Here is a 115343-nt window from a genome sequence, read left to right on the forward strand (position 1 = left end):
TTGACGAAGGTCGTGCAGGTGAGAACGTTGGTGTTCTTCTGCGTGGTACTAAGCGTGACGAAGTTGAGCGTGGTCAAGTACTGGCGAAGCCTGGTTCAATCAACCCGCACACTAAATTTGAAGCGGAAGTATACGTACTGTCTAAAGATGAAGGCGGCCGTCACACTCCATTCTTCAAAGGTTACCGTCCACAGTTCTACTTCCGTACAACTGACGTAACAGGTGCTGTTCAACTGCCAGAAGGCGTTGAAATGGTAATGCCTGGCGACAACCTGAAGTTCGAAGTTGAACTGATTGCACCAATCGCGATGGACGAAGGTCTGCGCTTCGCAATCCGTGAAGGTGGTCGTACAGTAGGTGCTGGTGTTGTTGCTAAGATTATCGACTAATCTTAGGCTTCACTAAGTCATCTGAAAAAGGTCGCGCAAGCGGCCTTTTTTGTTTTATGTATTCAAATTCCGACACAATATATCTACAAAAGCCACCAATGCGCTTTATCCGTCAAAATAAACCACGCTATTTTGCCAACTAGGGGTAAACCCCTATACCGAAACCTCCCTTCATTGTCTAAATTTAAAGCAACCTTTCAACAGTATCCGAGGTGTGAGATGAAGTCTGTTGTTTTAATGTCGCTATTAATGATGTCTGCAAGCGCTACAGCTGGAGTGATTAGGTATGATTTTAATACTCAAACATTCAGCGATGCTCATAGGATTGGCGGCTACTTTGTTTACAACGATAGTAGCAATGCATTGCTTGATTTACTTGTTGCTATGGATGGGCCCACATATTCGTTCAATGCTGGGATAGCGGATTTGTCGAATACGGATAGTTTCTCGTTTACAACCGACAATTTGATATTTGGTGATAACCCAGATGAAGGTTTTCAGGTCACCGTCAGTGAAGTTAATATTCTTACAGGGCAGTTCGGTTATGGTTCAAACGATACCTGTTATTACGATAACGACAACCTGTTCTGTACAGGAGGGTTGTTTCAGTTAACTGCAACAGTACTTGAGGAAAGTACACCTGCGGTGTCAACGACTGGCTCTTTTGGTTTACTGTTAGCAGGGTTAGGCGCGATGGTTGGATTAAGACGTCGCCGTAAATAGCTCTCATGAAGGAGTTCTCGTGTTCCTCTTCTTCATTTTAGCCCTCAGTTTGAGGGCTTTTTTTTTGCCTGTTTTTTAACTCGTCATTTTTTCCTTTCCGAAATCCTGTTCATTGGGCCTGTTGAGTTTTACTGTTCACTGTTACAGAAGCCCCTATCAATATAATAGGTAACGCATCCCAGTAGCACGCATCTGTTCAGTCATTCCAGCAGCGATGAGATATGTTCATTAAAATTGGATGAAGCGTCATGATCGTATCGTCACCTCCAACCAACACTCAGCGTGTTAATTAAATGTAAAAAATAGGCGCGTTATAGGGGGAACTCCCCATAGAGGCAGTACAGGTTTTGCTCAATACTAAACCCGTAACCATGACAAGAGGTGAAGATCATGAAACTGTTAAATCGTAAAACTCTGTTAGCTTCTGCAGTAGCGCTTGCGCTTCCTGCTTCATTCGTAAACGCAAAGACTTTCGACGCTGACCTGGCTGCAAATCTTGCCGAGGCTCCAACCGAACTGCATCAGGTAATTGTTACATTTAACGGTAACGGCGCACCGACAGCAGAACAAATTAATGCACTGACTGAGCTGGGCATTGGTACCGGTATCAGCATGCAAAGTATGCCAATTGTAGGTGTAATGGCCACTAAAGCGCAGGTTGAAGCGCTGTATCAGCGAGACGACGTTGTTTCGGTATGGAACAACGACGAGCTGACATTTGAAAACTATGAATCAACGCAAATTACTGGCGTGAAAGCTATGCAGGCAGATCAAAGTCTGCGTAACAATGGCATCCCATACTCTGGCCGCGGCATTGGCGTTGTGGTTAACGACTCAGGTATCGATGGTACCCACGGCGACCTCTCTTTTCCTGACCATGTTGTGCAGAACGTACTTGCACAAACTAACCTTGCCAGCTTTAGTGGTATTCTGCCGGTCACTTATCAAGAAGACGTTATCAACACCGATATCCTGGGTGGGCACGGTACGCACGTAGCGGGCACAGTAGGCGGCAATGGCGCAATGAGCTCTGGCTTACATGCTGGCGTTGCACCGGGTGCCGACATTGTCGGTTATGGCTCTGGAGCAGGTCTGTTTATTCTGGACACAATTGGTGGCTTTGACTACGCGCTGACACACCAATTTACCTACAACATTCGCGTAATCTCCAACTCATTCGGTAGCACCGGTGATGTTGGTACAGAATTTAACCCTGACGATCCGACCAACATCGCAACCAAAATGTTGGCTGATCGCGGCGTAATTACCGTGTTCTCAGCGGGTAACTCGGGCTCTGGTGAGTCAACGATTACCGGGAACTTCAAAAAAGCGCCTTGGGTCATTACCGTTGCCGCTGGTGACAAAAACGGCGAGCTGGCTGATTTCAGTTCTCGTGGTGTTAGCGGCAAGGGTGGAGAAGTCGTTGTCGATGGTGAGGTCTACACTTGGGAAGACCGCCCAACTGTTACCGCTCCGGGTGTAGATGTCATCTCGGCACGCGATTCTCTATCCAGTTTAGGTGCGTTAAGTGCAACAGACGATGCAGAAATGATCGAACCGCAGCACTTGCCTTACTATACCGTTTCAAGTGGTACGTCTATGGCCGCACCGCATGTATCAGGTATTGTTGCGCTGATGCTTGAAGCTGACCCATCGCTGACATGGCGTGATGTGAAGCACATTGTCCAAGAGACTGCCACGCCTATGGCTGCCCGTGAAGCCTGGGAAGTCGGTGCAGGTTATATCAACGCGCATGCTGCTGTAAGAGCGGTAGTTGATGGTGTTGATGTGTTTGGCGACACCGTGAAGAAAGATCGTGAATTCAACGGCTTTGCGAACGTCACCGAAGGTGATGCCTTTACTCTTGAAGCCACCTATCTGCCAGTAGGTGAGTCACCAACAGAAACCTTTGAAGTAGGCGGCGACGTGTCGCTGGTAGTAGCCAGTGCATCAATCGAAACCGCAACAGCGTTTGTGCTTGAAGATCCAGCCGGTAATCGCTACGGCTCCGGTATCGGTTTACCTGTGCTTGGTTCGTCAGTAGGTACATCTGCGCCAGGCATGGCTGGAACCTGGAAATTGTATGCTCGCGGCATTGGCAGCATCAGTGGCGTATCGGTAGATCCGCTCGGTGTGACTAACGGTGTTGGTATTCCCGGCACGGTAGAAGTTAATATCCGTTTGCTTGAAACGTCTGGCTTCTCAGGTATCGATGACGCGGTAGGCCATCCGGCACAATCGTTCATTGAAAATGTAGTAAGCAAACAGCTGATGGATGCACGTAGCGATGGCTTTGCGCCGGATGCCCACCTGACTCGTGAAGAGCTGGCCGACACACTGACACTGTCTGCAAATCTTCGTCAGGCGCAAAACGGCAACGTATCTCAGTTCACTGATACTAGCAGCAGCCATTTCAATGCAGCGATTAACTCTGCGACAACGAAGGGCGGCGTATTGTCTGACCTTGAGATGACAGACGCTGCAGTTATGACTGACGCAGGTTCTGGTAGCTTCAACCCGCAGGGCACAGTTAGCAAAGAAGACCTGGCTTACTCTCTGGTTCAGGCCCTTGGCCTGGAAGCCGAAGCTGCAGCATTTGACCCGGCTGATACTGTAACAGCAATTGTGTTCGGTGAAGCGATTGAGCTGGAAGATTCACACTTGATTGCACCAGAACTACGCGGACATGTTCAGCAAGCACTGGCTGCAGGTCTGATGACAGTAGAAGTATATACCACGCAGGGGCCATTTGATTTTGAGCCTACACTCCATGCCCGCTTTAACCCAGCGAATGAAGTGACTCGTGGCGAAGCAGCGTTCTCAGTAACGAACTTCAATAACTTGTAATACCCGCTCCTCAACGATGACCCATTCTTGCAAAATAGTTCATCGTGTACCCCAAAGGCCAGCTTAGCTGGCCTTTTCCTTTTTAGGGGAAGGCTATTCCAGCAGGCCAGCTTTGCCTGCCAGTCGGATTAGCTCAGCTGAACTGCTTACATTCAGTTTCTTATAGATATTGCTTCGATGGTTTTCAGCCGTTTTCAAACTCATGGTGAGTAATTCGGCGATTTGTTTGCTGGTATTGCCTGCGGCGACCAGAAAGAAGACTTCACGCTCGCGCCGGGTCAAGGCGGTAATAGGGCTTGCCCGGGATGGTTTCTCCTGGTCGCTGCCAGGCTGAGCAGCTATGAAGGCGGTCCGGCCGTGATAAATACTGCGGATGGCGTCTATCAGAACATCGCTGGATGATTCTTTTAATACGTAGCCTTTGGCACCGGCATCCTGCATTGCCTCAATGTATTCGAGTTCGTTGTGCATCGACAGCACCAGAATCTTACAGTCAGGACGCTGGCTAAGTAGTTTATCGATAGCCACCAGACCGCTCATCTTTGGCATGGAGATATCCATAACAACAACGTCGGGTCGGAGTTTAATGACCTGCTCGATGAGTTCGACACCATCGCCGCATTCACCAATAACATCAATGCCAGGGTCGGCATTTAATACCTGGCTAAGACCTTGTCGCATGAGTACGTGATCGTCTGCCAGCACTATTTTTATTGTCATAACGCTACCGTTAATGTGATGTGTGTGCCTTGCTGGGGGCGAGCCTGTATCGTTAACTCGGCATCAAATGCACTGGCCCTGTCCAACATGCTGGACATGCCTATTCCCCGCTCTACGTTTTCGCTGTCGAAACCTACGCCATTATCGATAATATCTAACCGTATTACCTGATGATGCTGGCCAAGGTTGAGTGTAATTGTGTCGGCCTGGCTGTGCTTTAATGCATTCACCAATGCTTCCTGTGCAATACGGAACACCAAAATTGCCCGCTCTTTAGGAATATCACTTTTCAGGGTGATATCACAAGCGTAATTCATATCCTCGGCGGCAAACAGGTTTCGGCAAAGCCATTTAAGCGCGGGTTTCAGGCCTAGATCATCCAGAATGGTCGGACTCATCATACGCGACAACTGACGCACATCGGCCAATGCCATTTCGGCGATATCGTGTAATTCCTGAAATTGCGGATCGGTGTCAGCTATGCCTTGCAAACGCCGGGTGAGCCCTGTCAGTAACTGGCCAACTCCGTCGTGGAGTTCTCGCGACAAGCGGGCTTTTTCACTTTCTTGCTGGGCCCAGAGGCGACGCGCCAGTTCACGTAAATTGATTTGCTCTTCGTCAAGGCGGCGTTTGAGTTCGTCCTGCTGCTGCCGAATTCTTTCTATCAGTGCGGCCTGCTCGTCATCGCTGCGTTTCAAAAGTAGTGGGCCTCGTATTGTTTTGCCTGAGTTTCACTGAGTTGGCTGAGCCAGTTCTGCAGTGCTAATCGCTGTTGTTGCTGAGAATATTCGTCGGTAAAGCGCGTCAAATACAGATGATTACGCCAATGCTCAGGGTGACCCTGAAGCTGCGCTTTTAACTTTCTGAGTGCCTCGATATCCAGCTCACTGTTTAAGTATAGCCACTGCATGTAAGACTGGTAGTAAATTGGCTTAGCCAATTCGTTCGCCCTTGTCATTAGCTTGCTCGTTGGTGAGAGTCGAAGTCTCTCCTGCAAATCTAAGAGTACTTTTAGCTCTACCGTAAGCGGGATCTGACCCAGAGGCAGGTTGTCGATAAAGGGCTGTAATTCACTTCTGTCTACTTGCCCCACTTCAAGTGCTAAGGCATTAGACAGCCAGCCAAACACCGTGGCGTACTCGAGCATATCATCGGAAACCAGAGGCTCCACAACGCTGAGTTGATTAGCCAGGCATTGCCAGTCTGCAATGCGCAGACACATCTCGCCGTGCCACAAATACACTTCTATCAGTGCGCGGCTGTCGTTAGAGGTTTCGGCGAGCTTATGCGCTTCGTTCACATTTCGGGTCGCTTCAGTGAGCTTGCCCTGTGCGAAATTCAGATAAGAGTAAAACAGCTGGTTTATCATCTGCTCCTGGGTTTGGCTCGGCGATATGTTTGTATCCACCTTAATGAGGTGTTTCGCTGCCGCGCGCCGGTCGCCTTTCACCATACTCATCAGCGCCAGGTTTTGGTGAGTGCGCATTAGGTGCACCTGATCGTTAATCCGTTCGAATTGGTTGAGTGCCTGATTCCAGTAAATATCAGCCAGTGAATAATCACCTAACAGAAAATGCATGTAAGCGACGTTCGACATACTCTCGGCCTGTTTGGCGGTATCGTCCAGTTGCGTGCGCAAATCCAGCCCCTGTTTGTAGTATTTCAGAGCTTGTTGATATCGCCCTTTCTCTTCGTACAAAAAGCCAAGGGTATCCAGAATATGTGCTTGTTTAGCAATGTCACCAAGCTGACTTAACAGCATCGACGCTTCTTGCAGCGCGGTCTCTGCTCTTTCAAAATGTCCGTTAATCGCGGCCACATTGGCCAGATTGGCCAGTGTTGTCGCCCTGTCTTCCGGCACACTGTCGGCGTCACGCAGTGCCAGCGCATCACTGAAATAACGCTCGGCTTGCGGGTAATCAGCCAGGCGCAGATGCGCTACACCGAAGGCATTTAAAATTAACCCCTCAGCCAGGGTATCGCCGAGCCGCCGGGCAGCAATCAAAGCCTGCGTCAGCTCTTCGGTGACTGCGTGGTTGATGTCGCCCTGAATAATTTTCAGTCGACCAAGCTCGAACCACAACTGCGGATTGTTCTGATTAATAGCCAGCGCTTGCTGATACAGCGACATGGCTTTGCGCGTGTCGTCTGCCCACTGCGCAATTTGTGCGCCCAAATAGAGGACTTCGGTATGCTCTGGATAGAGCGATAACAGACGATCACTGGCTTGCACCGCAAGATCAAGATCATCGGTGAGCTCGGCTTGCAGGACTTTGCCGCGCAGTTGCCAGTACTCGCTGCTGTTGTTAAGTGCAAATAACGCCGACAGCTGTTGTTGTGCAGCGCTGTAGTCTCCTTTTTGCAATGCCAGTTCGGCACCTTTCAACCAGCCACCAGGGTAGTCAGGGGATTGCTTTTGCAAGCGTGCGATGTGTGCTTCGGGGGAAATATCATTTGGGTCGTTAATGGCTGACGCAATGTTGTCGAGATAACTTAGATCAGGAGCGGCTCCGGGCTGATTAATTGCATTGAGTAATAGTTCAGTGATTTGCGTACCCATGGCGGCAACACCTTCGCCCAGTGCATCGTTTTTCACTGTCCGGCTCACTTCAAACAGGTACTGGTTGGCAGGCATCAACACACCCGCCACGGAGACCTGATATTCTGAGTCTGACAACGGCGCTGCATCTAACAGTAGCAAAATATCGAGACCCAGTGTCGTGCTCAATGTAGTGCGGTCATCGGCAGATTGGACCGGTGAAAGACCGAGATTGGCGACCAATTGTTCTATTGGCCTGCGCTCTGCAAGCGCAATGCTGTCTGACGCTTCTACCGGGTAAGAGAGTAAGTTGGCCAACAGGGTAGTTGGGGCATAGGTTTGTTGTGTAACCAGTCCTACGCGCAGGGTTTTATCAGGTATAGCAACCGACGAAGGCCAAAACAAGCTTGCGGCCAGGGCGACCAACACGACCAGTAATACACCACTTACCAAAGGCCATTTTACCTTTGAAGAGGAGGCTTCTTGAGTGTCTTTGGCATTGATCATATCGTGCCAGGCTGTCAGTGCATCATCTGTAGACGGACGCTGGCTGGCATGCTCATGGGTTAATGAAGCCAGAAAAGCATGTTGCTCGTCATACCAACGCTGGGGTGGCTCTGTGGCATCGTTCTGCGTTGGTTTGACACTGTCGATGATGTGTTTCAGCACAATACCGACACTGTAGAGATCGGCGGTCTGGCTGGTAATCCCGCTATGCAGTACTTCCGGGGCAGCATATTCACTGTGCCCACTGGTTTGAGGCTTGGGATGGCTATGTTGCTGACCAATACCGAAATCGATAAGCACTAAGTCATTGTTACTATTGATCAGCAGGTTATCGGGTTTAATGTCGCCATGAAAAATCCCCTTGTGCTGGCATACTGCAATAGCATCTAGCAACTGGCCTGCCCAACGCTGGTATTCCTCTACCGAAACAGGCCGTTGTATGCGAGCCAGTAACGGGTCGCCTTCGATCAAAGACATGGTGAAAAACAGCGAATGGTTGTCGCTGAATACATCGTGTACCCGAACAATATTGGGGTGTTGTAATTGGCGGGCCAGATTGACTTCGTGGCGGATTTGGTCGAGTTTTTGAGGGGCGCTTAATTGAGTGGGCAGCAGTTTTATGGCGACATCTATTTCCAGGAGCTCATCGAACACCTGATAAACATGACCCTGCGCCCCGCCACCCAGCTGTTTTTTGATGGTGAAGCGATTGACCAGCTGTAAGCCTTCGGGGAGCACCCGAACGTCGTGCAACTGCTGAGTTGCAAGATCCTGTTCGTTCGTAACATCCGAACCCGACACGTACCCACTCCTACTTTGCGCCTGTGGCGCATCGCTAAATTTCTGTCACTAAAGAAATATTATGTTCTATGGAGTGGAATAACAAACGTAATGACAACATATTTGCAAGTAACTGTGTCAACTTAACGTCCGTATGGGTGAAATATTGTCTGCCCTGGGTGTTATCGCCATAAAGTACGCCGATAACCCGGTCCTCTGCAATGACGGGTACACAGAGGGCTGCCTTCAGGCCGAATCGAATAACACTCTGCTGAGCACTGAAATGGTGATCTGCCTGTAAATCGCCTACCGCCACGGGCTGGCGGGTTTCTATTGCATGCTTTATGACGGTACGACTACCGCTGAACTGCTGGGTATCCATCCAATCTTCATGGCCAATAGCAGAGCCGATATCCTGTTGCTCGTCGAACAAGAGTAATGCTGCGCGCTCACAGCCCAGTGTCTGTGTCATCGAATGACGAGCAACGTCGAGCATCGATGAGGTATCGTGAGATTGGTAGATGGTCTTTTCAAACTGGCGCAGTTGTTGTTTACGCCAGAAGTAAACACTGTCCTGTTGAGCGAGGTCGCTCATACTGAGGCGCTTTAACTGGCAGGGCACCGGGCCGAGAAACATCAAGGTGTTGTCTGGTAAGGTTTCATGTTTCACTGCTCTACCACCCACAAAACAGCCCGTGCTGCTGGTGTCGTCGATGGTCCAGGTAGGCACGTCGTTATCTGCATCGGTTTTAATCGTGGCATGAATCCGCGAAATTTGAGGATGCCTGATGACAATATCAGCCTGACTGGAACGCCCTAACTTATAAGACGTCCCCTCAAACATCAGGTGTTCTGTAATAACACCCTGTTCATTGGCATAAGCAAGTTGCAACGGCATAACACGGTGTCCGGGGTTACAGCGTTCGCAAGCTAAACCGCAAGGTATGCAGCTTGGTGAGTAACTCGCCTTTCACATTAACCAGGTCGTCAGAAGAGCGCCATACATCGGCCATAAAGTCGCCGTTACAGCTCCCAACCAGGTCGATCAAAGTGTCAACCACACTCAATGCGGCAGTGTAGTCGGCATTGGTGATGTCGTCCTGTAAGAAATTAAGCTGGGCGTTCAGTGCCGACATGATCACCGGTGAAATTTGCGAAGAATTATCGGCAATAAACTGTTCAATGCGAGCGAATTTCGTGTCAATGACGTCCTCAGGAATACGCAGGTCCATCAGGATCATAAAATCAGAGAAGCTACCGGTGTTTCCGCGCGAACGGATGCTGCCTGCGGCGGTGAGCTGAGTAATATCTTCAAATTCGCCGTTTGCATGCGAGCGGAAAATACGCAGTGCCGGATTAAAATGTAACGCTTTGGTGTAAATCTCTACCATTGCCATACCTTCGAAGGCAAAACCGGCATCCGGCTTAGGCGAAATAGAAATGACCACCGGGAAACCACTTGTTGCTGTCACGAGTGACGACGGCAGGCGGTTAACAATGGATAAATCGGTAGGTAACAGAAGCTCTGCGCTAATGTCGATATTGCTGGCGTTTAGGCCTACGGCGTTATCAAACTCAACTTTAATATCGACTTCAATAGCGTTAGTAAGGGCAATGGTCGCTTCGATTTCGTTATCGTCAAACGACAACTGCTGCGGTAGCACAACCTGTGCAAAGCTAAGTGGTGTAAACAGCACAAACGCTGCAACAAAACCTTTTATTGCGCGGGGTAGGGTAGAGTACTTCATCATATTTACCTCTCTTGACTGTTCAAAAATACACCAATATTTCCACTCCTTCAAGAAAAGGAGTGGAAATACTTTACACTTTAGTTGTAATAGTAATCGAACATACGACCGGCTAACAGTGCGTAGTGTGCTCTGGTAATTTTCGTATCAGGCGCGAAGCTCGCGGTGATAGTCGGTTCCAGGGCAAACGGGCTTTGCGTTACGTCGAAGTGAACGTTAATCAATGACAGGTTAATTGCCAATTGAACGTAGCCTTTCAGTTCGTCAGGAATCATGTGCTGATCTTCCAGGACGATCGTCTGGCCTTTGTAGTCCACAACTATGTCGTCGGCAGGGTCGAACGCTTCTGCTGTTTCCTGTAATCCCAGCATTTGCACCATGGCGTAGCTCAGGTCTGTTTTGTCCATTGTCGCAAAGGCGTTAACGTGACCTTGTGCGGCGTCCAGCAATACAGGGTTCTGAGTACGAACGTCGTCTTTCAGAGCGCCACCGTTCACAGAGACTGATTCAACAAACGGCTTGTCTGCGCCTGGTGCTGATACACCTGGAGTAGGTTCGTTAAGCAGGTCACGATACTGACGAACTGCTCCGCCCATTACGGCATAGCGAGCAAAGTCTTTAACCCGCAGATTGGCGTTCGGCGCAAAGTTGTTACCCAGAGAGTCCATCAGACGGTTACTGACTGCAAATTCGATGGCACCTTGTTGAGGATGGCCGTCAATGTCGTCAAGGCCGTCATAACCACCGCTCACTTCAAAGCTAACGGTTACATCAAAGTTTTCTGGCAAGCCAGGTCCGTTAGTCAGCCCTAGTGGATCCGCTTCAACGCCTGAAAGCGAGGTTAAACCGTAAACATACACACCCCAGGTTCCCGCCATGCCCGGCGCTGAAACACGCATGTTTTCAGATAATACCGGCGTAGTCAGATTACCAAAGTACTCATTTCCGTCAGGGTCAACCAATACCAGTTTAGTCAGGTTCGCCAGCGTACTCGCCGCCGCTTTAACCACGGCTACATCACTGCCAACCTCAAAGGTTTGTACTTCAGGTGTACCCACTGGCGAGTAGAACAGTTCTACATTCACTTCTTCGTCAGACGTTGCAACCAACGCGTTAGCGTTGAAAGTTTTATCTTCCAGGTTGTTTACTGTCACTCTGTGGTTCATGTCATAGTTCAGTGCCGCAGCAACAGCAGAGCGTGCATTTACATAACCGCCACCCACTTCCCAGCGCTCGTAGCCAGGCATGTTAGTTGCCGTTTCCTGAAGTAACTTCTTGATGGTCAGGTTGTCCAGATCTGGGTTAGCTTCCAGCATCAGTGCAATAATGCCTGATACATGAGGCGTGGCCATACTGGTACCAGATATCATGGTGTAAAAAGGCACATACTCGGTTTCAATCGCGTCGATATCGGCGTCACCACCGTTTGCTGCCAGGTTGGTTACTGCACGGGTAGAGATAATGTCTACGCCTGGAGCAACAATGCTGACTTCGTTGTTGTAGGTCCACTCAGTGCCATCAGGCATGGTAAAGTCACCAGATTCGCTTTTCAGGCCGCGAGAAGAAAAACCGGCCAGTTTGCCGAATTTGTCACCGGCACCAACAGAGATTCCCCATGGAATCTGAGCATAAGGGTTGTGTGAATCTTCGCCCGGACCATCGTTACCGGCTGCAAACACACTCAAAATGCCTAACTTGTGTGCTTTATAAGTCGCCAGAGAAACCGGACCCAGTGGATCATACTTACCACTAGAACCCCACGAGTTACTGATGATACGGATAGGGTTGTCGTAGGAGTAGAGATTGTTGATAGCAAAATCAAAGCCACCAATCGTATCCAATAACAGGACTGCACCGCCTGAACCATAACCAATCAGGTCGGCATCTGGCGCAGCGCCAACATATTTACCACCAGACATTGCACCATTGCCCGCAATCGTGCCCGCAACGTGAGTACCGTGACCTGAGTTGGTATCGGTATTTACCTGACCAGTGAGTACAAAACCGTCGGTCATGCCGGTAATGCTGATTGCCGAAGCATGGGTCAGAGCCTGCACGTTTTCAATTACTGTATCGCCGAAAAAGTGATCCTGGTGCGACGCATCCACACCTGAATCGTTCACCATGATAGTCACGCCTTTACCGGTATACTGCAGGCCGTTCCGTTGTTCGAAGTCGGTAGTCTGTAAATCTGCAACGCCAGTAATCTGGCGTGCATCGGCGTTGTATAATTTCATTTCACGGTTTGCAAATACCGAACGAACGCCATCCAGCGCAGCGATCTGCTCGATTTGAGCTTTATTCGCTACCACACCGATAATAGGCAGTGATTTGAATTGCACACCTTCGGTGATGCCAAGGCCTAAAAGCTGTGTTAATTGCGCTTCAGACAGTGGTTCCATCTGATCGTAAGTTACTACGGCCATTACTGAACTCACCGCGTCAAGCGTGGAAAGCGTTGATTGCATTTGTTCGCCAATGTGGGCGTCAGCAATTGCTTGGCTGGTTGGGGCTGCCAGCATAGCAGCGGCCAGTGTAGTTAGAGCAAACTTCTTCATAACGTACTCCTGCTTGGGAATTTTTTTGATCACAACGATTTGTGATGACACAGGTTTAGTTTGACTGGCTGAGTTTTAATCGGATATAGGGGTTTCACCCTAGATAGTGGTGAGTGCAAAAATATTACCTAATTTATGTGAATCCTCGCTCTGCTTAGGGTTAGCAAGCCAGCTATCTCAAAAACTGATAGACTTTTAGCCTACGAACGATCCGGAACTATTGGGTGCTATTTTGCTAAATACGCTGGCAATCACTAATTACCGCTCATTGCAGGATATTGTTGTGCCATTAAGTAACCTGAATTTGGTTACCGGGCCAAATGGCAGCGGAAAGTCAAATATTTACAGAGCGCTAAGACTGTTGGCAGAAACCGCACGGGGCGGTGTTATCAGCTCTTTGGCTCGCGAGGGTGGACTGGATTCCACATTTTGGGCTGGCCCAAAAGTTATCTCTGCGGCCATGAAGCGGGGTAATGCAGCTATACAAGGCACACATGATAATAGTCGTAAGCGGCTAAAGCTTGGGTTCGCGGGCACAGAATTCAGCTATGCGGTAGCGCTTGGCATTACGCCACCGGTACCTTATCCAAGCGCTTTTAATTTGGATCCAGAAATTAAACGTGAAGCCATATGGCAAGGAGAACTTTATCGCCCTGCATCGTCATTGCTAGAACGTAAAGATAACCTGGTCAAAATTCGGCACGCCCGGAACTGGAATGTCATTTGTCAGCATCTGCCAATGTATGAAAGTATATTTACGCATCTGGCAGATCCTGGTCAGGCTCCTGAAGTAATGGCTCTGCGGGAATATATCAAGCAGTGGCGATTCTACGATCATTTCAGAACGGATCAGGAGGCGCCGTCTCGGTTGCCACAATTGGGTTCAAGAACCCTGGCCCTGAGTCACGACGGTGCCGATCTGGCCGCTGCGTTGCAAACCATTATTGAAATTGGTGACGGAGAGGGATTAGCAAAGGCTGTTGATGAGGCGTTTCCCGGCGCAACGTTGAATGTTCAGGTTACCGAGGACGGTCATTTTAGCGTGTTATTCCGACAACAAGGGCTCTTACGCCCTTTAACGGGCAAGGAACTGTCCGACGGGACACTGCGCTTCTTACTTTGGGTCGCAGCGTTGCTCACGCCCAGACCTCCAGCATTGATGGTAATTAATGAACCTGAAACTAGTTTGCACCCTGATTTACTGCCTGCGCTTGCGAACCTGATCGTCAAGGCTTCACAATCAACTCAGGTATGGGTGGTCTCTCATGCTCCTGTGCTTATCAATCTGCTACAGCGAGTCGAGGGGTGCAATGCCATTCGCCTGCAGAAGGAGATTGGCCAAACCCTTATTACAGGTCAGGACAGATTAACTGCACCGGCCTGGAACTGGCCAACTTAACAGGAGTGTAGGATTATGAAAATCGTTGTTTCAGATTTTGTTGAGGGTGCGCAAACCGCCGAAGGCGTTGTGGTCATCATTGATGTGTTTCGCGCTTTCTCGGTGGCCTGTTATTGCCTGGCACAAGCCCCGCAGCAGATTATTGCGGTGGGAGCCATAGAACAAGCTCTCGAACTTAAGTCTGCAAGACCTGAGACACTGCTGATTGGCGAACGCGAAGGGAAAAAGCTACCCGGGTTTGATTTCGGGAATTCGCCCACTGAACTGGCCTCTGAGGCGTTGCAGGGAAAGTACATTGCGCATACAACCCATGCCGGCACTCAGGGGTTAGTAAATGCAAAAAAAGCAAAAATGGTGCTAACGGGCGCTCTGGTAAATGCCAAAGCCACGGCTGAATATATCCGCAGTTTACGCCCCGAGGTAGTGACCTTAGTGAGAATGGGGTGGAAGGCAGAAGAAAACACCGAAGAAGATGATGTTTGCGCGCAATACCTGAAAAGCTTGTTACTAGGCGAGCCATGTGTGCCAGAAGACATCAAATCGCAATTGCTGGCATCGCCCTGTGCAGCGCGCTTCCTGGACCCCGAACAACCCTGGAACCCCGAGTCGGACTTACACCTTTGCCTGGATATCGATCGGTTTGATTTTCCTGTTGAGGCTATAACCAGACAAGACGGTACGGTTGAGCTTCGCCGGGTGACCTGAAGCGCCATATATCAATACGAGTACTGTTTAACGACTTGCCAGCACGACCAGTTATGCCTGGCTTGCTGTCATGGAAATGACATCTTTGTGAGATAGCGTCGGTCCACTGCGCAACACGTTAGGGCCTGCTATGAAATGGGATTCGATTAAATTTCGCTTATTGTTTATGACTGCGGTATGTGTGCTCGGCATGACCTTGCTGGTGGTGAGTCAGCATTACTTCAATCGAGCGTTACTGGCCCTCAGTGAGCAGCGCGAAGAACTGCAGGAATTAAAACAGGATTTGCTGCAACTGCGGCGTCATGAAAAAGACTTTTTGCTGCGGAAGAATCCCGACTATTTAACCCAGTTTCGCGTGCAGCATACGCAGTTTGTTAGTGCGTTAAACGGTTTGGATGACATAGTAAAATCCTATCAGCTACCTTCATCGCTGGTGGGCGAAATTGCAGAGAGCACTCAGGCTTACACCGAGCAGCTCTTTAAACTCGTTACCCTTATGAAGCAGGTGGGACTGACGCCCAACGAGGGCCTGAATAAAACGCTGTACCGCCATGCCGAGAATCTGTTTATTCAGGGCCAGCGATACGAGCCTCAGCTACAGGCCGAGTTGTCGAGATTGCAATTCCTTGTGGTTGATTATCAGCACACTCTGCGCGCTGAATCTTTAACGGAACTGACTCAGCTTTCTCAAGCTATTACGCGCTCGAATCAGCTGTTGCAGGAAGATCAGCAGTTAGTTAATGAGTACATTAATACGCTGGGGCAGTGGGTCGCTTTGCGGCAACAAATCGGTCTGCAGGCGTCGCAGGGGCTAAGAGGGCAGTTCCGTGAGCAGGCACATAATGTCGAAGCTGCACTACAGCGGTTGGATGACGCACTATTACCGGTTATTGAAGCGCAAAAACAACGCGCTACTTTATTCGGTTCGGGTATTGCCATTGTGACATCAGTCGCACTGATTTTACTGTTAGTCAAAAGTTTCGCGACCTTTCACCGGGCATTTGCTAACTTTATGTTGTTCTTTTATCGCTGTAAGCGACAATACCAACATATCGACTCCCGTAAACTGGGATTTTCAGAGTTTCGGTCGTTAGCCGAACTGGCAAATGAAATGGTTGAGTCCCGCCGTCAGATAGAGCGGCGTCTCGCCAAGGCGGAGCAACACGCATCGACTTCGCCTCCTGATTAAGCAGAGGTTAAACATGCAATACGAGTTATTGGGTAGCAGCGACTTACGCGTTTCCCGCGTATGTCTGGGCACCATGACATTCGGCATTCAAAATACACAACAAGACGCCAACGAACAGCTCGACTGGGCTCTCGACCAAGGGATCAACTTTATTGATACCGCCGAGATGTATCCGATTCCGCCAAACGAACAAACCTATGCGGATACTGAGCGTTTTATCGGAAACTGGCTGGCCGCCAATCCGCAGAAGCGTCAGGATATCGTGTTAATGACCAAAATCGCCGGTAGCGGTATTCGCTATATTCGCGAAGGGTCTGAGATTTCCGCTGCGACCATTGAGCAGGCCATCGATGCCTCGTTACAGCGTTTGCAGACTGACTATATTGATGTGTACCAGTTACACTGGCCTAACCGCACATCGCCACATTTTGCCAAGCACTGGCCGTGGCGAACTAATCCCCGAAATACCGATGTGGCAAAAGAGCGTGCTGGTATGCGCGACATCGTTCAGGGGATCGGTAAAGCCATCGACAGCGGCAAAATACGTCATTGGGGATTGTCTGATGATACGCCGTGGGGCATTCACACCTACCTGAACCTGTGTGAAGAGCTGGGTGTGCCCAAGCCGGTATCGATTCAAAATGAGTTCAGCCTGTTGCATGCCAAAGACTGGCCGTATCTTATTGAAACCTGCGCGTTTGAAGATGTCGCCTATTTGCCTTGGTCGCCACTGGCAACCGGGATGCTGTCGGGTAAATACCTAAACGATGAGCGTCCGAAAGGCAGCCGCTGGACCTTCGTTCAGCGTCAGGGATTATTCCGCAATACGGAAACTGCGCATGAGGCCACGGCGCGGTACGTAGAAGTCGCACAGCGTGCGCGTATTACCCCGTCTCAATTGGCATTAGCCTGGGTGAATCTGGTGCCGGGTGTAACCTCTACCATTATTGGCGGCACAACTCTTGAGCAGTTGAAAGAAAATGTGCAGGCCTTTGATATGACGTTGTCTGACGATACCCTGCGTCAGATTCAGCAGGTAATGAAGCGTTATCCTATGCCTTTTTAGCCCTGCTAGCGTACTTTTTCTGATGACTGAAAAAAGCGCGCTTGTAATTTGCCTTGTCCGGTGTCTCCTGACCGGACAGGTTCATGTAAATGTCATACTCTCTGCGTAGGCTGAATGCAAACTAGCCACACTCTTTGCTTATGAATTCGCCTACGCTTTCTCCCACCGTTGATATTACGGTTGCGCCTCAACCCCAACGCTCTCAATGGGCGGTATTGTGCGTATTGATTTACTTTATGCTGCTGGCCGTGTCTATTATTGGCAATGGCTTCAATACCATGACGTCAGGCCACGCCGAAGGGCTGTTTGAGTTTGCCAGCCATCCTGTGACTGGCTTGATCATCGGTATTTTAGCAACCGCCCTTATTCAGTCATCCAGCACGGTTACCTCGATTATTGTGGCAATGGTCGCGGGAGGACTGCCTATCACTTTGGCTGTGCCGATGATGATGGGGGCCAATGTGGGCACCAGCATTACCAATACGATTGTGAGTATGGGGCATATTCACGACAAACGGGAATACGAAAAGGCCTTTCAGGCAGCCACTATTCACGATGTATTTAATGTTATGGCGGTGATTATCTTTCTGCCGCTGGAAATCCTCTTTGGCATACTGGAGCACCTAAGTGGCTTGCTGGTGAGTTGGATGCACAGTGATACCGCAGTGGCTGTGGGGGGCTTTAATCCCATCAAGGCTGTTACAAAGCCGGTGAACGAGCAGTTGCAGTGGTTGCTGGGAGACTTATCCAACGGTTACGCGGGCGCTATCATGATTATTCTGGGTATCGGGTTAATTGTTGCGTCGATTACGTTTTTGGGACGTATTATGAAAGCACTGATGGTGGGGCGTGCGAAGTCATTGTTGTACAAGAGTATCGGCAGAGGGCCCGTTTCGGGTATTGCTTCAGGCACTGCGGTGACTGTACTTGTGCAGTCTTCGTCGACAACAACATCGCTAATGGTGCCTTTAGTCGGCAGTGGTGTACTGACAGCCCGTGATATCTACCCGTTTACCCTTGGCGCAAACATTGGCACCTGCATTACGGCGTTGATTGCGGCACTGGGTATTACCGGTGTGATGGCAGAGCCGGCGCTGCAAATAGCGCTGGTGCATTTGGTCTATAACGTATTGGCCGTTGCCACTATTTTTGGCTTACCCTGGTTACGCGAAATACCGCCGGTATTTTCTGCTGCGCTTGCAAGACAGGTTGCCAAACGAAAAATACTAGGGGTGATGTATATTCTCGGGGTGTTTTTTGCGTTGCCTTTTGGTTTGCTGCTGTTGTCTGGTTTTCGTTTATAGCACGTATAAAAAAGGCCACGTCTAGCGTGGCCAAATTGGGAACAACAGAACATAACCAGACAGTCAGAGTTGAAGAAAACTGACCGTCTGATTAAGCGTAGTACTAAAACGCGTATTTTGCAGAAAATTGTACGCGACTCATGTCACCTTCCAGTCCTGCGTCTGTTTCGCGTTTCGCATAAGCGTATTCAGCACCTACCGTCATCGTTTTAGACATCGAGTAAATGTAGTTTACGCGGGCGCTGTAGGTTTTGTCGGTGTAGTCACCCATTGTGACTTTGGTTACCTCATCAGCATCTGCATCAAAGGCAGAGAACATGATGCTGGAACGCGCTTTGTCGGTCCACATGTGGCGATACGCAACACCATAACCGGTCGATGCGATCGAGGATAATTCACCAGTTTGGTCGTTATACACTGCACCTTGTGCAGCATTCAGGGCTGCATAGCGACCAAGACCTGTACCGGTAAAGAAAGTAAAGCGAATGTCATCGGTATCACTCACCTTCACTTTACCTGTTACAGAAACGCCTGCACCGGTATCAGATGCGTCAATATCACCTACGTTGTAGGCTAACTGGCGGAAGATACCCGCTACTTTTACATGCCCCCAGTCCTGTTTCATTGTGTAGGCCGCAATGATATCCGGCACAGAGTTGTCGTCGGTTGCACCTACACCTACTACGGTGGTTTCAGGGTTTTCTAATGCCACTTCCAGACCGCCATGGGTATAGCGAACCATGACCTGACGGCCAAAGGTAATGCCATCAGTGGTACCAATAAAGTCCAGTGACTCTGGTAACGCACCCACGTCCATGAACGTAGTCCAGGTTTGACCCACCAGCCAGTTTTTATATTTCAAAAATGCGTGACGCATACGAGGTAAGTAAGAGTTACTAATACGCTCGTTGTCGTAGTCGCCTTTAGTCACCATGAAATCAAATTCTAAAACACCTGTGATGCTGTCATCGCCGTCTACCGGGGTATTCGTTGTCAGGCGGAAACGCGATTGTCTGGCGTGAGCGTCGAATCGACCGCTGATATCATCGTCTGCGCTGCCAACGGCAATGGTTGACGGAACGTAAAAATCACGATTAAGCGGATGACCTTCACCGTTCGAGTAGTCGCTGTAGATACCGTCTACTTTGATGTAGCCTGTGTATTTAACTTCAGTCGAGCCCAGTGAAGCGGCATTGGCTGATGCCATGGTTAAGCCGGTTAATGCCAGGGTAACGGCGCCGGTAACTTTTTTTAATGTGTGTTTCATGTTTTCTCGTCCCGTTTGTTTAGGAATTGGATGATTAGTAAAAAAAGTGTAAAAATGCAGTTAACGATTCTTAATTTGTATGAGTTTAGGACAATTGCAAATAAGCGGATGGTCTATAAGACGAAAGTCGTAACAAGGAAGGAGTAGTTCCTCCTAACTAAATAGAAATTTAGCGCTCGCTAAGACCAAAGTCTCATTTTGCTTTGGTCAGGAAAAGCTACATTGATCTACCAATACATATCACTGTAATTTATTTGAAAATTGGAGGCAATTCATATGACTGCCAGCAAGATTTATCCGGTTCCGGAAAGTATCAAAGCGTCGACTCATTTGACTCAGGAGCAATACGATCAAATGTACAAGCAGTCTGTCGACGACCCAGAGGGGTTCTGGGGTGAATATGCCAGTACGCTGGATTGGTACACAAAACCAACAAAAGTTAAAAACACCACCTTTGATCCCAGTACAGTATCAATTAAATGGTTCGAAGATGGCGAGATTAATGCCAGCTATAACTGTATCGACAGACATTTGGCAGAGCATGCCAAGAAAACCGCGTTGTTCTGGGAAGGTGATTCGCCGGAAGACAGTGAAGAAATCAGTTACCAGCAACTGCACTATGAAGTATGTAAGTTAGCGAATGGCCTGAAAAAGCTAGGCGTAGGTAAAGGCGACCGTGTTGCGATTTACATGCCAATGGTACCTCAGGCTGCTTACGCCATGTTGGCATGTGCGCGCATTGGTGCGGTTCACTCAGTTATCTTTGGTGGCTTTTCTCCCAACGCCATCGCCGACCGCATCAACGATAGCTCTGCGAAAGTCGTGATTACGTGCGACGAAGGCCGTCGCGCAGGACGCAGTGTTCCGCTGAAAGCCAACGTAGACCGTGCATTGGCGAATGGTGCGTGTCCATCTATCACAAACGTTATCGTGCACAAGTTAACCGGCGGCGACGTAGCATTCAATGACGATGTGGATGTGTGGTGGGATGCTCTGGTAGAAGACTGTTCTGCCCAGTGCGAACCAGAGGTGATGAACGCCGAAGACCCATTGTTTATTCTTTACACATCAGGCTCTACCGGCACACCAAAAGGCGTGGTACACACCACAGGCGGTTATTTGTTATACACCGCAATGACCTTCAAGTATGCGTTTGATTACCGCGAAGATGACATTTATTGGTGTACTGCGGATGTGGGCTGGATCACAGGCCACAGTTACATGGTGTATGGCCCGTTAATTAACGGTGCAACGCAGGTATTCTTTGAAGGTGTACCAACTTACCCTGACGTACGTCGTATTGCTCAGGTTGTTGAAAAATACAAAGTTAATTCATTGTACACAGCGCCTACTGCAATTCGTGCCCTGATGGCACACGGTGATGCGCCGGTTGAAGGCTGTGATTTATCATCACTGCGCCTGTTGGGCTCAGTAGGGGAACCAATTAACCCTGAAGCGTGGGAATGGTATTACCGCGTTATCGGTGAAAGCCGTTGTCCGATTATGGACACCTGGTGGCAAACCGAAACTGGCGGCATGATGATTACTCCGCTACCGGGTGCAACACCGTTGAAGCCAGGCTCTGCGTCACGCCCTATGTTTGGTATTCAGCCTGCACTGTTTGACGCCGAAGGCAATGAGCTTGAAGGTGCAAACGAAGGAAACCTGGTAATTAAAGATAGCTGGCCAAGCCAGGCCCGCACGGTTTACGGCGACCACGAGCGCTTTATCAACACGTATTTCAGTGCTTACAAGGGCGTTTACTTCACCGGTGACGGTGCGCGTCGCGACGAAGACGGTTACTACTGGATCACAGGGCGTGTTGATGACGTACTGAACGTGTCTGGTCACCGTTTGGGGACTGCTGAAATTGAAAGTGCGCTGGTGGCACACCCTAAAGTGGCTGAAGCCGCTGTGGTTGGCTACCCGCATGACATTAAAGGTCAGGGCATTTATGTGTATATCACACCAAACGAAGGTGTTGACCCAGACGAAGCGCTAACCAAGGAAATTCGCGCCTGGGTGCGTACTGAGCTTAGCCCAATCGCCACGCCAGACATGATTCAATGGTCTCGCGGTCTGCCTAAGACACGTTCAGGTAAGATCATGCGTCGTATTCTGCGTAAGATTGCCGCGAACGAGCACGAGCAACTGGGTGATACCTCAACGTTGGCGGATCCGTCGGTTGTTGATACACTCATCGAGGAGCGTCTTAACAAGTAATACGGAGAGATAATGATAACGCTGCTAATTGCCGATGATCACCCTTTATACCGCGATGCGTTAAAGGGCGCGTTATCGTTATCATTACCCGACCTCACCTTGTTGGAGGCCGGGGACCTCACTGCAACAGTCGACATTCTGCAAAAGCAGGATGTCGATTTATTATTGCTGGACCTGCACATGCCCGGCAGCAACGACCTGTTTGGTTTATTGCATATTCGCAAGCTTTATCCCGACTTACCGGTTGCCGTAGTATCAGGTACTGAGGACGCCACCATCATTTCTAAAATCGTGGGTGTGGGTGCGTTGGGTTTTATACCCAAAACCACCAGTGCTGACGATATTGCCAAAGCCGTTCAGTCAATTTTGGATGGCGATATTTGGTTACCCGAGTCGATCAGTGAAAAAATTCAGGATGTTGACGAAGAGTTCTCTGAATTGGCCGACAAGGTATCCAGCCTGACTCCTTCCCAGTACAAAGTGCTGTGTTACATGCGCGACGGACTGTTGAATAAACAAATTGGTTATAACCTGGACATTGCCGAGGCCACTGTGAAAGCGCATGTTACTGCCATTTTCAAAAAACTCGGTATTAACAACCGCACTCAGGCAGTGTTGATTGCCTCACAGCTGGAACTGGAGCCACCAGTCCAGTAATCTGGGGATCCCTTAACGCTGGCAGGTAGAAGGAAGCCCTGTGATAAGAGATGCTCGCTCGGAAGATGCAGAAGCCATTGCATCGATATACAATTATTATGTTGTCCAAACCCCGGTAACTTTCGAAGAAGAACCCGTCACAGCATCGCAAATGGCAGTCAGAATAGATGATGTTATAGCTACGTCATTACCCTGGATTGTACTAGAGCGGGATTCGATAATTGTTGGCTATGCTTACGCTACAAAATGGAAAGCGCGCAGTGCGTATCGCTTCTCGGTCGAGTCGACGGTGTATCTGGCGCGGCATGCTGTTGGGCAAGGACTCGGAACATATCTCTATCAAGCACTTATAGACAGACTCCGAGCAATATACCAATCCGCACAGAATATTACCCTAGCAGAGTGAGTCAAATCGACTTAGATCACGACGCGGTTACTGAGGCATAGTCACTCTACGTCCAGTAACCGCAACACAGAGCTAAGTCGATTTGGCCACTCCCTTCGGGCGAGGCTGACAGGCTTTCTGTCTTCGTTACATTTGCTTGATTTAGCACCACTAGACCTGCGCAAATAAGCCTCGCCATAAAACCTGTCAGTCTCGCTGATAGGGTAATATTCTGTGCGGACTGGTATTAGACATTAATACTGTGGTGGGGGGAATTACACTGCCAAATCCCGCCAGTGTCGCATTACATGAAAAAGTAGGTATGCGAAAAGTCGCTCAATTTGAACGTATCGGTTATAAGTTCTCGGTATGGCGAGATGTTGGCTACTGGCAAATGTGCTTAAAGTGAGTTTGAAAGCGGGGAGGGGTAGTGGGACAAAGCCTCACGAGTTTCTTCAGTTAACAGCGGGTTAGACAGCGGGTACACCGTTCTGTCCTTTAACAGATTTCTGGCCCGAATATAAAAGTGCTGAGAAGTAAGCAGACGCTGTAAATCACCATTTTCATAGAGTCGTTGCAGACCTACTTCGAGCCGTTCAGCAAGTTCCGGCCGGTGCTCACTGACAAAAAAGAACATAGGATTGTGATATTGCAGCGCTATGTGGCTTTCCACTTCAATTGCTAAATCGCGATGCGTACTGAGCTCCTCAAATACCTCATGCACCGCTCTGGGAAAGTAATCTACCATGCCTTTGTCCAGCAACTTGAAAGCACTGCTGTAAACACTGGTCGACACATTAAAACCGTGATACTTGAGGATATCAGTATCTGGCCAGTCACTGCCCTGAACTGCGCTCAGTTGCTTTAGCTGGTCTAACGCAATTTCGGTAATAAACAGGGGATTGTCCTGACTGACCAGCAGAACACGGTAACCAAACATTCCTCCGGTAAGTGGGATTCGGATTACATGATGGTGTTGCTCGCGTTCGAAGGTGGTAACTGACCACATTATGTCTGTTCGCCCGTTCCGCAAATTCAAAAATTGACGTTGTTGCGGCGTAGCTGCCGGATTTGCGATGATTTGAACCGGACCGTACTCTGATTCTGTTTGAGCCATCGCGAGATTAAGCAGTGTAACCACATAGTGATAGATATCGGTAGTGCCGGGTTCATAATTGGGAATGTAGACGCGGGTGTTACGCGCAGGCTCACTAGCCGATAGGCGTATCGGCAGTAATAAAAAAGAAAACAATGTTAATAAAAACAATCGCCTGAACATGAAAAAACTGACCCTTTAGAGCAGCTGTCTAATCTGAGTATAGTGAAGGATCGTCATTATTCTATGCCGATAGTCGACAAAAAATGCGTAACTTAACGAAACTGCGCGAGGGCCGCTTTAGTCTCATCGGTGAGTAGCGGGTTTTGCAATACGTAAATTTCCCGTCCAAACAGCATTTCTTCAGCGTCTGCGTAAAAAGGCTGCTGAGTCAGCAGATTCAACATCTCGCCATTGTTATAAAGGGTCGTTAACCCTTTAGTCAGGCGTTCCGCCAGACGTGGATGCTTTTTGCTCACGAAAAAGAACATCGGATTGTCGTATTTCAGCGCAAGTTGTGGGGCGACGTTAAGGGTAAATTGCGGGTATTCCAATAATTCCTGAGAAACCTCATGAATAGCTCGCGGGAAATAATCGAACATTTTGCGATGCAATAGCATATGACCGCTCCCGTAGGTTCCAAGCACACTAAACTCGTTGAATTGCAGGATGTGAGTGTCGGGCCAGTTTGCGCCCTGAATAGCCGTCATGGCCTTCAAGTCTGGTAATGAAGGAGCGTAATTAAAGCGATTATCATCTGCTCGAACTAAAAACACACGGTAGCCAAACAGACCGCCAATCAGAGGCACTCGCACTGGCGTGTAGCGCGACTCACGCTCTGCGCTGGTAATTGACCACGCAATATCGGTATTGCCATTTGACAGGTTCATCAATTGGCGTTGCTGGGGCGTAGTTTCCGGGTTGGCGACTACCTTAAGTGAACCATATTCCCGTTCTGTAACGGCTAATGCACGAGTCAGTAATTCGACAATATAGTTGTAAATATCTGTTGTGCCAGGCGCCGGGCGAGGGATTCGAACGTTATCCTGATGCACCACTGACGTGTCCTTTGCATGTGCAAAAGACACGAATAGCGAGACGGTTAGGGTAATAACCCAGATCCTGACGTACTTCACGGCTATTTCTCAGCAATACTTCTTCAGACCAGTATAGCGGATATAACGGCGAGCGCCTGCATTTTAAATATGGCAGGCTTTTGTGCGGTCAGGACGCAGTAGACACGCAAAATTCCAGCCCGGGATCAACAATACACTTGCCCGTCATAGCCTGGCGACCTAATAGCATCAAATAGGTCATTTCTGAACGGTCTGTTAGCGTCAGCTTTATTTTCCAGGCTCGTTTGCCCAGTTCTAACCGGGTTTTTATCACATAACGTTTTTCCCGGGTGGCAGTGGAACTTTTAATTTTCTTCTGACTTAGTACTTTATATTCACAACGCACTGTCTTAGCGACGTCGTGGATGTCGGGATGAATATCAAATCGAATCCAACGCTCGTCATCGCGCTTAAACTCTTCAATGTTGTCGACGTGCAGTGACGAGGTCGCCGCACCTGTGTCGACACGCATTGTCAGGTTATAAATGCCTAATTCCGGCAAATTTGCACATTCCAGCGCACCAATTAACTGCTTCGGTTTTTTTGTACCAGCCATGATCAGAGTACCAGTGTTGATTCAGTTGAAACCAGATTGTCTTGTAACAGCTCCACTTGTTCAGCCACTGTATCCGGGGCCTTAAAGTAAGCAATGTGATATATCGCCTCGCCTTCCTGCGTAAGCGGGATATTTTGTTTGCCGATCACCACACCCTCCGCCGGGCTGATGATATTTGCCTGAAAGGTGCCGAATGAGTCGGCAATCACAGCCAGTACGTCACCTTTTTCGACATGATCACCAAGTTGTGCAGAGTGCGTAATAAAGCCGCTCTCTGGTGCGCGCACCCAACCGCTTGCACGGGCAATAAACGGTGTAATTGCAACGGCCTTTTTGCTACGGCTTTTGTTCAGCATGCCCATGTGGCGCATGGTATTTATAATGCCTTTTACGCCAGCCCGAATTGAAAACTCGTCATAACGCAGGGCTTGACCCGCTTCATAAAGCAAGATCTTTATACCGTCTTCACTGGCTGTTTGGCGTAATGAACCGTCTCGAATATCAGCATTCAACAATACAGGTACACCAAAGGCTTTGGCCATTTCCAGTACTTCCGGATCATCCAGGTTTGCGCGGATCTGTGGCAAATTACTGCGATGAATAGCGCCTGTGTGTAAATCGATACCGAAGTCACATTTGCTCACCACTTCCTTGTAGAACAAGTAAGCCAGACGACCAGCAAGGCTGCCTTTTCGGCTGCCCGGAAAGCTCCGGTTCAGGTCACGTCGGTCCGGTAAGTAACGGGACTGATTCAGTACGCCGTACACATTTACCATTGGAACAGCAATCAAGGTGCCTTTTAAATTCGCAATGCTTTTGGAGCGAATGAGGCGCGAGACGATTTCAATCCCATTCAGTTCGTCGCCGTGAATAGCGGCACTGACAAACATAGTGGGTCCGGCGCGCTTACCGCGCTTTACAAATACCGGTATGTTCATGCTGGTGGCGGTATACAACGGAGGCATGTCCAAGGCTATTTTCTTGGTTTCTCCCGGTGCAATGATTTCACCGCCAATTTCCAATGGTGCAATGGCCATTAGCCTTTCCCTTTCGTTCTGGTGTTGTTCGGCTTAGCCGAACCTTCAATAAATTCAATGATCATACCGGCAACATCTTTGTTGGTTGCCGCTTCGATACCTTCCAGTCCTGGTGACGAGTTGACTTCCATTACAACCGGGCCGTTATTCGAGCGTAAAATGTCAACTCCACAGCAGTTCAGGCCCAGAGTGCGCGCTGCATCAACGGCAGTTTTACGTTCTGCAGGAGACAGGCGAACCAGGCTCGCTGACCCACCACGATGCAGATTTGAACGGAATTCCCCCGGTGCCGCCTGACGCTTCATAGCGGCAATTACTTTGCCACCGACGACGAAACAGCGGATGTCTGAACCGCCGGCTTCCTTGATGTATTCCTGCACCAAAATACTGGCATTCAGACCCATGAAAGCTTCAATAATTGCTTCTGCGGTTTTTTGTGTTTCGGCCAGTACAACGCCGATACCCTGAGTACCTTCGAGTAACTTAATCACAACCGGCGCACCGCCAACGTTCTTAATCACGTCGTCAACTTTGTCAGGGTGATGAGCAAAGCCAGTGCGTGGCAAACCAATGCCCTTGCGTGACAGCAACTGCAATGAACGCAATTTGTCGCGTGAGCGGCTGATAGCAACGGATTCATTGATACTGTATGTCCCCATCATTTCGAACTGGCGAACAACGGAAGTGCCATAAAAGCTCACTGAAGCGCCAATACGCGGAATAACGGCGTCATATTTAGGTAGTTTCTTACCGTTGTAGCGAACAGACGGATTGCTGCTGGTAATGTCCATGTAGCAATGCATGGTGTCAATAATGTCAACGGTGTGACCGCGTTGTTCGCCAGCTTCTTTAAGACGGCGGGTAGAATACAATTTGGGGTTACGGGATAAGATAGCAATACGCATAATCTGGCCTGTTCGCAGGGGGTTAAAAACCGGTGTACTTTGCCTGCATACTCAGGAATGTAAACCGAATAATATTTGTCGTGACGGTGAGGGATTTCGATAGTGTTGCTAATCGGCCAGTCACATCACTTGTTGTTTAAACCTAATCGAATAACCAGATAAATCAACCGCATTCAGAGTTTGGACAGCAGTTTATTTGCCTGCAGATTAAGCCGGCGCGCGTTCAATGACGCGCCGGTTTAACATGTCGGGTCATACTTTTAAGCAGAGCACGCAGTTTGGCTGGCTTCAGAGGTTTGCTCAGGTAGTTAACGCCTTGTTCTTTACAGCGTGTCACCAGGTCCTCGTCGTGGGTAGCGGTAACCAAAGACGCGGGAAGTACCACATCCAGGTGCTGCCTGATAGCTTCTATCAGGTCAAGACCATTCACACCGTTACCCAATTGATAATCCATCAACAGGATTTGCGGCGAGAAAATATCCGCTTGTTTTATGGCATCATCCCAGTTGTCAGCCAATACTACGCTGATCCCCCAACGTTCCAGCAGGGTTTGCATGGCATCCAGGTTTTCCTGTTGGTCGTCTACGCACAGTACGCGCAAGCTGCCAAATGAAGCCGTCGGATTACCCTGCATCTGCTGTTGAGCGATTTGGGGTGTTGAGACTGGGAAATTCAGCGAGAAGCAACTGCCTCGACCGACTTCTGAGTCCACGTGGATCTTACATTGCATTTGGTGGCTCAAGCGCCGGACAACACCCAAGCCAAGCCCAATACCATGCTCAGCGCTTTCATTTGTGCGATAGAAATCGCTGAAGATCAGCGCTTGTTGTTCTTGCGAAATCCCTATACCAGTATCGCGCACTTCGAGGAGAATTTTACCGTCTCGTTTTCTGGCAGACAGCAACACTTTGCCGTGTTCAGTGTATTTAACCGCATTTGAAAGCAAGTTTTGTAATATTCGATACAAAAAGGTTTTGTCGGCATAGACCCAGTAATCGGGCAGCCGGGTTTTCAAGAAAATCCCTTTCTCTTTTGCCCGCATGGTCATTTCGTCAACGATCGGCCCGCATAACTCGCGGATATTAATAGGTTCAGGATTCGGCTTCAGCTCACCCTGATCAAGCCGGGCAATATCCAGTAGGGTGGCAATCAGCGCTTCACTCGACATCACAGAGTGGCTCAGTTTATTGACAATCTTGACCACAGAGTCGGGTAAATAAGCTTCTTGTAAGGCTGATACATACAGCTTGGCCGCATTGAGTGGTTGCAACACATCGTGGCTCGCCAGTGCCAGAAAACGGGTTTTACTGGCATTGGCGTCTTCTGCCGCTTTGCGCGCGCGGATCAGTTCTTTCTCAATGTCGCGCCTGCGCTCGATTTCCAGACGGAGTTCAGCGTTTATGGAGTGAACTTCTTCCGTACGCTTTTTAATGCGGTGCTCCAGGTCGATATTGGATTCTTCCAGAGCCTGCTGGATCTCAACGTGACCAGTGATGTCGTTAAAACTGGTTACAAAGCCGCCGCCGGGAAGCGGGTTGCCGACCATTTCGATGACGCGGCCATCGCTGCGTTGACGGGTATAACGGTGGGGAGTACCTGATTTCAAATGTTCCAGGCGCTTCTCGACTTCGGCTTCAATGTCTTCGCGACCAAACTCACCGCGCTCTCCGTTATACCGCATGAGTTTTTCTATCGGCGTACCTACAACCAGTAATTCTTCGGGATAATTGTATAAAGCGGCATATTGCTTGTTCCAGGCCACCAGGTTCAGGTGCATGTCGATGACACTGATCCCCTGGTCCATGTTCTCCAGCGAGGTTAACAGGGCCGTCATATTGAATTGCATGGCCTGGGTGGTGTCATCAAAGAAGTTAATGACCTCGGTGAAGTCGAGTTTCTTACCGCGCAACACCGAATCGATTAACGCCTTGGCGCTGGATGCCCCAATTACCCCGCCCAGCGCGCGTTCGCAAAAGGCCATAAAGGCTTCGTCAGGTGGCTCAGTTCGTTCAACGGTACAATGGTGTAACTGCTGGTATTCATTGACTAACTGTTGGCAGCGCCCCGACCCCATAAAGGTAGATAGCAGGGTAATGAGATCAGCAATAGTGACGTTAATACTTTGGTTTTTCGCCGGGGTATTACGCGCATCTGCCGGAGACACAAAGGCTTCAGCCTGAATCCGGTCGATGAGTCGGGCAGGGGCAAACCAGGAGAACAGCACATAAGCGAGCAAATTCGCAATCAGGCTGATAATGGCCCCCTGACTGAGTAACTCACTTTGCTCGTATTCCGACATAGTGCTGTTTACGATGGGCAGCACCAGCCACAGAACCCAGGTGATCAAGCCGACCATGAGTCCGGCGTAGACACCATGGGCATGGCCTCGCTTCCAGTACAGTCCGCCAATAACGGCGGGTAGCAGCTGAATTACCAGTGAAAAAGCGATCAAACCAATGGAGTGCAGCGACCGACTGCCCGTCATTTGTTGGTGATACAAGAAAGCCAGCAACAATATAATGCCAATGATAATTCGGCGGATCAGCCGGATGCGTTTACCGTAATCACCATAGGTCGCGGAATGCTGTTTTACCGCAAGTAGACGGGGTAGTACCACGTCGTTTGTAAGCATGGTACTTAGCGTCAGCGTAGCCACAATGATCATGGCGGTGGCTGCAGAAAGCCCACCCACAAACACAATAATTTGCAGCAACAGGGATTCTGAATAAATGGCCAAAGACAACACATAGGTATCTGGTTCGACATTCTGACCGCTAAACACTGCTTGCCCGGCCATGGCTATAACAGGAATAACAGCGGCGGTGACCAATAGGTACAACGGGAACAGCCAGCGAGCCGTTTTCAGGTGGTTCAGACTCAGGTTGTCTACAATTGCAACGTGAAACTGACGGGGTAAGCAAATAACCGCCGCGGCGGCCATAATGGTTTGCGCAAAGAACGTGAACGAGGAGAACTGCGACAGGGCTTCGTCGCTGACAAAGCGCTCCAGAATCGGTGCGCTTTCCAGATTGTACCACGCCTGATAGCCCACAAAGGCAACCAGCACCAGTGCCAGTAATTTAATCGTCGATTCAAATGAAATAGCCAGAATAAGGCCGCGACGATATTCAGTAACGTCGGTTTGTTTGGTACCAAAATAAATTGCGAACAACGCAATAAACGCCGTTGAAATGACAATAATAAACTGGCTGTTAGGTTGATTGGTAAGCAGTTTAAACGTAGCGCCAATGGCTTTTAGTTGTAGTGCGATGTAAGGAATGGTGGCGAGTAGCGCGATGATAGTAACCAGCAGTGCGACGGCCTGTCGTTTGCCGTATCGCGAAGCAATAAAGTCGGCAATGGTGTTGATGTGCTGCTTCTTACTCACCAAAGTAAGTTTATATATGAAACGATATCCCAAAATATAGACCAGCACTGGGCCTAATAATATGGGTAGGTAAATCCAGGTGTCACGGGATGCCTGACCAACCGCACCAAAGAACGTCCAGGCGGTACAGTAAATTGCCAGCGCCAGTGAGTAGATCACCGGGTGAGAGGTTATCCATCTGGCGGTAGGGGAGTTTTTGTCACCCCAACTGGCAATGTTAAACAACAAAAATAAATACAGCAGTGCCAGTGTAACCCAACCGAACGTCATGCCTTGTCCTAACAGGTTTTTAACAATATTGGTGACATTATACGCAACCCTCTAATACCTGACCTACGACCATGGTCTCATTCCTAGATTGATTTTGCGCGACTAGAGTATATCCGAAGCTCCTAATTATGCGGTTTTTAGGCGATTTTTGCGATGTAGAACAAAAGTCAAAAACGCTAAAGTCGCCTGAGAAGCTTGTCGTTAGGAAAATGTAAAAATAATACATCGAGTTAACCTATTTACGAGGACGGAAAGATGGCATTTAAAAGTGATGACGACAAAACGGCGTACTGGAAGGAGAATCTCTCCCTCCTCGCCAAATTGTTAGTAATCTGGTTTGTCGTGTCTTTTGGCTGCGGCATCCTTTTTGTTGATGTGCTGAATAACATCCAATTCTTTGGCTTCAAGCTGGGATTCTGGTTCGCACAGCAAGGTGCAATATACGTATTTGTTGCGCTCATTTTTGTCTACATGGCCAAAATGAACGCACTGGACAAAAAATACGGCGTAGACGAGGAGTAGTCCAATGGATGTTCAATTATTAACCTTTATCATCGTTGGCGCTTCATTCGCTCTGTATATCGCAATCGCGATTTGGGCTCGCGCTGGTTCAACTACCGACTTTTATGTAGCCGGTGGTGGTGTTCCTCCTGTCGTTAACGGCATGGCAACCGCTGCGGACTGGATGTCAGCCGCATCCTTTATTTCCATGGCCGGTCTGATTTCCTTTATGGGATATGACGGCGCGGTTTATCTGATGGGCTGGACCGGTGGTTACGTGCTACTGGCGCTGTGTCTTGCACCTTACCTGCGTAAATTCGGTAAATTCACTGTACCGGATTTCATTGGTGATCGCTACTACTCACAAACCGCACGTACGGTAGCGGTATTCTGTGCCATCTTCGTTTGTTTTACTTACGTTGCAGGTCAGATGCGTGGTGTGGGCGTGGTATTCAGCCGCTTCCTGGAAGTTGATATCGTAACCGGTGTGGTTATTGGTATGGCAATTGTATTCTTCTACACTGTTTTAGGTGGCATGAAAGGTATCACCTATACACAGGTTGCTCAGTACTGCGTACTGATTTTTGCTTACATCGTACCTGTTGTGTTCATCTCAATGATGGTAACAGGTCACATTCTGCCTCAAACCGCTTTCGGTGCGACACTGGCTGACGGGTCGGGGATGTACATGTTGGAGAAACTCGACAACCTCTCCGTCGAACTCGGCTTTAATGAATATACGTCCGGTACGAAGAGCACCATCGACGTCTTCTTCATTACCTTCGCTCTGATGGTAGGTACTGCGGGTCTGCCTCACGTAATCGTTCGCTTCTTCACGGTACCTAAAGTACGTGATGCGCGTAAGAGTGCGGGTTGGGCGCTGGTATTCATCGCTATCCTTTACACAACTGCACCGGCTCTGGCTTCATTCGGTCGTGTAAACATGATTGAAACCATCAATGGTACAGACATGCAGGGTACATCTTACGCCGAAGCACCAAGTTGGATTAAGAACTGGGAGCAAACTGGCCTGATAACCTTTAAGGATAAGAATGGCGACGGCAAAATGTTCTATGCTGCTGGTAGCATTGACGACCCGGCTAGCAAAAACGAAGTAAAAGTTGACCGTGACATCATGGTACTGGCTAACCCGGAGATTGCGAATCTGCCTGCATGGGTAATCGCTCTGGTGGCTGCTGGTGGTGTGGCTGCGGCACTGTCTACCTCGGCCGGTCTGCTGCTGGTAATCTCTACCTCGGTATCGCATGACTTGCTGAAACGTAACTTTGCGCCAAACATTACCGATAAGGCCGAGCTGTTCTACGCACGACTCGCAGCAGGTGTGGCGATTGTGATTGCCGGTTACTTTGGTATCAACCCGCCAGGATTCGTAGCGCAGGTGGTCGCCTTCGCGTTCGGACTCGCGGCATCCAGTTTCTTCCCAGCGATTATTATGGGTATCTTTAGCAAGCGTATGAATGATAAAGGTGCTATCGCGGGGATGATTGCGGGTATCGCGTTCACAGCGGCGTACATCATCTACTTCAAGTTTATCAATCCAGCAGCCAACGTGCCTGCTAACTGGTGGTTCGGTATTTCACCAGAAGGTATTGGTACACTGGGTATGATTGTTAACTTCGCAGTTGCCTACGGCGTGTACAAGATGACTGACGAAGCGCCTCAGGAAATTCAGGACCTGGTGGAAAGCATCCGCTTCCCTAAAGGTGCCGGTGATGCATCAGCTCACTAAACTGAACTAGCGTTATAAAGAAAGGCTCATCCTCGGATGGGCCTTTTTACGCTTCGGCCATTAACTTTTATATAAAGGATTTACACCAGGGGTTATTTTAGAGTGAATCCTGGTGTAAATAGCTGATACGTCTTTGATCTGGTTCACCCGTTATAAACCGCAAAGGCGCTACACTTATATGGACAACAAGGTTTTCACCGGCGGGATGGGAGGCAATAATGAGTGCGACACCCCAACAGGTACTGGATTTCTTAAAAACATCTGCGCCATTTGATGTGCTGGCTGACGATGCGCTACACGATTTGGCGAAACACGCCAGGCTTATCTATCTGGCGGCGGAGAACCAGAATCAGTTATTACAGGAAAATGCCGACAGGTTGTTTTTGATTCAAAGCGGTCAGTTTTCGGTAAAAGACAGCGACGGACCTGAACGCCACTTAAGTGAAGGAGACTACTTCGGGTTTCACAGTATTATTGATGGCGTATCGCATCCTATAGAGGTGAAAATTGACAGCCCGGGGCTGGTGTATTGCTTTGAGTCAGAAGCGTTTAAAGCGCTGCTGTCGACGCCGGAAGTGGCTAACTTTTTCGAAGGTACAAAGAGCGAGGCGCTGCAAAACCAGGCGGTCCAGGACTCAAATTCCATGTGGCTTTATAAATCACTGAACGAAGTGATAGAGCGCCAGCCCGTAATTGCGGATATTGGGTTGTCGGTGCAGCAGGCCGCTGAATTGATGAGTGAAAATAATGTATCGTCGCTGCTGATCACAGAAAACGAAAAACTGGCGGGGATTGTCACCGACAGAGATCTGCGCAATCGGGTTGTTGCCACAGCGTTAGATGTTGGCTTACCCGTATCGACAATCATGACCGACAAGCCCGCCATGATCACGCAAAACCGCACTATGTTTGACGCCATGGCACTTATGAGTGAACGCAACATTCATCACTTGCCGGTGGTCGACCGGGTATCCCGTCAACCCATGGGCATGGTAACGGCGTCTGATATCATTCGTCATCAGAAAGGCAACGTGCTGTTTATTATTGGCGAACTGTCCAAGGCAGAGAATCTGTATGAACTGACACGGCTGTCGTGGCAGATGCCGCACTATTTGGCAACCCACGCCAAGCGCCCCGGGGATTATGACATTGCCGGCAAAGTGCTGGCACAGGCTACGGATATCATGACGCGCAAGCTGATTACCTTCTATCAGCAACAGCATGGCTCTGCGCCTATGCCTTATACCTGGATTGTGTATGGCTCTCAGGCGCGGGAAGACCAGACTATGGGGTCAGATCAGGACAACGGTCTGTTATTGGCACGCACCCCAAATGAGCAAGAAGCAGAGTATTTTGCGGGTATGGCAGACTATGTGTGTAACGGATTGGGTAAATGTGGCATCAAACTATGCCCGGGGAATATTATGGCCAGCAACCCGGAACTGCGTTTGTCACTCGACGATGCCATTCACGAAGCTCAGCAGTGGGTGAAGCAGCCAACATCTAAAGCCATCATGTATTTTAATATCTTCCTGGATGCACGGGCTGCGGCCGGCGATGTAGAGTTGTTCAGAAAAATGCAATTGGCACGAGCGCCTTTGTTGAAGCAGAAAATGTTTCTGGCGGCATTAGCACGTCAGGCAAACAGTGATTCTGTGCCGTTATCGATGTTTCAGAAGTTTGTATTTGAAAAAGGCCATAGCGTAAAGGATGCCATTGATCTGAAGGTAAAAGCCATTGCCATCATTAATAACCTGGTAAGACTCTATGCGCTCGATAACGGATTGACGATGCCTTCTACGCTGGCGCGTTTAGCCAGCTTGCCTGCTGGTGCAGGGTTATCGTCGAGAGATGCCAATAACCTGCGGGATATCTGGCTATTCCTGACCCGTTTGCGTTGGCGGCATCAGTTGCAAAATAAAGTAACAGATAATTGTGTGTCGATTAGCGACTTATCCTCCATAGAAAAGCACCAGCTTAAAGCAGCATTTAAAGCCATTGATCGCGCCCAGCAAGCTGCGGTAATGAAATTTTCTGGAGGTATGTCGTGAGTAATGCGTCTGCGCCGTCGCTTTCGTGGTGGGGGCGTATCCAACGCTGGATGGCGGGAGGCACTTTGTTACCCGAAGAGCGCAAGCATCAAATGCTGCGTGATATGCCCTTGCTGGCAATTGATTTAGAGCTGACGTCACTGGACCCCAAGAAGGCGAAGATTACCTCGATTGGCTGGGTAGAAGGTAAGGCAGGCAGTATTGATGTGTCTTCCTGTTACTACGAAGTGGTGCGTGCATCTGGCGATTTAGAACAGAGTCCGGTAATCCACGGGCTAACCGCTGACACCATTGCACAAGGCGTGCATGTAAGGGATGCACTTAAGAAACTCAGCCAGTACGCACATACCCACGTATGGGTGTTGCACAACGCCGGATTGGATATGGCGGTGCTGGACCGCGTAATGGCCGCCAATGAGCAGCAAATGGAGAACGTGATAACACTGGACACATTAAAGCTCGCGGTTTATCAGTTACAGAAACAACACGAGGTTCTCCCGCCAAACAGCGCTACTCTGACGGTATGCAGACAACGTCACCACTTGCCCCTTGCGCCAGCGCACAATGCCCTCGACGACGCCATGGCGACATTACAATTGTGGTTTGCTCAATACTATTCTCTTGATCCCAAAGGCACTATGTCGATTCAGGACTTTACGCATACTCAGGCAGTAGGTTGCAGAAATTTAGGAAAAATCGAGAATTAATGATTGACAATATTACGCCAACCGCGTATCTTCTCGCCCGCGCTGAACGAGAGCTTAGCGCGATATGCCCAGGTGGTGAAATTGGTAGACACGCTAGCTTCAGGTGCTAGTGCTCGCAAGGGCGTGGCGGTTCAAGTCCGCCCCTGGGCACCATTCTTTTCTAAGTTTTAAAAATCCCTTTTTAATGTTTCAGTCAGCAGAATTACTGGCACGGCGGACTATTCCAGCCGAAAATCACAGATTTTCGTCGTTCAGCCGCGCGCGAAGCGGAGCTTCGCATAAAACGCGCGTCTTCACCCGCCCCTGGGCACCATTCCTTTCTAAGTTTTAAAAAAATCCCTTTTTAATGTTTCAGTCAGCAGAATTGCTGACACGGCGGACTATTCCAGCCGAAAATCACAGATTTTCGTCGTTCAGCCGCGCGCGAAGCGGAGCTTCGCATAAAACGCGCGTCTTCACCCGCCCCTGGGCACCATTCCTTTCTAAGTTTTATAAAATCCCTTTTTAATGTTTCAGTCGGCAGAATTGCTGGCAAGGCGGACTATTCCAGCCGCAAATCACAGATTTTCGTCGTTCAGTCGCGCGCGAAGCGGAGCTTCGCATAAAACGCGCGTCGTCACCTCTACAGTGAATATCTCTATTTCCTAGTGATAAGAATAATCAGTTCATACCTATACAAGCGTTTCACTTCTGTGGAGGTGGTCGAAAATATGGCCGGAAAACTATGCCGAAGTGCTTTTGGGGACGTATAATTTTTAGACTTATTGATAATAATCCAGCCATTAGCGAAGTGTTTATTCGTGATAGGATGAATACTGTCTAATAGTGAGTGTGCAATTTTCAAGTTTTCTGGGTAGATAGCAAATATGCAGCAACGTGCGGTTCAACAAGGTTTTACATTAATCGAGCTTATTATAGTGATTGTTATCCTTGGTATTTTAGCTGTTGTGGCTGCGCCGCGGTTTATAGATTTTGGCAGTGATGCGCGAGTTGCGTCAATAAATGCTATTGCCAGTCAGATGAAGTCGACGGTATCGCTTGCTCAGGCGAAGGCCATAGTGTCAGGCTTACGGCCGGTATCGACCAATCCCAATGGTGGACAAACCGCATATGTGGTTGATTTTGGTTTTGGTACGTCGGAAGTAGACTTTCGCAACTTGTGCCCGGAAAGTCAGGCTGAGTTTGGCAACCAATTGGAAATGCTGGACTTCATGCAAAACGGCTTAAATGGCGATATTTCCACTCGTGTTGACAATCAGTACACCTTGATTGGTTACACGGTCCCATCCTCTGGCGTACCAACGAATCAAGGTTGTTATGTTATTTATGATTCCTTTGGTACACCCGACTGTACAATTACCGTTGTAACTGACGACTGCTAAGCCTGTTGAGTTGGGCTTACTGGTAACGAAAATTCTCCATGGTTTTCGCTAGTACGGCGTTGTTCGCTTGCAAGTCCAGCGTCACTCTTTGTAAGTCTTCCGCTACTTTTACTTCTTGTGTAGCGGCTTCCTGAACGCTCACCACATCTGACGCTATTTGCTCTGACGTCATGGATTGTTCCTCAGCGGCGGCTGACATGGAATTGGCTTGGTTTTCTAACTGGCTGGCACTGGCTTTCACTTTCTCGGCCGTTACTTCGCCCTGATTGGTTAATTCTAAAGAAGCTCTGGCACCATCAGCGCTTTTGGTAATGCCGCGGATTACATTCAGGCTGACTTGCTGTAGAGAGTCGAGTAGCGAGGAAATCTTATCTGATGAATTGCGGCTGGCGTTGGCCAGCTGTCTGACTTCGTCTGCTACAACCGCGAAGCCTCTGCCGTGCTCTCCGGCTCGCGCTGCCTCTATAGCGGCATTTAACGCTAGCAGGTTAGTTTGATCTGATAGAGAATTAATGGTGTCGAGAATACTGCTGATTTCAGTCAGTTGCTCACCCATGTTTTTAGCTTCCGACTCCATGACTGCCATTTGGTCAGTGAGTGAGGAGATGGAGCTTTGAATAGACTGATTCGCATGCATGGCTTCATCTGCCAGCGAGTCGAGGTTTCTGCTGGCTTCCAGTGTATCAATAGCCGACCGTGCGATTTCTTTACTTGTTTCAGTCATTTGTTCTATTGCGGCAGCAATATTTACGGCGCGCTGTTGGGTCACTTCAGACTCTTCATTAATGGTTGTCACTGAGCGATTTACCTGGTCACCCAGTCGGGTACTGGCTTGAACCGATTGTGCTAAGCCCGTAATCAGGTCGCGAATGGCCTGAAGCGTATGATTCATGGCACCGGCGATACTGCCCAGTTCGTTTGCGGAAGGCAGCGACACATCGATTGTTAGATCGCCGTCCCGGGCAACACTGTCTAAATTGCGGGTAAGGCGTACCAGTTGAGAACGCAAAGTATGCAACAGCGTTGTTATCACAATCGCAGCACAAATCAGTGCTATCAACGCAATAACTGCTATCGCAGTTAAATGTAGTTCGGTTGCCGCGGCCTTTTCTTCAGATTGTTGCTGGGCAGTTTGCCAGGTGTCATCAAGCTGGCTTTTTACTTTTCCTATTTGAGACGTAGCTGTGGCAAACCATTCAGATGACGTCGGGAGCTGCGTGAAATCAGGGCTACCAGTTTGTAACGCCTCGTAAACGCTGCGCATTGACTGCATACCAGCAGACTGATTGATTTGCCTGAACTCTGAAAGAGCGTTGTCATTAAGCGCATCTTCTAAGGTGTTACTTAAGTGAGTAATGCCGTCAAAATACATATCCAGCTCAAGTAACGTTTGAGTATTAACAGATTGGCGGGCTAATACACCATTCACTTTTCCTCTGAGTTGGCCAAGGCGTTCTTTTAACCAGGCTAGGGTTAGGGCGTGAGAGATGGTGCCGGATACGTCTCGATTTGATATTCCCAGTAACAGCAGATTGGCGGTATCCAGGGCCACCTTATTTACATAGCTATAGTATGCAAAGGCACGTTTGCCGTTAAGGGCATCCACTTCACTTCTAATCGCGGCTTTTTCCTGAAGTAGCTTAAACAGGCCGTTGAGCTTGCGCTTTACATCAAGTTCATCAGGCCATTCATCATTGGCAAGACGTTGTATGGTAGTGACGGCCAAATCGGCGGCTTCACGCTGTTTATCTACTTTGGCTTTTGCTGCTTCGGTTTTAGCGCCCAGAAAACCCGCTGTTAATCCGCGCTCTACAGCGTGTTGGTGGGCAATTTTTTCAACGGCATCTACCAGGGTTACCAGTCGTCGTTCAATATTAGCGTGACGCAGCTTTTGAATATCGTCGAGTAATACAAATGCGGTAAGGGTGACACAGAATACCCCAAGTAAACCGGTGGCAAGCAGGGTCATTTGTATAATAGTCAGTCGCTTCAACCAGAACATAATCTCTCCGTTTAGTATATAGGTCGAACCGCTGCCTACGCGTTGTAAGTATTACGAAATGAAGTATAGTCAATGTAACAACTTTCGCTAATTTGCAGCGTTAACAAGGGATAAGTGCCATGAAGCGACAAAAAATCGCAGTACTTTTAATGGGTTTGGGTTTAATTGGGTGTTCGAATAAGCAACTTTACCAGGGCGTAATGCAAAACCGACAGCATGCCTGCCAGCAAGAATTACCTCAACAGCAGGAAGCCTGTATGAAGCGCTATGAAACGAGTTACGAAGAGTATGAGCGAGAACGGCTACGGACTATGTCGGGCGAACAATCTGAGCCGTAATTCATGGTTAATTTAGTGCTTTCAGGCGGTTGGCGTAAAAAACGCGTCAAAGGGTGTAATGAGTCCTACCGCCAGTCTAGAACAGTGGCGCACTTCGGCGTTGGACTCGCGCGCTAAACGGCTTGCTCATCATAAAGATGAATATTGCAAAGAGCGGCAACTTCCGACACATATAGTTTTACAGGGGCCGGCCATACCAGGCCCTTCACCATGGTCAGGTTTCTGAGAGTCGGGAAGATATAGATGTCGTCCCAGCCTAGCTGATTATTTCGCGCTGAGGGCAGTGGTAGCTGTGGCATGTCTGCCAGCATGGTATTTACGTCTTTAAGATTCGTATCAGAACTAGTAAACGCGTCGTCAAATGAAACGCCCAGCATCTTTTCTTTCTTTTTCTGAAAATATGCCCGGGCACCTTCTGTCTCAAATTCGGGTTGAGTAATCATTACATTTCTCGGGAATAACAAATGATTGATCGCACTACTGAACTGACTGATGAAACCGGTGATCTGGTCGGCCGTCGTTTTGGGCAGAAGTTGCTTTTCTGGAGGGGCCATTGAGAGTATTTTTGCGACGATATCCAGACTTTCGCCCATTGCATGCCCGTCTTCCGTCTGAAGAATAGGCACCATCTTTACACCCACTAAATCCACACAGGTTTTTTCGTCATCATTGAGCAGCAACACCTTCTTGTGAGGGAGTCCGGAGTAATTGGCAACCATGTCAGTGCGAACACAGTAAGGGCAATGAAGGTATTGGTACAGAGTAAACATGAAACAGTCCTGATAAAAAGCCTGCGCCTTTGCTTCACGCTTTACAATGACGTGAGAACCAGGCAGGTATAGTTTGAGACAAAAACACGTGAAAACTATACACTATCGCGTAGCGATAAATCTAAACTTGTCATCCGGAAACCTTAACCAACATTCTAATTTTTTCTCAAAGCGGCACTGTGATTACCTTAACTTACGACACTTTTCTTACCTTCTTTGTTGCGACACTCATGATTAGTCTGTCGCCCGGACCGTCTAATTTGTACATCATGGCATGCACGCTGGGCTCCGGTAAACCCGGCGGCACTGCCGCGGCGCTAGGCATGGCTGTTGGGTCTTCCAGCTATGCGATAGGCACCGCATTTGGATTGGCGGCATTAATATTTTATGTGCCGGTATTGTTCACATTGATCAAGGTATTGGGGGCTGCATATTTGATTTTTCTTGGGGTGAGCGCACTCCGTTACGCCAAAGCGCCGCATTTACGCAAGCCCGTGCATGCTTCAACCGGCGCAATAGTAAAACGCAGTTTGTTGGTGGAGCTAAGTAACCCGAAGACAGCCCTTTTCTTTGTTGCTTTTCTACCGCAGTTCACACAAGCCACAGGGGATGTGCTGGTAAACGACTTGCTGGTTCTTGGTCTTATGTTTAGCGCCATCGCTTTGTGTTGTGACTTGCTGGTAGTGCAACTGTCACATCAATTAGGGCTTTGGATGGCAAAGAGTCCGGCCATAGCGGTCAGACAGGAGCAGCTGGTAGGGCTCATTTTTATCGGACTCGGTGTAACCCTGGTGTGGGATGTGTTGTAAGACGCTCGAACAAACCTGTCTGGGTAAGCGCGACCAAGGGAAGAACAGGCAACGCTCACCAATAAGCGCTACTCGCCTTCAATCTCTTCGTAAAGTGCCATTAATTGCTTAGTGACTTTATGGCTGGGCATAAAAAACGGCAGCGGCATGCGCGCCGAATGTGATTCTTTTACTTTCACCGAGCTGCTAAGGCGGGTGTCAAAGAGCGGCAGGCCTTTTTCTTCCAACTCGCCTATGAGTGCTGAAGGCAGTTTTGCCTGAGGGTTGTACTGGTTAATGATCACGCCGGCAAAATCTAACGCCTGATTGTGATCGTCTTTTATCTCCATCACATTGTCCAATAACCGCTCGATAGCCTGGGCTGAGAAATGGTCACAGTCGAAAGGAACCAGAAAGGCATCTGCTGCAATCAGGGCCGCTTTGGAATAAAAATTAAAGTTAGGGGGCGTATCAATATAAATGCGGTCAAAGTCCTTACTTAACGCATCGAGGGTTTCGCGCAACTTGAACATTTTATATCGTGATTCCAGCTCGCGTTCTATGGTTGCCAGAGCCGGATCGGCGGGCAAAACAAATAAATTGTCAAACGCAGTTGGCTGCACAAATGCGGTAGCTGGCTGGGGCTTACTGAACCAGCCCACAATTTGTTTGAACATATCCGCAACGGTTAGGGTGTCGTCGGAAATATCCACGCCTGCATAATGCGTTGAGTTTCCCTGCGCATCGAGGTCAACTAGCAGCGTTTTAAGGCCTCGACGGGCGCTTTCCGCGGCAAGATTTGTGCTGATGGTAGACTTCCCAACCCCGCCCTTTTGATTAAACACAACCCGTTTCATGTTGCCTGTTCCTTTTGCCGCTCGTCGTAGGTGTTTGATTGTTTTGTAATCAATACAAGCATAAGAGATTCCGATCGAAAAGCAACGGAGTAAATTGTTCTCAGAGTGTTAATTTTATGTAAATTGTGCTACTTTTATAAGACGTGTTACAGCTAGGTGAGACGCGTATGAGCCCAATTCTACGACTAGTATTTGTATGCATTTGTGTAATGGTATCCGGGTGTGCTTCCAGGTCTGCAGTTACTGCCAATCAGGACTTCCCTGTTTACTGGAATAAGTTTCCTGGAGCCCGTTTGATATCGGTGGAATCGCCGGAAGACATCATGCATGTCTCAGATGAGGCGCACGCCTTCATTCAATCTGTTAAAGCAGAGTGGTCAAACGATCCTCGCGATCGGTTAGATAATTTCATTGAAGCCATTTTCCAGCACGGTCAGCAGGGCATCGATTATTTTACTGATGCAAATTATTCGGTGTCCGACACCTTCTTTTTACGTCGTGCCAATTGCTTATCATTAACCCTGATGGCCTATGCGTTGGCAAAGGAAGCGGGTTTTTCAGCATCGCTCAATGTAGTTGAAATTCCCGAATACTGGTCGAGAAAACAAGGCTATAGCATTCTCAATGGCCATATTAATGTCACCATCACCGATGTTCACATGGGGAAAACTATCAATAGCAGGGTCGTCGATTTCGACCGCCGCATGGTGTCGCAAAAATTCGATAGCAAGATCATTCAGCTCAATGATGTCATCGCTATGTACTACAACAACAAAGCGGCTATGGCGATTATTGAGGGGGCGCATGAAGTTGGGTTTGCCTACCTTGCAAAGTCCCTGGAAGTGCAGCCTCTGTTAGATCAAGCGTGGGTAAATCTTGGCGTGTTGTATCGCATGAATAACAAGTATGACGCGGCCGAAGAGTCCTATTTACGTGCGATTCACAACGTCCCTGATGATTTAACGGCAAAAGAAAACCTGGCTGTGCTGTATCGGTATCAAGGCAAGTTTGTGCATGCGGCTGCTTTAGAAGATGAGGTGAGGAGGCAACGGGAGAGTAATCCTTACTATCACTTGATTCTGGGCGATGAGGCCTACGACAGAGGGAAAATTAACGAGGCCCATACGCATTATCGCAGAGCGTATCGTTTAGACAGGCAAAATCACCTTGTTTTGTCTGCGCTGAGTAAAACGGCTTACATGCGAGGTTTGCTCGAAGATGCTGAACAGTATCTGCAGCGAGCAAAAAACCACGCAAGGCAAGATGTTGACCGTGAACGCTACACCGCCAAGCTTGCTGTTTTGTCGGGAATAACCACACTTCAGGATGACTACTAAACGCTATGCGGCTGTGTAGTACGTTGTTATTAACTCTACTGTTTACGCTGAACTGCTATGCCATTGAATCCGAGCAATGGATTACGGATGTGCATTATTTGGCGTCCGATGATTTAGAGGGGCGCCGCACGGGTACCGTAGGTGCCGAACGGGCACGCGCTTATATTGAGCAGCGCTTTGCCCAGTTGACGCTAACGCCTCTGAAGGGGCTGGAGAGCTTCAGGCAGACTTTTTCAGAGCCGGGCAGACGGAAAAATCTGGTTCATGGAATAAATGTTGTTAGCGCTTACTCACATGCTGACGCGCCATATATATTGGTTACTGCCCACTATGACCATCTGGGTAGGAAAGGTCGCCGAATTTTCAACGGTGCAGACGATAACGCAAGTGGCGTATCTGCCATGTTGGAACTGGCGTTGCGAACAACAAAAAATAGCATGCAATGCAACGTGATGTTTTTAGCAACAGATGCTGAAGAACATGGGCTGCTGGGGGCAAAGGCCTTTGCCAATACAGGCGTGCTTGAGAGCTACCGCCTGTTCGCTAATCTGAACTTAGATATGTTGTCACAGCCTGGAGGGCGTCATGACCTGTTGGTGAGTGGAGTGAGAAGCCATCCGGCATTCGAAGACCTCACAAGCCAGATTGAAACGGATACCTCTTTACCCATGATCAACACTGATGCGGGCTACCGCGTTGGTCGTTACCCTGTTAAAGGTGATCGCACCAAAGTCAGTGATCATGCCGTGTTTGCTGAGCGGGGCATACCATTTTTGTTTCTTGGTGTCGGCAGGCACAATTACTATCACACGCCCAGAGATACGGCGTCCAGAATTAACGAAGGATTTTACGGCCGGGTTGTTGACGCGTCCTGGCGATTTCTGAAGGGGCTGGATGGGTTATGTGGTAAAGAACTGCAGGCCAATCATACTGATTAGCCTGCAGATATAAGGCAGTTTAGATTACGCCTAGCTCACGCAGACGTTCCTGCAAGTAAGATTCTGCAGTATATCGCTCCGACAGCACCACGTCCGGGCGTGGGTGAAGGAACAGTGGAAGCGAAATCCGTGAACGTGTCATATCGGCACCTTCAGGGTTGATCACGCGGTGGATCGTCGATGGATAATATCCGCCGCTGGCTTCTTGCAACATGTCACCAATGTTCACGATCAGCGTACCGAAATCACAAGGTACGTCCATCCAGGAACCGTCCTTACGCTGAACTTGCAAACCGGGTTCGTTAGCTGCTGGTAATACTGTTAGCAAATTAATATCGCCATGTGCAGCAGCGCGGATGGCATCCGGCTCTTCTTCGCCTTTCAGAGGCGGGTAGTGCAGTACGCGTAACAGCGTCTGACCACTGTCTTTGATCATATTTGGCAACGGCTGGCTAAAGTTAGCCTTTACGTCATCAGGCGCGTGCGCTTCTACCCAGCTCAGTAATTCAGAGGCCAAATTAGTGGCTTTTTCGTAGTAATCCGCAAGCTGAGCTTTTAGATCCGGTGGGCATATACCCCAGGGATAATAGTGAAAGTATTCTTTAATATCTTTCTTAGTGAAGCCTTTGGCAACTTCAGACACAGATTGTGGGAAATAACCATCCTGCGTGCCTTTGTTGTATTCGTACTCAAACTTAGCTTCGCTATCAAAAAACGTCTGCCAGGTTTTATAAATATCGGTAACAACATGTTGCTCGATGGGGTGGTTTTTAAGTACACCAAATCCGGTCTCGTGTAATGATTTGGCAAATAACTCCGCAGCGTTATCTGCCTGGTAATCAACGGCGACTAAATTCATTCTGTCTTCCTATCGTTATTTTTTACAGCCGCATTATAAAACGGCCGGGGAGGGCGGCAATGCCCTCCTGTTGACACAAATCAAGTCTGAGGGTTTTTACAACGACAAGTAAAAACCAGCCAGTGCTGCACTCATCAGGTTAGATAAGGTTGCAGCCAGAACCGCTTTCAGACCGAGTTGCGCAATTTCTTTACGTCGAGTTGGGGCCATAGCACCAATACCGCCCATTAATATGGCGATAGACGATAAATTTGCAAATCCACACAGAGCAAAGGTAATAATGGCCTGGCTCAGTGGCGACAGGGCTTCTTTGGCGTCAATAAAGTCCAGGTATGCAATAAATTCGTTTACGACCAGTTTCTGACCGATAAAGCTACCTGCTGCCTGTGCTTCAGCCCACGGCACGCCAAGTGCCCAGGCCAGAGGCTGCAGAATAAAGCCGAGAATTTGTTGAATGGTAAGTGACTCGATACCAAATAATTCCCCTGCCCAACCAATAACACCGTTCAGCATGGCGATTAAGGCAACAAAGGCCAGCAGCATAGCGCCTACATTTAATGCCAGTTGCAACCCCGACGCAGCGCCACTTGCAGCAGCATCAAACACGTTGGCGTAGTGGTTTTCCTGTTCCTGGGATTCGGTTAATTCATTATTCGGTGTTTCCGTTTCGGGTTGCATGATTTTGGCCATCAGCAATCCGCCCGGGGCCGCCATAAAACTCGCGGCCAGCAGGTACTTCAATTCTACGCCCATGCCGGCGTATCCGGCCATTACCGAGCCTGCAATTGAAGCAAGGCCACCCACCATAATAGCGAACAGCTCAGAACGGGTCATTGTTGGTATGAAAGGACGAACGACTAACGGCGCTTCGGTTTGACCAACGAAGATGTTTGCCGCGGCTGACATGGACTCAGGGCGGCTGGTATTCAGGGCTTTTTGCAGTGCACCACCAATAATTCGGATGATCCAGCTCATGATTTTCAGGTGATAGAGCACGGCAATTAACGAAGAGAAGAAGATAATGACGGGCAACACGTTAAACGCAAAAATGAAGCCCAGTGATTTGTCGCCGATCGGACCAAATACGAAGTTAATGCCGTCCTGACTGTAATCAATGATGTTTTGCACAAACACGGTTGTTTTAAGCAACAGTTGAATGCCTGGCTCAAAATACAGAATAAAAGCACCAATAATGGCTTGAATGGCAAAAGCACCGCCAACAGTGCGCCAATTTATCGAGCGGCGGTTGCTGGAGAACGCAAAAGCAATGGCTAACAACAGGGCGACGCCCAATAAACTGATCATGTGTATTCCCTTACAGAAGTGCTTGCTGGATGTGAGACTTGATGACATCCAAAGCGATTTGGTTTTTACCGCCTTGAGTTACCACGACGTCGGCCGTGAAGCGGCTGGGCTCAATAAACTGATGATACATAGGCTTCACGGTTGCTTCGTATTGCTTGGCGACGGATTCAATGCTTCTGCCACGCTCTTTAATGTCTCGCATCATGCGACGCATCAGACAAATGTCCAATGGGGTATCAATAAAGATTTTTACATCGTATAACGGTAGTAACTCTGGCCGCGCTAGCAACATAATGCCTTCAAGAATAATGACTGGTGCTGGCTGTAAACGCTTGGTTTTTGGCAGTCTGGTGTGGGTTTTGAAACAGTAGTTCGGGTAGTCAATCGGTTCACCATTGCGCAGTGCGCGCAGGTGCGCTTTCAGCAACTCGTGCTCAAACGCATTGGGATGGTCGTAATTGTTCTTTTCGCGCTCTTCCATCGCCAAATGATCTTGCGCGCGATAATAATGATCTTCGCGTAAGATCTGTACCGGACGGCCTTGTTCCGAAAACGCGTTAATGAGATTTTCTGTGAATAATGACTTTCCAGAGCCTGAAGCACCAGAAATAGCAATGATTAAAGGTTGTTGCATTGTAGTTACTGTCGTTTATTAGTAATTGAAAACATGCTGGTTTTTCGGCTACTGCCCAGATGGGGAGTGGGGTGCCAGGACCGGCCAGATTATATTTATGTCAACATAATCGGCTAGTTTACCCTTAATATCGCTGATTCACCACTTTCTGTCGAGCTATAAAAAGCTGACCATTTGTTCAGGTTATCACTGTTCACACAACTTGAAAACTGCTTAATTTAACTGCAGTCAGTTGAGGCTGTATACGATGGTTGTCAAATCAGTAGTAGTGGGACTAGTCGCCAATCACTTCGATTTCATGTGCATAAAGACGTGGAAGCGCGTATGAATGCTGCTTGGAGCGAGAGCCTTCACCCTGTGCGCGTGGCGGGTAGTATTTTGCTTTTTCCTCACTGTACCCTGCAAACACTTCATCCAGTGCAGCGCGAATTTCACTGAGGGTTTTGTCTAAATTCGCATTAAAGTCAGGTCGCTTACGCTTCGTGTGACCAAGATCCATCAGCCTGCCAAACGCTTTGTTTGCCTGATTGGTTAATTCTGGCGGAATATCTTTGTGGTGAAGCAATAATGCGTCGGGGTTATCGATGCAATAATGCAGCAGCGCGGTGTAAAAGCACAATGGTTTGTTTTGAAGTTGCACAGTGACGGCATTAATGCTGTTGCCTATGGTTTTGTCGTTCAAATTGATAACGAGTTTAGGCACGAGCGCGACTTTGGGTTCTTCTATAACAACCGGCTCAGCTTTTGGCGCTCTGCGCGTGGGTCTGATGTTCATCAGCACCGGCACCATGATCGCCGCCGCAAAAAAGGCCAAAGGACTAAACGCCAGGTAGCGGTATAAAGGCAACGACGCGACCTGAATTTGTACTGTTTGTTCAGAGTTTTGCAAGGTAATGGGGGTTAACCTGGCGTTCGCAAAATCAGCGGCGGTGTTATCTGCACTCACCGATTGAATTGAAACCAGGCAAATACCTGTCTCCGGTTCGGCCAGGGCTTTATTCAACCTGTTCAGATAATCCTTCAATGTGTATTGATTGGGTGGAGTATTCAATGTGCTGTTACCCACATCGAGGAACTGTAAATCCAGGCTGATTCTGCTTTGCAGCCTGTCGATGGTTTCATGTTCCGAGTAAAGTCTGGCCGATGCCTGCCCAAGAAATGCCCCTAGCTGAAAGACCAGAAACAGGAAGATAAATAACGCGGCTGCTTTAAACCCGTCTTCTGCGGTTAGGTTATAGGCTCTCATGATGCAGTACAGTCCCCTATCAGCTCGACATCGTGATAGTACTTTCTTGGGTGATTCGCCGAAATATCAGCAATGACCTGTTGTAGAGCACATCGCAAATCCGTGTTACGGGTTTGCATTTTTAAATACCAGCGCATGCCCGGCACACTATTTTCCAGCGACGTAATATAATTGCGGGATAAGATCTCTTCGTCTCCCTTGCCCCAGTAGCTGGAAATAATATCAACTTCGCCTGCCAGCAAGGCGCCTCTTAGCTCCTGATGCGAGTTATAGTAGAACAGCTTTATGTTGCTGTCGTTCAATCCCAACTGCTGCAGAATGGTTTTAGGCACAATGTGGCCGGAGCGGCTGCTGGGGTAGTCGAGAATACCGATGCGTTTTCCCAGCAGGTACTCTTTATTAAGGCGGGGTTTTTCCCTTAATGCAATAAAATAGGCACTGTAGTCGGGATGTGCTGCTATATCGTCATAGTGATAAATCTGGTCGGCACCAAACGCCAGTACTACGTTACTTTTTACCAGTGTAAGTTCCGGTACCCCATGGTTGATATACCGGAATGTGTCAAAGTCATTGCGGCCAATCGTGATATTTACATTACCAAACTGACGCTGAACTACTTTATTGCCACACAATAATGGCAGCGCCATTTCTGCAATGGAACTCTCGGTTAAGTACACATTGAACGCTTCCTTATTACCTGAAAGCGGCGTTTCGCACGAGAGTTGGCTGGCTGTTTGAGGCGGAATTGCCGGTGAAGACTGAAAATTCTGAATAAAACCAACCAGCGCGCAGCATATAAAAATGAGCACGACCAATGTGGTCCTAATTGTTCTATTCAGTCGTATTGGGTGCAAAAGAATTTTCGCTTAGTTTTACTTATTGGGCCAATTTGACCAGTTAACGTTATTTATTGCAACAAATAAGTTTACTTTAAAAGATTAATTTACTGTTTTTATTGGGATTTGTATAAATAACTTTGAATTGGCTTAACCGCTGTTTATTCGTTGTGGTTGTGCGAAAAATATACCCGGGCTTGTGAGCAGGGCCGAGGGTTCCTATAAGCTCAGTAAAACTTTGACCGTTTGTTCAGGAAAAAATAAAAATACTAAGCGTTGTCAGTTCATTATGAAATGCAACCGGAACAGATTTGTCATATTGCTGAAACAATAATAATGAACAATCTCGGCCCGATTTACGCTTTTACGGATAACTTAAAATCACTGTCGTTTTACTGACAGTGAGAAAAACAAATTGGCTTTATACGTAGACCACGGTAACCAACAGTAGTTCCGGAGATGCGGGTAAAGACAGACGCCTAATGAATATATAATGCATGGGAAACACACTAATGATGACAAAATCTAAGTTAAATCGCGTCGCGATAGCGGTAGCGATGTCTGTTGGCCTTTCAGCTGCAGCAATCGCGCAAGAAACGTCTTCTTCAATAAAAGGGACTTTAGTTGGTCCTATGGGTAATCCTGCTGCGGGTACAACGGTAACGATTACCCACATGCCTTCAGGTTCATCAAAAGTTATTACACTTGGTGCGAACGGTCAATTCAGCCTTCAAGGCTTGCGTGTAGGTGGTCCTTACACGATTGAATTAGATTCAGATAAGTTCGACGATAAAACCATTAGCGATGTTTATTTGCAGCTAGGTGAGCCACTGGTATTGAATCTGGCACTGACTGATGACGCCAGCATGGAGCGTATTGAAGTAACGGCTTCGCAAATTGGCTCAAACGTTTTTGGCCAAAAAAGTCCTGCTTCTATTTTCGATTTAGACGATATTCAGAGTGCTCCTGCAGCCAATCGTGACCTAAAAGATATCGTGCGTTTAGATCCACGTATCAGCATTTCCGAAAGTGACGGCGAAGAAGCTATCATTTGTGGTGGTGGTAACCCACGCTTTAGCTCACTGACTGTTGACGGCGTGCGTATGAACGACAGTTTTGGTTTAAACCAAAACGGTTACCCAACTGTTAGAATGCCATTTTCGTTTGATGCTATCGATCAGGTGGCTGTAGAGTTGGCACCTTTTGACGTGCAATACGGTGGTTTTACAGCGTGTAACATCAACGCAGTAACTAAGTCTGGTACTAATGAAGTACACGGAAGTGTGTTCTTTGATTATACCAGTGATTCACTAATGGGCGACAAGGTAGAAGATACTGATGTTAATACCGGCGACTTTACTGAAAAACGTTACGGCGTAAACGTTGGTTTCCCTTTAATCAAAGACGAGCTGTTTTTCTTTGGTGCGTATGAAAAACTTGAAGGAGCACAAATCTTTTCTTACGGACCTTTTGGTAACCAGGTATCTCAAGAAGACTTAGATCGTATTCGTCAGATTGCAGCCGACGTTTATGATTACGATATCGGTGGCATGCCGGGTTCAATGCCGGTTGAAGATGAAAAAGTACTGGTTAAACTAGACTGGAACATCAACGATAATCACCGCGCCTCTTTAGTTTATAACTACAATGATGGCTTCCGTATCGACCAGTCGGATGATTACTCTACTGCGTTGTCATTGAGCAGCCATTTTTATGAAGTTGGCGCGAAACTAAATTCAACCGTTGCGTCACTTTATTCAGACTGGTCTGACAATTTCTCAACTGAAGTGCGTCTAGGAAAAATCAGTTTAACAAACCGTCAAAACTCGTTAGATAAAGACAGTGGCTTTGGTGAAGTCCGTATTGACCGCGTTAACGGTGCTGATGTGTATATCGGTCCGGATGACTCTCGTCAATCTAATGAAATGGACTGGAACAGCAGTACTGCTAAGATTGCTGGTACTTATTACTTTGACAATCACACTGTTACTGCGGGTTTCGAGTGGGAATCTCTGGAAGCCTTTAACTTATTCATGCAGCACACCATCGGTGAGTATCGTTTTGATACTATTGATGATTTTGAAAACGGCCGGGTTGACGATATTTATTACAACAACTCTGCAGGTACAAACAATCCTTCGGATGCCGCACAACGCTTTACTTATGAGACTCAAACTTTCTATATACAGGATGAGTGGGTTATTGATGACCTGACACTTTTGTTTGGTCTGCGTTACGACAAGTACACAAGCGACGATAAGCCTAAATACAATGAAGTGTTTGCTAACCGGTATGGCTTCGACAATACCGCAACCTTTGATGGGATAGATTTATTACAACCACGCTTTGGTTTTAACTACGTGCTGAATGACAGCATGGAATTGCGCGGTGGCGTTGGCTTGTATTCTGGTGGTAACCCGAACGTTTGGTTGTCTAACTCATTCTCAAATGATGGTATTACCAACATCGATACTTATCGAAGTGACTTTTACCTGTTTGACGAAAATGGCGTAAACGTTCCAATTTCTGGTGACGGTCGTCTGATTTACAATCCTATCCAGGAAATGTATGACCAAGTTGCTAATGCTAATCCGTCTTTAGGTGATGAGCCTTCAACTAACGCGGTCGATCCTAACTTCGAAATCCCTAGTGAATATAAGTTTAACTTAGGCTTTACATGGGTAACTGAAGATGACTATACCTTCCAAGCTGATATTTTGCACAGCCAAAAACGAGACAGCGCGCAAATTGTCAACGTTGGTTATGACACTGAAAATGTGACTTATGCAGCTGACGGTCGACCTATTTATGATTATATTCAGGTTGGTTCTGATAGCGATGGCGACCCGGTTTTCCGCAGCTTCCGTAAGAGTGACCTAGTATTAACCAATGCTGCTCAGGATGGTAAATCGACCACCATTTCAGTTGCAGCTGACAAGACATATGACTTTGGCCTTAGCGTAAACGTTGGTTATGCGTATAACAAGTCTGAAGACGTAACGCCTATGGCAAGTTCTGTTGCGTACTCAAACTTTACTAACTTTGCATCATCTGATCCATTGAACCCTGGTCTGGCGACTTCTAACTACGAAGTTCCACACCGTTTCACGTTCAATTTCCGTTACTCTGCTGAGTTTATCGATGGTTACAAAACGAGCTTCTCACTGTTTGGTTCACGCCAGAAAGGTCGTCCATTCTCGTATACCTTTGACAGCATAAACATTGGTGAAGCACAGTACGGTACGGATAATGCGTTGCTATACATTCCAGAAGTAGACGATCCAATTGTAACCTATGCAGATGGTTTCAACCTGGATGAGTTTAATGCATTCATCGACAGTGCAGGCCTTGCTCGCGGTCAAATCGCTGGCAGAAACTCACAAAATGCCCGTTGGTACACTCGTGTTGATTTCAGAATCGATCAACAGCTGCCAGGGTTCATGGAAGGGCACAAAGCGAACGCGTACTTCATTATTAAGAATGTTGGCAATTTCCTGAATGATGACTGGGGCGTACGCCGCATTGGTCCATTCGTGTCTGCACCAGTCCTCGATGCTTCTTTGAACAGCGACGGAACTTATACTTTCAATGAGTTCTTAAGCGGTAATACAAACCAGAATGGTTTCTTTACAGAGCAGTCTCTGTGGCAAATCCGCATGGGTGTTAAATACAGCTTCTAAGCGCAGCTTTATAAGTTGAAACATTAAAAAACCCCGCTGATGCGGGGTTTTTTGTTTTTATGCTTAATTCGACAAGACTGGCAATCGGTCCGTTGTCTGACGCGCTAGAATCAGACATTCTCGAACAAGTCTTCTACGCGTTGTCGTAAATCTTCAATTTTGGTGACATCCGCGGGCGCGATAAAAATCGTGTCATCACCTGCTATGGTGCCTAATACACCGTCCTTTTTACTCAACGAGTCCAGCAGGCGTGCAATGAGCTGTGCTGCACCAGGGCTGGTTCGAATAATCACCATGACATTGTTATGCACAATATCTAACACCAGCTGTTTCAGCGGGCTTTTGGCCGTAGGCATACCTAATTCAGGGGGTAAGCAATACACCATGTCACCACGCGCGTTGCGGGTACGTACCGCACCAAACTTGCTGAGCATTCGCGATATTTTACTTTGGCTGATATTGCTAAAGCCCTGATGCTTCAATCCGTCGACAATTTCGCCCTGCGAGCCGTAACTTTCGGCTTTCAGAATCTCTTTGAATGCTTTAATGAGTTCTTCTTGTTTTTGACTAGCCATATTCACCTGTCGTTAAATCATTACAATTACTGGCGTCTGAATTATTTTTCGGCTTGCCAGTTAGCTTGGTGTATACTCTTGCAGGCGAATTTGCTTTGCCGCTCATCTGCGCTGTCGCCTGATACAATTTTAACCTTGTATAGTGCCACAACGCGCATGAAATTACAAATAAAATGCATATTTATGCAGTTATTTTGAATATAACTCTGAGATTCACCCAATCTTCTTCCATAAGACCAATAGGTGATTGAGTTTTTTGTCGACATGAATTAGTGTGTCGAGCCGTTATTAAACGTGATTCTTTCCATAGGAGAAATGGTATGAAAGTAGCCGTGTTAGGTGCTGCCGGTGGTATTGGTCAGGCGCTGTCATTATTGTTAAAAACACAATTGCCAGCAGGTTCTGAACTGTCTTTGTACGACGTTGCGCCAGTTGTTCCTGGTGTAGCTGTTGATTTAAGCCACATCCCAACTGCAGTAAAAGTAACCGGTCACGGTAAAGACGACCTGGCGGAAGCACTGACTGGTTGTGACATCGTGCTGATCCCAGCTGGCGTACCTCGTAAGCCTGGTATGGATCGTTCAGACCTGTTTAATATCAATGCTGGTATCGTTAAAGCTTTGGTTGAAGGCATCGCAGACAACTGCCCTGATGCATGTACTTGTATCATCACAAACCCTGTGAACACCACAGTAGCGATTGCTGCTGAAACGTTGAAAGCCAAAGGCGTATACAACAAGAACAAACTGTTCGGTGTGACTACGCTTGACGTTATCCGCGCAGAAACGTTTGTTGCTGACCTGAAAGGTCTTGATCCAGCGAACACGCACGTGCCTGTAATCGGTGGTCACTCTGGTACGACTATTCTGCCTCTGCTGTCTCAGGTGGAAGGCGTTGAATTCTCTGACGACGAAGTTGCTTCACTGACTACACGTATCCAGAACGCGGGTACCGAAGTTGTTGAAGCCAAGGCGGGTGGCGGTTCTGCTACATTGTCTATGGGTCAGGCTGCTGCACGCTTCTGTCTGTCTCTGGTTGCTGCTATGCAAGGTGACAACGTGGTTGAGTACACTTACGTACAAACCGACGACAGCGACGACGCTGCATTCTTCTCTCACCCAGTGCGTTTAGGTGCGAACGGTGTTGAAGAAATCCTGCCTTACGGCGAGCTGAGTGCTTTCGAACAGAAAGCAAAAGACGACATGCTGGAAGGTCTGCGTGGCGATATCAAAATTGGTGTTGAGTTCGTAAACGGTTAATTGCCGACTCGAAATCTTATCCATTAAAAAAGCCGGCGATGCCGGCTTTTTTGTATCTTATGGCCAGGTAAATGGCCTTCGAAACACAGGTTAACCTGTGTTTCGCATACCAATAGCAATACCGCTGATAGCAACCATCATGGCTTTGTCCAGATTCGCGTCGTGCTCATCTTCGTCTAACTGACGAATGCGCGACAGCAGCTCAATCTGCAGGTAATGCAGCGGTTCAAGATAAGCGGCGCGGATATTCATAGACTCACGACCCTGTGGGTCTGACTCCATAATGGTTTCCTGACCGTTAATCTCTAGCAGCAGTGCAATTGCTTCTTTCAGCTCGGCGCGAAGGGCTGCACCAAAGTGCTTAAGCTCTTCAGGTACCAGACGATCATCGTATTCTTCGCTTATCCGAGGGTCGGCTTTCTGGAATACCATGTCCAGCATAGACAAACGCGACTTAAAGAATGGCCAGTTTTCCAGCATTTCTTTCAGTGTTTCTTCGTTGCCTTCCTTGCGAACGGCATCAATGGCACGCATGCTGCCCAACCAGGCTGGCAGTACCAAACGTGTCTGGGCCCAGGCGAATATCCATGGAATAGCACGCAGGCTCTCAATTCCACCGGTAGGCTTACGTTTGGCAGGACGGCTGCCCAAAGGCAGTTTACCCAGTTCCTGTTCCGGCGTTGCTACGCGGAAATACGGCACGAATTCCGGATCCTGACGTACCACGCCACGATAGAAATCGCGGCCCTTAGCCGCCATTGCTTTCATCAGCTCACGCCATTCGTCTTTAGGCGCCGGCGGCGGGAACAACATGGCTTCAATGATTGCGCTGGTATAAATACCCAGGCTGCGCTTGGCTAGCAACGGCATACCAAACTTGTAACGGATCGTCTCACCTTGTTCAGTAACACGGAAGCCACCGTCTAGTGAACCCGGAGGCTGAGAGTGGATAGCAGCGTGAGCCGGTAAGCCACCACGACCGATAGTACCGCCACGACCGTGGAACAGGGTCAGGGTAACGTCGAATTCTTCAGCCAGCGCAACCAGCGCTTCCTGAGACTCGTACTGAGCCCAACCTGCGGCAATGGCACCCGCGTCTTTAGCCGAGTCTGAGTAGCCAATCATGACAAACTGTTTGCCCTGAATATAACCGCGATACCAGTCTACGCTAAGCAATTTGCGCATAACGGTGGGAGAGTTGTTCAGGTCGTCCAGTGTTTCAAACAACGGGGCTACTGGCATGGGCCAGTCCACGCCCATTTCCTGCAACAGCAGTTGCACAGCCATGACGTCAGAGGCTTCGCTTGCCATTGAGATAATGTAAATACCAAAGCCATGGCGACTGTGGTTTGCAATCACCTTACAGGTATCCAGCACTTCCTGAACGTCTTCAGACGGTTGCCATGCGCGTGGGAACAGTGGGCGCTTAGAACTTAATTCACGCAGCAGGAATGCTTGCTTGTCAGCTTCGCTCCATTGACCGTAGTCGCCCAAACCCAGATAACGGGTGAGTTCTGCAAGTACGTCAGCGTGACGCTGTGAGTCCTGACGCACATCCAAACGCAACAGGTGAATGCCGAAGCACTTCACGCGGCGGATGGTGTCCAGCAGCATGCCGTTCGCGGTGGTTTCCAGACCACAATCACACAGTGACTGGTAGCACAGCATTAATGGCTCAAGCAACTCGTCGTTGTCCTGAATCCAGGTGCTTGCGTCGTAGGGACGGCCATTGAAGAAATCAGCAATGCCGTCGCGGGTATCGGCGCAGCGCTTCACCAGCGGGCGAAGGATGGCGCGATACGGCTCTAACTGCTCACCCGCACGTGCTTTTAATTCATCGTTACACAGGTTCATCGACAACTCGACCTGCAAGCGGTCAAGATCGATGGTTAACAACTTGGCTGCGCGGCGGCGAGCCAGCAACAGGACTTCTTCGGTAACCTTTGCAGTAACAAACGGGTTACCGTCACGGTCTCCACCCATCCACGAGCTAAAGTGAATAGGCGCCGCATCAATAGGTAATGCTACGTTGTAGTCTTGCTGCAGACGTTCGTCCAGGTCACGCAGGAACTCGGGAACGGCTTCCCACAGTGAGTTTTCGATTACCGAGAAACCCCAGCGGGCTTCGTCTACCGGCGTAGGACGTACAGAGCGAATTTCTTCTGTGTGCCATGCCTGACTGATCAAATCGGCAATACGCGTTTCCAAACGTTTGCGCTCGGTGTCAGTAAGTTGCTCGTGGTGAATGCTCTTTAAGCAAACCGCCAGCTCTTTATGCTTGTGGATAAGGGTGCGACGGAACACTTCGGTTGGGTGAGCGGTAAGTACCAGATCAATATCCAGTTTTGCTACGGCTTCCTCTACCTCTAAGGCTGACAGCTCAGCTTTGTCTAGGTGTTCAAACAGTGAGTCGATAGATGCTTCCACATCCAGACCCGCATTGTATTCCTGCTCTGCAATATTACCCAAATTCAGGAATTGTGCGAACGCTCTGGCAACAACCAGTAATTCGCTGTCTGACATGGTTTTGAAAGTTTCTTTCAGACTGCTTCCGCAATCTGTGTCACCCTGATACGACGCGCGGCCGTCGAGGCGAATCTTTTCAATTTTCTCTAACCAATCATTGCCCAATTGGGCCTTGATGGTTTCACCTAAAGTCTTTCCCAAATAACGAACAGTGTCTTTTAACTGTGCATCGTAATGTGATTGCATGGTGCCCTCCATATAACAATGCCGATCACATTACTGTTTCCCGGGTCGCTTGTCTAATGACATTTTGCAGTATAGGGCTGTTCCAGGCCTCATTCTGAAGCACTAAATCAAAGGCACGGGCAGGAAAGTTAAGGGTGTGTTACACTATCGGCCCAATTAAAACGAACGTGTTATAATTTTTCAGAATAATTCATGAATTGTTTAAATTTTGCGCGTTTTGTGTAATTTACTTACAGGAGTGACTGTGTCAGATCAATTTAAGACAGTAGAAACCCAAGCGAGCTACGGCATCGGTTTTCAAATGGGTCAGCAACTGCAATCGAATCCTTTTGAAGGCTTGGACCTGGATTCTGTTGTCGCTGGTTTAAAAGACGCGTTTACCGGTCAAGCACCGCAAGTAGACAATGACACCCTGCGCGACGCGTTCGGTGAAATTCATCAGCGTATGCAGGCTGCAAAAGCTGAACAGCATAAAGAGGCGATTGCTGAAGGCGAAAACTTCCTGGCTGAAAACGCCAAGCGCGACGGCGTAGTAACCACTGAGTCTGGTCTGCAGTACGAAGTACTGACTACTGGCGAAGGTGCGAAGCCTACTGCTGACAGCACTGTGCGTACGCATTACCACGGTACCTTAATCAACGGTTCAGTATTCGACAGCTCATACGACCGTGGCCAACCGGCTGAATTCCCGGTAGGTGGCGTAATTAAAGGCTGGACTGAAGCACTGCAGATGATGCCTGTTGGCTCAAAGTGGCGTTTATACGTGCCTCACAACCTGGCTTACGGTGAGCAAGGTGCGGGTGGCGCAATTGCCCCGTACAGCACGCTGGTGTTCGATGTTGAGTTGTTAGACATCCTGGGCTAAGCCTGAATGCCAAAGCCTGCCTTTTTAGGCGGGCTTTGTGTTTTTTTACTTCTTCCCGTTGTTATCGGTGCTATCTCCCTCAAACTGGCATCACTTATTCCTGAAAATTCTCCCTCAGACTGACCATAACCCATTGGCAAAGCAGCTAAATAGCTTTAGTCTAGCCGTTTATTAACAAGTTTTTTTCAATTGCTGCGTTTTTATTCGATATGGCTTTCTCTTCTTCAAGACTCCCGTCTGTGATCCAGGCGTTGGATACATTCAGTCGCCGCGTATGTCAGGCGTGCAGTGCGCTGTCGCTGGTTATGGTTGTAGTTATGCTGGTTATTGTGGTGCTCAGGTACGGCTTTCAAATGGGCTGGATCGCGCTGCAGGAGTCAGTGACTTACCTGCATGGCGCCGTCTTCCTATTGGCTTTAGGCTATACGCTGCAATGCGACGGTCATGTTCGGGTGGACGTATTCTACCGACGGTTCTCCCCGCGTAGGCAAGCCATGGTGAACTTTTGGGGCACGCTGTTGTTGCTAATCCCCGTTTGCGGCTTTTTGCTCTACTATGCGGTGCCTTACGCCGCGGACTCCTGGGCCTTGATGGAGACATCCAAAGAACCCGGTGGTCTGCCGCTGGTATTCGTACTGAAGTCTCTCATTCCATTGGGCATTGGTATTTTGCTGCTGCAAGGTGTGAGCGAACTGTGCCGCAGTTTTCTGAACTGGCGTTATAACACGGAGGTGCAATAACGATGGAGTGGATGGCGTTAGTTCTGTTTGCCTGCGTGTGCGGTGTGTTGTTATTTGGCTATCCGGTTGCACTAACGTTGGCCGGTGTATCGCTGATATTTGCGGGTATTGGTGCCTTGGTTGGCGGGTTTGATGCGTCATATCTTACTGCTATGCCCAATCGGTTATTCGGGATTGTCTCTAACGAGACGCTAATCGCGGTGCCGTTATTTGTGTTCATGGGCGTCATGTTGGAGAAGTCCAAAGTCGCCGAATCCCTGTTAGTCGCCATGGCGGCGCTACTGGGCAAGTATCGCAGTGGCATGGCGGTGTCTGTGGTGTTGGTTGGTATGTTGCTGGCAGCAAGTACCGGTATTGTTGGGGCGACGGTGGTTACCATGGGCTTGTTGTCTTTACCCTCTATGCTCAACCGGGGGTATTCTCCCGCGTTTGCCACCGGTGCTATTTGTGCCACTGGTACCCTTGGCCAAATCATTCCGCCTTCTATCGCGCTGATATTATTGGGTGATGTACTCTCCAGTGCTTATCAAAAAGCACAGTTATCGATGGGCATTTTTTCACCGGACTCGGTATCGGTGGGAGATTTATTCGTCGGTGCCTTAGTACCGGGGCTGTTACTGGTGGTGCTGTATCTGATTTACGTCATGGTTGTAGGCGTGAAGTCAGGTAAGTCAGATGATGCCGCTATGAATATCGACGCAACCGCCACCGCGTCCGCTACTGAAGAGCCGGAACAGAGCTTGTTTTCGGCGCTGGTCCCCCCGTTGTTGCTTATTATTGTGGTGTTGGGGTCAATACTGGCAGGGTTTGCAACGCCAACAGAAGCCGCAGGTGTTGGTGCAAGTGGTGCCTTATTATTGGCTGCTTTTAAGAAGCAATTGTCTCTTGCGCAGTTAAAAGTGGTGACCATGGATACTACGCGCATGACTGCCATGGTGTTCATGATCCTAATCGGCGCTTCTGTATTTTCACTGGTGTTCCGTGGATTCGGTGGTGAAGAACTGATTCATGGCTTCTTAACAGAACTGCCCGGCGGCGTGTTTGGGGCCATGCTGGTGGTAATGCTGGTAGTGTTTGCATTGGGCTTTATACTGGACTTCATTGAGATCACGTTTGTGGTAGTGCCCATTGTTGCCCCGGTTTTACTCGCCATGGGTATTGATCCGGTGTGGTTAGGCATTATGCTGGCGCTTAATCTGCAGACTTCGTTTTTAACACCGCCATTTGGCTTCGCGCTGTTTTACCTGCGTGGCGTAGCGCCGCCTACCATACTAACGTCTGATATCTATCGCGGTGTTGTGCCCTTCATCATTATTCAGATTGTGCTATTAATAGGATTAGCCATTTGGCCTGAGCTGGCCACCTGGTTGCCTGAAACGCTCTACAGCTAAGGATACAATAATGAAAAAAATGCTATTGGCAGTAATGGGACTGGGTATGGCTTTAGGCCTGAGTGGTTGCCAGGACAATACTCAATCAAATACAACCGCAGCGCAAGCTGCGCCACAACAAACCTATGAATGGAAACTAGTGACTTCCTGGCCGAAGAATTTTCCCGGCTTAGGACAAGCGCCGGAAACCTTTGCCGAGTATGTCAACGAGATGTCGGGCGGCAGATTAACCGTAAAAGTGTTTGGTGCCGGTGAACTGGTACCCGGATTTGAAGTGTTTGATGCCGTTGCCCAGGGTACAGCACAAATGGGCCACGCTGGCGCGTACTACTGGAAAGGTAAAATGCCTGCGGCACCGATTTTTTCAGCGATCCCATTTGGTATGAATGCCCAGGAAATGAACGGTTGGCTGCACTATGGCGGTGGTTTGAAGCTCTGGCAGGATTTGTACAAGCCATTCGGCGTTGTGCCCTTTGCCGGCGGTAACACCGGTGTGCAGATGGCGGGCTGGTTTAAGAAAGAAATCAACAGCCTCGACGATTTTCAGGGCTTAAAAATGCGTATTCCGGGTCTGGGCGGCGAAGTGCTCAAAGCAGTTGGCGGCATTCCGGTAACCCTGACCGGTGGCGAAATATTTACGTCTTTACAAACCGGTGCTATTGACGCGACTGAGTGGGTTGGCCCGTACAATGATTTGGCGTTTGGGTTGTTCCGTGCTGCCGATTATTACTACACCAGTGGCTGGCATGAGCCGGGCACACAGCTGGAATTCCTGGTAAACGAGCAAGCGCTCAACAGCTTACCCTCAGATCTACAGGCTATTGTGAAAGTAGCCATGCGTGCCGCGAATCAGGATATGCTGGATGAGTATACTGCACGAAACAATGCCGCTATGAACAAGTTGGTCAATGAACACGGTGTAACGGTACGTGAGTTACCCCAGGATGTGATTGACGCGCTTCGCGAAGCGTCTGCCCAGGTAATGGCGCAGCAAGCTGAAGCAGACCCAGATTTTAAACGCATCTACGACGCCTACCAGTCTTTCTTCGCTGGCGCGAAAACCTTCCACGGTATGTCAGAACAAGCGTATTACAACAATCGTTAAACTGATTGTGTGATAAGCCGGGTGATAGCTGCTCAGAGTTGTTATCATCCGGTGGTTTATTACAATACGCGCTCAAATTATAAAGGATAGTGTGACTATGGTTATTCAGCCCAAAATACGTGGCTTTATTTGTACAAATGCGCATCCAGTGGGTTGTGCAGCAGTTGTGTCAGAACAAATTGATTATATTCAAGGGCTTGGCGATTTAGGCGACGGGCCTAAAAAGGTACTGGTTCTGGGTTGTTCTACCGGCTACGGACTGGCTTCGCGTATTACTTCGGCGTTTGGCTATGGCGCAGCAACACTGGGCGTCTGTTTTGAAAAGGCCCCGACAGAACGCAAAACCGGCACAGCAGGTTGGTACAATACCGCTGCGTTCCATCATAAAGCGAAAGCGGCAGATCTGTATGCAGAAACCTTAAACGGTGATGCATTCTCTGCAGCTATGAAGCAGGAAGTGATTGACAAAATTAAAGCCGATTTAGGTCAGGTCGACCTGGTAATCTATAGTCTGGCCGCCCCGCGTCGTACTGATCCAGTTACCGGTGAAGTGTATAAGTCTACGCTCAAACCAGTGGGTCAGGCTTACACCACAAAGACTTACGATACCGACAAAGACCTGGTACATGATGTTAGTCTTGAGCCTGCCAACGACGATGAAATCTTCAATACCGTTAAGGTAATGGGCGGCGAAGACTGGGAATTGTGGCTGGACGCATTGTCTGAAGCTGGCGTACTGGCTGAAGGCTGTAAAACGACGGCTTATACCTATATTGGTAAAGAACTGACATGGCCAATTTATGGTCAGGCCACCATTGGTAAAGCGAAGGAAGATTTGGATCGCGCGGCAAGTGCTATCAACGACAAGCTGTCTGCATTAAGTGTTGACGCTCACGTTTCATCGCTGAAGGCGTTGGTTACGCAAGCCAGTTCCGCAATTCCGGTGATGCCACTATATATTTCGCTGTTGTATCGCGTGATGAAAAACGAAGGCACGCACGAAGGCTGTATCGAGCAAATTGCTGGATTATATAAAGATTGTTTGTACGGTTCTGAACCTACGCTGGATGAGCAAAACCGCTATCGCATGGACGGGAAGGAAACCAACGATGATACCCAGGCCGTCATCAAAGGTCTCTGGGACCAGGTTACTCAGGATAACTTCCATGAGTTAAGTGATTACGCGGGCTATCACCATGAGTTTTTACGTCTGTTCGGCTTTGATGTCGCAGGGGTGGATTACGATGCGGACGTTGACCCGCTGGTTAATTGGTAAAACCATTTGATAATTATAATAAGCCGTCGTTATGACGGCTTATTTGTATGATGAATAGATGAATTCTGCTAATTCCGCCTGTTTTTTGACCATTTGGTGGGTTTTGCGACCAAGGTGGTAGGTTGATTGTACAGATTAATCCGATAAAAATAGTGCATAATCTGCGAATTGCGTAGCGCAAGTCGTCAGGATGATGCTAAAATTCCGTAATTAAGTAGAGTGACCTGTCTGTTACTCTCTTTCGCCTTGTTAACGGGCGGCAAAACCATGCGCTAAAAAACAACAATAAAATTGTTAACGCCGGCAAATTCTAACAATAACAATTCAGCTTGATTGCGAAGTAAAAATTAGCTTTGAGGGTTTCTTACGACCTTTATTAGCATAGTAGTGGTGAGCAAAGTACGTTTTTGAATCGTATCTTTTCAATGTGGTGAAAGATGCTGCCTATTCAAAAGGGTATTTCTATTAGAGTAGTGCGATTACGTATGATAAAAATCAAAAAAGGTCTCGACCTCCCTATATCGGGAGCGCCGACACAACAGATCCAGGATGGACTGTCTGTGACGCGTGCTGCCATTTTGGGAGAAGAATATGTGGGTATGCGTCCTACCATGCACGTGCAGGTTGGAGACAAAGTGAAGAAAGGTCAGGTTCTTTTCGAAGATAAGAAAAACCCTGGCGTTAAATTCACTGCTCCGGTTGCGGGTGAAGTGGTAGAAGTAAACCGTGGTGCTAAGCGTGTTCTGCAATCTGTTGTGATAAAAGCAGAAGGTGATGAAGCGGAAGCTTTCACTGCCATTGCTGCTGATCAGATTGCTAGTAGCAGTCGCGAAACTATCGAGCAGCTGTTGAACGACAGCGGCTTGTGGTCAGCATTACGTACGCGTCCTTTCAGCAAATCACCTGCACTTGGTTCTACGCCAAGTTCAATCTTTGTCACAGCCATTGACACCAACCCATTAGCTGCCGATCCGGCGGTTGTTATTGCAGAACGTCAGGACGACTTCGCAAACGGGTTGAAAGCACTGAAAGTGCTGTCTGGCGGCAAAGTGTATGTGTGTAAGAAAGCAGGCAGCGCAGTAACAGCTGGTGACAGCGGTGCAGACGTTGCTGAGTTTGACGGCCCGCACCCAGCAGGGTTAGCTGGTACGCACATTCACTACCTTGATCCGGTAGGTGCTAAGAAAACAGTATGGTCTGTAAACTATCAGGACGTGATTGCCATTGGTGCAACGCTTACGTCTGGTCAGTTAGACAACAGCCGTGTTGTTGCACTGGGCGGCCCTGCTGCTAAGAATCCTCGCCTGGTTCGCACTGTAATTGGTGCCGATCTGGCAGAACTTACCGCTAGTGAAGTGACTGACGGTGAAGTTCGCATCGTGTCTGGTTCAGTACTGAATGGTACGACTGCACAGGGTGTTCACGGTTTCCTTGGACGTTTCCACACTCAGGTTTCGTTGTTGAAAGAAGGCCGTGAAAAGGTACTGTTTGGCTGGATTACTCCAGGTTCTGACAAGCATTCAATTACGCGTGCGTACACTGGTCACTTCAGTGGTAGCAAGCAGTTTGATATGACTACAACTACAAATGGTTCAGAACGTTCAATGGTACCAATTGGTAATTACGAACGCGTTATGCCTCTGGATATCCTTCCCACGCTGTTACTGCGTGATTTGATTTCTGGTGATACTGACAGTGCTCAGACGTTGGGTTGTCTGGAACTGGACGAAGAAGATTTGGCACTGTGCACCTACGTGTGCCCAGGCAAATACACTTACGGTCCGATCCTGCGCAACTGTTTGACCACGATCGAGAAAGAGGGTTAATTCATGGGCTTAAAAGCGTATTTAGAGAAGATCGAACCGAACTTCGAACCAGGTGGTAAATACGAAAAATGGTACGCGCTGTATGAAGCGGCTGCGACCATCTTCTATACCCCGGGTAAAGTAAACAAGGCTGGTACTCACGTTCGTGACAGTATCGACCTGAAACGTATTATGATCATGGTGTGGATGGCAACATTCCCGGCTATGTTCTTTGGTATGTACAATATTGGTTTCCAAGCGCAGGAAGCAATTGCTGCTGGCGCGGGTACCTTACCTGATACCTGGCAGGCTGGCCTGTTCTCGGCATTGGGTGGTGACATCTCAAATGCAGGCACATTAGGCCTGATGTTCTACGGCGCATGCTTCTGGCTGCCAATTTACGCGGTGACGTTCGCCGTAGGTGGCTTCTGGGAAGTACTGTTTGCATCAGTACGTAAGCACGAAGTTAACGAAGGCTTCTTCGTAACATCGGTATTGTTTGCATTAACGTTGCCAGCAACCATCCCATTATGGCAGGTTGCACTGGGTATCACGTTTGGTGTGGTTATCGCGAAAGAAATCTTTGGTGGTACCGGCCGTAACTTCCTGAACCCGGCACTGTCTGGCCGTGCATTCCTGTACTTTGCTTATCCTGCACAAATCTCGGGTGACCGCGTTTGGGTAGCCGCTGACGGTTATTCAGGTGCAACGTCTCTGAGCCAGGGCGCAAACGGTGCACTGGATTACAGCAACTCTGACTTGTGGATGAACCACTTCCTGGGTCTTATCCCCGGTTCTGCGGGTGAAGTGTCTGCACTGGCAATTATGCTGGGTGGCCTGTTCATCATCTACATGCGAATCGCCAGCTGGCGCATCGTAGCAGGTGTTGCACTGGGCGTTGCATTCTTCGCCACATTGTTAAACCTGATTGGTAGTGACACGAACGCAATGTTCGCTATGCCTGCACACTGGCACTTCGTAGTAGGTGGTCTGGCGTTTGGTATGTTCTTTATGGCAACAGACCCTGTGTCTGCGTCATTTACGAACCAGGGCAAATGGGCATACGGTTTCTTTATCGGCTTTATGACCGTACTGATTCGCGTATTGAACCCTGCATTCCCTGAAGGTGTTATGTTGGCAATCCTGTTTGCTAACCTGTGGGCACCCCTGTTCGACTACTTTGTCGCTCAAAGCAATATCAAGCGGAGGATAGCTCGTGTCGGCTAATAAAGAATCATTTGGAAAAACAGTCGGCGTAGTACTGGCGGTTTGTTTAGTCTGTTCAATCATCGTATCAGGTGCGGCTGTAGGCCTGCGTGATATTCAGCAAAGCAATGCAGCGAAAGACAAGATGTCTAACATCCTGCATGCAGCTGGTCTGCTTGAACAAGCTAAAGGTAACATCGAAGGAACATATAACGAGTTCGTTGAAGCGCGTTATGTAGACCTGGATACCGGTGAGTTTGTTGAAGCACCTTCTGCAAACTACGATATGTACAAAGCTGCAAAAGAAGCTGACACCAGCGTGAAAGTGGAAAACAGCAATGTAGGTTTCCAACGCCGCGCGAAAGTGGCTTCGGTATATCTGGTTTACGAGTCAGCAGCGAAAGAAACCGTTAGCCGCGTTATCCTGCCAGTACACGGCAGTGGCCTTTGGGACCTGATGTACGGCTTCCTGGCCCTTGATGCAGACGGCGAAACAGTTCGCGAACTGATTTACTATCAGCAAAAAGAAACGCCAGGACTGGGTGGTGAAGTACAAAACCCAGCATGGCAGGCAAAATGGGACGGCAAGCAACTTTACAAGAACGGCGACGTCGCCCTTGAAGTGAAGAAAGCGGCTGGTGAAGAAAACCCATATGCGGTTGATGCACTGTCTGGTGCAACGTTAACCAGTAACGGTGTGAACAACACGGTTCAGTACTGGGTTGGCGACAACGGCTTTGGTCCTTTCCTGAAAAAACAAGCCTGGCGTTCGTAAGGGGTTATTATCATGGCTGATTCTAAAGAAATGAAAAAGGTCCTCTTTGGACCCATTCTGGACAGTAACCCAATTGCATTACAAATCCTGGGTATTTGTTCTGCACTGGCAATTACTACAAAACTGGAAACCGCATTAGTAATGTCTCTGGCACTGACCAGCGTTACCGCGTTTTCAAACCTGTTTATTTCGATTATTCGAAACCAGATCCCCAGCAGTGTGCGGATCATCATTCAGATGACCATCATCGCCTCGCTGGTAATTGTTGTTGACCAAATTCTGAAAGCGTACTCGTACGAGATTTCTAAGCAGCTGTCGGTATTCGTTGGTTTGATCATTACCAACTGTATCGTAATGGGCCGTGCAGAAGCATACGCGATGAAGAGTCCACCTCTGATGAGCTTCCTGGACGGTATTGGTAACGGCCTTGGCTACTCTATGGTACTGATTGTGGTTGGTATCATTAAAGAGCTGTTCGGCTTCGGTACTATCCTGGGCTTTGAAATCCTGCCTCTGATTCAAAACGGCGGCTGGTATCAGGCAAATGGTTTGTTAATTCTGCCATTCAGTTCATTCTTCCTGATCGGCGGTCTGATATGGGTAATCCGTACTATCCGTCCGGAACAAGTCGAGCCTAAGGAGTAAGTTGTGGAACATTATTTATCATTATTTGTTCGCTCGATCTTTATCGAGAACATGGCGCTGTCTTTGTTCCTTGGGATGTGCACATTCCTGGCGGTATCTAAGAAAGTAAAAACGGCCATGGGCCTGGGTATTGCCGTAGTGGTAGTACTGGGTATCTCTGTACCAGTTAACCAGGTGATTTACGTGAACATTCTGGCGCCTGGTGCGCTGGCATGGGCAGGTTTCCCTGACGCTGACCTGAGCTTCCTGAACTTCCTGACCTTTATCGGTGTTATTGCAGCACTGGTACAGATCCTGGAAATGAGTCTGGATAAGTTCTTCCCTGCCCTATACAACGCGCTGGGTATCTTCCTGCCACTGATTACCGTTAACTGCGCCATCTTTGGTGGTGTATCGTTTGCAGTACAACGTGAATACAACTTCACAGAGAGTATTGTTTACGGTGTAGGTAGTGGTATGGGCTGGGCACTGGCTATCGTATTGCTTGCGGCGGTACGTGAAAAGCTGAAGTACGCGGACATGCCAGACGGTATTCGCGGCCTGGGCTCTGTGTTCATGATTGCTGGCCTGATGGCACTGGGCTTCCAGTCCTTCACTGGCGTTCAGCTGTAATTAACGCTAAGGAGCAGAATTTATGAATCAAATCGAGATTATTCTTGGCGTTGGAATGTTCATCGTTATCGTTCTTGCGCTGGTATTTATCATCCTGTTCGCAAAATCGAAGCTGGTTCCATCTGGCGACGTGAAGATTCTAATCAATGGCGATCCGGAAAAAGCGATCACTACTGCACCAGGCGGCAAGCTGCTAGGTGCATTAGCCGATGCGGGTATCTTTGTATCTTCAGCCTGTGGTGGCGGTGGTTCTTGTGGCCAGTGTCGTGTAGACGTTAAGGCCGGTGGCGGTGAAATCCTGCCTACTGAGCTCGACCACATCACTAAGCGCGAAGCGCGTGAAGGTTGCCGTCTGTCTTGTCAGGTATCTGTTAAGCAAGACATGGAAATCGAGCTGGAAGAAGAAATCTTTGGTATCAAGAAGTGGGATTGTGAAGTTATTTCTAACGACAACAAAGCCACTTTCATCAAAGAGCTTAAGCTTAAAATTCCAAATGGCGAGAGCGTACCGTTCCGAGCGGGTGGATACATCCAGATTGAGGCTCCACCTCACCATGTCAAATACAAAGACTTCGATATTCCTGAAGAGTATCGTGCTGACTGGGAACGCTTTGGCTTCTTCGATATCGAATCTAAGGTAGATGAAGAAACTATCCGTGCTTACTCAATGGCAAACTACCCTGAAGAAGAAGGGATTATTATGCTGAACGTGCGTATCGCTACGCCGCCGCCTAATAACCTGAGCCTGCCGGCTGGTAAAATGTCATCGTACATCTGGAGCCTGAAAGAAGGCGACAAAGCGACTATCTCTGGTCCATTTGGTGAGTTCTTCGCGAAAGAAACTGACGCCGAAATGGTATTCATTGGTGGTGGTGCGGGTATGGCACCGATGCGTTCACACATCTTTGACCAGCTTCGTCGTATTAAGACTGACCGTAAGATCAGCTTCTGGTACGGTGCTCGTTCACTGCGCGAAATGTTCTATGTAGAAGATTTCGATATGCTGGCTAAAGAAAATGACAACTTCGTATGGCACGTTGCACTGTCAGATCCACAACCTGAAGACAACTGGGAAGGTTACACCGGGTTTATCCACAACGTATTGCTGGAAAACTACCTTAAAGACCACCCTGCGCCAGAAGATTGTGAGTTCTACATGTGTGGACCACCTATGATGAACGCGGCCGTTATCAACATGCTGAAAGATTTAGGTGTTGAAGACGAAAACATCCTGTTGGATGACTTCGGCGGCTAAGACACAAGTTCGAAGTATAAAGGGGGCTCTAGGCCCCCTTTTTTACTAAGTTGAAGGGAATATCCCATTGCAGTGCCGCTGCAATCAGTAATCCCATGGAGGCAATGTGAGTAAATTTAGGTATGTAGTTGGACTGCTAGTGCTGTTATTGGTGGGCTGTAGCCAGCCACCGGTAGAAGTAGAGCATATCTATGGTCACACTATGGGCACCACGTACAACGTGAAGTACCCGAAAGTCACCGCGGTTGATAAAGCAATAGTTAAGCACCTGATAGACGAGCGCTTAATTCACGTGAACAAGCTGATGTCGACTTACGACCCGACGTCAGAATTGTCGCGCTTTAATCAGTACCGGTTTGAGCAGCCTTTTGCTATATCACCGGAAACCCGCAAAGTGGTGCTGGAAGCGATGCGTTTGGGTCAACTCAGCGACGGCGTGCTAGACGTCACTGTTGGACCTCTGGTTAACCTCTGGGGTTTTGGACCCACCATGCGTCCGGAGAGTATTCCGTCTCAACAGGATGTCGATGAGGTGCGTGCTTACACCGGTCTGGATAAATTAACGGTAGTTAAAGACGGATTGGTAAAAGCGCACCCTCAGCTTTATGTAGACTTGTCTACGATTGCGAAAGGCTATGGCGTCGACGTGGTTGCGGAGTTGCTCGAGGAGCAGGGCATAGAGAGTTACCTGGTCGAGATTGGTGGCGAAATGCGCGTGAAAGGCGACAAAGGCAATGGCTCTGAGTGGCTTATCGCCATTGAAAAGCCGGTCTCTGAGGCCCGCGCTGTGCAGAAAATCATATCCATTGGCGACAACGCGATTGCGACGTCGGGTGACTATCGTAACTATTACGAGCAGGATGGGGTGCGTTATTCGCACTTGATCGACCCACGCACCGGCAAGCCTATTCAGCATAACACGGTGTCGGTTACTGTTATTCACCCGTCATCGATGACGGCAGACGGTATGGCGACTGCCTTTAATGTTATGGGGTGGGAAAGTGCCATCGCATTGGCTGAACAAAACGACCTTGCGGTGTTTATTGTTAAACGCGAAGGTGATAGCTTTGTGGAATACAGTAGCCCTGCGTTTGAGTCGCTGGTCACTGTTTACGAAGAGTAAGAAATATGAGTACGTTTATATTAGCGTTTGTGTTTTTTCTGGTCATGGTAGCAGCCATGGCGATCGGCTATTTACTGCAGAAGAAGACCATTTCTGGTAGCTGTGGTGGCCTGGGCGCGCTGGGTATTGATAAAGCCTGTGATTGCCCCGAGCCTTGCGACCGCAAGAAAGCGCGGCAGGAAAGAGAAGCGCAGCGCCAGGAAAAATTAAAGGCCTGGGAAAAAGACCGCATAATTTAATTCGACATTCAGCCAACGGATGACGCGTTCATCCGTTGGTTATTTGTTTTCTGACTGTCTGACCGAAGACAGCGCGGTAGCGATAATGCCTGTAGGTACTGCTATCATGCCCAACCCCACCATTAATACCAGAAACGTAAACAGTTTCCCGCCCAGGGTAATCGGATAGATATCGCCGTAGCCCACCGTAGTCAGCGTGGCAGCCGCCCACCATAAACAGTCGAAGATAGTCGTAAACACCTCTGGCTGTGCCGCGTGTTCAAAGTGATAAATCCCCACCGATGCTAAAAACAGAATGATCAGGCTGGCAATGCTGAACACGACCAATTCTTCTTTAACTGTGTACAGCGCCTTACTGAAACGCCTGATCGCATTGCTATAGCGTGTGAGTTTTAACAGGCGGGCTAATCGCAGCAAACGGAATAAACGAAGTGCCCTGAGATCCACCGCTAGCATTAAGTAAAACGGTAAGATGGCGAGTAGGTCAATGATACCGTAGAAGCTGAATACGAACCCCAGTCGCGGCTTCGCTTTATATAAGCGGGTTAAGTATTCGAGGGTAAATATAATAACAACAACGAATTCAGAACAACGCAAAAACGTTTTAACGGGTGGAGACAGGTTAGGAATAGTTTCCAGTGAAAACGTCAGCACTGAATACAGGATCAGCGTAATAATCACCCAGGTGGGGCCGGGTTTATCCCAAAAGCAATCCTTGCGTTTGTTCATGACACGTCCCTGGTCAGTTAGCGCAGTTATCAGCGAATGAAATCAGGTAGCGCGTACTAACCGCGCCGCCTGGTACATTTTTTACACTACTCCTTTGTGCTCAACGTATCAACCAGCATTAACACTGAACCCAGCATAAACAGGTATACGCCGACCGTGGCATAATTTACCAGTTGGGGTAAAAACAATGTGCTTCCGCATAGAAAACACAGGCTGGCAATGATGAGTGTCTTATTCTTGTTTTGCAGCACGGGCCTACTCCACTTCCGGGGTAAAGTTAAAGCTAACTGCAATGCGGTTCCAGCTGTTAATTTCCAGAATAACCGTAGTGAGTTCAATGAGTGCCTGATTGCTAAACTGCTCCGCCGCCTGAGCGAAAGCATCTGACACATCCGGTTGGGTTGCAATCATGGTTACCGCTTCTGCCCACGCTAACGCGGCTTGTTCCTGTGTGGTAAAACAAGGTGCTTCACGCCACGCAGGCAATACATCGAGACGAGGCTGTGTTTCGCCGTCTGCCCGGGCCTCTGAGGCATGCATGACCTGACAAAAGCCGCAATGATTGAGTTGCGATACCCGAAGTTTAACTAAATGCCGCAGGCGGGCCGGTACGTTATCATTGCTGGTTTTGCCTAGTTCAATCAGGTGCTCCGAAATTCGTGGGCAATGTGCAAAGAGTTCATTAGGGGCTATACGCGCTGTCATTGTTGGTTCCTCATTCTTTAAGTGACTGATGAGGAGGGTAGGCGGTTACTATGTTGAGGTATTGGAAATTTGCGACAACTTTCTGCGCCGGTATTGCGCAGGCGATTCCATGGTTGCCTCGTGAAACAGATTGGTAAAATGGGCCTGGTCATAAAAGCCCGAGAGCACTGCAATGTCGGCCAGTGGTGTTTTGCCACGTAGCAGCAATTCTCTTGCCTTGCGGATGCGATGAAAGCTGTGCATCTGGTTTGGGGTAATGCCCATCAGCGAACGCATGCGCCTTTCCAGTGTTCTGCGCGACATGCCTAATTCTCTGGCGTGCTGTTCGGGCGATACCGTAATACTACAAAGTGCGGCGACCAGCGCTGTGTTGACGGGTTTGTTGCGTTGCATATGACACTGTAGTCTGCTGAGTAACCACTGTTGAATACACATCACCCGTTGTTCAGCAGCGAGTGGAAGCAACGCTTCACACAATGCGGTAATACCTGGCAAGTCATACTCATCAACCTGTTGTGATTGATTCACCGAAGTCAGAAACACCGGACTCAGCAACACCGGGATCGCACCCGGCTTCAGCCGCACACTGAGATGTTCTGCATCAGATGACCAACGATGCGGTATGGTGTCGGTATTAAAACAGAAGCGGCAAATGACATTACTCCGGGTAAACTCAAACATCAGGCTCGCCCCTGCATCCGGATAGAGCTTTTCTATCGGGCGGGTTGTGTCAGGTTGTAATGGCATACACCAGATACACTGCACATGGTCGGCCAATGCGCTGTGCGGCGCATACCAACTGGGTTGTTGCAGCGAAAGTGACGCCGGCACAATAATACCGAGTGATTCGAGTTCCATATGCAATAGGGCTTAATGATTCAGTATCAATAATACACACAATCACAGAGTGTATATATACCACGCAAACATTATGGCGAACGTTGCTGTCAATTTGGTTTGCTGGATATGTGTACGTATATACAGTATTATGTGCACGTGCTAAATAGCTTCAGGCTGGAATGTCGGTTGTGCGTAAAATAATCCACGTAGATATGGACTGCTTTTATGCCGCAGTGGAGATGCGGGATAACCCGGCGCTGCAAAATGTGCCCATTGCGATTGGCGGCAGCTCTGATCGACGCGGGGTTATTGCTACGTGTAACTACCCAGCCAGGCAGTTCGGCGTGCGCTCCGCCATGGCCTCGGCGTATGCATTGAAACTCTGCCCTGATTTAAAGCTAATACCCGGCAGAATGTCGGTGTATCAGGAAGAGTCTCGTAAAATCAGAGAAATATTTGCTGATTACGCAACCAAGATTGAGCCGTTGTCGTTAGATGAAGCCTATCTGGATGTGACTGACAGCCAGTTGTACAAAGGCAGCGCAACACGTATTGCAGAGGCCATACGTTACCGCATACAGCGTGAATTAAATCTAACCGCATCCGCGGGTGTAGCGCCATGTAAGTTTGTCGCAAAGATTGCCAGTGACGAGAATAAACCCAATGGGTTGTGTGTGGTCTCTCCGGATGAACTCGATAGCTTTGTGCGCAGGCTTCCGCTGAAGAAAATTCCGGGTGTAGGGGAAGTGACGCTACAAAAACTGCATCAGCTGGGGTTGTACACCTGTGAAGATGTCAGGCAATACCCTTATGAACAAATCCAAAAGCGCTTTGGTAAGTTCGGGCATATATTGTGGCAAAGGGCACACGGCATCGATGAGCGGGACATACAAACAAATCGGGTGCGCAAATCCGTGGGTGTTGAAAGAACCCTCAGTGCCGATATACATTCCGAGGCGGAGTGTCTGGAGGTGGTTGAGTATCTGTACGATACACTGGTGAACCGTCTGGCATTACATCAGAATAAATACCACGCCAGTAAGCCAATGTTAATAAAGTCCCTTGGGGTAAAACTGAAGTTTCAGGATTTTCAGTTAACCACCGTAGAGCATCGTTATTCTGAAGTGGCTAAGCCGAGTTTTCAGGCGCTGTTAAAAGAGGCATATCAGCGAGCGAGGGACAGAGGTATTCGCTTGGTAGGGTTACAGGTAGGCTTGGATGAGCCCAAGGATGCCCAGCAACTGCTCCTGCCTTTTGATGATAATTAGCAGAAAGTATAATCTTCTACTAAACTTGCATATTCATGCTCTGGATCAGCTTATTGCAGTACAATTTGCATGACTATGCAGAAAAGCGACACAGGTGTCATATTTGTATTTTAAAATAAGGAAACAGCGAGACCAAAATACTGAGTTCAGCGTATCACTAGCGATACAACAGCATCGACATTCAGGCTTTAACGCTTTTGCCACCCAAAAGGAGACAAAAAATGATAAAACCCGGCGTTTACCAGCATTACAAAGGGAACAATTACGAAGTAATTGGTGTTGCCAACCATTCTGAAGACGAAAGCCAACTGGTGGTCTACCGTCCTATGTATGGCGAAGGCGCATTATGGGTGCGTCCGCTGGAAATGTTTACTGAACAGGTAAAGGTGAATGGTCGTTCTGTAGATCGGTTTCGCTATCTGGGGCATGCTGAGCATCAGGCTGAGAGCAGTATTGCTGTCTAACCGCATTTGCTGATCAAGGAAGTTACGCCCGGTATCTTCATTCATGATTGAACCATTTCGCCGCCAGTGACATATTAGTAGCCAAATAAGTCCAGGTAAGGGATGGTTCATGAAACAACTCATAAAATACGGTTTAGCGCTTTCAGCGCTGTTTGCCGCAACGTCATTACACGCAGACGATCGCTTCGCATCTGTTGAAATTAAATCAAATCATCTTGCCGGTTCAGTGCACATGCTGACAGGTGCCGGTGGAAATATTGGCGTCTCGGCGGGCGAAGACGGGGTGCTGATTATTGACGATCAGTTTGCGCCGTTGGCCCCCAAAATCTCTGCGGCGTTGGGGGAATTAGGTAGCGACGCCCCGAGCTACGTTATAAACACGCATTATCACGGCGATCACACCGGCAGCAATGCGTTTTTTCATGACCACAAAGGCGCGACTATATTTGCCCACGACAACGTGCGTGTAAGACTCGCTAACGATGAATCTGTAGCAAAAAGTGCGTTACCGGTAGTGACGTACGAGCAAGGGGTCAAGATCCACTTCAACGGTGAAACCCTCCACGTATTCCATTTGCCCGCCAGTCATACCGATGGTGACAGTGTGGTGTGGTTCGAGCAACCGAACGTACTCCACACCGGTGATTTGTTCTTCAACGGACTGTTTCCGTACATAGATCTAGGGGCGGGTGGTACGGTTGCTGGGTACATCAAATCGGTCGAGGTCTTACTTGGCAAAATTGACGACAACACACAGATTATTCCCGGTCATGGCCCTCTAGCCAGTAAGCAGGATTATCAGGCTGCATTAGATATGATGAAAGCCACTCTGGCTTTTGTGAATGCGCAAAAAGCCAAAGGGATGTCAGTGGATGAGGTGGTTGAAGCCGGTTTACCGGAAAAATGGCAATCCTGGGACTGGAGCTTTATTACCGAAGAGAAGTGGATCCGAACACTTTACTGACGCGGTCACCGCGAATACGAAAATGCCACGCAGTTGCGTGGCATTTTTTTATTTCTCATTCCGTGTATTTAGCTATAGAAACACAGGTAAGCCGTGGTTGTTTCTACTTTCACGTCAAACGATTGATTTGCAGCAACGCGGAACTCAGAGCCGGTTGCGAACGTTTGCCACTCAGCTTCTCCCGGCAATTTGACCGTGAGCGCACCTTCTACCACTTTCATTAATTCGTCCTGACTGGTGCCAAACACATAATCACCCGGCAACATTACACCAGAGGTGCAAGGGCCGTTGGCAGATTCAAAGGCAATCGATTTTACGGCATCGTCAAAGTAGCTGTTTACGCTTAATGTCATAGTGGTGTTCCTGTTGAAAAAAGCGCATTGTGCTATAGCCGATGCCGTGACTCCAGTTAATTTTGACGATTCGCGTCGAATACTTTCTCGCCGGCCAGCCAGGTTTGCATGACCTTGGTCTTCCAGATGTCTTGTGGCGCAATACTGAAAATATCCTGATCTACCAGAATAAAATCAGCCCACTTTCCGGGTGTCAGCGTACCCAGTGTATCTTCCATATGCGCAGCATAGGCTGCATCCAGGGTAAACCCTTTAAACGCCTGTTGCACTGAAAGGGCTTGTTCCGGGTACCAGCCTTTAAGCGGTTGATTATTGCGATCCTGACGAGTTACCGCAGCGTGTAAGCCGTAAAAGGGATTTGCCAGCTCCACCGGGAAATCAGAGCCCAATGGCATGGCTATTCCACTGTCTACCAGCGTCTTCCATGCATAAGCGCCAGCCATTCTGGCTTTGCCAATACGCGCTTCTGCCATGTTTTTATCGCTGGTAGCGTGGGTGGGTTGCATCGATGGCAGCACTTTTAATTGCGCAAATCGAGGCAGATCGTTGACGTCAATCACCTGAGCGTGTTCCACCCGGTTTCTAAGCGACTGGCCGCCAACGGTAGCGAATGTTTTTTCAAATTCATCCAGTACCATGCGGTTGGCTTTGTCGCCGATGGCGTGGAAGTTTAACTGAAAACCTGCTCCTAACACTTTTTGAAAGATCTTCGGGAAGTCGTCGGGTTGGGTTAGCAGCAAGCCATGCTGATGCGGGGCATCGCTGTAGGGCTTTAACAGTGCAGCTCCACGGCTACCTAATGCACCATCGCCGTAGGCTTTAACGGAACGAATTGATAAAAAGTCATCGGCGCTGCGGATTCTGCCGGTATCCAGCATGTCATCGAGCTGTGGGTCCGTTGCACTTAACATGGCATAAATACGCACAGGCAGTGTTTGTGCTGCGGCTCGAGCCAGATAGAAGTCATAAACATGATGACCCACTCCCGCGTCGTGCATGGCTGTAATACCCACAGACAGCAAGTGCTCGCCAGCGGCGTTTAACTGAGCCTGATATTGTTTGGTGCTTTCAGTAGGCATCACCCGGGCCACTAAATCCATGGCATTGTCGATAAGCACACCGGTGGGGTTGCCTTGGGCATCGCGAATAATTTGTCCGCCAGCCGGGTCTTTGGTGTCTCGGGTAATACCTGCCAGTCGAAGTGCTTTTGTATTCACCCAAGCTGCATGTCCATCAACACGGCTTAGCCAAACAGGCTTGTTAGCAATGACTTTGTCCAGCGCTTTGGCCGTGGGGAATGCGCGGTCGCTCCACAGCTCCTGGTTCCAGCCCCGGCCCTTAATCCAGTCCTGGTCCATATGAGCAAGGGCATAGTCAGCTACCCATTGGGCAGCCTGGCTCATGCTTTTACTATCGCGTAAATCGACTTCCAGAAGGTTCCCACCCAGGCCAAGTAAGTGACCGTGTGCATCGATCAGGCCGGGCATCATCACGGCATTCTGCGCATTGATAACAGTGGCTTTGTTGGGGACAGAAGACGGGTCCAGGCTGATCACCTTACCGTGATTAATTAAGATCCGCTTAAAGCGAATTAATTCGCCTTTGTCGTTAAGGGTATAGCCGCGTACATTATCGATGAGCGTGCTGGCGGAGGCCAGGCTCATTGTGACGGTGCATACAAACAGTAGGGTAATAGACACTAATCTGCGCATCGTTAGGTTCTCATATTATTGTTGGAGGTTGGAGTAAGTAATCGGTGTGCCAAATTTTACTCATAGTGGACTGACTGATATTGCCACCTGTGAGGAGCACCATCGCTGTTTGTCCTGGCGGCGTATTCACCGCCCAGGCAGCAACAGCAGCCATGCTCATTGCGCTGGTGGGCTCAACGTGAATTTTTAGCAAGTGTTGGAGCCACTGAGTCCAATAAGCAATTTGTTGTTCGTTGACTTCGTAGAAATCATCCAGTTCCTGCAGGAGAGGGAAGGTATGTTCCCCAACACTGGGGGTTGCAGCACCGTCGGCCAGCGTACTCACCGGGCCGGGCAATGATTCAATTCGGCCTGATTGCAGTGAGCGTGACGCGTCATTGGCTAGTTGAGGTTCTGCCCCAATCACCAGCGCTTCAGGGGCTAGTTCACGCGTGGCCAGCAATGTGCCACCCAATAGGCCACCGCCGCCACAAGGCGCAAATATCGCGTTGACGTCAGGATGGTCCTGCAGGGCTTCCATTGCCGCTGTCCCCTGGCCTGCAATGATCAACGGGTGATTAAAGGGCGGTATCCACACAGTGTCTTTGTCTTCCGCTGCATCTGCCACTGCCCGATCTGCTTCCACGCGGGTAGGGAACAGTTTTAACTCTGCGCCATAGGCTTGTGTAGCCGCTGCCTTGACTGGTGATATTGTTTCTGTGGCGTATATGGTAACCGGAATGCCGGCTTTTGAAGCGGCATACGCCACTGCCTGCGCATGGTTACCTGAACTGTTGGCCACGATGTGTTTCGGGATTTGTCCCGACTCTTGCAATGCGGCTATAAAATTTGTCGCGCCGCGAAGTTTAAATGCCCCGGTGGGTTGCAAACATTCCGCCTTAAACAAAATGCGATGGCCAAACCAGCGATTCAACAAAGAGGATTCCAGTATGGGAGTGCGTTGAACCTTGCCAATTAAGCGTAATGCGGCGTGGTGAATATCTTCATAAGTAGTACCGGATTTGACTTGCGCCACAGAGTTTCCTTTCGATGCTTCGCAGATGACGAGTGATAGACAAAATAGTAACCGTGTCATTGTGTCACTGCTGCATAACAAAGGCGAGTATTACTCAGAAAACGACAAGCAGCGGGTGTAAACGGCGTTAGCCTGATCTGAACTAACATCAACATCGCGTTATCCGCACTTTTTGAGCGTCATTTTTGTTTAATAATCCTATTGTAATGTCGGCAACTGCACGAAGTCTGAGTGTGGAACACTGATGTCTCAACAAGCCCAAAAACGCATATATTTCACGCCGATTATTCTATTTGGCCTGCTCGCTACCTTTTTTATCAGTGTGGGGGCTTACCTGCAGGAGCAGGAGCGCGCTGTAGAACGGAATAAAGCGGAAAACCTGTCGGTTCAGGTAGTAGCGAATCTGCAAACCATGGCCTCAGAGCGACATCAGGCTATGGAGTCTCTGATGCAGAACTGGCCGACTCAGGAACCCAACTACCTGGATTGGTTCAATGTGCAGGCGATTACTTTGTTGAGTATACAACGTGGTTACAGTAGCCTGATGTTGGTCGATCAACAAGGCGTAGTGAAATGGCTGGTACGCCCTCAGTATTCGTCAGAGCAATACTGGGATAACCACATCGTTGGTCAGTCATTATCGCTACCCGGCTTTCTTTATCACGCAAATGGCGAGCAGTATTTTAGTCAGTTAGTAAGCAACGATAAGGGGCACCATTTTCTGCTTTACGGGCGCATGATAAGTCCTCAGGAGCCGCATTTGGGCTATGTGATGGCCAGCTTCGATTTACAGGCCTGGTTAGCCATGTCAAATGGCCAGATTGTTGAACAGCACTACCATTTTCTGCTCACAGACACATCATTAAATACCATGACGGTGGGCACAAATGCGCCATCGGAAGACACACTTTTTCCTATACAGAGCGAAGCATTTAACGTACTGGGGCGCGAGTGGCGATTGCAGTTGGCTACACCTGAACCCGCGTACAGAGGTGGGTTACTGGTAACCTTAGTCGGACTGGTTATGTCTTTGCTGGCCACCATCGTATTGTTTAAATTGCTCAAAAGCGCAATGAACCTGGACCAGAGTCAATTACGCTACAAAACTGCCAGTGAAGCGGCGCTGGATGCACTGTTAATTTATAAACAGGAAGGCAACGAATATTATCTGGTGGAAGCCAATAAAATTGCCAATCAGTTGTTTCAGGGCGATGTCTGTCTGTTAAAAGACAAGCCATTGTCCGAACAGCTCAGAACATTCAAGCAAGACCACATTGTGGCGCGTATCGCTGAAGTGGTCGATACCGATGCGCCCTTCGATGATTACATTGAAGTGAAAAGCCGCTTGATTAAACCACAATGGTTAAAAGTGCAGATTGTCCGTGCCGGGCGCGACATTGCCATTACATTGCGCGACGTCACAGAACGCTTCAACGCCCAACAGGCACTTCTGAAAAGTGAGGAGAAGTACCGGCGCTTAATTGACGGATTGTATCGTCACTTTGTTTATACGAAGACGCTGGAGCAGTCTTTCGTGTATGTGAGTAACGGCCTTTATTCTATTCTTGGCGTGCCGGCCGACACCTTTTGTGCACAGCAATCACGCTACCTTTCTGAGGTGCCCAATGATGCCAGTACAAGGCTGAAAGCAATCAAGTCTGGCGAAAATCCAGCCCCGTACCGTTTAAAATTACGTGCAGATTCAGGTGAAACCAAAGTCATAGAGTTTGCTGATACAGGCGTCTTTGACGAGCGGGGTAAACTTATTGCCATTGAAGGGATTGCTCGGGATGTGACCGAAGAATTTGCCTTGCAGGAAGAAGTCACTTATCAGGCCAGTCATGATCAATTGACCGGCTTGATGAACCGTTATGCCTTTGATCACTACCTGACCAAATTGATTGGTAAGGTCAATGCGGGTGAAGCCAGTGCGGTAATGTGCTTTATTGATATGGACCGATTCAAACTGGTTAACGACAGCTGCGGGCACCCGGCTGGAGACCGACTGCTTAAGGAGGTCGCCAATCTGTTTGCCGAGTTCGTCAATGAAAACGACCTGCTTGCGCGTATTGGTGGTGATGAGTTTTGTATGATATTCCGCAACCTGACGCTGGAGCAGGTGCTCGACAAACTCGACCGGTTGCTACAACACATCGCCGCCTATCGGTTTACCGTTGATGAAAAGGTCTTTTTTGTTGGCGCGAGTATTGGTGTGATTGATATTCAGCAGCCAGGTTGCAGTGCGGCTGATCTGATAAAAGCGGCAGATAACGCTTGCTACAAGGCAAAGTCGATGGGCCGCAACCGCTACTTTGTTTATACACCGACAGAAGAGCAGCAGGCGCTGGATCAGGTGGAAAGCAAGGTGCTGCAGCACTTCCAGATGGCGCTGGAAAACAATGGCTTTGAGCTGTTCTTCCAACCCATTATCGACCTGCAAAACAATAAGCAGCGTACTCAGGGAGAAGTGCTGCTGAGACTGATAGGCGAAGATGGTCAACATATCAGTCCGGGTGTTTTTATCCCTCTGGCCGAGCAGCACGGCGTAATGAACAAAATTGATTGGTGGGTGGTAGACAATACCCTGCGATTCTTGCAGCAAAATACGGCGTTCTGTCGCCAGCTCGACAAAATTGCCATTAATCTGTCGGGCATCACCCTGAGCGATGAAACCCTGCTCAAACAAATAGTGCAACAGATACAGCGCAGTAATGTGCCAACCGAAAAGCTGTGCTTTGAAATTACTGAAACCTCGGCGGTGACGAATCTGACGTCTGCAAAATGGTTTATCGATGAACTGCGCGCGTTGGGCTGTCGCTTTGCGTTAGATGACTTTGGCGCAGGTATGTCGTCCTTTACCTATCTGAAAAACCTAGCAGTGGATTACATTAAAATCGACGGGTCATTTGTGCGTAACATGGTGCGTGACAAAATTGATTATGAAACGGTGAAAGCCATCAACAACATTGCGCAGAGTATGGGCAAACAAACTATTGCAGAGTTCGTTGTTGACGACGCGACACGCGAAGCGCTTGTGGAGCTCGGTATTGACTATGGACAAGGCTACGCATTGGGTTATCCTGAACCTTTAGTCAATCGCTGTAAAACATTACAGTTGGTTAGTTAATATTACTTCACCGCCAGTTAGCAGAGCGGCTGGCAAGTAAGGAGGATTCATGGGATTACTTGATGCATTAATGGGCAACGCCAGTGAAGTCGATGTAGCTGAGGTGCAGGAAGAGCTACAACCAATACTCGGCAATGCTGAAAACGTTGTAAGTGCTTACAAACTGGTAAGAGACCTGATTGTCTTTACCAACCATCGTTTTATGTTCATTGACAAGCAGGGTATGACAGGTCGGAAAGTGGAATATCACTCCGTACCCTACAAAGCCATTACCCAGTTTAAAGTGGAAACGGCAGGCCACTTCGACATGGACGCAGAGCTGCGTATATTCATTTCAGGGCAGTCTGAAGCGTTGAAATTTGAACTGAAAAAAGACACCGCGATTGGTGTGCAGAAGTCACTTGCGAACGCGATGTTCGGTTAATATTCGGTTTCTACATCAAAAAGCCCACTTCATTTGAAGTGGGCTTTTTTGTCTGAGTATGTAGTGGGTTTAGAACACAACGGTGACGACCGCAGAGCAGGTCGACGTGCCTGATTCACACACCTGGTAGTCATAAACACCGCCGCCTTTTACATTTAAAGCATCAGTGTAAGTTGTGGTGCCACTGACTGTGGCAATGGTGCTGCCATTGCGGTAAATATCCATGGCTGCGCTGCTGTTTACCCAGCTTAAATCGACGCGTTGTGAGCCCTTCACTTTGTAGCCGTTAGCCGTCAGTGTAAGGTCGGTACCGGTATCACCACCACCGCCATTATCACCGCCACCACCGTTGCCACCAGCACAGCCATTCGCCGTTAGGTATGCATCGGCCGCGGCCGCCTGAACAATACCGTAACCGAAGTATACGTCCTTGCCAGCTGCACCAGCGTCCATCGCTGTGGCTTTTAATGCCTCACGAATCTCAGTACCTGTACAGGTCTCATGGTTTGACCATACCAGCGCAGCCACACCTGAAACGGCAGGGGTTGCCATGGACGTTCCGCTTAGGAAGCCATAATCGCTAGCGCCAACCGTAATGTCAGCTGAGGTAGCAGCAAGAATAGCTGAACGGTCTTCCAGTGCGGCACCGACCGCCGGAATTGAGGTTGCGTTGGTGTCACCTAACGTGCCGTAAAGTATACCGGCTTCGTTATTGATGATCACAGCGCCCACACCACCAGATGCCTCACAATTGGCAACTTTGTCCTGGAACGAAATAACACCGCGGTCAATAACGCACACTTTACCCGCGGCACCAGCATCAGTGCTTTCAGCCGTGCCCATAAAGAACGTGTTACCGCTTGCACTACCGGTGTTTTCCATTGCGCTGGAAGCGAAGCCTGCGCCATCCACGCTCAGACCAGACATGACGGCCGTTCCCGCAGGGACTGTTGAAAGTGTATCTACGCCACCCGCGGTAACCTCAACACAAATTGTTTCGTCGGTTGTCGTGCGCTTTCCTCGACCCGTTGTACAACTTGGGAATTGAGAAAAGTCAGCGATGGCGTTATTCGCATCATTGGCACCAATCATCATGACAGACGAGTAACCAGCGGGGTACATGCGTGACGAGTTACCATCGTTACCCGCTGCAGCAACCACTAAACCACCTGCGGCAGTGAAGTCTTTAAAGGCGTTTTCTTCAGTATTATTTGCCGCGCCTCCGCCTAAGCTCATATTGATAATATTGGCTCCAGCCTGACCACACAATTGTGCCGCCTGGGCCAGATCAGAGGAATAACCCCAACCTTCTGCGTTGAATACCTTGATAATATGCATGTCGACGCCCGGCGCCATACCCACTACGCCGTAGCTGTTGTCTGCAGCACCAATGGTGCCCGCTACATGAGTACCGTGCTCGCCACCTGCGTTAAACCAATTGCCTGTTCCCGGGTCGTTGTCGCCGGTAATATTTGCCCAGACAAAGTCGGGGTTTGTGCTGTCTAAACCCGAGTCGATCACGCACACTTTCATGCCAGCACTGGCGTTAAAGGCAACCTGATCCGCCTGAGCCTGATACACGGCATAAGGCGTTATTTGCGTTTGCATCGGGCTACCTGCGTCATCGTTAAACAACGCCATTGCGGAGCGCAACGCATCTTCTTCTACCAGTTTTACGTGAGGATTATTAAGCAGTCCTTTGACTTCATCCAGCGATTTACCGGTAAAGGTCGCAGCAATGAAGCCATCTGCGTCAACGTGAACCTGTCCGCCGAGTTGTTTGGTCAGCGCTTTAACAACGCCTTTTGACGGGTTGTCTACCTGAATGATGTATCTGTCGTTTGCTGCAACAGCTGAAGCACTCATGGCCATCAACACGGCTGCCATGGTCGGTCTTAGGGTAGTTTTTATCATTTTATACTTCTTCACTTGTGTATTTGATTTGATTGCCGAATTTAATTCGGTCTAATTGATATATGCATATGTTGGGGTAAACCCCTATTGAAGCTATGCAATAAAAATCAGATTGGCAATAAGAAGAAGTAAATAATAGGTATGGAATTACATTCGTTATTAGGGATCAAAAATAATTGCGTGACAGGAAGTCCCTGTCACGCAAAGCATTTTGTTAAAGCTTATTTCACGCCGAAGTGACGATCAAAAAAGTTAGTGATGGTGTGGTATAAGTGAATACCGGTTTGTTTTCCGCGGATACTGTGTTTTTTGCCCGGGTAATCCATGACTTCGAAAGGCTTACCCATATCCTGCAGGTGTTTGTACAGCTTGGTACTGTGCGTAAACAATACGTTGTCATCGGCCATTCCGTGATAAATCAGCAGTGGGCCTTTCAGATCCTGGGCGTAAGGGAATACCGATGAGGCGTCGTAGGCGTCGCTATCCGTATTCGGGTTACCCATGTAACGCTCAGTATAGTGGGTGTCATACAAACGCCAGGTCGTAACAGGTGCACCTGACACTCCGGCTTTGAAGTAATCTCCCGCTTTGAACATGCTCATCAGTGTCATGTAGCCACCGTAGCTGTGGCCGTAAACACCAATACGTTCTTTGTCTACGTAGGGCAGGGTATGCAAAAACTTCACGCCGGTAACCTGATCATCTACCTCAACGCTACCCATGGCTTTGTAGATTGGCTCTTCAAACGCTTTGCCGCGGTAGTTAGAGCCACGGTTATCAATACTGAATACCACATAGCCTTTGCTTACCCAATGTTGCATAAGCAAGCCGCGGTTGCCGCCCCACTGGTTGTTGACGACCTGGGCATGTGGACCACCGTACAGGTAAACAATAACAGGGTGCTTGCCTTCCAGCTTGGCTGGCTTGTATAAGCGGTAGTAAAGTTCGATGCCTTCATCGTTGGTGATGGTGCCGAATTCTGGCTTAATCCAATCTTTTACATAAGGTGTCAGCGGGTGGTTGGCATCCAGTTTATTTTCTTCCAGCCAGGTAATTTGCTTGCCCGATGCTTTGTGCAGGCTAACCTGGAAGGGCGTGTTGGCTGTAGATGACATATCAATGTAAATGGAAGCATCGCCGCTAAACGTGATGTGGTGATAGCCTTCACGTGCAGTCAGTTTGCTAACGTCTCCGCCTTTCAGATTGACGCTGTACAGGTGACTTTCAAGAGGCGTGTCCTTGCGGCCGGTAAAATACACTTTACCCGCTTTTTCGTCGACGGCTTCAAGCTGATCAACAACCCACTCACCTTTGGTCAACTGACGCACCAGTGTACCGTCGCTGTTAAACAGATAGAGGTGTTTAAAACCATCGCGCTCAGAGGCCCATATAAACTGTTTGCCCTGGTTTATAAAGGTAAAGTCGTCATGCAGATTCACCCAGGTGTTGGATGACTCGGTAAGTAACACTTCCTGCGAGTGAGTTTTCACATTAACGCTTCGCAGTTCCAGTGCTTGCTGTGTGCGGTTCTGCCATTGATAGGTAAAGTGTTTACTGTCTGGCATCCACTTGCCGCGCGCCAGATAAATGTCTTCGTCTTTACCTAAGTCAACCCAGTTACGTTGCTGGGTTTTCAGGTGCTGAATAGCCAGGCGGATTTTGACGTTGGGCGTACCAGCAGAGGGGTACTTTTGCTCAATCATCTTGATTTCATCGGCGTAGATTTCCGAACGGGTAATGATGTCTACCGGCGTTTCATCTACTTCCGTAAAGGCGATGTACTGCTCGTCAGGTGACCACCAGTAGCCGGTCATACGGCCCATTTCTTCCTGGGCTACAAATTCAGCCATACCGTACTTAAGATTGCCGCCACCGTTGGTGGTAATAGCGGTTTCTTCACCACTGGCAATATGTTTTACATACAGGTTCTGATCGCGAATAAAGGAGATGTAGTTTCCTTTCGGCGAGAGCTTGATGTCGGTCTCAAAGGCCTCGGTATTCAGCAGCTGTTTCGCACCTGGCTCGCCGAGTTTGTGGTAGAACACATCGCCGCCCATTGGGAACAGCAAAGCGGTGCCGTCGGCTGACCACTGATAACTAACGATCCCGGTGCCGGACAGTCGCATACGCTCACGGCGGGCTTTTTCTTCGTCTGACAGGGTTTCTTCTCCCGACGACAGTTCGTCAGAGTCGAATAGCAGGCGCGATTCGCCTGACGCAATGTTATATTCCCACAGGTCCAGGCGTTCGTAGTCAGACTGTTTGCCCTGCAGGTAGGTGACGCGTTTGCCGTCAGGGGCCACTTTCAGACTGCGTGGCGAACTACCAGCGAGCGATGGGGATTCATAAATACGTTCAATGGTTAACGTGTCAGCCGTTACCGTATGATTGAGCATAAGGGCTCCAAGTATTAAAGCTTTTTTCATGAATAGGCTACTATCTGTCGTTTGAAATGATCCCAAACAGGGGGATGGCTTCTAATTATAGGTACTTACAACGCGGAAGGATGACACACTTTGAGTTTGATAAAAAGCGCACTTATCTTAGGTGCCAGTGGGTTGGTGGGAAGGCAGTTGTTGCAGCAGCTACTCGATGACCCTCGCTATGCATCCGTTACCTGTCTGGTGCGACGACCGTTGGCAAAGCAACAATACCGTGATCCGCACAACAAGTTGCAACCTGTGGTGATCGACTTTGAAGATCCGGAGTCCTACCAGGGCTATTTTACCGTTGATCATGTGTATTGCTGTTTGGGGACAACGTTAAAGCGTGCTGGCAGCAAGCAGGCGTTCAGAAAGGTCGATTTTGAATATGTACACGTCGCTGCACAATTGGCCCGGGCCCAGCGTGCCAAAGGTTTCGTGTGGATTTCTGCGGTGGGCGCCAATGCCAAAAGTAAGCACTTTTACTTACGGGTGAAAGGCGAATTGGAAAACGCGATTCTGCGCATGCCCCAGTTAGCGCATGCTGCAGCAGTGAGACCCGGCGTATTGATTGGCGAACGAGAAGGGGACGAGCGTATGCTGGAACGCGTGACAGCGAATACCCTGACGTTACTTAAGCCAATAATGGTTGGCCCCCTTAAAAAATACCGTGCTGTGTATCCTGAGCAGGTGGCGCGGGAAATGATAAGACTACAGCCGTTTTCATAGCGTAAGAGGTGGATGTTTCGGTGACCAAACCGGCAGGATTTCAATGTAAGCAGTTTTTTGTTGCGCATGAACAGTGCGCGATGAAAGTCGGCACCGATAGCCTGATATTGGGCAGCATTGCCGAGCCAGTTCACGCCAGGCGTATTCTGGATATTGGCACAGGCAGTGGCTTACTGGCTCTGATGATGGCGCAAAAGTCCGATGCCAACTGCACAGTGGATGCGGTTGAACTTGATGAGCGGGCAGCATTACAAGCGGAGACTAACTTTGCCCAAAGTCCCTGGGCTGAGCGTTTATGTGTTAAGCGAGAGGATATTGCCCACTTCGAGCCTGACGCGCGTTATGATCTGATCATTTCAAACCCGCCCTATTTTGCCGGGACTGATGACAGAACCCGCGCATATGAAACCATGGACGAGCAGAGAAAACTCGCACGCCTCGAACATGGCTTGCGGATTGAGGATTTCTTCAGGCACTGCGCCAGGTTACTGGCTGGCGAGGGGAGTGTTTATTGCGTCTATCCTCATCAACGGCATAACGATGTGGTTAATGCCGCAAGTGATGCCGGGTTATTCGTTGATCAGCGCTGGGATGTTCACAATAAGGCAGACAGTTTGCCAAAGGTCAGTGTCTATCGATTGTCTGCCATGGCTTCTTTTACACAGATACACTCGCTAACGATAAGAAACGAAGACAACAGCTACACCGATGAGTTTAAGACTTTGTGTCAGGCGTTTTATCTGAATTTTTGACAGGCACAAAAAAAGCGCGATAAACGCGCTTTTTTCAAATAAATTCTGGTTTAAGACTTAACCAGTACAGATACCTTGTTGATACCCGCTTCTTTTGCCTGGTTCATTACCTCAACCACAACACCGTGTTCAGTGTTCTCGTGGGCCTGGATAGCCGCAGAATCAGTTGGGTTTTCAGCCAGGTAAGTCTGAATGTTTGCGATAACGCGACGGATGTCAACTTCGCGGCCATTCATGATAATTGTACCCATTTCGTCGATGCGAATAGACAGCGACTTAGAAGGATTGTTTGACTGATTTTTGTTCTCAGGACGATTTACATCTAACCCTTTCTCTTTAACGAAAGACGTGGTTACGATGAAGAAAATCAACATGATGAACACGATGTCCAACATGGGAGTCATGTCGACCTGTGCTTCATCATCACCGGATGTATGCTTTTTTCTTTTCATTTGGTTTTCTAATCTCTAACACTTGTGCGCCTAGTATACTGTTTGTAACAAAAAACTGTAGTGATTTGTACAAAGAAATTACCAAGGTGCGATGGATTTAATGCATTTGTCGATAACTTTCGTTAGAAAACGACACTATTTAGCAGACAGCGCCATACCAAGTTGGTAAAAGTAAACCCTGAAGGCATCGTTTAGCTGTGATCTCAAGGTACCATGAGGATAAATGCCAAGTCTAGCCTCAGCCGACATTTTTGTGCCCTGAACCAGGAAGACATTTTTGATGGTTTGGTCTTGAATACAGGCTTCAAATGCGCGTGCTGCAAGCTCTTGGGGAGTTGCAAAATAGAAGCATTTCAATGCTTTATCAGCTTCGACTGAACGCAATACATACTCGTTGGGTGAATGGCCGTCGGCCGACAGAAACAAGATCTGAAAACAGGCTGCAAGCTTGTGATTTAGCGGGTGATCCACCAGATCCGCGTCGTCCAGCCAGCCCTGAGAGGCAAACGCAGTGGGATGAGGTCTTACCAGAAATTTTTGGCTGATATAATGGTCAAACGCATGGAACCATTCATGGGCAAGGGCGCCGCCGCCCGCGTTTTTCGCCAGTGCCAGCTGACGTTTAGCCGGATGATAATGCGCGTTGGCGTTTTTTTGACCGCCGGTGCCAAAGGCCAGCGACAGCGATCCGTTCAATGACACCACCTGTTCGTTGATCTGTAAAATGTCGATCAGATCGTACAGTGCATCGAAAAACAGGTTGGCCGCGATCTGTTGTTCTTTTGCTGTCACCCAGCGACCAATAGTGATGGACTGGAAGCCAAACATCCGGCGGATGTCGTGAAAGCTGACATCCGCGCCATCCCGATGACTTTGGCCATTGCGATAATAGTGCTGGTGTAAACGTCCGGGTGGGGTGTTAGAGCTCACTGAGTTCAGTTACGAGTTGTTCACACCAACGTGCAATGCGTTCGTCGGTGAGTTGAAACTGGTTTTCGTCATCCAGTGACAGGCCCACGAATTTACTGTCGTTCTCGATAAGCGCTTTGGACTTAGCAAATTCGTATCCTTCATTCGCCGTGTAGCCAATGAACTGACAACCTGAAGGGGCAATCGCATCGTGTAGCATGCCAAGCGCGTCCTGGAACCAGTCGGCATAGCCGTACTGGTCACCCAAACCAAATAACGCAATGACTTTGCCACTTAGCGGGAGCTGATGTACCTCATCCCAACTGGATTCCCAGTCTTCCTGCAATTCGCCGAAATCCCAGGTGGAGATACCCAGAATTAAAATATCGTACTGGGCGGTTTGACTGAGTGACACATCCTTGATGTTGTGTAAATCCACAACCTGCTCATCAAACATGCTGTTTAACTGTGCCTGAATTTTTTCTGCGGCCATTTCGGTGTAGCAGGTGGTGGAACCGTAAAACAGGCCAATTTTCAGTGCGGGATCACTCATTGCGTTGCATTGCCTCGCTGGTTAGTTATCGACATCGGATTCAGGCGGGAATTCTACCGTTTCTCCGTCACTACACAATGCTAAACAACGTACTTCCTCGCAATCTGGATCGATCAATAGCTGTCCAATGGCAGCACGATTCAGTAGCGCTTGGTTTGGCGCGCAGTCTGGGTGGCGGTCGTGGACCGACATATTGCGCCGACGGGTGAAGATATTCAGCGGTGAACGGGCACTGTAAAACCATTGGTTCAGCGTGTCCAGACAGCGGATAAGCGTATTCGGAAAGGTATTTTTAATGCCGCTGCAGGTGAACTGTGTGATTTTGGGGCTGTTACGGCGAAACCGCAGTCGCACGTCGTACACAAACGAATAGTGCACATCACCAGACAAAATTATAAAGTGCGGCGGTGTTTTGTAGTGTCGGAAGATATTCAGGATCACGCTGGCGGTGCCCTTATGCGCCATCCAGTTTTCGGCATCTACGGTTAACGCTTTGCCGGCCAGGGTAAACAGCTTCTGAATAACCTCGATAAACTTAACCCCATATATGGGTGCGGCTGACACCACAATCACGGCGTCTTTACCGAACGTTTGTTGCTGAAATTCACACAGGGCTTCCCAGTCCATCAAGCCCGAGGGTTTGTTCAGGCTGGATTCACTGCGCCAGCGACGGGTACGGGTATCCAAAACCTGCACGGGCGGCTGGGTGTCTAAGCCGTAATGCCATTCTTCCCAGTCAAATAACGCATCGATGAAGTCTTCATGCTTTGTTAGTCCGTCGGGAGTAAAACTCTCTGAGGCCAACTGGTATATTGACTCAAACTTCTCCGGTGAATTGCCCCAACCCTGACACAACCAATAACCCGCGAGCGCGTTACCTACCATTCGGCGCGACAACGGATGTCCGTATACTTCCTGCTCCCAGCCCCGGGTCAGGTTCCAGTCATCGGTCACATCGTGGTCGTCGAAAATCATGTAGTTTGGAATATGCGCGAATGCGCGGCGAACCTGGGTTAACTGGCTGGCAAAGGCTTCTATTGTGCCAAGTTCTTGTTCAAACTTACTGCGAAATGCAGGAGGCACTTCTTCTGCGTTAAACGCAATTTCTTCCCAAGGTGAATCGGACCACACTAACAGGTACATGGCCAATACTTCCGCCAGACCAATCAGGTGGTTCTGGGCGTTTACCGAGGTAAATACCGGTTTCTTTTTCGCGCCAAAAAAGAGCTTGGAGAGTGCGGTATTCGTAGCAACCTGCGGCAGTATTTGTTGCCGGTGATAATAGCAATAGGGGTGCCCAATCAAGTCTTCGGTATTGGGGATGACAGCTTGCTCTAGATTTTCGTGAAACAAACCGTAGTTGCTAACCGTTTGCAACACCGCTTGCAGCATGGGACCGGCCACGTCGTCGGCGTATATCTGGTCGCCGGTCATGATTATCATGTCGGGGCGTTTTTGTTCGCCCGCTAATTCCTGAGCTATGAGTCCATCCACTCGAAGCAAACTGTCATTGTCCTGATGATGCGGTTTGCGACAGGAGCCATGGAGCACATTCGACAGCGTTTCCGGCACCCAAAAGTTGAGTGCACTTTGTCCGGGATACAGTAAAGTCGACAGCGTGCGTTGCCAGTCTGTCTGCTGTTCAGCTGCGGCAAACTGGAGTTCATATTCAACACGCTGTGCGGTATCCAGCGGTTGTTCTGGCAGAAATGTCAGCAGGTTGACGAAGGCGTGTTCACCAACCTGAATATGTTCATGTGTTGTATTTCCGGCACAGGATTGTTGGCCGACTTTCACCGTGATGTCAGGGGCTACCGACTCTGAGGTAACCAGCCAAATCGTAAAGGCCTCACGGGTGGTGTGTCTGATCATCGGACCGGCAATGACCAACGGACGAGAAACAGAAATAACCAACACTCCTTAGAATGAAAACATGAATATAACTAATTGCGACGGCGACATACGTGCTACGGAAAGTATACGGGCTCTGCTGAGTGTGGTCACGTACGTTTGACTTGCTGTACGTTAGGTTCAACAGCCTTGACCCACCGCTTTCCATCGGCGAGGATACTGCCATTATCAACCCTATGATTGGGAAAGAAAAGATGAAATCTACATGGTTGTTGGCGGGTGTAGCACTCAGTGTGCTGGTGGCCTGCAGTGAAGCGCCGGTCGAAGCGCCAACTGAAGCCTCAATGCCAGAGGCGCCGAAGGCGGATCCTGTATTAGCCGGTAAATGGATTATGGAAGCCGACGGCGGCGTGATGCTAGACCCCCAAACGTCAGGGTTAACGCATCGTAACGGAAAGCTTTACAGTATTTCCGACGGCAGTGCGCTTAAGTCTCAACGCCTGCAAATTCACGAAATTGACCCTGCGAGTGCCACGTTATCACCAAAGGTTGATGCTATGTCGATGGCGGGCCGCGTGCGTCGCAGTTGTTTTGCTCAGTACTTGTCAGACGAACCGGACCTCGAAGCACTGGTCGCAGACCCGAATGACGACAATGTGTTTTACACCGTAACGGAAGATGCCACCCGCACAGGCGCGCTGTCCGATAACTGCCAGAAGCGCTTTGAAAATACCGGCTCGACCGACTATCCCACGCTGTTGGTCAGAGTGGAGGCGACTAGCGAGGGCCGCTACCGCATGACCCATGTCCGTCCGCTGCAATTCCCGCTTGAGTTTGCCGTTGGGGACTTTCCGAATGACGGCATCGAAGGCATGGCATTGAGTCAGGATGGCACCTTGTATCTGGGCCTGGAACGCGACAATGCCGGCAATCCGCGGATATTTACCGTGCAGTTAAATGATGAGTTCTGGCAACAAACTGATTTTGCGGTAGTGGCAGACCCAGCGCTGGCGGTTCCTACCTTTGACAGCGGCAGACATCCCATTAACGGACTCGAGTACTATTCGCCCGCCGAAGGAAAAGGCTTCTTGCTAGCAGCGGCGAGAAACGACAACGAACTCTGGGTTATTGACACGACTGGCGCATTGCCGACGAAGAAGATCAGCCTGCAATTCAGTGCGCCTTCTGGTGATCCGGTAAACTGTGCAGAGCAGGAAATCATGGACAACGCGTCTATTGAAGGACTGGCAGTGATTGGTGATACGCTGTGGCTGGTGAATGACCCATGGAAAGTTAATTACATGAAAAACCTGCAATGTGAAGCTAACCGCGCGCGTTACGAGGGCATGGCACCGTTGCTGTTTAATATGCCCATCGACGACGCCTGGTTTAAGTAGGGGGGACCTGATTTAGCCAGGTTTGAATAGTAAGCGCAGGAGGCATCTTGCCAACCTGCGTTGCCTGCTTATACTGCAATTTTTCGCGTCGAACCTGACACTGAGACCGATGCGCCGGGTTCGTCTGTCAGGGCCACTGTAATGACAGACGGTGCGCCCATGTCTTCACCCTGATACAGCGTAATCTTGCCGCCATGTGGCCATTGCTTATCGCGAAGGTAGCCTGCGAAGGCTGCTGATGCTGCGCCTGTGGCAGGGTCTTCAAGTACACCACCCGATGCAAACGCATTACGGGAATGAAACGTCTGCGCATCTTCGATGTACACCAGCATAATAGTCACCAGGCCGTGGCGATTCATGAGTTCGCGACCGGCGTCCAGATCGTAATGCATGGCAGACAAGGTATCGCGTCGTTGCAGGGGTAATACGATGTGATCGGCACCGCCGTGAATTTTTGCTGGTGGCAGCTGTTCATCCAAATCTGTGACTTGCAGGCCTAGCAACGCCAACGTCTCGCTGAGTTCTTTTTCAGACAGCGCTCTACTGTAGGTTTGCGGCGATGTGAGTTCGGCCGCAATACCTGCTTCGGTTTGCGATGCGGTGACTTCAATATCCGCCTGATTAATTTTCAGCGAATAGGTACTTAAGCCATAGGTTTCACCCAGTACCGAGCCCAGTGCAACCGTGGCGTGGCCGCAAAACGGCACTTCGGATTCGGGTGAAAAATAGCGTACCCGCCAGTGTTTTCGGTCGGCCGACAAAGGGTATGCAAAGGCGGTTTCCGAATACCCTACTTCTGCTGCAATGCGCGCCATATCCTTGTCACTCAGAGGCTCAGTCAGCAATGCTACGCCAGCGGGGTTACCACCTTGTTCACCGCGGCTAAACGCGGCTACACGTTGTAAATTCATATGTTATGTCTCCAAAAAAATAACAAGCCGTCATGACGTTATGCAAAGGGTTGAGTGAATATTCGTTACATAGTGTAGCAAGGCGAATGCGCTGGATTCACTGTGATTTTGCGGGCTAATCCACTATATTGCTTTTGATATAGCAGTAAATTAGTACTTTTACTTTTCATGCTCAACAAGGTCAGGAGCACGATGACATGAAGACAATCGATCACCTCGATCGCGCTATTCTTGAGCACTTAAATTTGGATGCGAGACAGAGCTTCGCCGATATTGGAAAGCAGGTGGGTATATCCGGCCCGGCAGTAGGTGAACGTGTGCGACGTTTAAAAGACAATGGTGTTATCGACGGATTTGGCGTCGGAATCAATTTGCGTGCGTTGGGTTATACCTTGCAGGCGCTGGTGCGAATTAAGCCCCGCAGTGGCGAACTTCACAAAGTCGAAAAGCTGATAGCACAGCAACCGCGGTTTATGAGCTGTGAGCGGGTAACCGGGGATGATTGCTTTGTGGCAAAGCTGGCCCTCACCGATGTGGCAGAGTTAGATGACGTGCTGCTACCGCTGCACGATTGTGCAGAAACCCATACCTCGATTATTAAATCTCACGTTATAGAGCCGCGGTTACCACCGCTTATTCCAGATTAAATCAACAACAACAGGATAAGGAACGCCAATGAAATTATTACTCCGGACTTTGCTATTCATGACCTTGTTACCGCTAGAGTTCGCGCTGGCTGATGATGAAGCATCGGGTAACGTCATTACCTACCCATCTCGTTGCGGTATTCCTGAGCGTACAAAAGAAGAAAATCTGGCTAGCTCGGTTGAGAAGCGTCTGGTCTCCACCGGTGCACCCCGTTATCCCGCTAAAGCAGCACGAGACGGTATTGAAGGGTATGCCGTGCTTGAATATGACCTGTCCGCCGAAGGTAAACCCGTCAACATCAATGTGATTGAAGTCTCGCCATCGGATATTTTTGTGGTCACGTCGGTACAGGCGCTATCAAAGTGGCAATATACGCCCGGAAAAAGTACCTGCCATGTAGTCAGATTGGATTATCAGTTCGAGTAACGCGTAGTTGCCCCCGGTATGTCGGGGGCTAATTATTTTTAACGCAGACGCTGAGCAAAGGTCTTTTTAAACTTCGCCAGTTTCGGTGCCACCACCATGGCACAATACTGGTTTTGCGGGTTGTTTTTAAAGTAAGACTGATGATAGTCCTCTGCCGCAAAGTAATTGTTCAGCGGGGTTACTTCAGTGACTACCGGGTTTGGCCAAATCTGTTCTTCGGTTATTTCTGCAATGATTTTTTCGGCTTCAGCTTTCTGTTCTTCGTCGTGATAGAAGATTGCGCTGCGGTATTGGGTGCCTACATCGTTACCCTGACGGTTTAATTGCGTTGGGTCGTGTAGCGCGAAAAAGATTTCCAGAATCTCGCGGTAGCTGATTTGATCGGGATAATAGGTAAGCCTGACCACTTCTGCGTGGCCCGTATCACCCTTACAAACCTGTTCGTAAGTGGGTGAATCGACCTCGCCTCCGGCATAACCAGACGTAGCCAGTTCAATACCTTGTACCTGATTGAATGCGGATTCGATACACCAAAAACACCCTCCGGCCAGGGTGGCTGACGCCGTGTTAGACATAATATTGCTCCAAAAGTGCTAATGCTTGCAGTGTGGTGGCGAAAAGTGGTTTCTTCAAGTCATCCAACCCACAAATTCCACCGTAATAGTAGTATGAATACGACACACACGCCCAAATTGACCGTTTTTTATGACGGCGCCTGTCCGCTTTGCCTGTTTGAAATGCGCCATCTGATGCGTTTGAACACCGCAGGTAAGCTGGCCTTTGAAGACATTACTGCAGCAGATTTCAGTTCGCGCTATCCAACGCTTGACTGGCATGCGCTGAATAACCGCATTCACGCCATGTGCGATGATGGCAGCATGATTGATGGCCTTGATGTCACTTACCAGGCCTGGAAGCTGGTGGGAAAAGGCTGGTTGTATGCACCTACACGCTGGCCGCTGTTGAAGCCCATTGCCGACTGGTGCTACACGCGGTTTGCCCGGCATCGCTATAAAGTGTCGTATTGGCTAACCGGGCAAAAGCGCTGCGAACAATGTGAGCTGAAAAAACGATGAATATATTGGTGGTTGGCGCAAATGGCGCAATTGGTCAGGCTGTGGTTGAGGCATTTTGCGAACAATACAGCAGTTCAGTGGTGTATGCCGTATCTCGAAGTCACTACACAGGAGCCAAGCGAAAACAAGTTGTGCCTGTGCAGCTGGACACAGTAAATGAAACCGCAATTACTAACTGGTTATCTGCCTGCAAGGCTAAGGGTACGGCTTTTACCCACGCAGTCATTGCTACCGGCGTGCTGCACGATGACAACGTTACGCCGGAAAAACGCCTGGAAGATGTATCTGCCGAGGCCATGCAGCATTACTTCCAGGTGAACACTATCGGTCCCTCGCTTTGGGTTAAATTGCTGGTAGGGCACTTGGCACAAGGTGGTTCAACCGTAAGTGTACTGAGCGCCAGGGTGGGCAGCATCAGCGATAACCGCTTAGGCGGGTGGTATGGCTACCGTGCCTCCAAGGCCGCTTTAAATATGTTTGTAAAGACCGCGAGCGTTGAATATGCTCGCAGAGCAAAGCATACAAGCTTGATTTGCTATCATCCCGGAACAGTAGACTCGTCGTTGTCGAAACCATTTCAGCGCAATGTGAAACCGGAAAAACTGTTCACGCCTGCTTACACTGCAGCCCAATTGCTGGCGGTAATCGATCAGGCAAACACCTCTGAAAGCCCTTATTTTATTGACTGGGCAGGAAAATCCATACCCTGGTAATAAAAATCGCGTCGGGCAGCAAGCCTGACGCGCCTAAATTCAAGACATTTGGCAAAGGTATTGATACCATGGCGAATTCGGATCCAGGGGCCAGGTAAGCTAACGACAAGAAAAAAGCTACCAATCACGGTTTCCCCGATATTAAAAAAAATAAGAATCACTATGAGGAAATGGGTATGAGCGGGGCCAGAGAACAGTTCGGATCGCGCATCGGATTTATTTTGGCTGCAGCAGGGTCTGCAGTAGGTATTGGTAACCTGGTTGGGTTTCCAGTGGGCGCAGCAAAAAATGGTGGCGGCGCTTTCTTGTTAATGTACGCTATTTTTGTGGCCGCAATATGTTTGCCCGTGATGATGGCGGAAATGTCAGTCGGTCGTTACGCTAAGAAAGACCCGTTGGGTGCTTACGCAAAGCTGACAGACAACGCCCCGCAATGGAAACTGGCAGGTTGGTTGTCCATTATTACCCCGTTTATGATCGCGGTGTTTTACCTGGTAATCACGGTATGGATTTTTGGATACCTGTTTGAAGCTGTGACCGGAAACCTTGAACTACTGGCCAATCCAGACACCTTTGGCACCTTTATAAACTCCCCCACATTATTTATCTACATGGCGGTTGTACTGGGTATCGTGTACCTGATTTTGCAAGGCGGGGTAAAGCAAGGTATCGAAAAAGCCGCGAAGCTGCTGATGCCCGCACTCTTTGTGATGCTGGTGCTGCTGGTGATTTTTGTTCTGACTCAGGACAATGCCATGGCCGGTGTAAGTTTCTATCTAGTACCGGACTTCAGTAAAATTAACGCCTCGGTAATTAACGGTGCATTGTCTCAGGCATTCTTCTCGTTGAGTCTGGGTATGGGCATAATGATCACCTATGGCAGTTATATCGACCAGCAGTCAGACGTACCGCAGTCAGCTAAGCTGGTAGCGTTAACCGATACTGCTGTGGCGTTTACAGCGGGTTTGATGATTCTGCCTGCGATCTTCTCATTCAACCCGAACACGAATCCTGCAGAATTAAGTGAGTCTTCTATTGGCATGATATTCACTTTCCTGCCGAAGATTTTCCTGGCACTGCAAACCAGTATTGGTTTCTTTGGTGCGTCGCTGGTGGCCAGTATATTCTTCCTGTTGGTGTTCTTTGCGGCCATTACGTCTCTGGTGTCTATTTTTGAAGTACCGGTTGCCGCGTTAATGGACGAGAAAGATTACAGCCGCCCACGTGCCCTGGTTATTCTGGGTATTTTGTTGGTGGTCTTTTCAGTGTTCTGTGCACTCTCGTTTGGTTTTGTGACTTTCTTTACGGAATTCACCAGCTATGCGGGCGCGCCTAAATCGTTCTTCGATATCGTGTACGATGTGTTTTACGACACAATTCTGCCACTGAACGGACTGCTGATTTGTTTATTTGTTAGCTACCGTTGGAAGCGCCACAACCTGCACAAAGCGCTGGAAACAGGCTCACCCAACTACAAGGGCAGCTGGTTTGAACGCTATGTGGATATTTCAGTTGGTACCTTTATTCCGCTTATTCTGGCGTTGATTTTCATTAACACCGTCGCGGTGAAGTACTTCGGCATCACCCTATTCGGCTGAAGCCGGATATAGAATGAAGAGGGCAGGGGCAGTCCTTGCCCTTGTCAGTCTCTACATATCCCAGGGACTGGGGTAACTCAAACGAAGCGATAGTTCAGCCAGTGTTGCGCTGGCATCTATGTGCTTTCCCTCGCCAGCGTTATGCTCATTCGGCTGTTCTGAAAAATGAATAGGCGCTAACTCCCTGCGTTTTGCCATTTCAGGGTAATACAGGCCTCGTTTGGGATGGTCGTTGCTGCATAAGTGTAAAATGCGCTTATTCGGCTGTTGCTTAATCAACGCTTCAATAGTGCGCAACACATCTTCTATGTGAACCAGATTAACGACCTGATCTGCGCCACTCAGCGTTCGTCCTGCTAGTGTATTTACCGGATGCCTGTCAGGGCCAACTAATCCCGCCAGACGCAATACGTAGCTGTTGTGTGGTGCGGTATCCAGCAAGTGCTGTTCTATGCCCACATGGGCTTTTCCCGAGGCCGTGACGGGGGCTACCGGGGAAGACTCAGTAATCACCCCTTCACTGTCGCCATATACCGATGTGGTACTGATGAACACCACTAATGCTGGCGTGGCCCGGGTAAATAACGCGGTGATCAATTCATACATGGAGTGGGTGAAATCGGTGAGATCCGGGTTGCGTCTGCCCGGTGGAATATTAAGGATAACCACACTGTTGTTTGCCGCTTCAATGAGTGCATCCAGTGGTTGTCCCAAGCCGAACAATAAAGGTTGGATACCCTGACTGGCCAGTTGCTGAGCTTTGGATTCGCTACGTGTGGTGCCGGTTATGGCAAAGTCTGATTTGAAGCGTTCAGCGACATAACCGCCAAGCCAGCCACAACCGCACAGTAAGAGCTTGTTTTGCATGATAGCGCTCGTAAAAAGAAGAGGATTCTGTGTTTACGAGTCTATCATGCATTTGGGTTTACAAGGGGGCGATTACTTTTGCATGCTGTAGTCGCTGTTGATTTCCAGCAAGTCTAAACCGCCCAGACCAGAGATATGTTTCTGCATACGGGTTTCTGCATAGTCAGCTTTAGCCAGCACTGAACAAAGCTCGTCGGCCTTGTGCTCAAGGGCTTCAGCCTTATCACCGACGCGCTGTTCAATGGTCGCGCCGAAGTTGTCCATACGCGTAGCGAAATCTTCCATATCGCCGTCTTCGAACAACATTTGACGGCCAATGGCCATTAACATGTGACCCATGGATTTTTCGACCAGGCTTTCAACACGAGACTCAAACTCTTCTTCCCAGGCATCGTCTATCCAGTTATTGCCGTTCAGACCTTCAGAATGAAACTGGTAGCTGCCATCAGCAGCGTAAAACCGGGTATCCAGTTCAGCTTTCAGATCGGTAAAGAAGACATCAAACTCCTGAACCATTTCATTGTCGGTCCCCAGCATTTCAGAAAACACTTCGGTGACCGCATAGCTGGCAACGTGCAGGCCTTCAGTAGCGATTTGTACGGTCATTGGGATAGCGGTTTCAATGTTGGTGTAGTAGTCACTTACCCAGCGTTGTTCTTCGTCAGACAAGTCGACTTTGTCGCCATCGATAAATAATTCATGCGCTGGAGTAATGAGCACGGTATCGCCATCCTGCGTAGTAACCGTCAGATCGCCATGCTGGTAGCTAATGGAACCGTGAAGCTGGGTATTACACTGGTTATCCACTTCAACGTGGGCAACGGCAGGCAGCGCACACAGGCTTGCGGCAAACAGAGTAGAAAGTGCGAGTGTTTTCATTTGGATCCTCTTCGTGCAATGAATAGCTGAGCTGTTTTAGTCAACAGGCTTTATACATTTGTTACCGCTATTGCAGCACTTGGGCCAACTTTTAAATGTTATATTTATCAGTGGGTTGGGAGTTGTTGATGTGTTCCTGTTACGTGTCGCTCACTAGGATTATGCTGTATTGACTAATAGTTGGTGTTTTTGACCATAATCAATATTCAGTGGATTATTGAGATTCTGCATGTTCATTTTTCTTTGGTTAGTGCATAATACGCGCAGATTTTGGTTAAGGTACATAAGATTATGAGTGAATGGATTGATGCAATTTTATTTGGTGTTGCGTTAGTAGCTTTTACTTTGGGTTTAAGCAGCATCGTAATGGGCTTCATGAGCAGCAAAGAAGGCAGTGAAGCGTTGCACGAGAGAATCGAAATGGGCTACCTGGGTGTATCTGGCCTGGTAGTGTGTTTGGTGCTGGGTTACCTCATCGTATAGCCACGCAAACCAAACAAAAAAGCGCGATATTTCAAGTATCGCGCTTTTTTTATGCCTGTCGTCCAGCCGTAGCTGTCATTAATCGCCTTGGCGTCCAGCCTGCGTTAATGCCGGAGTGGAATAGAGTTACCTACTAAGTAATACAGCATCATTCTGTTCAATACGGCGTTGAGCGAATTGCGGAAATTGTTAGTTAGTCGGTCTTTGACTGTCAGCTTAAGACAAACAGCAGACGTTCAGGGCTCTCTGCTCTTGATTCCGATATTTACCATAAGCGGAAGTTAATATGCTTTATTCTGACTGACTCTTCAGTGGCATAAAGCAGTTATTCAGACCACAATAGTCCACAGGATGCGCCTCCAAAAGCCGAATGTTGAATATTACAATTGATAACCAACCCTACAACTCCAAATTTTTATTACAAAGCGATTTACGAGCCACCTCCCCATTTTGTCAAAAGAAGTCGAATGATCGTCATGGGGGTAAGTAAATCCGGGGCATTGATTTATAAACCCAAATGCCCCAGTGCTGCTAATTCACCTTATAGTGAACGAGTCTATAGAGTACAGGTAGTACAACCAGAGTTAACAAGGTAGAGGATATGATCCCACCAATGACCACCGTTGCCAGAGGTCGCTGCACCTCTGCGCCAGTACCTACGTTAAGCGCCATGGGCACGAAACCAAGACTCGCCACTAACGCTGTCATCAGCACTGGCCGCAAGCGAGTCATTGCACCATCAATAATCGAGTTTACCAACTCGCCAGTCTCTTCCATCCTCTGCCTGATAAAAGACAGCATTACCAGACCATTCAATACAGCAATACCAGAGAGCGCGATAAAACCAATCCCTGCCGATATTGAAAGAGGCATATCTCTGATCCAAAGAGCAAAGATGCCGCCAGTTAATGCCAAAGGGACGCCTGTGAAAATTATCAAGGCGTCTTTGACTGAGCCAAATGCAATCACAAGTAATGCAAGGATCAGGAAAAGCGTTGCGGGCACAACCAAGCTCAGTCGTTGACTTGCACTTTCCAATTGCTCAAACGTTCCACCATAACTTATCCAATAACCACTCGGCAGTGCCACATTGGCTGCGATTTGCTCTTTAGCATCATTGACAAAAGAGCCTAAATCACGATCTCTCACATTTGCTGTGACGACGATACGGCGTTTTGCGTTTTCTCGACTTATTTGACTGGGTATATTGGTATATTCAAGCTCAGCCACCTCGGCGATTGGCACATACTCACCATCATTGGTCATGATGGGTATATTTCCCAGCGCTTCTAAATCATTGCGAATCTCTTCAGGATAACGAACAACAATCTCAAAGCGTCTGTCGCCTTCAAATACCAAACCAGCTTCTTTGCCGCCAACTGATGCACTTAACCACGTTTGCAAGTCAGTTACGTCTAAGTTGTAACGCGCCAGCGCATAAGGCTTCGGGTTCACCGTGAAGATGGGGATCTCATCTACTTGTTCTACTCGTGCATCAGCAGCGCCCGGAATATCTTGTAATACGGATAAAACATCACCAGCTGAATCCCGCAGCTTATCCAGATCATCACCATATATCTTGATCCCTAAATCTGCCCTAACGCCACTAATTAATTCGTTAAAGCGCATCTGTATAGGTTGCGTAAACTCATAGTTATTGCCGGGTACATTTTGAAGATCCCTCTCCAATTGCTCGACAAATTCCGTTTTCGATAATGCAGGGTTTGGCCATTCATCAATTGGTTTTAGCATTACAAAAGTGTCAGTGACGTTGGGTGGCATAGCATCAGTAGCCACCTCAGCAGTACCCGTTTTAGCAAATACGGTGTTTACCTGTGGGTATTGCATAATGACCTGTTCAAGCCGTTTTTGCATATCGACAGCTTGTTCAATTCCTGTGCCGGGCACTCTCATTGCATGAAGGGCTATGTCACCCTCATCTAGTTGCGGCACAAATTCAGAACCTAGGCGCATCCCAAACCAAACACTGATAACTACGAGTAATGTTGCTGCACCTACTACCAACCATCGTAATTTTAATGCCCACTCCAGTACAGGGCGGTAAACTGATTTAGCCCCAGTGATTATTGGACTCGCTTTTTCACTGACTTTGCCTGACATAAACATAGCAACAGCTGCGGGCACAATGGTGATTGAAAATACCATTGCCGCTAGCAATGCCAATATTACGGTAGCCGCCATTGGGTGAAACATCTTCCCTTCGACACCTGTTAAGCTAAAGATAGGAATGTACACAATCGTGATTATCATCACGCCAAATAGACTTGGGCGTATCACCTCATTCGTTGCCTCAAATACGACTTCCAGCCGTTCTTTAAGAGGCAGTATTGCACCCGTTCGCCGCTGCGATTCACTTAATCGCCTAATACAGTTCTCGACGATAATAACCGCTCCGTCAACAATCAGTCCAAAGTCTAACGCACCTAAGCTCATTAGGTTCGCGCTAACGCCCGTTTGTACCATGCCTATTATTGTGGCAAGCATGGCAAGTGGGATGACAGCGGCGGTGATAATTGCTGCCCGTATATTGCCCAGCAATAAAAATAAGACAACAATAACGAGTAGTGCGCCTTCAACAAGGTTTTTTTGTACTGTATTGATGGCTTTATCCACGAGCGTAGTGCGATCGTATACACTTTGGATAATTACGCCCTCTGGCAGGCTTGCTTGGATTTCATCCACTTTATCAGCCACGTCTAGCGCAACAGCTCGGCTATTTTCGCCTATTAGCATCATAGCTGTGCCCAACACCGTCTCTTGACCTTCTCGTGTTGCAGCGCCCGTTCTAAGCTCCTTACCGATGGCGACCTCTGCAATGTCACTTACCGTGACGGGAGATCGGTTTGTAAGCGTTACCACCACGTTACCGATGTCCTCAACGCTCGAAAGTCTCGCTTGTGAACGTACTAGTATTTGCTGGCCGTTGCGTTCAATGTACCCAGCGCCCTGATTAGCGTTATTTCGATTTAATGCCCGCAATAAATCGTCAGTACTAACGCCGTAATTAAGCATAAGTTGAGGATTAGGCTTCACATGATACTGTTTGGTAAACCCCCCAATAGCATTAACCTCTGTTACCCCTTTCACCAAGGCCAGTTGAGGTTTCACCACCCAATCGTGTAACTCTCGAAGCGCCATTGCATCAAATTTTCTGCCATCGACAGTTACTGTGCCGGGCTTCGCGCTAAGCGTGTACATGTAAATTTCACCCAAACCTGTGGCAATCGGCCCCATCTTAGGCTCAATACCATCGGGCAATTGGCTTTTGATAATGCCTAGCCGTTCGTTTATGAGGTTTCTGGCAAAATAGAGATCCGTGCCTTCTTCAAAAACGGCCGTCACTTGTGATAAGCCATAGCGCGATAGTGAACGTGTGTAGTCCAAGTTTGGTAATCCTGCCAAAGCGTTTTCTACCAAAAAGGTGATACGTTGTTCAGTTTCAAGCGGTGAATAACCTTCTGCTTGTGTGTTGATTTGTACCTGAACGTTGGTGATATCGGGTACGGCATCAATAGGCAGCTTTTGATAACTGAATAGGCCTAATCCAATCACCAAAAAGGAAAGCATCAGAAAAATACCGCGCTTTTCGATTGCGGTACGAATAATGGAAACTAGCATCTTAAACCTCCCTTAGAACTACACGCCATTTGACAGGGAAATATCAGTTGTAGTGAGGCATTAATGATCATGGCCTGCCTCCGATTTTTCCAAATCTGCTTTAATTATGTAGCTATTGGAAGCCACGACGCGTTCGCCTGCTTCAAGGCCACTGATAACCTCGATATAGTGACCATCTGAGACACCAAGCTCTACCGCTCTGGGCGCATACTCATCACCCTCAACCACAAAAACAACTTGTTTGGCTTCATACTCTTGCACAGAAGATAGAGGAACCGAATGACTTACTGACTTAGTTGACGTCGTAACTTGTGCTTTGACCAGCGTACCGAGTGGCCAATATCCAGTACTATTATCGACAGCTACATTGGCAAGAGAGTGTGGATTGCCATCAGCTGAAGGCGTAATATATGCAATCTTGGAGGTTTGGTTGAAACCTGCGTGGCTTAGTTCAACTGACTGTCCAACCTTGATGCTGCTAAGCATTTGTGAAAAAACGGTCAGCTGTGCCCATACGTTTTTATAGTTAGCTAACGAAAAAAGTACTTGCCCGTTTGATAACTCACCATTATTCGCATGTCGCGCAATCACATTGCCATCAAAAGGTGACGTGATGGAATAACTTTTTAAACTCTCATTGGACTCAACAACCGCTAAAATATCACCTTTCTTAACGGAATCGCCAATGTTGACTTTTACATCTTTAATAACACCGTCAAACCGTGCTCTTATATGACTTAATGAGGCGGGGTCTGCACTAATTCGCCCATAAAGCGTACTCGTTAACGCAATATCGCGTGCGAGCACGGGAGTTGCAGAAATACCATTCTGAATTGCTGTTTCATTGCTCATTCTTACGACTTCACCTGCGTGATTGTCTTGATCGCTGGAACTTACATCACTGTGTTTACCTCCTGCGATTGCGGTTAGGCTATAAAGGCTAAGGGTGAAGATAGAAATAAGTACTTTTTGTATTGTGAATTTATTCATAATCATGACTTCTTATCGAAATGTTAGATGACTGCTGCCAATTGCTTTTGTGACTTGGGTGAAATGAGTCATCATTGTGCTCATTCGTCAGCGCGAGACCTGTGAGTGTTTCAATTTCTGTTTTGCTTAAGTGAACTTGAGACGCTGCCTCTATTAATGTCAGCCGGGTTGTCAGAAATTCTTGTCGAGTAGTTACCCATTCCAAGTAGCTGAAACGGCCCTCCAAATAGGCGTTCTCGACTAAATCTAACGCGCCCTTTAACGGAGGAATCACCTTACGCTGAAGTGTGTCAATCTCTAGCAATGCTCGTGTATGTTCGCCTAACGCTTGATTAACTGAATGTAATAGGCTTCGAACGTTGCTTTGTCTTTGCTGCTCTATTGCGTCAAGACGTGCCCTGTTTGCTTCATATTCACCAAGGTTTCGTTCTTTTTGAAACAATGGAACGCTTACTCCGGCAACCAGTGCTGTTTCATCAATACCTTGCATTCTGCGAAGCCCCGCTGACCACTCAATATCAGCGCGGTTATTCGCTTGCACTAAACGAAGCTGCGCCGCTTGCACACGGCTTTGTTTAGCGTATAGGTCAATGTGAGGGCTATTTTGGATTGCGACTGCCAGCGCATCAAACGACTCAATCTTATTAAAAGCAAAAAGATCGCCTTCCACACGCTTAAAGCTCGGTACCTGCTCCCCCCACATGATGGATAAACTGCGCAAGGCAAACGTTAGGTCCTGTTGAGCTAGATTAACATCGAGCTTTGCTTGGGCCAGCGCAGCTTGGGCACGTTTTTGTTCTAACAAGGGGGACGCGCCTGCTTCAACGCGTTTCGTTACGGCATTCAATGTATAAAGTGCAAGTGCCTCTGCATCTTTTATGACGTCTAAGTTCGCCTGCAATACGAGTACTTTGATGTAACGACGATTAAGCTCACCGAGGATATCTAAGGTGAGTATTCGCTTTTCAACATCTTGCTGTATTCTTCGTTCAGAGAGTACATTCAACCTTGCTGCTGGCTTATCATTGAGCTGTAACACTGATGATAATGTCAAGGTAACTTCAAGCTCTTTGAGACCTGATACCTCGCCAGTTCCCAAAAAGTTCTCTAATTCAACCCCTGCATTCAATGCGGGTTTAAGCGCCGCCGTTTTTGACTCTCCGTCTATAACACGTTGTTTAAATTTAAACTCATACAGACTTGGATTATTGGCAAGTGTTAGTCTAATAGCGTCCTCAAGAGTCAGCGTTTCTCGTATGGGCGCTTGGACACTTTTGTCTACAAATCTGTTGGTTTTCGCCGCATGAGCGGTCGGTGGACTGAGTAATAAGCCCAGTATGCAACTGCACACAATGGCAGATGCATGCCCGAAAATAGGAAACATTTTCATTGGAATATCCTAATAATTTATCAATATTTAGCATCGCGAGTGTTATCAGCGCGGTGCTATCGAAAAAACGTACTAGGAAGTAATTTTGGGGGGGCGAAGTAAGCGGTTAATAGGTGCGTCAATTACCGCATCTAAATAGTTGAAATTGTGGACTGAAACCACTGTTTTCAGACTGTTGATATGACTCTGACTGACCCATTGTGCATGTGTGCCATGGCAGTGGCCGCAATGGTGACAATCAGCAGGATTGTGGTGCTCTGTACTTACTTTATCACTGGTTTCATTGGCAGACAGCTCAGACTGCACTTGCTCGTGCTCAGAATGCTTATGCTCGTGTTGCAAGTGCTGAATGTCTATTGCATGAAAATCTAACGAATTCGCCACAGCAGAAAACGACTGAAAGAGTATCAGCGAGATCACGATGTAACTTATGCGTTTTAGATTTTTCATGTATGAAAGGTTACCAAGCCTAATTCACTTCGTCACGACATTGTTCATTAGCAAACTCCAGCTCAACTGTCGTATGTTCAAATTTATACTTTTCTAACGAACTGTGTATGTTTTCTTTGAGTGATTGGAGGTGCTCAAGACTGACATCTTCATCAAGAACAAGATGGACCGTCATTACGTTACGCTCACCGTCTAGAGACCAAATATGAAAATGATGAAGATCACTTACCTTATCGTTTGCCAGTAAATCGCTTCGAATCTTTGAAAGCTGTTCTTCATCGGGCGTTGCTTGCAAAAACAGCATTAGGGTTTCTTTGAGATTGCGGAACACATTGAAAAGGATGAACAAAGTAAAGCCAATGGATAAGATTGGATCTAAAATAGGCCAAGGCTTAAACATTAAGACGATGGACACGATAAATACTGCTACCCAACCAAGCACATCTTCCAGCAAATGCCAGTTGAGGACTCGCTCATTTAATGAGTCTCCCTCACTCAGTTTATAAGCCGCAAAGCCGTTTACTGCCATCCCAAAGATAGACAATAAAACCATCCCTTCAACTTGGGGCATTTCAGGCTCAGCCAAACGAGGTATCGCTTCAAGCAATATCCAAATGGAGCCTACCGTCAGCACAATACCGTTAATCAATGCACCGAGTAAGGAAAATCTTTTGTAGCCGTATGAGAATGTTTGATTAGAATCTTTATCGCTAAGCTTGTTTAATCCCCACGCTGTACCAATGGAAAGACTATCACCCAAATCGTGCACTGCGTCAGCCATAATAGCGGTGCTGTTGGTAAGCCATCCACCAATGAATTCAATAACAGTGAACACCACATTTAAGAAAAACGCCCATCCAATACGTTTAGACGCGTCGGTTGAATTCTCTTGCGAGTGTGAATGGTTATGACTGTGCATTTCTAATTTTTTCCAATATGGCTTTGTTTTCGGGTGAAATAGACATTGACTTGAATGGACTCACGTTTGCCCCACCAGTATTGCCCTCAGGCAATAAGCCAATTGGAGTTTTAGTCAGCGCACCTAGCATTCTAAAAATTTGTCCAAATATCTCTTTAAGGTCGCGGCGTTCTATTCCAAATTTAAGCATTTCATAATGCACTCGTGTGTGGTGGTATGTTGAGTGCTGACCGATGACATGAGCATCCTCTAAGGCCTTAAATCCTGCTTTATTGTCATTGTTCGAAAGGGATTGATGCGCGGCGCTCAGTTTTTGAAGTATGTAAGGTTTTGCTGCTTGAGTGAAATTCATACGATCTCTCCATTCGTCGAGCTGTTTTCACGGAATTCCTGTCTGGCGTCTTTTAGAATTAAGACTGCGCCTCGTAACACAACGATAGACACAATAAAACCTATGACCAAATCAGGCCAACGAGTATCGAATAGATAAACCATCACACCCGCCAATATCACTCCTATGTTTGCAATGACGTCGTTTGCCGAGAATATCCAACTTGCTCGCATATGCACCTCGCCATTTTTTTGTTTTCTGATTATCGCCAAACATATAACGTTAGCGATAAGTGCAACACCGCCCATGCCCATCATAAGCATAGATTCAGGCCCACTTCCAAAGGTTGCGCGACGAGCTATGTCAAACAAAATTAATAGGCCTAATGCCAATTGAAAATATCCACTTACCTTTGCAGCATTGGCTTTGTGAACAATTGTTTTCCCTACTGCATATATACCAACACCGTAAACGACTGCGTCAGCCAACATATCAAGGGAGTCTGCAATAAGTGCTGTTGAGTCAGCGAGTAACCCTACACTCATTTCAATGATAAACATCACAGCATTGATGCCCAATAGCCAGTAGAGAACTGCCTTTTGTTCTTGGTCTTTTATCTCAATTTCGCACCCACAACCACTCATAAAAACACTCGCTTTACTCACCTATAACGCGAGTGTAAACTCTATACTTGGTATAGAGTCAAGCTTTAGGCAAGTTAAAATGAAAATTGGGCTTCTGGCAGCTAAGACAGGGTTAAGTATTCAGACAATTCGTTTTTATGAGCGTAAATCACTATTGGCTGCACCTGAGCGAACGGCATCGAATTATCGAAGCTACTCTGAAGATGCACTGAAGCAGTTATTGTTTATAAAGCAATGTCGCGCATTAGATATGACAATCGAGGAAATTAAATTAGTACTGGAAACCCGAGCAAACCCAGAGAATAGCTGCGAAAACGTTAATACTACAATAGATAAGCATGTTGACGATATCGAACATCGGATAGCTGAATTAAAAGTACTACAAGAAACACTGATTTCAATTCGTTCTGCTTGCGATCATGATAAGAAGGTTAAAGAGTGCGGGGTATTGCATCAATTAGATAGCATTGCAGAAGTGTGTTCTTCTAGTACGGAGAATTAGTCTCGAATTATCAGTTTTATGTTGGAGCTTTGTCATAGGTATTCGGCTAAAGCAGCCATTCAATTTTTATTAGTAGCATGACCGTTGATTACCTCATTCGTGTCATTAAAATCTTAATGAGCCAAGGTCTGCTTCACGTACAAAGCCGCCTAAGGGGAAACAGTATCAAGACGTCCGCTTTTGACCACTACGGGACGTTACCAGTATGAATCCCTATTCCTTTCTCGCAGTTAATGCCTCTAAATGCGAATCACGCTGATACGCCCTGAGTTCAAACAGCGGCAGCATGGCCATGATATGGTCGAAAATATCAGCCTGTACTTTTTCATAATTTACCCAGGCCTTGTCGCTGCAAAAACAGTAGATTTCCAGTGGCAGTCCCAGTTCATTGGGGGGAAGCTGACGTACCATTAGTGTCATGTCGTGGTTAATCTTCGGGTGCTTGGCCAGATAAGCTTCCAGATAAGCCCGAAAGGTACCAATGTTGGTTAACGCACGGCGGTTGAGCAAGTCATTTTCGTCAATTGAGTTGTCCTGATGGTATTGCTGCAGCTCTTTAATTTTGCTGTCGATATACGCAGCAATAAAACGAATCTTTGCGACCTTCTTCAGGCTCTCGTTGTCGTACAGTTTTACCGAATGCATATCGATGTAAATCGCGCGCTTGATTCGGCGTCCGCCTGACTCCTGCATGCCCCGCCAGTTTTTAATGGCTTCGTTGGTCAGTGTGTACGTAGGCAATGTTGATATGGTGTTGTCCCAGTTGCGCACTTTTACGTTGGTCAGGCCTAATTCAATGATTTCCCCGTCGACGTTAAATTTATCAACCTGAATCCAGTCACCGTTTTTGAATAAGCGGTTGGCGGTTATCTGAATACCCGCCACAAAGCCCAGTATAGTGTCGCGGAAAATCAGTAAAAGTACTGCCGCAATGGCGGTTAAACCCGACAACAGCAGCAGTGGGCTTCGGTCGACAATCAGTGACACACTGAACAGGATAAACAAAATGGCCAGGATCAGTTTAATAACCTGAATAAAGCCGGTTATGGTGGCCTGTTTGGCAAATTCTGTGGTGTTGTACCAGTCTTCAACGGTATTGAGCAAAGCGCTGGTAGAGACCAGCGCGACCAGCATCAGATACAGCAGGGCGGCTTTTACCACCACGGCGTATAACAAGCTGTCGTCAGTGAGCAGGATGGGCGTTAACAGGAACACGACTAACGCGGGCACCAGGTGAATTAAGCGGTTAAAGAACCCATGTTCACGCAGCGCATTGTCCCAATCAGTCGGCGATCTGTTAATCCAGCGCATCAGGACGGAGTGCAGAAACAATCTGCCGCCTAAGTGAAAGGTCAATGCGACTATCGCGATAAATGCCAGTGCCAGCGTATTGTAGAGCGGGCTGTTTAGGACAATACCGGCATCGATTTCCTGCAATACCGATACAAATTGTTCGCGAAACCTGGCGGCAGTCAGCATAGACGCTTATTCTCCTGATAATAACCTGGCAATCGTTTGATCCTTGCGTTGCCAAACACTGTTAACCCATTGCTGGAAACCGGTTCTGAAGGTATCGTCGTTGTAGTAATCGCCTTTCGCCTCTTGCGGCACCTCAATCACGTTTACGTCAATAATGATGCGGGTCATTTGCCCTGAAATCATTGACAACATGGGGTGTTTGGCGTTGTCCGGGTACAACAGAGACACATCCAGAATATGTGTAAATAATTCTCCCATGGTCGCCAGGGTAAAGGCAATGCCACCCGCCTTAGGAGGCAGCAAATGGTGGAACGGACTCTTCTTAACCGCGTGTTTTTGCGCAGTAAACCGCGTGCCTTCCACAAAGTTGATTACCGTAGTGGGTTGATGGCGGAACTTCTGACAAGAGCGCTTAGTGGTTTCGATATCGGCACCGCGCTTTTCCGGGTGCTTCTTCAGGTACGCCTGAGAATAGCGTTTCATGAACGGCATTTCTAACGCCCAGGCCCCGAGTCCAACAAACGGCATCCAAATCAGTTCCTGCTTCAGGAAAAACTTGGGGGCGGGTATGCGGAACGTAGCAAATTCGATAAGCAAAATAATGTCGAGATAGCTCAGGTGATTGGCCACTATTAGGTACCAGCTTTGCTTGTTGAGCGGACCGTGAATATTGCGGGTTATTGTTACCGGGTTAAACAACCGGATAAGAAAGACACTGCAGGACCCAAAGCACAGCATAAACCCGTTCATAACAGGTGCTAATGCACGCTGTAGAACCGGAATAGGTAATAAAAACCGCACCAAGCCAAGCAGAATGATAAGTGCGCCCCAGAACGCCAGATTGGCTACCTGAAGCGGCAAATGTACGCAAAAAATGAGCGGAGCGAATAACCGTCTGATCATGGCTTTATACTGCTTTCCAATTGTCTAATAGGTTGTCTTTGGCCTGCCACTGCTCGTTCAGCCATTGCTGGAAACGGGCACGTTGCTCGGCACTGTCAAAGTATTCACTAATATTGATATTGGCCGGAAACAGGTTTTTTATCGGGGTCACGTCTACCTGTACGCGAATGTCGTGTACTTTACCACTCACAAAGTCCCAAAAGGTAGGGATACCCTGCGGATAGTGTATGGTGACGTCAATTAATTTGTGCAATTGGCCACCCATGGCGTTCAGTACAAATGCAATCCCGCCCGCTTTGGGCTTCAGGAGATGCTTGAAGGGCGATTGTTGGCGGCTGTGCTTTTCTTGCGTGAAGCGCGTGCCTTCTACAAAGTTCATTACACTGACGGGCTTAGATTTGAATTTCTCACACGCTTTTTGCGTGGTTTCCATGTCCTTGCCTTTCAGGTGTGGGTGTTTGGCCAGAAACGACTTGCTGTAGCGGCGCATAAAAGGGAAGTCCAGCGCCCACCAGGCTAATCCAAGGACCGGCACCCAAATCAGTTCTTTTTTCAGGAAAAACTTAAGAAACGGAATCTTGTGATTAAAAATGCGCTGTAACACCAGAATGTCGACCCACGACTGATGATTGGCGATCACTAAAAACCAATCGTTGCGAGACAGCTGACCGTTTTCCTCTACCTGCAGGCTCGTGCGGCTGAAAATGCGCTGGTTAAAATTGTTCACGCTGATCCAACCCACTGCACAGGCATCCAGAACATAGGTTAATCCGCGTTGTGTCAGCGGAATCGGGATCAATTTAAACAAGGCCAGAATCAACACAAAAGGCACCCAGAAAAAGGTGTTCAGGCCGTAAAGCAGTGCCGACAGCGCACCATTTATAGTATGTAAAAGGGATTTCACAGCAGTCATCTTACCAGTTGTAAAAGTGCGCACAGTGTAGCGTAAACCAATGCGAATGCCGACACCTAAAGTCGCGACTTGTTGCGAATTTCGGCAAAAAGTGACCACTTTTACACAGTGATGATTTTCAACATGGGTATTACTTAATTCTGCAAGGTGATTGCTGCGCCTAAACCGGCTGTTTACCCTCATGGGTTAATGACTAGTTTATAAAATCGGAATTCATTATGTCTGACACACACTCATCGGCAGCCAATGCCATTCGAATGTTAACGGTTGATGCCGTTCAACGTGCTAAATCAGGACACCCTGGCGCGCCCATGGGCATGGCTGATATTGCCACTGTGCTGTGGCAACAGTTTTATCAGCACAATCCTGCTAATCCTGACTGGGTAAACCGGGACCGCTTTGTTTTGTCGAATGGTCACGGTTCAATGCTGCAATATGCACTGCTGCATTTGAGCGGTTATGATGTCGGTATTGAAGACATCAAGCAGTTCCGTCAACTTCATTCAAAGACACCCGGACATCCGGAATACGGCTACACGCCTGGCGTAGAAACCACCACCGGGCCGCTCGGAGCGGGGATTGCCAACGCGGTTGGGATGGCAATTGCCGAGAAAACCCTGGCGGCCCAATTTAATCGCCCGGACTTTAGCGTTGTTGATCATTTTACCTATTGTTTTCTGGGCGATGGCTGCTTAATGGAGGGGATTTCCCACGAAGTCTGTTCATTGGCGGGAACCCTGAAACTCGGTAAGCTGATCGCGTTTTGGGACGACAACGGTATTTCTATCGACGGCCATGTTGAAGGCTGGTTCAGTGACGATACGGTTAAACGTTTTGAAGCGTACGGTTGGCAGGTAATTGCTGGCGTGGATGGACACGACCCGGACGCTATCGCCAGTGCAATACGTTCAGCCCAGGCGGAAGGCGACCGGCCGACGCTGATTTGCTGTAAAACAACCATTGGGTTTGGCTCACCGAATAAATCGGGTAGTCATGACTGCCATGGTGCACCACTGGGAGATGACGAAATTGCCCTGGTGCGTAACCAGCTCAACTGGCCACATGCCCCATTTGAAGTACCAGACAGCGTTTACCAGCAATGGGATGCCAAACCAAAAGGGCAGCAGAGTGAGTCAGACTGGCAGTCGTTATTCGAACAATATGCAAAGGCCTACCCGGCGCTTGCCAACGCGTTCCGTCGCCGTGTTATTGAGCGCACATTACCCTCAGAATTCGACGCATTGTCCGCTGAGTATGTAAGTGCTTGCCAACAAGAAGGCGCTGATATGGCAACGCGCAAAGCGTCGCAGAATGCCATTGGACATTACGCGACGTTATTGCCTGAGCTCATGGGGGGCTCGGCCGATCTGGCGGGTTCAAACCTGACGCTCTGGCCAGACGCAAAAGGTATTCAGGAAGATCCTGCGGGTAATTATGTGTTCTACGGCGTACGCGAATTTGGAATGAGCGCGATCATGAACGGCATTGCACTGCATGGTGGTTTTATCCCCTACGGCGGTACCTTTCTTATGTTCATGGAATATGCCCGCAACGCCTTGCGTATGGCCGCACTCATGAAGGTGCCCAGTATATTTGTGTATACCCACGACTCCATCGGGCAGGGCGAAGACGGCCCAACTCATCAGCCTATCGAGCAGTTAGCAAATCTGCGGATGACCCCTCAGCTTGAGACCTGGCGCCCCTGCGATGCAGCGGAAACCGCAGAGGCCTGGCGTCAGGCAATATTGCGTCAACAAGGCCCGACAGCATTAGTTTTCTCGCGTCAGGCGACACAGGCGCAAGCTCGCTCTGCCGCTCAGGTAGCGAATATTGCTAAAGGGGGTTATGTGCTGGTCGAACCGGATTCAGCACCTCAACTGATTATCGTGGCGACAGGTTCTGAAGTTGGTCTGGCGGTCACAAGCGCACAACGCCTGGCAGAACAAGGCGTCGCCGTTCGGGTTGTGTCCATGCCCAGTACCGAGCGCTTTGACGCACAAAGCGCTGAATATCGCGCGTCGGTATTGCCTGCAGCTGTGCCTAAACTGGCCATCGAGGCGGCGC

At 48.5% G+C, this 115343-nt stretch carries 101 protein-coding genes and 1 tRNA gene (1 of these 102 running past the window's edge); 52 read left to right on the forward strand and 50 right to left on the reverse strand.

Translation table 11 applies throughout. The features are described 5' to 3' along the window. From BUB81_RS19840 to BUB81_RS19850, 3 genes are all read left to right on the forward strand, one after another. The coding region (locus BUB81_RS19840; protein ID WP_483869306.1) for an elongation factor Tu at positions 1–389 on the forward strand (389 nt) is incomplete at its 5' end. A 219-nt stretch (positions 390–608) separates the two neighbouring features. Beyond that, positions 609–1112, forward strand: a complete 504-nt coding sequence (locus tag BUB81_RS19845) for a VPLPA-CTERM sorting domain-containing protein (protein WP_073325109.1) — start codon at positions 609–611, stop codon at positions 1110–1112. Between the two features lie 390 nt (positions 1113–1502). Next, positions 1503–3959: a S8 family serine peptidase gene (locus BUB81_RS19850; RefSeq protein ID WP_073325110.1), complete on the forward strand. Its 2457-nt coding sequence runs from the start codon at positions 1503–1505 to the stop codon at positions 3957–3959. A gap of 93 nt (positions 3960–4052) precedes the next feature. Here BUB81_RS19850 and BUB81_RS19855 read toward each other — a convergent pair whose 3' ends face one another. The 6 genes from BUB81_RS19855 to BUB81_RS19880 all read right to left on the reverse strand — a co-directional run bounded on the left by BUB81_RS19855 (position 4053) and on the right by BUB81_RS19880 (position 12811). Beyond that, positions 4053–4679, reverse strand: a complete 627-nt coding sequence (locus BUB81_RS19855; RefSeq protein WP_073325111.1) for a response regulator — start codon at positions 4677–4679, stop codon at positions 4053–4055. After that, the gene (locus BUB81_RS19860) at positions 4676–5377 is read right to left on the reverse strand and encodes a sensor histidine kinase (RefSeq protein WP_073325112.1); all 702 of its coding nucleotides are present in this window, start codon (positions 5375–5377) and stop codon (positions 4676–4678) included. Before BUB81_RS19860 ends, BUB81_RS19855 begins: the two co-directional genes overlap by 4 nt. Then, the gene (locus tag BUB81_RS19865; protein WP_073325113.1) at positions 5374–8526 is read right to left on the reverse strand and encodes a serine/threonine-protein kinase; all 3153 of its coding nucleotides are present in this window, start codon (positions 8524–8526) and stop codon (positions 5374–5376) included. Before BUB81_RS19865 ends, BUB81_RS19860 begins: the two co-directional genes overlap by 4 nt. A gap of 34 nt (positions 8527–8560) precedes the next feature. Beyond that, the gene (locus tag BUB81_RS19870; RefSeq protein WP_073325114.1) at positions 8561–9403 is read right to left on the reverse strand and encodes a GAF domain-containing protein; all 843 of its coding nucleotides are present in this window, start codon (positions 9401–9403) and stop codon (positions 8561–8563) included. Between the two features lie 16 nt (positions 9404–9419). After that, on the reverse strand, positions 9420–10256 hold the full coding sequence (locus tag BUB81_RS19875) for a DUF6689 family protein (protein WP_084526762.1): 837 nt from the start codon (positions 10254–10256) through the stop codon (positions 9420–9422). Positions 10257–10333: 77 nt separating this feature from the next. After that, positions 10334–12811, reverse strand: coding sequence for a S8 family peptidase (locus tag BUB81_RS19880; RefSeq protein WP_073325116.1), 2478 nt, complete (start codon positions 12809–12811; stop codon positions 10334–10336). A 232-nt stretch (positions 12812–13043) separates the two neighbouring features. Between BUB81_RS19880 and BUB81_RS19885 the strand changes: the two genes are divergently transcribed. The 5 genes from BUB81_RS19885 (at position 13044) to BUB81_RS19905 (ending at position 18474) form a co-directional block, all read left to right on the forward strand. After that, positions 13044–14210 carry an AAA family ATPase gene (locus tag BUB81_RS19885; protein ID WP_073325245.1) on the forward strand — a complete coding sequence of 389 codons (1167 nt, stop codon included), beginning with the start codon at positions 13044–13046 and terminating at the stop codon, positions 14208–14210. Between the two features lie 15 nt (positions 14211–14225). Further along, positions 14226–14915, forward strand: coding sequence for a 2-phosphosulfolactate phosphatase (locus BUB81_RS19890; protein ID WP_073325117.1), 690 nt, complete (start codon positions 14226–14228; stop codon positions 14913–14915). A gap of 130 nt (positions 14916–15045) precedes the next feature. Further along, positions 15046–16104 (forward strand): hypothetical protein, encoded by a 1059-nt coding sequence (locus BUB81_RS19895; RefSeq protein WP_073325118.1) that lies wholly within the window; start codon positions 15046–15048, stop codon positions 16102–16104. A gap of 13 nt (positions 16105–16117) precedes the next feature. Next, the gene (locus BUB81_RS19900; RefSeq protein WP_073325119.1) at positions 16118–17170 is read left to right on the forward strand and encodes an aldo/keto reductase; all 1053 of its coding nucleotides are present in this window, start codon (positions 16118–16120) and stop codon (positions 17168–17170) included. A 140-nt stretch (positions 17171–17310) separates the two neighbouring features. Then, complete coding sequence (locus BUB81_RS19905) at positions 17311–18474, forward strand: Na/Pi symporter (protein WP_073325120.1); 1164 nt, start codon at positions 17311–17313, stop codon at positions 18472–18474. 103 nt (positions 18475–18577) lie between these two features. On the opposite strand, the gene BUB81_RS19910 is transcribed toward BUB81_RS19905, so the two are convergent. Further along, the gene (locus BUB81_RS19910; RefSeq protein WP_073325121.1) at positions 18578–19741 is read right to left on the reverse strand and encodes a DcaP family trimeric outer membrane transporter; all 1164 of its coding nucleotides are present in this window, start codon (positions 19739–19741) and stop codon (positions 18578–18580) included. Positions 19742–20017: 276 nt separating this feature from the next. Here BUB81_RS19910 and acs point away from each other — a divergent pair, with 276 nt between their 5' ends. From acs to BUB81_RS19925, 3 genes are read left to right on the forward strand one after another with little or no spacing between them, the layout of a single operon-like run. After that, positions 20018–21964, forward strand: coding sequence for an acetate--CoA ligase (gene acs, locus BUB81_RS19915; RefSeq protein ID WP_073325122.1), 1947 nt, complete (start codon positions 20018–20020; stop codon positions 21962–21964). A 12-nt stretch (positions 21965–21976) separates the two neighbouring features. Beyond that, positions 21977–22621 carry a response regulator gene (locus BUB81_RS19920; protein ID WP_073325123.1) on the forward strand — a complete coding sequence of 215 codons (645 nt, stop codon included), beginning with the start codon at positions 21977–21979 and terminating at the stop codon, positions 22619–22621. A 40-nt stretch (positions 22622–22661) separates the two neighbouring features. Further along, positions 22662–23027, forward strand: a complete 366-nt coding sequence (locus tag BUB81_RS19925) for a GNAT family N-acetyltransferase (protein ID WP_073325124.1) — start codon at positions 22662–22664, stop codon at positions 23025–23027. Positions 23028–23406: 379 nt separating this feature from the next. On the opposite strand, the gene BUB81_RS19930 is transcribed toward BUB81_RS19925, so the two are convergent. The 6 genes from BUB81_RS19930 to BUB81_RS19955 all read right to left on the reverse strand — a co-directional run bounded on the left by BUB81_RS19930 (position 23407) and on the right by BUB81_RS19955 (position 31373). Beyond that, positions 23407–24285, reverse strand: coding sequence for an ABC transporter substrate-binding protein (locus tag BUB81_RS19930; protein ID WP_073325125.1), 879 nt, complete (start codon positions 24283–24285; stop codon positions 23407–23409). A gap of 92 nt (positions 24286–24377) precedes the next feature. Beyond that, the gene (locus BUB81_RS19935) at positions 24378–25238 is read right to left on the reverse strand and encodes a hypothetical protein (protein ID WP_139241647.1); all 861 of its coding nucleotides are present in this window, start codon (positions 25236–25238) and stop codon (positions 24378–24380) included. Positions 25239–25326: 88 nt separating this feature from the next. Continuing rightward, positions 25327–25773, reverse strand: coding sequence for an ATP-dependent zinc protease family protein (locus tag BUB81_RS19940; protein WP_073325127.1), 447 nt, complete (start codon positions 25771–25773; stop codon positions 25327–25329). Positions 25774–25775: 2 nt separating this feature from the next. Next, positions 25776–26810 carry a succinylglutamate desuccinylase/aspartoacylase family protein gene (locus tag BUB81_RS19945; RefSeq protein ID WP_073325128.1) on the reverse strand — a complete coding sequence of 345 codons (1035 nt, stop codon included), beginning with the start codon at positions 26808–26810 and terminating at the stop codon, positions 25776–25778. Continuing rightward, positions 26810–27715 (reverse strand): 30S ribosomal protein S6--L-glutamate ligase, encoded by a 906-nt coding sequence (gene rimK / locus BUB81_RS19950; RefSeq protein WP_073325129.1) that lies wholly within the window; start codon positions 27713–27715, stop codon positions 26810–26812. Before rimK ends, BUB81_RS19945 begins: the two co-directional genes overlap by 1 nt. 223 nt (positions 27716–27938) lie before the next feature. Further along, positions 27939–31373, reverse strand: coding sequence for a PAS domain-containing hybrid sensor histidine kinase/response regulator (locus BUB81_RS19955; RefSeq protein WP_073325130.1), 3435 nt, complete (start codon positions 31371–31373; stop codon positions 27939–27941). Between the two features lie 255 nt (positions 31374–31628). Here BUB81_RS19955 and BUB81_RS19960 point away from each other — a divergent pair, with 255 nt between their 5' ends. The 6 genes from BUB81_RS19960 (at position 31629) to BUB81_RS22530 (ending at position 37764) form a co-directional block, all read left to right on the forward strand. Next, positions 31629–31895, forward strand: a complete 267-nt coding sequence (locus BUB81_RS19960) for a DUF4212 domain-containing protein (RefSeq protein WP_073325131.1) — start codon at positions 31629–31631, stop codon at positions 31893–31895. Positions 31896–31899: 4 nt separating this feature from the next. Beyond that, positions 31900–33624: a sodium:solute symporter family protein gene (locus BUB81_RS19965; protein ID WP_073325132.1), complete on the forward strand. Its 1725-nt coding sequence runs from the start codon at positions 31900–31902 to the stop codon at positions 33622–33624. 218 nt (positions 33625–33842) lie between these two features. Then, positions 33843–35675, forward strand: coding sequence for a DUF294 nucleotidyltransferase-like domain-containing protein (locus BUB81_RS19970; protein WP_073325133.1), 1833 nt, complete (start codon positions 33843–33845; stop codon positions 35673–35675). Then, positions 35672–36382 (forward strand): 3'-5' exonuclease, encoded by a 711-nt coding sequence (locus BUB81_RS19975; protein ID WP_245819300.1) that lies wholly within the window; start codon positions 35672–35674, stop codon positions 36380–36382. The genes BUB81_RS19970 and BUB81_RS19975 overlap by 4 nt, the downstream gene beginning before the upstream one ends. A 66-nt stretch (positions 36383–36448) precedes the next feature. Beyond that, positions 36449–36535: transfer RNA gene (locus tag BUB81_RS19980), tRNA-Leu, on the forward strand. Between the two features lie 713 nt (positions 36536–37248). After that, a complete protein-coding gene (locus tag BUB81_RS22530; RefSeq protein ID WP_073325134.1) occupies positions 37249–37764 on the forward strand; it encodes a prepilin-type N-terminal cleavage/methylation domain-containing protein in 516 nt (171 codons plus the stop codon). A 16-nt stretch (positions 37765–37780) separates the two neighbouring features. Here BUB81_RS22530 and BUB81_RS19990 read toward each other — a convergent pair whose 3' ends face one another. Beyond that, positions 37781–39766, reverse strand: a complete 1986-nt coding sequence (locus BUB81_RS19990; protein WP_073325135.1) for a methyl-accepting chemotaxis protein — start codon at positions 39764–39766, stop codon at positions 37781–37783. 119 nt (positions 39767–39885) lie between these two features. On the opposite strand from BUB81_RS19990, the gene BUB81_RS19995 reads away from it, so the two are divergent. After that, positions 39886–40104 carry a hypothetical protein gene (locus BUB81_RS19995; RefSeq protein WP_073325136.1) on the forward strand — a complete coding sequence of 73 codons (219 nt, stop codon included), beginning with the start codon at positions 39886–39888 and terminating at the stop codon, positions 40102–40104. Positions 40105–40217: 113 nt separating this feature from the next. On the opposite strand, the gene grxB is transcribed toward BUB81_RS19995, so the two are convergent. Further along, the gene (gene grxB, locus BUB81_RS20000) at positions 40218–40874 is read right to left on the reverse strand and encodes a glutaredoxin 2 (protein ID WP_073325137.1); all 657 of its coding nucleotides are present in this window, start codon (positions 40872–40874) and stop codon (positions 40218–40220) included. Between the two features lie 179 nt (positions 40875–41053). Here grxB and BUB81_RS20005 point away from each other — a divergent pair, with 179 nt between their 5' ends. Then, entirely contained in the window at positions 41054–41683 is a 630-nt protein-coding gene (locus BUB81_RS20005; protein WP_084526763.1) for a LysE family translocator, read from the forward strand. A 68-nt stretch (positions 41684–41751) separates the two neighbouring features. On the opposite strand, the gene BUB81_RS20010 is transcribed toward BUB81_RS20005, so the two are convergent. Beyond that, entirely contained in the window at positions 41752–42519 is a 768-nt protein-coding gene (locus BUB81_RS20010) for a ParA family protein (protein WP_073325138.1), read from the reverse strand. A gap of 167 nt (positions 42520–42686) precedes the next feature. On the opposite strand from BUB81_RS20010, the gene BUB81_RS20015 reads away from it, so the two are divergent. Beyond that, complete coding sequence (locus BUB81_RS20015; RefSeq protein WP_073325139.1) at positions 42687–43856, forward strand: tetratricopeptide repeat protein; 1170 nt, start codon at positions 42687–42689, stop codon at positions 43854–43856. Positions 43857–43861: 5 nt separating this feature from the next. Beyond that, positions 43862–44794, forward strand: coding sequence for a M28 family peptidase (locus BUB81_RS20020; protein ID WP_073325140.1), 933 nt, complete (start codon positions 43862–43864; stop codon positions 44792–44794). Between the two features lie 19 nt (positions 44795–44813). On the opposite strand, the gene BUB81_RS20025 is transcribed toward BUB81_RS20020, so the two are convergent. The 5 genes from BUB81_RS20025 to BUB81_RS20045 form a co-directional block, all read right to left on the reverse strand. Then, complete coding sequence (locus BUB81_RS20025) at positions 44814–45653, reverse strand: isopenicillin N synthase family dioxygenase (protein WP_073325141.1); 840 nt, start codon at positions 45651–45653, stop codon at positions 44814–44816. A 96-nt stretch (positions 45654–45749) separates the two neighbouring features. Beyond that, the gene (locus tag BUB81_RS20030) at positions 45750–46958 is read right to left on the reverse strand and encodes a NupC/NupG family nucleoside CNT transporter (RefSeq protein ID WP_073325142.1); all 1209 of its coding nucleotides are present in this window, start codon (positions 46956–46958) and stop codon (positions 45750–45752) included. 10 nt (positions 46959–46968) lie between these two features. Further along, positions 46969–47592, reverse strand: coding sequence for a uridine kinase (gene udk, locus BUB81_RS20035; protein ID WP_073325143.1), 624 nt, complete (start codon positions 47590–47592; stop codon positions 46969–46971). A 274-nt stretch (positions 47593–47866) separates the two neighbouring features. Further along, positions 47867–48838 carry a hypothetical protein gene (locus BUB81_RS20040; protein ID WP_073325144.1) on the reverse strand — a complete coding sequence of 324 codons (972 nt, stop codon included), beginning with the start codon at positions 48836–48838 and terminating at the stop codon, positions 47867–47869. Further along, entirely contained in the window at positions 48835–49647 is an 813-nt protein-coding gene (locus tag BUB81_RS20045; RefSeq protein WP_245819301.1) for a type 2 periplasmic-binding domain-containing protein, read from the reverse strand. Before BUB81_RS20045 ends, BUB81_RS20040 begins: the two co-directional genes overlap by 4 nt. A gap of 539 nt (positions 49648–50186) precedes the next feature. Between BUB81_RS20045 and BUB81_RS20050 the strand changes: the two genes are divergently transcribed. Beyond that, complete coding sequence (locus BUB81_RS20050) at positions 50187–53354, forward strand: TonB-dependent receptor (RefSeq protein ID WP_073325146.1); 3168 nt, start codon at positions 50187–50189, stop codon at positions 53352–53354. A gap of 110 nt (positions 53355–53464) precedes the next feature. Here the strand turns inward: BUB81_RS20050 and argR are convergent, their stop codons facing one another. After that, a complete protein-coding gene (argR, locus tag BUB81_RS20055) occupies positions 53465–53929 on the reverse strand; it encodes a transcriptional regulator ArgR (RefSeq protein ID WP_073325147.1) in 465 nt (154 codons plus the stop codon). A 320-nt stretch (positions 53930–54249) separates the two neighbouring features. Here argR and mdh point away from each other — a divergent pair, with 320 nt between their 5' ends. Further along, positions 54250–55188, forward strand: coding sequence for a malate dehydrogenase (gene mdh, locus BUB81_RS20065; protein ID WP_073325149.1), 939 nt, complete (start codon positions 54250–54252; stop codon positions 55186–55188). 90 nt (positions 55189–55278) lie between these two features. On the opposite strand, the gene ppc is transcribed toward mdh, so the two are convergent. Continuing rightward, entirely contained in the window at positions 55279–57900 is a 2622-nt protein-coding gene (gene ppc / locus BUB81_RS20070) for a phosphoenolpyruvate carboxylase (RefSeq protein ID WP_073325150.1), read from the reverse strand. Positions 57901–58144: 244 nt separating this feature from the next. Between ppc and bamJ the strand changes: the two genes are divergently transcribed. From bamJ to nqrM, 13 genes are all read left to right on the forward strand, one after another. Then, positions 58145–58765, forward strand: coding sequence for a BamJ family beta-barrel-assembly machinery protein (gene bamJ / locus BUB81_RS20075; protein ID WP_073325151.1), 621 nt, complete (start codon positions 58145–58147; stop codon positions 58763–58765). 239 nt (positions 58766–59004) lie between these two features. Further along, entirely contained in the window at positions 59005–59505 is a 501-nt protein-coding gene (locus tag BUB81_RS20080; RefSeq protein ID WP_245819302.1) for a TRAP transporter small permease subunit, read from the forward strand. A gap of 2 nt (positions 59506–59507) precedes the next feature. After that, positions 59508–60896, forward strand: coding sequence for a TRAP transporter large permease (locus tag BUB81_RS20085; RefSeq protein WP_073325153.1), 1389 nt, complete (start codon positions 59508–59510; stop codon positions 60894–60896). A gap of 10 nt (positions 60897–60906) precedes the next feature. After that, complete coding sequence (locus tag BUB81_RS20090; RefSeq protein WP_073325154.1) at positions 60907–62001, forward strand: TRAP transporter substrate-binding protein; 1095 nt, start codon at positions 60907–60909, stop codon at positions 61999–62001. 97 nt (positions 62002–62098) lie between these two features. Continuing rightward, complete coding sequence (fabV, locus tag BUB81_RS20095) at positions 62099–63277, forward strand: enoyl-ACP reductase FabV (RefSeq protein ID WP_073325155.1); 1179 nt, start codon at positions 62099–62101, stop codon at positions 63275–63277. A gap of 485 nt (positions 63278–63762) precedes the next feature. Next, positions 63763–65103 carry a Na(+)-translocating NADH-quinone reductase subunit A gene (locus BUB81_RS20100; RefSeq protein WP_073325156.1) on the forward strand — a complete coding sequence of 447 codons (1341 nt, stop codon included), beginning with the start codon at positions 63763–63765 and terminating at the stop codon, positions 65101–65103. Between the two features lie 3 nt (positions 65104–65106). Continuing rightward, positions 65107–66309, forward strand: coding sequence for an NADH:ubiquinone reductase (Na(+)-transporting) subunit B (locus BUB81_RS20105; RefSeq protein WP_073325157.1), 1203 nt, complete (start codon positions 65107–65109; stop codon positions 66307–66309). Then, positions 66299–67063: a Na(+)-translocating NADH-quinone reductase subunit C gene (locus BUB81_RS20110; RefSeq protein ID WP_073325158.1), complete on the forward strand. Its 765-nt coding sequence runs from the start codon at positions 66299–66301 to the stop codon at positions 67061–67063. Before BUB81_RS20105 ends, BUB81_RS20110 begins: the two co-directional genes overlap by 11 nt. A gap of 12 nt (positions 67064–67075) precedes the next feature. Continuing rightward, positions 67076–67708 carry an NADH:ubiquinone reductase (Na(+)-transporting) subunit D gene (locus BUB81_RS20115; RefSeq protein WP_073325159.1) on the forward strand — a complete coding sequence of 211 codons (633 nt, stop codon included), beginning with the start codon at positions 67076–67078 and terminating at the stop codon, positions 67706–67708. 3 nt (positions 67709–67711) lie between these two features. Next, positions 67712–68320 carry an NADH:ubiquinone reductase (Na(+)-transporting) subunit E gene (gene nqrE, locus BUB81_RS20120; RefSeq protein ID WP_073325160.1) on the forward strand — a complete coding sequence of 203 codons (609 nt, stop codon included), beginning with the start codon at positions 67712–67714 and terminating at the stop codon, positions 68318–68320. Positions 68321–68342: 22 nt separating this feature from the next. Then, positions 68343–69575 carry an NADH:ubiquinone reductase (Na(+)-transporting) subunit F gene (gene nqrF, locus BUB81_RS20125; protein ID WP_073325161.1) on the forward strand — a complete coding sequence of 411 codons (1233 nt, stop codon included), beginning with the start codon at positions 68343–68345 and terminating at the stop codon, positions 69573–69575. A 106-nt stretch (positions 69576–69681) separates the two neighbouring features. After that, the gene (locus BUB81_RS20130; RefSeq protein WP_073325162.1) at positions 69682–70698 is read left to right on the forward strand and encodes an FAD:protein FMN transferase; all 1017 of its coding nucleotides are present in this window, start codon (positions 69682–69684) and stop codon (positions 70696–70698) included. 5 nt (positions 70699–70703) lie between these two features. After that, positions 70704–70937 carry a (Na+)-NQR maturation NqrM gene (gene nqrM, locus BUB81_RS20135; protein ID WP_073325163.1) on the forward strand — a complete coding sequence of 78 codons (234 nt, stop codon included), beginning with the start codon at positions 70704–70706 and terminating at the stop codon, positions 70935–70937. A gap of 39 nt (positions 70938–70976) precedes the next feature. Here nqrM and BUB81_RS20140 read toward each other — a convergent pair whose 3' ends face one another. The 4 genes from BUB81_RS20140 to BUB81_RS20155 form a co-directional block, all read right to left on the reverse strand. Further along, positions 70977–71666, reverse strand: a complete 690-nt coding sequence (locus BUB81_RS20140; protein ID WP_073325164.1) for an ion transporter — start codon at positions 71664–71666, stop codon at positions 70977–70979. Between the two features lie 86 nt (positions 71667–71752). Continuing rightward, positions 71753–71917: a YrhK family protein gene (locus BUB81_RS20145; RefSeq protein ID WP_084526764.1), complete on the reverse strand. Its 165-nt coding sequence runs from the start codon at positions 71915–71917 to the stop codon at positions 71753–71755. 4 nt (positions 71918–71921) lie between these two features. Next, the gene (locus BUB81_RS20150; protein WP_073325166.1) at positions 71922–72371 is read right to left on the reverse strand and encodes a carboxymuconolactone decarboxylase family protein; all 450 of its coding nucleotides are present in this window, start codon (positions 72369–72371) and stop codon (positions 71922–71924) included. Between the two features lie 48 nt (positions 72372–72419). After that, complete coding sequence (locus BUB81_RS20155) at positions 72420–73229, reverse strand: helix-turn-helix domain-containing protein (protein ID WP_073325167.1); 810 nt, start codon at positions 73227–73229, stop codon at positions 72420–72422. 170 nt (positions 73230–73399) lie between these two features. On the opposite strand from BUB81_RS20155, the gene dinB reads away from it, so the two are divergent. The 3 genes from dinB (at position 73400) to BUB81_RS20170 (ending at position 75907) form a co-directional block, all read left to right on the forward strand. After that, a complete protein-coding gene (gene dinB, locus BUB81_RS20160; protein ID WP_084526778.1) occupies positions 73400–74479 on the forward strand; it encodes a DNA polymerase IV in 1080 nt (359 codons plus the stop codon). Positions 74480–74700: 221 nt separating this feature from the next. Then, a complete protein-coding gene (locus BUB81_RS20165) occupies positions 74701–74943 on the forward strand; it encodes a DUF1653 domain-containing protein (protein ID WP_073325169.1) in 243 nt (80 codons plus the stop codon). A gap of 109 nt (positions 74944–75052) precedes the next feature. Next, positions 75053–75907: an MBL fold metallo-hydrolase gene (locus BUB81_RS20170; protein WP_073325170.1), complete on the forward strand. Its 855-nt coding sequence runs from the start codon at positions 75053–75055 to the stop codon at positions 75905–75907. A 68-nt stretch (positions 75908–75975) separates the two neighbouring features. On the opposite strand, the gene ppnP is transcribed toward BUB81_RS20170, so the two are convergent. Genes ppnP through BUB81_RS20185 form a run of 3 tightly spaced genes read right to left on the reverse strand, consistent with a single transcriptional unit; the run spans position 75976 to position 78987 of the window. Next, positions 75976–76260, reverse strand: a complete 285-nt coding sequence (gene ppnP / locus BUB81_RS20175) for a pyrimidine/purine nucleoside phosphorylase (RefSeq protein WP_073325171.1) — start codon at positions 76258–76260, stop codon at positions 75976–75978. Positions 76261–76316: 56 nt separating this feature from the next. Further along, entirely contained in the window at positions 76317–77972 is a 1656-nt protein-coding gene (locus BUB81_RS20180) for an amidohydrolase (RefSeq protein WP_073325172.1), read from the reverse strand. 10 nt (positions 77973–77982) lie between these two features. Then, a complete protein-coding gene (locus BUB81_RS20185) occupies positions 77983–78987 on the reverse strand; it encodes a serine/threonine dehydratase (protein WP_073325173.1) in 1005 nt (334 codons plus the stop codon). 244 nt (positions 78988–79231) lie between these two features. Between BUB81_RS20185 and BUB81_RS20190 the strand changes: the two genes are divergently transcribed. Further along, on the forward strand, positions 79232–82114 hold the full coding sequence (locus BUB81_RS20190; RefSeq protein ID WP_073325174.1) for an EAL domain-containing protein: 2883 nt from the start codon (positions 79232–79234) through the stop codon (positions 82112–82114). 49 nt (positions 82115–82163) lie between these two features. Then, positions 82164–82538 carry a PH domain-containing protein gene (locus tag BUB81_RS20195; RefSeq protein ID WP_073325175.1) on the forward strand — a complete coding sequence of 125 codons (375 nt, stop codon included), beginning with the start codon at positions 82164–82166 and terminating at the stop codon, positions 82536–82538. Positions 82539–82607: 69 nt separating this feature from the next. On the opposite strand, the gene BUB81_RS20200 is transcribed toward BUB81_RS20195, so the two are convergent. Together BUB81_RS20200 and BUB81_RS20205 are read right to left on the reverse strand one after the other, a co-directional pair. Beyond that, the gene (locus tag BUB81_RS20200) at positions 82608–84452 is read right to left on the reverse strand and encodes a S8 family serine peptidase (RefSeq protein WP_073325176.1); all 1845 of its coding nucleotides are present in this window, start codon (positions 84450–84452) and stop codon (positions 82608–82610) included. A gap of 221 nt (positions 84453–84673) precedes the next feature. Beyond that, positions 84674–86878, reverse strand: a complete 2205-nt coding sequence (locus BUB81_RS20205) for a S9 family peptidase (protein WP_073325177.1) — start codon at positions 86876–86878, stop codon at positions 84674–84676. Between the two features lie 99 nt (positions 86879–86977). On the opposite strand from BUB81_RS20205, the gene BUB81_RS20210 reads away from it, so the two are divergent. After that, positions 86978–87604: an NAD(P)H-binding protein gene (locus BUB81_RS20210; RefSeq protein WP_073325248.1), complete on the forward strand. Its 627-nt coding sequence runs from the start codon at positions 86978–86980 to the stop codon at positions 87602–87604. Between the two features lie 20 nt (positions 87605–87624). After that, the gene (locus BUB81_RS20215) at positions 87625–88356 is read left to right on the forward strand and encodes a tRNA1(Val) (adenine(37)-N6)-methyltransferase (protein WP_084526766.1); all 732 of its coding nucleotides are present in this window, start codon (positions 87625–87627) and stop codon (positions 88354–88356) included. A gap of 50 nt (positions 88357–88406) precedes the next feature. On the opposite strand, the gene BUB81_RS20220 is transcribed toward BUB81_RS20215, so the two are convergent. The 4 genes from BUB81_RS20220 to BUB81_RS20235 all read right to left on the reverse strand — a co-directional run bounded on the left by BUB81_RS20220 (position 88407) and on the right by BUB81_RS20235 (position 92142). Continuing rightward, positions 88407–88808 (reverse strand): ExbD/TolR family protein, encoded by a 402-nt coding sequence (locus tag BUB81_RS20220; RefSeq protein ID WP_073325179.1) that lies wholly within the window; start codon positions 88806–88808, stop codon positions 88407–88409. A gap of 135 nt (positions 88809–88943) precedes the next feature. Further along, the gene (locus BUB81_RS20225) at positions 88944–89738 is read right to left on the reverse strand and encodes a CLCA_X family protein (RefSeq protein ID WP_073325180.1); all 795 of its coding nucleotides are present in this window, start codon (positions 89736–89738) and stop codon (positions 88944–88946) included. Continuing rightward, positions 89728–90270, reverse strand: coding sequence for a flavodoxin FldB (gene fldB, locus BUB81_RS20230; protein WP_073325181.1), 543 nt, complete (start codon positions 90268–90270; stop codon positions 89728–89730). The genes BUB81_RS20225 and fldB overlap by 11 nt, the downstream gene beginning before the upstream one ends. 21 nt (positions 90271–90291) lie before the next feature. Further along, positions 90292–92142 (reverse strand): metallophosphoesterase family protein, encoded by a 1851-nt coding sequence (locus BUB81_RS20235; RefSeq protein WP_073325249.1) that lies wholly within the window; start codon positions 92140–92142, stop codon positions 90292–90294. Positions 92143–92375: 233 nt separating this feature from the next. On the opposite strand from BUB81_RS20235, the gene BUB81_RS20240 reads away from it, so the two are divergent. Next, complete coding sequence (locus BUB81_RS20240) at positions 92376–93518, forward strand: esterase-like activity of phytase family protein (protein WP_073325250.1); 1143 nt, start codon at positions 92376–92378, stop codon at positions 93516–93518. A 68-nt stretch (positions 93519–93586) separates the two neighbouring features. Here the strand turns inward: BUB81_RS20240 and BUB81_RS20245 are convergent, their stop codons facing one another. Next, positions 93587–94429, reverse strand: a complete 843-nt coding sequence (locus BUB81_RS20245; RefSeq protein WP_073325182.1) for a PhzF family phenazine biosynthesis protein — start codon at positions 94427–94429, stop codon at positions 93587–93589. Between the two features lie 197 nt (positions 94430–94626). On the opposite strand from BUB81_RS20245, the gene BUB81_RS20250 reads away from it, so the two are divergent. Together BUB81_RS20250 and BUB81_RS20255 are read left to right on the forward strand one after the other, a co-directional pair. Continuing rightward, positions 94627–95076, forward strand: a complete 450-nt coding sequence (locus tag BUB81_RS20250) for an Lrp/AsnC family transcriptional regulator (RefSeq protein ID WP_073325183.1) — start codon at positions 94627–94629, stop codon at positions 95074–95076. 28 nt (positions 95077–95104) lie between these two features. Next, positions 95105–95503, forward strand: coding sequence for an energy transducer TonB (locus BUB81_RS20255; RefSeq protein ID WP_073325184.1), 399 nt, complete (start codon positions 95105–95107; stop codon positions 95501–95503). A gap of 38 nt (positions 95504–95541) precedes the next feature. Here the strand turns inward: BUB81_RS20255 and msrA are convergent, their stop codons facing one another. Further along, on the reverse strand, positions 95542–96078 hold the full coding sequence (msrA, locus tag BUB81_RS20260) for a peptide-methionine (S)-S-oxide reductase MsrA (protein WP_073325185.1): 537 nt from the start codon (positions 96076–96078) through the stop codon (positions 95542–95544). A 93-nt stretch (positions 96079–96171) separates the two neighbouring features. On the opposite strand from msrA, the gene BUB81_RS20265 reads away from it, so the two are divergent. The 3 genes from BUB81_RS20265 to BUB81_RS20275 all read left to right on the forward strand — a co-directional run bounded on the left by BUB81_RS20265 (position 96172) and on the right by BUB81_RS20275 (position 98890). Further along, on the forward strand, positions 96172–96579 hold the full coding sequence (locus BUB81_RS20265; RefSeq protein WP_073325186.1) for a thiol-disulfide oxidoreductase DCC family protein: 408 nt from the start codon (positions 96172–96174) through the stop codon (positions 96577–96579). Further along, positions 96576–97292: an SDR family NAD(P)-dependent oxidoreductase gene (locus BUB81_RS20270; protein WP_073325187.1), complete on the forward strand. Its 717-nt coding sequence runs from the start codon at positions 96576–96578 to the stop codon at positions 97290–97292. The genes BUB81_RS20265 and BUB81_RS20270 overlap by 4 nt, the downstream gene beginning before the upstream one ends. Before the next feature lie 176 nt (positions 97293–97468). After that, a complete protein-coding gene (locus BUB81_RS20275) occupies positions 97469–98890 on the forward strand; it encodes a sodium-dependent transporter (protein ID WP_073325188.1) in 1422 nt (473 codons plus the stop codon). 51 nt (positions 98891–98941) lie between these two features. Here BUB81_RS20275 and BUB81_RS20280 read toward each other — a convergent pair whose 3' ends face one another. Continuing rightward, positions 98942–99757 (reverse strand): NAD-dependent epimerase/dehydratase family protein, encoded by an 816-nt coding sequence (locus tag BUB81_RS20280; protein WP_073325189.1) that lies wholly within the window; start codon positions 99755–99757, stop codon positions 98942–98944. Positions 99758–99829: 72 nt separating this feature from the next. Beyond that, positions 99830–100636 carry a DUF2884 family protein gene (locus BUB81_RS20285; RefSeq protein WP_073325190.1) on the reverse strand — a complete coding sequence of 269 codons (807 nt, stop codon included), beginning with the start codon at positions 100634–100636 and terminating at the stop codon, positions 99830–99832. 291 nt (positions 100637–100927) lie between these two features. Between BUB81_RS20285 and BUB81_RS20290 the strand changes: the two genes are divergently transcribed. Next, the gene (locus tag BUB81_RS20290) at positions 100928–101119 is read left to right on the forward strand and encodes a hypothetical protein (protein ID WP_073325191.1); all 192 of its coding nucleotides are present in this window, start codon (positions 100928–100930) and stop codon (positions 101117–101119) included. A 531-nt stretch (positions 101120–101650) separates the two neighbouring features. On the opposite strand, the gene BUB81_RS20295 is transcribed toward BUB81_RS20290, so the two are convergent. The 7 genes from BUB81_RS20295 to BUB81_RS20325 form a co-directional block, all read right to left on the reverse strand. Next, positions 101651–104758: an efflux RND transporter permease subunit gene (locus BUB81_RS20295; RefSeq protein WP_032096159.1), complete on the reverse strand. Its 3108-nt coding sequence runs from the start codon at positions 104756–104758 to the stop codon at positions 101651–101653. Between the two features lie 60 nt (positions 104759–104818). Continuing rightward, positions 104819–105748 carry an efflux RND transporter periplasmic adaptor subunit gene (locus BUB81_RS20300; protein ID WP_014951216.1) on the reverse strand — a complete coding sequence of 310 codons (930 nt, stop codon included), beginning with the start codon at positions 105746–105748 and terminating at the stop codon, positions 104819–104821. After that, positions 105741–107138, reverse strand: a complete 1398-nt coding sequence (locus BUB81_RS20305) for a TolC family protein (RefSeq protein WP_014951215.1) — start codon at positions 107136–107138, stop codon at positions 105741–105743. Before BUB81_RS20305 ends, BUB81_RS20300 begins: the two co-directional genes overlap by 8 nt. A 72-nt stretch (positions 107139–107210) precedes the next feature. Continuing rightward, positions 107211–107588, reverse strand: a complete 378-nt coding sequence (locus tag BUB81_RS20310) for a hypothetical protein (protein WP_014951214.1) — start codon at positions 107586–107588, stop codon at positions 107211–107213. Positions 107589–107607: 19 nt separating this feature from the next. Continuing rightward, positions 107608–108507 carry a cation diffusion facilitator family transporter gene (locus BUB81_RS20315; protein ID WP_014951213.1) on the reverse strand — a complete coding sequence of 300 codons (900 nt, stop codon included), beginning with the start codon at positions 108505–108507 and terminating at the stop codon, positions 107608–107610. After that, positions 108494–108859: a DUF3703 domain-containing protein gene (locus BUB81_RS20320; RefSeq protein ID WP_014951212.1), complete on the reverse strand. Its 366-nt coding sequence runs from the start codon at positions 108857–108859 to the stop codon at positions 108494–108496. The genes BUB81_RS20315 and BUB81_RS20320 overlap by 14 nt, the downstream gene beginning before the upstream one ends. Further along, positions 108856–109482 carry a cation efflux transmembrane domain-containing protein gene (locus tag BUB81_RS20325; RefSeq protein WP_014951211.1) on the reverse strand — a complete coding sequence of 209 codons (627 nt, stop codon included), beginning with the start codon at positions 109480–109482 and terminating at the stop codon, positions 108856–108858. The genes BUB81_RS20320 and BUB81_RS20325 overlap by 4 nt, the downstream gene beginning before the upstream one ends. Positions 109483–109561: 79 nt before the next feature. On the opposite strand from BUB81_RS20325, the gene cadR reads away from it, so the two are divergent. Continuing rightward, entirely contained in the window at positions 109562–109984 is a 423-nt protein-coding gene (gene cadR, locus BUB81_RS20330) for a Cd(II)/Pb(II)-responsive transcriptional regulator (RefSeq protein WP_014951210.1), read from the forward strand. Positions 109985–110197: 213 nt separating this feature from the next. On the opposite strand, the gene BUB81_RS20335 is transcribed toward cadR, so the two are convergent. The 3 genes from BUB81_RS20335 to BUB81_RS20345 are packed head-to-tail and all read right to left on the reverse strand — an operon-like array spanning position 110198 to position 113279. Continuing rightward, the gene (locus BUB81_RS20335; protein WP_073325192.1) at positions 110198–111463 is read right to left on the reverse strand and encodes a mechanosensitive ion channel family protein; all 1266 of its coding nucleotides are present in this window, start codon (positions 111461–111463) and stop codon (positions 110198–110200) included. A gap of 6 nt (positions 111464–111469) precedes the next feature. Beyond that, complete coding sequence (locus BUB81_RS20340; RefSeq protein ID WP_073325193.1) at positions 111470–112366, reverse strand: acyltransferase; 897 nt, start codon at positions 112364–112366, stop codon at positions 111470–111472. 4 nt (positions 112367–112370) lie between these two features. Next, positions 112371–113279, reverse strand: a complete 909-nt coding sequence (locus BUB81_RS20345; protein WP_073325194.1) for an acyltransferase — start codon at positions 113277–113279, stop codon at positions 112371–112373. 218 nt (positions 113280–113497) lie between these two features. Between BUB81_RS20345 and tkt the strand changes: the two genes are divergently transcribed. Further along, positions 113498–115343, forward strand: the 5' portion of a protein-coding gene (gene tkt / locus BUB81_RS20350; RefSeq protein ID WP_073325195.1) for a transketolase. Its footprint extends 176 nt past the window's final position; only the first 1846 of its 2022 coding nucleotides appear in the window; it begins with the start codon at positions 113498–113500; the stop codon falls past the right edge of the window.

The sequence above is a fragment of the Marisediminitalea aggregata genome (assembly GCF_900129565.1).
Classification (GTDB): Bacteria; Pseudomonadota; Gammaproteobacteria; order Enterobacterales; family Alteromonadaceae; genus Alteromonas; species Alteromonas aggregata.

Bases quoted from the DNA above. Each gene is read 5' to 3' on its own strand.
- BUB81_RS20340 (WP_073325193.1), bottom strand. From the start codon at position 112,366: ATGATCAGACGGTTATTCGCTCCGCTCATTTTTTGCGTACATTTGCCG.
- BUB81_RS22530 (WP_073325134.1), top strand. From the start codon at position 37,249: ATGCAGCAACGTGCGGTTCAACAAGGTTTTACATTAATCGAGCTTATT.
- BUB81_RS20235 (WP_073325249.1), bottom strand. From the start codon at position 92,142: ATGATCAGACACACCACCCGTGAGGCCTTTACGATTTGGCTGGTTACC.
- BUB81_RS20270 (WP_073325187.1), top strand. From the start codon at position 96,576: ATGAATATATTGGTGGTTGGCGCAAATGGCGCAATTGGTCAGGCTGTG.
- BUB81_RS19870 (WP_073325114.1), bottom strand. From the start codon at position 9,403: ATGCCGTTGCAACTTGCTTATGCCAATGAACAGGGTGTTATTACAGAA.
- BUB81_RS20050 (WP_073325146.1), top strand. From the start codon at position 50,187: ATGATGACAAAATCTAAGTTAAATCGCGTCGCGATAGCGGTAGCGATG.
- BUB81_RS20290 (WP_073325191.1), top strand. From the start codon at position 100,928: ATGAGTGAATGGATTGATGCAATTTTATTTGGTGTTGCGTTAGTAGCT.
- ppc (WP_073325150.1), bottom strand. From the start codon at position 57,900: ATGCAATCACATTACGATGCACAGTTAAAAGACACTGTTCGTTATTTG.
- fabV (WP_073325155.1), top strand. From the start codon at position 62,099: ATGGTTATTCAGCCCAAAATACGTGGCTTTATTTGTACAAATGCGCAT.
- BUB81_RS19995 (WP_073325136.1), top strand. From the start codon at position 39,886: ATGAAGCGACAAAAAATCGCAGTACTTTTAATGGGTTTGGGTTTAATT.
- acs (WP_073325122.1), top strand. From the start codon at position 20,018: ATGACTGCCAGCAAGATTTATCCGGTTCCGGAAAGTATCAAAGCGTCG.
- BUB81_RS20170 (WP_073325170.1), top strand. From the start codon at position 75,053: ATGAAACAACTCATAAAATACGGTTTAGCGCTTTCAGCGCTGTTTGCC.
- BUB81_RS20280 (WP_073325189.1), bottom strand. From the start codon at position 99,757: ATGCAAAACAAGCTCTTACTGTGCGGTTGTGGCTGGCTTGGCGGTTAT.
- BUB81_RS20255 (WP_073325184.1), top strand. From the start codon at position 95,105: ATGAAATTATTACTCCGGACTTTGCTATTCATGACCTTGTTACCGCTA.
- BUB81_RS20115 (WP_073325159.1), top strand. From the start codon at position 67,076: ATGGCTGATTCTAAAGAAATGAAAAAGGTCCTCTTTGGACCCATTCTG.
- nqrF (WP_073325161.1), top strand. From the start codon at position 68,343: ATGAATCAAATCGAGATTATTCTTGGCGTTGGAATGTTCATCGTTATC.
- BUB81_RS20090 (WP_073325154.1), top strand. From the start codon at position 60,907: ATGAAAAAAATGCTATTGGCAGTAATGGGACTGGGTATGGCTTTAGGC.
- BUB81_RS20180 (WP_073325172.1), bottom strand. From the start codon at position 77,972: ATGCGCAGATTAGTGTCTATTACCCTACTGTTTGTATGCACCGTCACA.
- BUB81_RS20140 (WP_073325164.1), bottom strand. From the start codon at position 71,666: ATGAACAAACGCAAGGATTGCTTTTGGGATAAACCCGGCCCCACCTGG.
- BUB81_RS20245 (WP_073325182.1), bottom strand. From the start codon at position 94,429: ATGAATTTACAACGTGTAGCCGCGTTTAGCCGCGGTGAACAAGGTGGT.
- BUB81_RS19945 (WP_073325128.1), bottom strand. From the start codon at position 26,810: ATGGCCATTGCACCATTGGAAATTGGCGGTGAAATCATTGCACCGGGA.
- BUB81_RS19875 (WP_084526762.1), bottom strand. From the start codon at position 10,256: ATGATGAAGTACTCTACCCTACCCCGCGCAATAAAAGGTTTTGTTGCA.
- BUB81_RS20335 (WP_073325192.1), bottom strand. From the start codon at position 111,463: ATGCTGACTGCCGCCAGGTTTCGCGAACAATTTGTATCGGTATTGCAG.
- BUB81_RS19905 (WP_073325120.1), top strand. From the start codon at position 17,311: ATGAATTCGCCTACGCTTTCTCCCACCGTTGATATTACGGTTGCGCCT.
- BUB81_RS19895 (WP_073325118.1), top strand. From the start codon at position 15,046: ATGAAATGGGATTCGATTAAATTTCGCTTATTGTTTATGACTGCGGTA.
- BUB81_RS19900 (WP_073325119.1), top strand. From the start codon at position 16,118: ATGCAATACGAGTTATTGGGTAGCAGCGACTTACGCGTTTCCCGCGTA.
- BUB81_RS20205 (WP_073325177.1), bottom strand. From the start codon at position 86,878: ATGAAAAAAGCTTTAATACTTGGAGCCCTTATGCTCAATCATACGGTA.
- udk (WP_073325143.1), bottom strand. From the start codon at position 47,592: ATGCAACAACCTTTAATCATTGCTATTTCTGGTGCTTCAGGCTCTGGA.
- BUB81_RS20305 (WP_014951215.1), bottom strand. From the start codon at position 107,138: ATGAAAATGTTTCCTATTTTCGGGCATGCATCTGCCATTGTGTGCAGT.
- BUB81_RS19880 (WP_073325116.1), bottom strand. From the start codon at position 12,811: ATGAAGAAGTTTGCTCTAACTACACTGGCCGCTGCTATGCTGGCAGCC.
- nqrM (WP_073325163.1), top strand. From the start codon at position 70,704: ATGAGTACGTTTATATTAGCGTTTGTGTTTTTTCTGGTCATGGTAGCA.
- BUB81_RS20085 (WP_073325153.1), top strand. From the start codon at position 59,508: ATGGAGTGGATGGCGTTAGTTCTGTTTGCCTGCGTGTGCGGTGTGTTG.
- BUB81_RS20345 (WP_073325194.1), bottom strand. From the start codon at position 113,279: ATGACTGCTGTGAAATCCCTTTTACATACTATAAATGGTGCGCTGTCG.
- BUB81_RS20105 (WP_073325157.1), top strand. From the start codon at position 65,107: ATGGGCTTAAAAGCGTATTTAGAGAAGATCGAACCGAACTTCGAACCA.
- BUB81_RS19890 (WP_073325117.1), top strand. From the start codon at position 14,226: ATGAAAATCGTTGTTTCAGATTTTGTTGAGGGTGCGCAAACCGCCGAA.
- BUB81_RS20025 (WP_073325141.1), bottom strand. From the start codon at position 45,653: ATGAATTTAGTCGCCGTTGATTACCAGGCAGATAACGCTGCGGAGTTA.
- BUB81_RS20100 (WP_073325156.1), top strand. From the start codon at position 63,763: ATGATAAAAATCAAAAAAGGTCTCGACCTCCCTATATCGGGAGCGCCG.
- fldB (WP_073325181.1), bottom strand. From the start codon at position 90,270: ATGAGTGATCCCGCACTGAAAATTGGCCTGTTTTACGGTTCCACCACC.
- BUB81_RS19850 (WP_073325110.1), top strand. From the start codon at position 1,503: ATGAAACTGTTAAATCGTAAAACTCTGTTAGCTTCTGCAGTAGCGCTT.
- BUB81_RS20030 (WP_073325142.1), bottom strand. From the start codon at position 46,958: ATGATCAGTTTATTGGGCGTCGCCCTGTTGTTAGCCATTGCTTTTGCG.
- argR (WP_073325147.1), bottom strand. From the start codon at position 53,929: ATGGCTAGTCAAAAACAAGAAGAACTCATTAAAGCATTCAAAGAGATT.
- BUB81_RS20240 (WP_073325250.1), top strand. From the start codon at position 92,376: ATGAAATCTACATGGTTGTTGGCGGGTGTAGCACTCAGTGTGCTGGTG.
- cadR (WP_014951210.1), top strand. From the start codon at position 109,562: ATGAAAATTGGGCTTCTGGCAGCTAAGACAGGGTTAAGTATTCAGACA.
- BUB81_RS19940 (WP_073325127.1), bottom strand. From the start codon at position 25,773: ATGGCTGGTACAAAAAAACCGAAGCAGTTAATTGGTGCGCTGGAATGT.
- BUB81_RS19920 (WP_073325123.1), top strand. From the start codon at position 21,977: ATGATAACGCTGCTAATTGCCGATGATCACCCTTTATACCGCGATGCG.
- BUB81_RS20040 (WP_073325144.1), bottom strand. From the start codon at position 48,838: ATGAGAGCCTATAACCTAACCGCAGAAGACGGGTTTAAAGCAGCCGCG.
- BUB81_RS20015 (WP_073325139.1), top strand. From the start codon at position 42,687: ATGAGCCCAATTCTACGACTAGTATTTGTATGCATTTGTGTAATGGTA.
- BUB81_RS20315 (WP_014951213.1), bottom strand. From the start codon at position 108,507: ATGCACAGTCATAACCATTCACACTCGCAAGAGAATTCAACCGACGCG.
- mdh (WP_073325149.1), top strand. From the start codon at position 54,250: ATGAAAGTAGCCGTGTTAGGTGCTGCCGGTGGTATTGGTCAGGCGCTG.
- msrA (WP_073325185.1), bottom strand. From the start codon at position 96,078: ATGTCTAACACGGCGTCAGCCACCCTGGCCGGAGGGTGTTTTTGGTGT.
- BUB81_RS20300 (WP_014951216.1), bottom strand. From the start codon at position 105,748: ATGAATAAATTCACAATACAAAAAGTACTTATTTCTATCTTCACCCTT.
- BUB81_RS19930 (WP_073325125.1), bottom strand. From the start codon at position 24,285: ATGTTCAGGCGATTGTTTTTATTAACATTGTTTTCTTTTTTATTACTG.
- BUB81_RS20295 (WP_032096159.1), bottom strand. From the start codon at position 104,758: ATGCTAGTTTCCATTATTCGTACCGCAATCGAAAAGCGCGGTATTTTT.
- BUB81_RS20010 (WP_073325138.1), bottom strand. From the start codon at position 42,519: ATGAAACGGGTTGTGTTTAATCAAAAGGGCGGGGTTGGGAAGTCTACC.
- BUB81_RS20250 (WP_073325183.1), top strand. From the start codon at position 94,627: ATGAAGACAATCGATCACCTCGATCGCGCTATTCTTGAGCACTTAAAT.
- BUB81_RS19845 (WP_073325109.1), top strand. From the start codon at position 609: ATGAAGTCTGTTGTTTTAATGTCGCTATTAATGATGTCTGCAAGCGCT.
- BUB81_RS19955 (WP_073325130.1), bottom strand. From the start codon at position 31,373: ATGACGTTCGGTTGGGTTACACTGGCACTGCTGTATTTATTTTTGTTG.
- BUB81_RS19990 (WP_073325135.1), bottom strand. From the start codon at position 39,766: ATGTTCTGGTTGAAGCGACTGACTATTATACAAATGACCCTGCTTGCC.
- BUB81_RS20310 (WP_014951214.1), bottom strand. From the start codon at position 107,588: ATGAAAAATCTAAAACGCATAAGTTACATCGTGATCTCGCTGATACTC.
- BUB81_RS19965 (WP_073325132.1), top strand. From the start codon at position 31,900: ATGGATGTTCAATTATTAACCTTTATCATCGTTGGCGCTTCATTCGCT.
- BUB81_RS20200 (WP_073325176.1), bottom strand. From the start codon at position 84,452: ATGATAAAAACTACCCTAAGACCGACCATGGCAGCCGTGTTGATGGCC.
- BUB81_RS20190 (WP_073325174.1), top strand. From the start codon at position 79,232: ATGTCTCAACAAGCCCAAAAACGCATATATTTCACGCCGATTATTCTA.
- BUB81_RS19970 (WP_073325133.1), top strand. From the start codon at position 33,843: ATGAGTGCGACACCCCAACAGGTACTGGATTTCTTAAAAACATCTGCG.
- BUB81_RS20020 (WP_073325140.1), top strand. From the start codon at position 43,862: ATGCGGCTGTGTAGTACGTTGTTATTAACTCTACTGTTTACGCTGAAC.
- BUB81_RS20165 (WP_073325169.1), top strand. From the start codon at position 74,701: ATGATAAAACCCGGCGTTTACCAGCATTACAAAGGGAACAATTACGAA.
- grxB (WP_073325137.1), bottom strand. From the start codon at position 40,874: ATGTTTACTCTGTACCAATACCTTCATTGCCCTTACTGTGTTCGCACT.
- ppnP (WP_073325171.1), bottom strand. From the start codon at position 76,260: ATGACATTAAGCGTAAACAGCTACTTTGACGATGCCGTAAAATCGATT.
- BUB81_RS20220 (WP_073325179.1), bottom strand. From the start codon at position 88,808: ATGAAAAGAAAAAAGCATACATCCGGTGATGATGAAGCACAGGTCGAC.
- BUB81_RS20275 (WP_073325188.1), top strand. From the start codon at position 97,469: ATGAGCGGGGCCAGAGAACAGTTCGGATCGCGCATCGGATTTATTTTG.
- BUB81_RS19910 (WP_073325121.1), bottom strand. From the start codon at position 19,741: ATGAAACACACATTAAAAAAAGTTACCGGCGCCGTTACCCTGGCATTA.
- BUB81_RS20155 (WP_073325167.1), bottom strand. From the start codon at position 73,229: ATGGAACTCGAATCACTCGGTATTATTGTGCCGGCGTCACTTTCGCTG.
- BUB81_RS19960 (WP_073325131.1), top strand. From the start codon at position 31,629: ATGGCATTTAAAAGTGATGACGACAAAACGGCGTACTGGAAGGAGAAT.
- BUB81_RS20150 (WP_073325166.1), bottom strand. From the start codon at position 72,371: ATGACAGCGCGTATAGCCCCTAATGAACTCTTTGCACATTGCCCACGA.
- BUB81_RS20285 (WP_073325190.1), bottom strand. From the start codon at position 100,636: ATGAAAACACTCGCACTTTCTACTCTGTTTGCCGCAAGCCTGTGTGCG.
- rimK (WP_073325129.1), bottom strand. From the start codon at position 27,715: ATGCGTATTGCTATCTTATCCCGTAACCCCAAATTGTATTCTACCCGC.
- BUB81_RS20195 (WP_073325175.1), top strand. From the start codon at position 82,164: ATGGGATTACTTGATGCATTAATGGGCAACGCCAGTGAAGTCGATGTA.
- BUB81_RS20320 (WP_014951212.1), bottom strand. From the start codon at position 108,859: ATGAATTTCACTCAAGCAGCAAAACCTTACATACTTCAAAAACTGAGC.
- BUB81_RS20325 (WP_014951211.1), bottom strand. From the start codon at position 109,482: ATGAGTGGTTGTGGGTGCGAAATTGAGATAAAAGACCAAGAACAAAAG.
- BUB81_RS20265 (WP_073325186.1), top strand. From the start codon at position 96,172: ATGAATACGACACACACGCCCAAATTGACCGTTTTTTATGACGGCGCC.
- BUB81_RS19855 (WP_073325111.1), bottom strand. From the start codon at position 4,679: ATGACAATAAAAATAGTGCTGGCAGACGATCACGTACTCATGCGACAA.